This window comes from Bailinhaonella thermotolerans (assembly GCF_003594875.1).
GTDB lineage: Bacteria > Actinomycetota > Actinomycetes > Streptosporangiales > Streptosporangiaceae > Bailinhaonella > Bailinhaonella thermotolerans.
In genome coordinates this window covers 607553-716823 of record NZ_QZEY01000001.1, presented here as the reverse complement: position 1 = coordinate 716823, position 109271 = coordinate 607553, and the positions used below count along the sequence as shown (strand labels likewise).

General features: G+C 73.5%; 114 protein-coding genes, 2 pseudogenes and 2 riboswitches (2 of these 118 running past the window's edge). Of the genes and pseudogenes, 45 read left to right on the top strand and 71 right to left on the bottom strand.

What is annotated here, in order from left to right:
• Positions 1 to 71: the final stretch of a hypothetical protein gene (locus tag D5H75_RS03565; RefSeq protein WP_147425052.1), read on the top strand. The gene continues 1267 nt to the left of window position 1, outside the view; 71 of the gene's 1338 nt are visible here — the last part of the coding sequence; its start codon lies off the left edge, out of view; the stop codon is at positions 69 to 71.
• 302 nt (positions 72 to 373) lie between these two features.
• Here D5H75_RS03565 and D5H75_RS41235 read toward each other — a convergent pair whose 3' ends face one another.
• The 3 genes from D5H75_RS41235 to sigJ form a co-directional block, all read right to left on the bottom strand.
• Positions 374 to 841: a hypothetical protein gene (locus D5H75_RS41235; protein ID WP_202637781.1), complete on the bottom strand. Its 468-nt coding sequence runs from the start codon at positions 839 to 841 to the stop codon at positions 374 to 376.
• Positions 798 to 1598 carry an SAM-dependent methyltransferase gene (locus tag D5H75_RS03555; RefSeq protein WP_242453953.1) on the bottom strand — a complete coding sequence of 267 codons (801 nt, stop codon included), beginning with the start codon at positions 1596 to 1598 and terminating at the stop codon, positions 798 to 800. The genes D5H75_RS41235 and D5H75_RS03555 overlap by 44 nt, the downstream gene beginning before the upstream one ends.
• 230 nt (positions 1599 to 1828) lie before the next feature.
• Entirely contained in the window at positions 1829 to 2779 is a 951-nt protein-coding gene (gene sigJ, locus D5H75_RS03550; protein WP_119925201.1) for an RNA polymerase sigma factor SigJ, read from the bottom strand.
• A gap of 159 nt (positions 2780 to 2938) precedes the next feature.
• Between sigJ and D5H75_RS03545 the strand changes: the two genes are divergently transcribed.
• Both D5H75_RS03545 and D5H75_RS03540 read left to right on the top strand, forming a co-directional pair.
• On the top strand, positions 2939 to 4123 hold the full coding sequence (locus tag D5H75_RS03545; protein ID WP_119924832.1) for an NAD(P)/FAD-dependent oxidoreductase: 1185 nt from the start codon (positions 2939 to 2941) through the stop codon (positions 4121 to 4123).
• A gap of 346 nt (positions 4124 to 4469) precedes the next feature.
• Entirely contained in the window at positions 4470 to 5876 is a 1407-nt protein-coding gene (locus D5H75_RS03540) for an ankyrin repeat domain-containing protein (RefSeq protein ID WP_119924831.1), read from the top strand.
• Positions 5877 to 5915: 39 nt separating this feature from the next.
• On the opposite strand, the gene D5H75_RS03535 is transcribed toward D5H75_RS03540, so the two are convergent.
• The 3 genes from D5H75_RS03535 to D5H75_RS03525 form a co-directional block, all read right to left on the bottom strand.
• Positions 5916 to 6443, bottom strand: coding sequence for a hypothetical protein (locus tag D5H75_RS03535; RefSeq protein ID WP_119924830.1), 528 nt, complete (start codon positions 6441 to 6443; stop codon positions 5916 to 5918).
• A gap of 223 nt (positions 6444 to 6666) precedes the next feature.
• Complete coding sequence (locus tag D5H75_RS03530) at positions 6667 to 7458, bottom strand: class I SAM-dependent methyltransferase (RefSeq protein ID WP_119924829.1); 792 nt, start codon at positions 7456 to 7458, stop codon at positions 6667 to 6669.
• A 190-nt stretch (positions 7459 to 7648) separates the two neighbouring features.
• Positions 7649 to 8467 carry a helix-turn-helix domain-containing protein gene (locus D5H75_RS03525; RefSeq protein ID WP_119924828.1) on the bottom strand — a complete coding sequence of 273 codons (819 nt, stop codon included), beginning with the start codon at positions 8465 to 8467 and terminating at the stop codon, positions 7649 to 7651.
• A 158-nt stretch (positions 8468 to 8625) separates the two neighbouring features.
• Between D5H75_RS03525 and D5H75_RS03520 the strand changes: the two genes are divergently transcribed.
• On the top strand, positions 8626 to 9351 hold the full coding sequence (locus D5H75_RS03520) for an alpha/beta fold hydrolase (protein ID WP_119924827.1): 726 nt from the start codon (positions 8626 to 8628) through the stop codon (positions 9349 to 9351).
• Between the two features lie 143 nt (positions 9352 to 9494).
• Here D5H75_RS03520 and D5H75_RS03515 read toward each other — a convergent pair whose 3' ends face one another.
• Together D5H75_RS03515 and D5H75_RS03510 are read right to left on the bottom strand one after the other, a co-directional pair.
• Positions 9495 to 10643, bottom strand: a complete 1149-nt coding sequence (locus tag D5H75_RS03515) for a sensor histidine kinase (RefSeq protein ID WP_202637780.1) — start codon at positions 10641 to 10643, stop codon at positions 9495 to 9497.
• On the bottom strand, positions 10636 to 11319 hold the full coding sequence (locus tag D5H75_RS03510) for a response regulator transcription factor (RefSeq protein ID WP_119924826.1): 684 nt from the start codon (positions 11317 to 11319) through the stop codon (positions 10636 to 10638). The genes D5H75_RS03515 and D5H75_RS03510 overlap by 8 nt, the downstream gene beginning before the upstream one ends.
• 87 nt (positions 11320 to 11406) lie before the next feature.
• Here D5H75_RS03510 and D5H75_RS03505 point away from each other — a divergent pair, with 87 nt between their 5' ends.
• Positions 11407 to 12018, top strand: a complete 612-nt coding sequence (locus D5H75_RS03505) for a M15 family metallopeptidase (RefSeq protein ID WP_119924825.1) — start codon at positions 11407 to 11409, stop codon at positions 12016 to 12018.
• A gap of 147 nt (positions 12019 to 12165) precedes the next feature.
• Here D5H75_RS03505 and D5H75_RS03500 read toward each other — a convergent pair.
• Together D5H75_RS03500 and D5H75_RS03495 are read right to left on the bottom strand one after the other, a co-directional pair.
• Positions 12166 to 12411, bottom strand: a pseudogene (locus D5H75_RS03500) (serine hydrolase); the annotation flags it as partial.
• A gap of 18 nt (positions 12412 to 12429) precedes the next feature.
• Positions 12430 to 12942, bottom strand: a complete 513-nt coding sequence (locus tag D5H75_RS03495; protein ID WP_202637779.1) for a S1 RNA-binding domain-containing protein — start codon at positions 12940 to 12942, stop codon at positions 12430 to 12432.
• Between the two features lie 299 nt (positions 12943 to 13241).
• On the opposite strand from D5H75_RS03495, the gene D5H75_RS03490 reads away from it, so the two are divergent.
• From D5H75_RS03490 to D5H75_RS03480, 4 genes are all read left to right on the top strand, one after another.
• Positions 13242 to 13592: a hypothetical protein gene (locus D5H75_RS03490; RefSeq protein WP_119924823.1), complete on the top strand. Its 351-nt coding sequence runs from the start codon at positions 13242 to 13244 to the stop codon at positions 13590 to 13592.
• Between the two features lie 421 nt (positions 13593 to 14013).
• Positions 14014 to 14394: an SdpI family protein gene (locus tag D5H75_RS03485; RefSeq protein ID WP_119924822.1), complete on the top strand. Its 381-nt coding sequence runs from the start codon at positions 14014 to 14016 to the stop codon at positions 14392 to 14394.
• A gap of 503 nt (positions 14395 to 14897) precedes the next feature.
• Complete coding sequence (locus D5H75_RS40790; protein ID WP_147425051.1) at positions 14898 to 15098, top strand: hypothetical protein; 201 nt, start codon at positions 14898 to 14900, stop codon at positions 15096 to 15098.
• 472 nt (positions 15099 to 15570) lie between these two features.
• Positions 15571 to 16020 carry a VOC family protein gene (locus tag D5H75_RS03480; protein ID WP_242453952.1) on the top strand — a complete coding sequence of 150 codons (450 nt, stop codon included), beginning with the start codon at positions 15571 to 15573 and terminating at the stop codon, positions 16018 to 16020.
• Between the two features lie 89 nt (positions 16021 to 16109).
• Here the strand turns inward: D5H75_RS03480 and D5H75_RS03475 are convergent, their stop codons facing one another.
• The gene (locus D5H75_RS03475; RefSeq protein ID WP_242453951.1) at positions 16110 to 16715 is read right to left on the bottom strand and encodes a cadmium resistance transporter; all 606 of its coding nucleotides are present in this window, start codon (positions 16713 to 16715) and stop codon (positions 16110 to 16112) included.
• A gap of 192 nt (positions 16716 to 16907) precedes the next feature.
• The gene (locus D5H75_RS03470; RefSeq protein ID WP_119924821.1) at positions 16908 to 17732 is read right to left on the bottom strand and encodes an SAM-dependent methyltransferase; all 825 of its coding nucleotides are present in this window, start codon (positions 17730 to 17732) and stop codon (positions 16908 to 16910) included.
• Between the two features lie 252 nt (positions 17733 to 17984).
• On the opposite strand from D5H75_RS03470, the gene D5H75_RS03465 reads away from it, so the two are divergent.
• On the top strand, positions 17985 to 18209 hold the full coding sequence (locus tag D5H75_RS03465) for a hypothetical protein (RefSeq protein ID WP_119924820.1): 225 nt from the start codon (positions 17985 to 17987) through the stop codon (positions 18207 to 18209).
• 101 nt (positions 18210 to 18310) lie between these two features.
• On the opposite strand, the gene D5H75_RS03460 is transcribed toward D5H75_RS03465, so the two are convergent.
• The 3 genes from D5H75_RS03460 to D5H75_RS03450 form a co-directional block, all read right to left on the bottom strand.
• On the bottom strand, positions 18311 to 18715 hold the full coding sequence (locus tag D5H75_RS03460) for a hypothetical protein (protein ID WP_119924819.1): 405 nt from the start codon (positions 18713 to 18715) through the stop codon (positions 18311 to 18313).
• A gap of 52 nt (positions 18716 to 18767) precedes the next feature.
• Positions 18768 to 19997 (bottom strand): serine hydrolase domain-containing protein, encoded by a 1230-nt coding sequence (locus D5H75_RS03455; RefSeq protein WP_119924818.1) that lies wholly within the window; start codon positions 19995 to 19997, stop codon positions 18768 to 18770.
• 605 nt (positions 19998 to 20602) lie between these two features.
• The gene (locus tag D5H75_RS03450; protein ID WP_119924817.1) at positions 20603 to 21205 is read right to left on the bottom strand and encodes a TetR/AcrR family transcriptional regulator; all 603 of its coding nucleotides are present in this window, start codon (positions 21203 to 21205) and stop codon (positions 20603 to 20605) included.
• Positions 21206 to 21307: 102 nt separating this feature from the next.
• On the opposite strand from D5H75_RS03450, the gene D5H75_RS03445 reads away from it, so the two are divergent.
• The gene (locus D5H75_RS03445; RefSeq protein WP_119924816.1) at positions 21308 to 22129 is read left to right on the top strand and encodes a class I SAM-dependent methyltransferase; all 822 of its coding nucleotides are present in this window, start codon (positions 21308 to 21310) and stop codon (positions 22127 to 22129) included.
• 309 nt (positions 22130 to 22438) lie between these two features.
• On the opposite strand, the gene D5H75_RS03440 is transcribed toward D5H75_RS03445, so the two are convergent.
• The 8 genes from D5H75_RS03440 to D5H75_RS03405 form a co-directional block, all read right to left on the bottom strand.
• Positions 22439 to 23419: an NADPH:quinone reductase gene (locus tag D5H75_RS03440; RefSeq protein WP_119924815.1), complete on the bottom strand. Its 981-nt coding sequence runs from the start codon at positions 23417 to 23419 to the stop codon at positions 22439 to 22441.
• Positions 23416 to 24576 carry an alpha/beta hydrolase gene (locus D5H75_RS03435; RefSeq protein ID WP_202637778.1) on the bottom strand — a complete coding sequence of 387 codons (1161 nt, stop codon included), beginning with the start codon at positions 24574 to 24576 and terminating at the stop codon, positions 23416 to 23418. Before D5H75_RS03435 ends, D5H75_RS03440 begins: the two co-directional genes overlap by 4 nt.
• 79 nt (positions 24577 to 24655) lie before the next feature.
• Positions 24656 to 25549 carry a LysR family transcriptional regulator gene (locus tag D5H75_RS03430; protein ID WP_119924813.1) on the bottom strand — a complete coding sequence of 298 codons (894 nt, stop codon included), beginning with the start codon at positions 25547 to 25549 and terminating at the stop codon, positions 24656 to 24658.
• 211 nt (positions 25550 to 25760) lie between these two features.
• Positions 25761 to 26516, bottom strand: a complete 756-nt coding sequence (locus D5H75_RS03425; protein WP_119924812.1) for an ABC transporter permease — start codon at positions 26514 to 26516, stop codon at positions 25761 to 25763.
• The gene (locus D5H75_RS03420) at positions 26513 to 27337 is read right to left on the bottom strand and encodes an ABC transporter permease (RefSeq protein ID WP_119924811.1); all 825 of its coding nucleotides are present in this window, start codon (positions 27335 to 27337) and stop codon (positions 26513 to 26515) included. Before D5H75_RS03420 ends, D5H75_RS03425 begins: the two co-directional genes overlap by 4 nt.
• On the bottom strand, positions 27334 to 28200 hold the full coding sequence (locus D5H75_RS03415; protein WP_202637777.1) for an ABC transporter ATP-binding protein: 867 nt from the start codon (positions 28198 to 28200) through the stop codon (positions 27334 to 27336). Before D5H75_RS03415 ends, D5H75_RS03420 begins: the two co-directional genes overlap by 4 nt.
• Entirely contained in the window at positions 28197 to 29189 is a 993-nt protein-coding gene (locus D5H75_RS03410) for an ABC transporter substrate-binding protein (RefSeq protein ID WP_202637776.1), read from the bottom strand. Before D5H75_RS03410 ends, D5H75_RS03415 begins: the two co-directional genes overlap by 4 nt.
• 63 nt (positions 29190 to 29252) lie before the next feature.
• Complete coding sequence (locus D5H75_RS03405) at positions 29253 to 30071, bottom strand: dienelactone hydrolase family protein (protein ID WP_119924810.1); 819 nt, start codon at positions 30069 to 30071, stop codon at positions 29253 to 29255.
• Positions 30072 to 30161: 90 nt separating this feature from the next.
• Here D5H75_RS03405 and D5H75_RS03400 point away from each other — a divergent pair, with 90 nt between their 5' ends.
• Positions 30162 to 31169, top strand: a complete 1008-nt coding sequence (locus D5H75_RS03400; RefSeq protein ID WP_119925195.1) for a GlxA family transcriptional regulator — start codon at positions 30162 to 30164, stop codon at positions 31167 to 31169.
• 534 nt (positions 31170 to 31703) lie between these two features.
• Here D5H75_RS03400 and D5H75_RS41230 read toward each other — a convergent pair.
• The 3 genes from D5H75_RS41230 to D5H75_RS03380 are packed head-to-tail and all read right to left on the bottom strand — an operon-like array spanning position 31704 to position 32679.
• The gene (locus D5H75_RS41230) at positions 31704 to 32135 is read right to left on the bottom strand and encodes a hypothetical protein (protein ID WP_202637775.1); all 432 of its coding nucleotides are present in this window, start codon (positions 32133 to 32135) and stop codon (positions 31704 to 31706) included.
• Complete coding sequence (locus tag D5H75_RS03385; protein ID WP_119924809.1) at positions 32132 to 32431, bottom strand: hypothetical protein; 300 nt, start codon at positions 32429 to 32431, stop codon at positions 32132 to 32134. Before D5H75_RS03385 ends, D5H75_RS41230 begins: the two co-directional genes overlap by 4 nt.
• On the bottom strand, positions 32428 to 32679 hold the full coding sequence (locus D5H75_RS03380) for a hypothetical protein (protein ID WP_119924808.1): 252 nt from the start codon (positions 32677 to 32679) through the stop codon (positions 32428 to 32430). Before D5H75_RS03380 ends, D5H75_RS03385 begins: the two co-directional genes overlap by 4 nt.
• Before the next feature lie 198 nt (positions 32680 to 32877).
• Between D5H75_RS03380 and D5H75_RS03375 the strand changes: the two genes are divergently transcribed.
• Together D5H75_RS03375 and D5H75_RS03370 are read left to right on the top strand one after the other, a co-directional pair.
• Positions 32878 to 34098, top strand: coding sequence for an NsdA family TPR-like regulatory protein (locus D5H75_RS03375; RefSeq protein ID WP_119924807.1), 1221 nt, complete (start codon positions 32878 to 32880; stop codon positions 34096 to 34098).
• Between the two features lie 177 nt (positions 34099 to 34275).
• Positions 34276 to 34707, top strand: a complete 432-nt coding sequence (locus D5H75_RS03370; protein ID WP_119924806.1) for a DUF6924 domain-containing protein — start codon at positions 34276 to 34278, stop codon at positions 34705 to 34707.
• A 62-nt stretch (positions 34708 to 34769) separates the two neighbouring features.
• On the opposite strand, the gene D5H75_RS03365 is transcribed toward D5H75_RS03370, so the two are convergent.
• The 4 genes from D5H75_RS03365 to D5H75_RS03350 form a co-directional block, all read right to left on the bottom strand.
• The gene (locus D5H75_RS03365; protein WP_119924805.1) at positions 34770 to 35075 is read right to left on the bottom strand and encodes a hypothetical protein; all 306 of its coding nucleotides are present in this window, start codon (positions 35073 to 35075) and stop codon (positions 34770 to 34772) included.
• A gap of 298 nt (positions 35076 to 35373) precedes the next feature.
• Positions 35374 to 35904 carry a hypothetical protein gene (locus tag D5H75_RS03360; RefSeq protein WP_119924804.1) on the bottom strand — a complete coding sequence of 177 codons (531 nt, stop codon included), beginning with the start codon at positions 35902 to 35904 and terminating at the stop codon, positions 35374 to 35376.
• Between the two features lie 60 nt (positions 35905 to 35964).
• The gene (locus D5H75_RS03355; RefSeq protein WP_119924803.1) at positions 35965 to 37341 is read right to left on the bottom strand and encodes a carotenoid oxygenase family protein; all 1377 of its coding nucleotides are present in this window, start codon (positions 37339 to 37341) and stop codon (positions 35965 to 35967) included.
• Positions 37342 to 37597: 256 nt separating this feature from the next.
• Positions 37598 to 38599, bottom strand: a complete 1002-nt coding sequence (locus D5H75_RS03350; protein WP_119924802.1) for an alpha/beta fold hydrolase — start codon at positions 38597 to 38599, stop codon at positions 37598 to 37600.
• Between the two features lie 305 nt (positions 38600 to 38904).
• Between D5H75_RS03350 and D5H75_RS03345 the strand changes: the two genes are divergently transcribed.
• The 5 genes from D5H75_RS03345 to D5H75_RS03325 all read left to right on the top strand — a co-directional run bounded on the left by D5H75_RS03345 (position 38905) and on the right by D5H75_RS03325 (position 43395).
• Positions 38905 to 39726 (top strand): CPBP family intramembrane glutamic endopeptidase, encoded by an 822-nt coding sequence (locus tag D5H75_RS03345; protein ID WP_119924801.1) that lies wholly within the window; start codon positions 38905 to 38907, stop codon positions 39724 to 39726.
• The gene (locus tag D5H75_RS03340; RefSeq protein ID WP_119924800.1) at positions 39723 to 40877 is read left to right on the top strand and encodes a sensor histidine kinase; all 1155 of its coding nucleotides are present in this window, start codon (positions 39723 to 39725) and stop codon (positions 40875 to 40877) included. Before D5H75_RS03345 ends, D5H75_RS03340 begins: the two co-directional genes overlap by 4 nt.
• Positions 40874 to 41533, top strand: a complete 660-nt coding sequence (locus tag D5H75_RS03335) for a response regulator (RefSeq protein ID WP_119924799.1) — start codon at positions 40874 to 40876, stop codon at positions 41531 to 41533. The genes D5H75_RS03340 and D5H75_RS03335 overlap by 4 nt, the downstream gene beginning before the upstream one ends.
• A gap of 215 nt (positions 41534 to 41748) precedes the next feature.
• Positions 41749 to 42843, top strand: coding sequence for a LysR family transcriptional regulator (locus tag D5H75_RS03330; protein ID WP_119924798.1), 1095 nt, complete (start codon positions 41749 to 41751; stop codon positions 42841 to 42843).
• 123 nt (positions 42844 to 42966) lie between these two features.
• On the top strand, positions 42967 to 43395 hold the full coding sequence (locus D5H75_RS03325; RefSeq protein WP_119924797.1) for a hypothetical protein: 429 nt from the start codon (positions 42967 to 42969) through the stop codon (positions 43393 to 43395).
• A gap of 45 nt (positions 43396 to 43440) precedes the next feature.
• On the opposite strand, the gene D5H75_RS03320 is transcribed toward D5H75_RS03325, so the two are convergent.
• Together D5H75_RS03320 and D5H75_RS03315 are read right to left on the bottom strand one after the other, a co-directional pair.
• Positions 43441 to 44172, bottom strand: a complete 732-nt coding sequence (locus D5H75_RS03320; RefSeq protein WP_119924796.1) for a class I SAM-dependent methyltransferase — start codon at positions 44170 to 44172, stop codon at positions 43441 to 43443.
• Positions 44173 to 44279: 107 nt separating this feature from the next.
• Positions 44280 to 44777, bottom strand: coding sequence for a nucleoside deaminase (locus D5H75_RS03315; RefSeq protein WP_119924795.1), 498 nt, complete (start codon positions 44775 to 44777; stop codon positions 44280 to 44282).
• A gap of 156 nt (positions 44778 to 44933) precedes the next feature.
• On the opposite strand from D5H75_RS03315, the gene cynR reads away from it, so the two are divergent.
• Entirely contained in the window at positions 44934 to 45836 is a 903-nt protein-coding gene (gene cynR / locus D5H75_RS03310; protein ID WP_119924794.1) for a transcriptional regulator CynR, read from the top strand.
• Between the two features lie 316 nt (positions 45837 to 46152).
• Here cynR and D5H75_RS03305 read toward each other — a convergent pair whose 3' ends face one another.
• Positions 46153 to 46593: a MarR family transcriptional regulator gene (locus D5H75_RS03305; protein WP_202637774.1), complete on the bottom strand. Its 441-nt coding sequence runs from the start codon at positions 46591 to 46593 to the stop codon at positions 46153 to 46155.
• Between the two features lie 89 nt (positions 46594 to 46682).
• Between D5H75_RS03305 and D5H75_RS03300 the strand changes: the two genes are divergently transcribed.
• Positions 46683 to 47234, top strand: a complete 552-nt coding sequence (locus D5H75_RS03300) for a GNAT family N-acetyltransferase (RefSeq protein ID WP_119924792.1) — start codon at positions 46683 to 46685, stop codon at positions 47232 to 47234.
• Between the two features lie 435 nt (positions 47235 to 47669).
• On the opposite strand, the gene D5H75_RS03295 is transcribed toward D5H75_RS03300, so the two are convergent.
• From D5H75_RS03295 to D5H75_RS03285, 3 genes are all read right to left on the bottom strand, one after another.
• Positions 47670 to 50135: a tetratricopeptide repeat protein gene (locus D5H75_RS03295; RefSeq protein ID WP_119924791.1), complete on the bottom strand. Its 2466-nt coding sequence runs from the start codon at positions 50133 to 50135 to the stop codon at positions 47670 to 47672.
• Entirely contained in the window at positions 50128 to 50499 is a 372-nt protein-coding gene (locus D5H75_RS03290) for a hypothetical protein (RefSeq protein WP_119924790.1), read from the bottom strand. Before D5H75_RS03290 ends, D5H75_RS03295 begins: the two co-directional genes overlap by 8 nt.
• A 117-nt stretch (positions 50500 to 50616) precedes the next feature.
• Positions 50617 to 50991 carry a hypothetical protein gene (locus D5H75_RS03285; protein WP_119924789.1) on the bottom strand — a complete coding sequence of 125 codons (375 nt, stop codon included), beginning with the start codon at positions 50989 to 50991 and terminating at the stop codon, positions 50617 to 50619.
• Positions 50992 to 51139: 148 nt separating this feature from the next.
• Positions 51140 to 51321, top strand: a riboswitch (cobalamin riboswitch).
• Positions 51322 to 51355: 34 nt separating this feature from the next.
• Between D5H75_RS03285 and D5H75_RS03280 the strand changes: the two genes are divergently transcribed.
• Positions 51356 to 52057, top strand: a complete 702-nt coding sequence (locus tag D5H75_RS03280) for a (2Fe-2S)-binding protein (protein WP_119924788.1) — start codon at positions 51356 to 51358, stop codon at positions 52055 to 52057.
• Between the two features lie 178 nt (positions 52058 to 52235).
• On the opposite strand, the gene D5H75_RS03275 is transcribed toward D5H75_RS03280, so the two are convergent.
• The 5 genes and pseudogenes from D5H75_RS03275 to D5H75_RS03255 form a co-directional block, all read right to left on the bottom strand.
• Positions 52236 to 52532 carry a hypothetical protein gene (locus D5H75_RS03275; protein WP_119924787.1) on the bottom strand — a complete coding sequence of 99 codons (297 nt, stop codon included), beginning with the start codon at positions 52530 to 52532 and terminating at the stop codon, positions 52236 to 52238.
• The gene (locus tag D5H75_RS03270; RefSeq protein WP_147425050.1) at positions 52496 to 52756 is read right to left on the bottom strand and encodes a hypothetical protein; all 261 of its coding nucleotides are present in this window, start codon (positions 52754 to 52756) and stop codon (positions 52496 to 52498) included. Before D5H75_RS03270 ends, D5H75_RS03275 begins: the two co-directional genes overlap by 37 nt.
• 240 nt (positions 52757 to 52996) lie before the next feature.
• Positions 52997 to 55273 (bottom strand): annotated as a pseudogene (gene metE, locus D5H75_RS03265) (5-methyltetrahydropteroyltriglutamate--homocysteine S-methyltransferase).
• 191 nt (positions 55274 to 55464) lie between these two features.
• A riboswitch (cobalamin riboswitch) is annotated at positions 55465 to 55635 on the bottom strand.
• A 135-nt stretch (positions 55636 to 55770) separates the two neighbouring features.
• Entirely contained in the window at positions 55771 to 56322 is a 552-nt protein-coding gene (locus D5H75_RS03260) for a nitroreductase family protein (RefSeq protein WP_119924785.1), read from the bottom strand.
• Positions 56322 to 57365, bottom strand: a complete 1044-nt coding sequence (locus D5H75_RS03255; protein ID WP_202637773.1) for a helix-turn-helix transcriptional regulator — start codon at positions 57363 to 57365, stop codon at positions 56322 to 56324. Before D5H75_RS03255 ends, D5H75_RS03260 begins: the two co-directional genes overlap by 1 nt.
• Before the next feature lie 103 nt (positions 57366 to 57468).
• Between D5H75_RS03255 and D5H75_RS03250 the strand changes: the two genes are divergently transcribed.
• Entirely contained in the window at positions 57469 to 58314 is an 846-nt protein-coding gene (locus D5H75_RS03250) for an NAD(P)H-binding protein (protein ID WP_119924783.1), read from the top strand.
• A 346-nt stretch (positions 58315 to 58660) separates the two neighbouring features.
• Here D5H75_RS03250 and D5H75_RS03245 read toward each other — a convergent pair whose 3' ends face one another.
• From D5H75_RS03245 to folE, 7 genes are all read right to left on the bottom strand, one after another.
• Positions 58661 to 59488 carry an SAM-dependent methyltransferase gene (locus D5H75_RS03245; protein WP_119924782.1) on the bottom strand — a complete coding sequence of 276 codons (828 nt, stop codon included), beginning with the start codon at positions 59486 to 59488 and terminating at the stop codon, positions 58661 to 58663.
• A gap of 182 nt (positions 59489 to 59670) precedes the next feature.
• Complete coding sequence (gene queE / locus D5H75_RS03240; protein WP_119924781.1) at positions 59671 to 60306, bottom strand: 7-carboxy-7-deazaguanine synthase; 636 nt, start codon at positions 60304 to 60306, stop codon at positions 59671 to 59673.
• The gene (queC, locus tag D5H75_RS03235) at positions 60303 to 61001 is read right to left on the bottom strand and encodes a 7-cyano-7-deazaguanine synthase QueC (protein WP_119924780.1); all 699 of its coding nucleotides are present in this window, start codon (positions 60999 to 61001) and stop codon (positions 60303 to 60305) included. The genes queE and queC overlap by 4 nt, the downstream gene beginning before the upstream one ends.
• Before the next feature lie 29 nt (positions 61002 to 61030).
• Complete coding sequence (locus tag D5H75_RS03230) at positions 61031 to 62200, bottom strand: cytochrome P450 (protein ID WP_119924779.1); 1170 nt, start codon at positions 62198 to 62200, stop codon at positions 61031 to 61033.
• A gap of 25 nt (positions 62201 to 62225) precedes the next feature.
• Positions 62226 to 63464: a cytochrome P450 gene (locus tag D5H75_RS03225; protein WP_242453950.1), complete on the bottom strand. Its 1239-nt coding sequence runs from the start codon at positions 63462 to 63464 to the stop codon at positions 62226 to 62228.
• Positions 63461 to 66547 carry an amino acid adenylation domain-containing protein gene (locus tag D5H75_RS03220; RefSeq protein WP_119924778.1) on the bottom strand — a complete coding sequence of 1029 codons (3087 nt, stop codon included), beginning with the start codon at positions 66545 to 66547 and terminating at the stop codon, positions 63461 to 63463. Before D5H75_RS03220 ends, D5H75_RS03225 begins: the two co-directional genes overlap by 4 nt.
• 251 nt (positions 66548 to 66798) lie before the next feature.
• A complete protein-coding gene (gene folE, locus D5H75_RS03210; RefSeq protein WP_147425049.1) occupies positions 66799 to 67413 on the bottom strand; it encodes a GTP cyclohydrolase I in 615 nt (204 codons plus the stop codon).
• An 895-nt stretch (positions 67414 to 68308) separates the two neighbouring features.
• Here folE and D5H75_RS03200 point away from each other — a divergent pair.
• On the top strand, positions 68309 to 68464 hold the full coding sequence (locus tag D5H75_RS03200; RefSeq protein WP_202637772.1) for a hypothetical protein: 156 nt from the start codon (positions 68309 to 68311) through the stop codon (positions 68462 to 68464).
• A gap of 319 nt (positions 68465 to 68783) precedes the next feature.
• On the opposite strand, the gene D5H75_RS03195 is transcribed toward D5H75_RS03200, so the two are convergent.
• The 4 genes from D5H75_RS03195 to D5H75_RS03180 all read right to left on the bottom strand — a co-directional run bounded on the left by D5H75_RS03195 (position 68784) and on the right by D5H75_RS03180 (position 71314).
• Positions 68784 to 69056, bottom strand: coding sequence for a GlsB/YeaQ/YmgE family stress response membrane protein (locus tag D5H75_RS03195; protein ID WP_119924774.1), 273 nt, complete (start codon positions 69054 to 69056; stop codon positions 68784 to 68786).
• Positions 69057 to 69370: 314 nt separating this feature from the next.
• On the bottom strand, positions 69371 to 69802 hold the full coding sequence (locus D5H75_RS03190; RefSeq protein ID WP_202637771.1) for a maleylpyruvate isomerase N-terminal domain-containing protein: 432 nt from the start codon (positions 69800 to 69802) through the stop codon (positions 69371 to 69373).
• 400 nt (positions 69803 to 70202) lie between these two features.
• The gene (locus D5H75_RS03185) at positions 70203 to 70670 is read right to left on the bottom strand and encodes an OsmC family protein (protein WP_119924772.1); all 468 of its coding nucleotides are present in this window, start codon (positions 70668 to 70670) and stop codon (positions 70203 to 70205) included.
• Between the two features lie 20 nt (positions 70671 to 70690).
• Complete coding sequence (locus tag D5H75_RS03180; RefSeq protein WP_119924771.1) at positions 70691 to 71314, bottom strand: GntR family transcriptional regulator; 624 nt, start codon at positions 71312 to 71314, stop codon at positions 70691 to 70693.
• 155 nt (positions 71315 to 71469) lie between these two features.
• Here D5H75_RS03180 and D5H75_RS03175 point away from each other — a divergent pair, with 155 nt between their 5' ends.
• Positions 71470 to 71865, top strand: coding sequence for a VOC family protein (locus D5H75_RS03175; RefSeq protein ID WP_119925193.1), 396 nt, complete (start codon positions 71470 to 71472; stop codon positions 71863 to 71865).
• Between the two features lie 24 nt (positions 71866 to 71889).
• Here D5H75_RS03175 and pdxR read toward each other — a convergent pair whose 3' ends face one another.
• Positions 71890 to 73524 carry a MocR-like pyridoxine biosynthesis transcription factor PdxR gene (pdxR, locus tag D5H75_RS03170; RefSeq protein ID WP_119924770.1) on the bottom strand — a complete coding sequence of 545 codons (1635 nt, stop codon included), beginning with the start codon at positions 73522 to 73524 and terminating at the stop codon, positions 71890 to 71892.
• 28 nt (positions 73525 to 73552) lie between these two features.
• On the opposite strand from pdxR, the gene D5H75_RS03165 reads away from it, so the two are divergent.
• A complete protein-coding gene (locus D5H75_RS03165) occupies positions 73553 to 74743 on the top strand; it encodes a monodechloroaminopyrrolnitrin synthase PrnB family protein (RefSeq protein ID WP_119924769.1) in 1191 nt (396 codons plus the stop codon).
• Between the two features lie 122 nt (positions 74744 to 74865).
• Here D5H75_RS03165 and D5H75_RS03160 read toward each other — a convergent pair whose 3' ends face one another.
• Positions 74866 to 75078, bottom strand: coding sequence for a hypothetical protein (locus tag D5H75_RS03160; RefSeq protein WP_242453949.1), 213 nt, complete (start codon positions 75076 to 75078; stop codon positions 74866 to 74868).
• Positions 75079 to 75594: 516 nt separating this feature from the next.
• Here D5H75_RS03160 and D5H75_RS03155 point away from each other — a divergent pair.
• Positions 75595 to 76020 carry a hypothetical protein gene (locus D5H75_RS03155; RefSeq protein ID WP_119924768.1) on the top strand — a complete coding sequence of 142 codons (426 nt, stop codon included), beginning with the start codon at positions 75595 to 75597 and terminating at the stop codon, positions 76018 to 76020.
• Positions 76021 to 76265: 245 nt separating this feature from the next.
• On the opposite strand, the gene D5H75_RS03150 is transcribed toward D5H75_RS03155, so the two are convergent.
• From D5H75_RS03150 to D5H75_RS03130, 5 genes are all read right to left on the bottom strand, one after another.
• Positions 76266 to 76748 carry a carboxymuconolactone decarboxylase family protein gene (locus D5H75_RS03150; protein ID WP_119924767.1) on the bottom strand — a complete coding sequence of 161 codons (483 nt, stop codon included), beginning with the start codon at positions 76746 to 76748 and terminating at the stop codon, positions 76266 to 76268.
• A 69-nt stretch (positions 76749 to 76817) separates the two neighbouring features.
• The gene (locus D5H75_RS03145) at positions 76818 to 78257 is read right to left on the bottom strand and encodes an MFS transporter (RefSeq protein ID WP_119924766.1); all 1440 of its coding nucleotides are present in this window, start codon (positions 78255 to 78257) and stop codon (positions 76818 to 76820) included.
• A 9-nt stretch (positions 78258 to 78266) separates the two neighbouring features.
• Positions 78267 to 79415 carry a serine hydrolase domain-containing protein gene (locus tag D5H75_RS03140; RefSeq protein ID WP_119924765.1) on the bottom strand — a complete coding sequence of 383 codons (1149 nt, stop codon included), beginning with the start codon at positions 79413 to 79415 and terminating at the stop codon, positions 78267 to 78269.
• 154 nt (positions 79416 to 79569) lie between these two features.
• Entirely contained in the window at positions 79570 to 80274 is a 705-nt protein-coding gene (locus D5H75_RS03135; protein ID WP_119924764.1) for an SDR family oxidoreductase, read from the bottom strand.
• Between the two features lie 128 nt (positions 80275 to 80402).
• Entirely contained in the window at positions 80403 to 80864 is a 462-nt protein-coding gene (locus D5H75_RS03130) for a carboxymuconolactone decarboxylase family protein (protein ID WP_119924763.1), read from the bottom strand.
• Between the two features lie 179 nt (positions 80865 to 81043).
• On the opposite strand from D5H75_RS03130, the gene D5H75_RS03125 reads away from it, so the two are divergent.
• From D5H75_RS03125 to D5H75_RS03105, 5 genes are all read left to right on the top strand, one after another.
• On the top strand, positions 81044 to 81949 hold the full coding sequence (locus tag D5H75_RS03125) for a LysR family transcriptional regulator (RefSeq protein ID WP_119924762.1): 906 nt from the start codon (positions 81044 to 81046) through the stop codon (positions 81947 to 81949).
• Between the two features lie 208 nt (positions 81950 to 82157).
• On the top strand, positions 82158 to 82748 hold the full coding sequence (locus D5H75_RS03120) for a hypothetical protein (protein ID WP_147425048.1): 591 nt from the start codon (positions 82158 to 82160) through the stop codon (positions 82746 to 82748).
• Between the two features lie 86 nt (positions 82749 to 82834).
• Complete coding sequence (locus tag D5H75_RS03115) at positions 82835 to 83740, top strand: sigma-70 family RNA polymerase sigma factor (RefSeq protein ID WP_422673082.1); 906 nt, start codon at positions 82835 to 82837, stop codon at positions 83738 to 83740.
• A 69-nt stretch (positions 83741 to 83809) separates the two neighbouring features.
• Positions 83810 to 84274 carry a DUF6292 family protein gene (locus D5H75_RS03110; protein ID WP_119924760.1) on the top strand — a complete coding sequence of 155 codons (465 nt, stop codon included), beginning with the start codon at positions 83810 to 83812 and terminating at the stop codon, positions 84272 to 84274.
• A gap of 85 nt (positions 84275 to 84359) precedes the next feature.
• Positions 84360 to 85289, top strand: a complete 930-nt coding sequence (locus D5H75_RS03105; RefSeq protein ID WP_119924759.1) for a hypothetical protein — start codon at positions 84360 to 84362, stop codon at positions 85287 to 85289.
• Positions 85290 to 85376: 87 nt separating this feature from the next.
• On the opposite strand, the gene D5H75_RS03100 is transcribed toward D5H75_RS03105, so the two are convergent.
• The 3 genes from D5H75_RS03100 to D5H75_RS03090 all read right to left on the bottom strand — a co-directional run bounded on the left by D5H75_RS03100 (position 85377) and on the right by D5H75_RS03090 (position 87563).
• Positions 85377 to 86222 (bottom strand): SAM-dependent methyltransferase, encoded by an 846-nt coding sequence (locus D5H75_RS03100; protein WP_119924758.1) that lies wholly within the window; start codon positions 86220 to 86222, stop codon positions 85377 to 85379.
• Positions 86223 to 86365: 143 nt separating this feature from the next.
• The gene (locus D5H75_RS03095; RefSeq protein ID WP_119924757.1) at positions 86366 to 86770 is read right to left on the bottom strand and encodes a hypothetical protein; all 405 of its coding nucleotides are present in this window, start codon (positions 86768 to 86770) and stop codon (positions 86366 to 86368) included.
• A 199-nt stretch (positions 86771 to 86969) separates the two neighbouring features.
• Positions 86970 to 87563, bottom strand: coding sequence for a TetR/AcrR family transcriptional regulator (locus tag D5H75_RS03090; RefSeq protein WP_119924756.1), 594 nt, complete (start codon positions 87561 to 87563; stop codon positions 86970 to 86972).
• Positions 87564 to 87644: 81 nt separating this feature from the next.
• Here D5H75_RS03090 and D5H75_RS03085 point away from each other — a divergent pair, with 81 nt between their 5' ends.
• Positions 87645 to 88652, top strand: coding sequence for a hypothetical protein (locus D5H75_RS03085; RefSeq protein WP_119924755.1), 1008 nt, complete (start codon positions 87645 to 87647; stop codon positions 88650 to 88652).
• A gap of 48 nt (positions 88653 to 88700) precedes the next feature.
• Here the strand turns inward: D5H75_RS03085 and D5H75_RS03080 are convergent, their stop codons facing one another.
• On the bottom strand, positions 88701 to 89306 hold the full coding sequence (locus D5H75_RS03080) for a helix-turn-helix domain-containing protein (protein ID WP_119924754.1): 606 nt from the start codon (positions 89304 to 89306) through the stop codon (positions 88701 to 88703).
• An 88-nt stretch (positions 89307 to 89394) separates the two neighbouring features.
• Between D5H75_RS03080 and D5H75_RS03075 the strand changes: the two genes are divergently transcribed.
• The 3 genes from D5H75_RS03075 to D5H75_RS41225 all read left to right on the top strand — a co-directional run bounded on the left by D5H75_RS03075 (position 89395) and on the right by D5H75_RS41225 (position 91347).
• The gene (locus D5H75_RS03075; RefSeq protein ID WP_202637770.1) at positions 89395 to 90237 is read left to right on the top strand and encodes an MBL fold metallo-hydrolase; all 843 of its coding nucleotides are present in this window, start codon (positions 89395 to 89397) and stop codon (positions 90235 to 90237) included.
• 428 nt (positions 90238 to 90665) lie between these two features.
• Positions 90666 to 91157 carry a hypothetical protein gene (locus tag D5H75_RS03070; RefSeq protein ID WP_119924752.1) on the top strand — a complete coding sequence of 164 codons (492 nt, stop codon included), beginning with the start codon at positions 90666 to 90668 and terminating at the stop codon, positions 91155 to 91157.
• Positions 91158 to 91194: 37 nt separating this feature from the next.
• Positions 91195 to 91347: a hypothetical protein gene (locus D5H75_RS41225; RefSeq protein ID WP_202637769.1), complete on the top strand. Its 153-nt coding sequence runs from the start codon at positions 91195 to 91197 to the stop codon at positions 91345 to 91347.
• Positions 91348 to 91452: 105 nt separating this feature from the next.
• On the opposite strand, the gene D5H75_RS03065 is transcribed toward D5H75_RS41225, so the two are convergent.
• Complete coding sequence (locus tag D5H75_RS03065; RefSeq protein WP_340137744.1) at positions 91453 to 92217, bottom strand: helix-turn-helix domain-containing protein; 765 nt, start codon at positions 92215 to 92217, stop codon at positions 91453 to 91455.
• A gap of 181 nt (positions 92218 to 92398) precedes the next feature.
• Between D5H75_RS03065 and D5H75_RS03060 the strand changes: the two genes are divergently transcribed.
• The 3 genes from D5H75_RS03060 (at position 92399) to D5H75_RS03055 (ending at position 94104) form a co-directional block, all read left to right on the top strand.
• Entirely contained in the window at positions 92399 to 93361 is a 963-nt protein-coding gene (locus D5H75_RS03060; protein ID WP_119924751.1) for a zinc-dependent alcohol dehydrogenase family protein, read from the top strand.
• A gap of 1 nt (position 93362) precedes the next feature.
• The gene (locus tag D5H75_RS43940) at positions 93363 to 93485 is read left to right on the top strand and encodes a hypothetical protein (protein ID WP_277949912.1); all 123 of its coding nucleotides are present in this window, start codon (positions 93363 to 93365) and stop codon (positions 93483 to 93485) included.
• Between the two features lie 172 nt (positions 93486 to 93657).
• Entirely contained in the window at positions 93658 to 94104 is a 447-nt protein-coding gene (locus D5H75_RS03055; protein WP_147425047.1) for a hypothetical protein, read from the top strand.
• 110 nt (positions 94105 to 94214) lie between these two features.
• On the opposite strand, the gene D5H75_RS03050 is transcribed toward D5H75_RS03055, so the two are convergent.
• Positions 94215 to 95390 (bottom strand): MFS transporter, encoded by a 1176-nt coding sequence (locus tag D5H75_RS03050; protein ID WP_119924749.1) that lies wholly within the window; start codon positions 95388 to 95390, stop codon positions 94215 to 94217.
• Between the two features lie 527 nt (positions 95391 to 95917).
• On the opposite strand from D5H75_RS03050, the gene D5H75_RS03045 reads away from it, so the two are divergent.
• Positions 95918 to 96628 carry a helix-turn-helix domain-containing protein gene (locus D5H75_RS03045; protein ID WP_119924748.1) on the top strand — a complete coding sequence of 237 codons (711 nt, stop codon included), beginning with the start codon at positions 95918 to 95920 and terminating at the stop codon, positions 96626 to 96628.
• Here the strand turns inward: D5H75_RS03045 and D5H75_RS03040 are convergent.
• The 3 genes from D5H75_RS03040 to D5H75_RS03030 form a co-directional block, all read right to left on the bottom strand.
• Positions 96610 to 97188 (bottom strand): dihydrofolate reductase family protein, encoded by a 579-nt coding sequence (locus D5H75_RS03040; RefSeq protein ID WP_119924747.1) that lies wholly within the window; start codon positions 97186 to 97188, stop codon positions 96610 to 96612. The two genes, D5H75_RS03045 and D5H75_RS03040, sit on opposite strands and share 19 nt — an antisense overlap.
• 243 nt (positions 97189 to 97431) lie before the next feature.
• On the bottom strand, positions 97432 to 98916 hold the full coding sequence (locus D5H75_RS03035) for a pentapeptide repeat-containing protein (protein WP_147425046.1): 1485 nt from the start codon (positions 98914 to 98916) through the stop codon (positions 97432 to 97434).
• 102 nt (positions 98917 to 99018) lie between these two features.
• Positions 99019 to 99717 carry a carbonic anhydrase gene (locus tag D5H75_RS03030; protein WP_119924745.1) on the bottom strand — a complete coding sequence of 233 codons (699 nt, stop codon included), beginning with the start codon at positions 99715 to 99717 and terminating at the stop codon, positions 99019 to 99021.
• A 388-nt stretch (positions 99718 to 100105) separates the two neighbouring features.
• Here D5H75_RS03030 and D5H75_RS03025 point away from each other — a divergent pair, with 388 nt between their 5' ends.
• Entirely contained in the window at positions 100106 to 100945 is an 840-nt protein-coding gene (locus D5H75_RS03025; protein ID WP_202637768.1) for an SDR family oxidoreductase, read from the top strand.
• On the top strand, positions 100942 to 102012 hold the full coding sequence (locus tag D5H75_RS03020; RefSeq protein ID WP_119924744.1) for a class I mannose-6-phosphate isomerase: 1071 nt from the start codon (positions 100942 to 100944) through the stop codon (positions 102010 to 102012). The genes D5H75_RS03025 and D5H75_RS03020 overlap by 4 nt, the downstream gene beginning before the upstream one ends.
• Positions 102013 to 102153: 141 nt before the next feature.
• On the opposite strand, the gene D5H75_RS03015 is transcribed toward D5H75_RS03020, so the two are convergent.
• Both D5H75_RS03015 and D5H75_RS03010 read right to left on the bottom strand, forming a co-directional pair.
• On the bottom strand, positions 102154 to 103113 hold the full coding sequence (locus D5H75_RS03015) for a C39 family peptidase (protein WP_147425045.1): 960 nt from the start codon (positions 103111 to 103113) through the stop codon (positions 102154 to 102156).
• A 189-nt stretch (positions 103114 to 103302) separates the two neighbouring features.
• Positions 103303 to 104661, bottom strand: coding sequence for an MFS transporter (locus D5H75_RS03010; RefSeq protein ID WP_119924742.1), 1359 nt, complete (start codon positions 104659 to 104661; stop codon positions 103303 to 103305).
• Positions 104662 to 104891: 230 nt separating this feature from the next.
• Here D5H75_RS03010 and D5H75_RS03005 point away from each other — a divergent pair, with 230 nt between their 5' ends.
• The 3 genes from D5H75_RS03005 to D5H75_RS02995 are packed head-to-tail and all read left to right on the top strand — an operon-like array spanning position 104892 to position 108111.
• The gene (locus D5H75_RS03005; RefSeq protein ID WP_119924741.1) at positions 104892 to 105737 is read left to right on the top strand and encodes a shikimate dehydrogenase; all 846 of its coding nucleotides are present in this window, start codon (positions 104892 to 104894) and stop codon (positions 105735 to 105737) included.
• Positions 105730 to 107445: a bifunctional sugar phosphate isomerase/epimerase/4-hydroxyphenylpyruvate dioxygenase family protein gene (locus D5H75_RS03000; RefSeq protein ID WP_119924740.1), complete on the top strand. Its 1716-nt coding sequence runs from the start codon at positions 105730 to 105732 to the stop codon at positions 107443 to 107445. Before D5H75_RS03005 ends, D5H75_RS03000 begins: the two co-directional genes overlap by 8 nt.
• A gap of 9 nt (positions 107446 to 107454) precedes the next feature.
• A complete protein-coding gene (locus D5H75_RS02995; protein WP_119924739.1) occupies positions 107455 to 108111 on the top strand; it encodes a TetR/AcrR family transcriptional regulator in 657 nt (218 codons plus the stop codon).
• A gap of 179 nt (positions 108112 to 108290) precedes the next feature.
• Here the strand turns inward: D5H75_RS02995 and D5H75_RS02990 are convergent, their stop codons facing one another.
• On the bottom strand, positions 108291 to 109271 hold the 3' end of the coding sequence (locus D5H75_RS02990; RefSeq protein ID WP_119924738.1) for a GmrSD restriction endonuclease domain-containing protein. It continues 1212 nt past the right edge of the window; only the last 981 of its 2193 coding nucleotides appear in the window; its start codon lies off the right edge, out of view; it ends in the stop codon at positions 108291 to 108293.

The window sequence follows — 109271 nt, the reverse complement described above, 5'->3', positions numbered from 1 at the left end:
ACCTGCACGCCGGCGCGTGGCCCCCCGGCGCGGCCAAGGACCTCGGGGACGACGCGGCGCCCGGGAGATGAGACCACCTCGCGCGGGCGGCGCGCCGGGAGGCCGAGCCGCGTCGCCCGCGTCGGGGCTACTTGTGGTTTCCAGACTGCGCGGCCGCCTTGTCGCGCCACATCCGGCGACCGGCCAAACCCCCGTCCGCGTCCCCGCGTACGCGCTTACGCGCGAACGCATGAGCGCCGCGGCCCAGGGCGCGGAAACCGACCGCCGCGGGCGCGGGGCCGTACGCGGGCCAGGGTTCGGCCGTACCCGGGCCAGGGTGCGGGGCGCGGGGCCGTACGCGGGCCAGAGTGCCTGGACGCGGGCCGTACGCGGGTCAGGGGGTGGTGAGGCGGGCGCGGATGGCGGCGGCGCCGGATTCGGTGAGCCAGTCGGTGAGGGTGCGCAGGCCGGGGTGGATGACGCGCAGCGCCTCGATGTCGGCGTGCCAGCGGTGACCGGCCTCCCAGCGCTTCTTGGCGTCGGCGATGCCCTGGCCGAGCGCGGCGGCCTCGTCGTCGGTGAGCTGCTGGTAGCGGATGGGGACGCCGGTGGCCTCGCTGATCGCGGCGGCGGCCTCGACCGGGGTGGGCTGGTCGCCGGCCAGTTCGAGAGCGCGCCCGGCGAACCTGGCCGGGTCCGCAATGCGGCGAGCGGTTGCCGGTCCGTGCCACCGGCAGGCCGCGCCGCTACTGCGGGCCGACGTGCCGCCAGCGGGCCCACCGGCGGCGCGGCGGTGGCGCGGGGAGCCGAGGAGAGCGCTAGACGCGGGCCACGGCGCCCAGGAAGCCGGCCTCCACCTCACCGGTGTACGGCGGGGCGTCCGGGGCCCAGTGGTTCACCGGGGTCAGGCCGGGGCCGATCAGGTCCAGGCCGTCGAACAGGGCGGCGAGCTCCTTGGGGGAGCGCGGGGTGATGCCGCCCGAGGCCGCCGCGGAGTACACCTCCCGCCCCTCGGCGACCACCTCCCGGCCGACCTTGCCCGGGGTGGCGTGCGAGACGACCAGATAGCTGCCGGGGGCCAGCCCGGCGGCGAGCTCGCCGAGAATCCGCCGGGCCTGCGCGAGGTCGGGCACGAAGTGGACGATCGCCAGCAGCAGCACCGCGACGGGTTCCCCCAGGTCGATGAGGGCGCGCAGCTCGGGATGGCCCAGGATGTCGCGGGGCCGGTGCATGTCGCCCTCGATCACGATGCTGGCCCCGTTCCGGGCGAGCAGCGCGCGCCCGTGGGCCACGACCACGGCGTCGTTGTCGACGTACACCACGCGCGCGTCCGGGTGCACCCGCTGGGCCACCTGGTGCACGTTCTCCTGCGTGGGCAGGCCGGTGCCGATGTCGATGAACTGGCGGACGCCGGACTCGGCGAGGAACCGGACGGTCCTGCCGAGGAAGGCGCGGTTGTCCCGGGCCCACCGCCGGGCCTGCGGCATGAGGGTCAGGATGCGCTCGGCGGCGTCGCGATCGGCCTCGTAGTTGTCCCGCCCGCCCAGGTAGTAGTCGTACATCCGGGCCACGTTGGGCACGGTGGGATCCACTCCCGGGGGCATCGGCTGCGTGGTCACGCCCGCTCCTCCTGGCTGCTGGTCGAAGCTCCCCCTCGACCTTCCCACACTCGCACAGAACTCTCAGTCAAAGATCAAATTGACCAACCTCGGCCATTTCGTGATCTTCCCGCCCGGCCATGCGCGCCCGCCGTACGGCGGCGCGTCCGTCGCCCTGTCGCCGGACTCATGAGCCTCGCAGCGGGCTGTCACGGGCGGGACTTCCCCGGAGGCGGGGGACGCCGGCGGGGTCAGGCGTGGGGGGTGGTCCAGGGGCGGAGTTTGGCGGGGTTGCGGATGCCCCAGATGCGGCGGACGCGGCCGTCCGCGACGTCGAAGGCGTACACCGTCACGGTGACGCCGTCTCGCTGGGCGACGAGGCCGGGGCGGCCGTTGACCGTGCGCTCCAGGAACGTGAGACCGTGCAGCTTGCGGGCGAAGCGGACCAGCGAGCGCGCGATCCGCTCGGCTCCGGCCAGGGGGCGGAGCACGGCGCTGGCGAGGCCGCCGCTGTCGGCGACCACGGTGGCGCCGGGGTCGAGGAGGCCGATGAGGGCCTCGATGTCCTTGGCCTCCCAGGCCCGCATGAAATCCCGGATCACGCGGGCCTGCTGGGCCGCCGGGGTCGCCGGGTCCGCGGGAGCGCGCGAGGCGCGGACGCGGCGGCGGGCCGAGGAGGCGAGCTGGCGGCAGGCGGCCGGGGTGCGGCCGACGACGTCGGCGATCTCGGCGAAGGGATAGCGGAAGACGTCGTGCAGGATGAAGGCGACGCGCTCGGCCGGGGTCATGGATTCGAGCACGACGAGGAAGGCCATGTTGACCGACTCGTCCAGGGTGATCCGGTCGGCCGGGTCGAGGGTGCCGCCGTCCGGCCGCCCGGTGATCCACTCCCGGGGTTCGGGGAGCGGCTCGGGAACCCATTCGCCCACATAGGTCTCGCGGCGGGCACGGGCCGAGGTGAGCACGTTGAGGCAGATGCGGCCGGCCACCTTGGTCAGCCAGGCGCCGGGGGACACGATGGCCTCCTGCTCCCGCCGGGACATGGCGTACCAGCGGGCGTAGGTCTCCTGCACGACGTCCTCGGCGTCGGCCAGCGAGCCGAGGAGCCGGTAGGCGAGGTTGATGAGCTGACGCCGTTCGTCGATGACCGCGCTCAGGCCCGGATGGGCCGCATCGAGTCCCCGCTCGGATTCGGTGGTCATGGTCTCCTCGCCCTCGTGCCGCCGGCGCCCCCGGCCGGGGTCCGTCCTCACCACTTCGACAAGACGGCGCGGACGAATGTGAGGTCGCCGGGCCGCCTCACGATCGGCGGGGCCGCGTTGTCGGACCGGTGAGACACCGTCAGGAAGGGGATTCACACCATGTCCAGGCCCGCACACCGCGCACTCCACAAGGTCGTCGTCATCGGCGGCGGCTACGCCGGAACCCTGGCGGCCAACCGGTTGCAGGTGCGCCCCGACGTCGACATCACACTGGTCAACCCGCGCCCGGAGTTCGTCGAGCGCCTCCGGCTGCACCAGTACGCGGCCCGCACCGGCGACGCCACGATCGACTACGGCACACTGCTCGGCGAGCGCGTCCGGCTGGTCGTCGACAGCGCCGCGCGCATCGACACCGCCGCCCGCGCCGTACGGCTGGCGTCGGGCCGCGTCCTCGAGTACGACCACGTCGTCTACGCGGTCGGCAGCACCGGGGCGGCGCCCTCCTCGGTGCCGGGCGCGGCCGAGTTCGCGTACGACCTCGCGGAGCTGGAACCGGCGCGGCGGCTGCGCGCCAGGCTGGACGAGGTGCCCCGCGACGCCCCGGTCACCGTGGCCGGCGGCGGGCTGACCGGCGTCGAGACGGCCGCCGAACTGGCCGAGCGGGGACGCGCGGTCACCCTCGTCTGCGGCCGGGCCCTGGCTCCGTACCTGGGCGCGCCCGCCCGCCGGTACGTCGCCAGGTGGCTGGCCGATCACGGGGTCACCGTGATCGAGGGCACCACGGTGAGCGAGGTCCGGCCGGAGGAGGTCGTCCTCGCCGACGGCACGGCGCGGCCGAGCGCCCTGACCGTCTGGACCGCCGGTTTCGGCGTGCCGGGCCTGGCGGCCGCGAGCGGGCTGCGCACCGACGCCCTCGGCCGGTTGCTCACCGACGAGACGCTGACCAGCCTCGACGACGACCGCGTCGTCGCGGCCGGGGACGCCGCCGCGCCCTCGGGCCGGCCGCTGCGGATGAGCGGTTACGCCGCCGGGCCACTCGGGGTCCAGGCCGCGAACACCGTCCTGAGCCGCATCGCGGGCACCGAGCCGGCGGTGATCGACCTGGCCTTCACCGGGGCGTGCCTCAGCCTCGGCCGCCGCGCGGGCGTCCGGCAACTGGCGCGCAAGGACGACACCGCGGTCGACTTCTACATCGGCGGCCGCATGGGCGCTGTGATCAAGGAGCTGACCTGCAAGTTAGTGGTGTCGAAGCGGATCCGCCGCGAGGCCGCGAAGCCCGGCTCCATGACCTGGCCCAAGGCCGGCCCCCGCCCCGCAGCCCCGGAGGTCCCCACGTCCCCCTGACCCGCGCCCGCCCCCCCGGATGGCCGTCCAGGCCGGCGAGTCGTACGGCGGCGCCCGGCGGGTCCGCGCGCCGCCGTACGCCATGGGAGCACGCGCCGCCGTACGCGGCGGGGGGCACACGCGGTGGGGAGCACGCGCCGCCGTACGAGGGTGGCGCGGGATCGCCGTGCGCCGTGGAACGGCGGTTGCCCGCGGGGCGGGCCGGTGCCTACGCTGAGGGGAGCGTGCGAGGGCGCTCCCAGTCCGCGGGCAGGGATCTTCCCACCTCGACCGGCACATCGGCGCACCGACCGGACCGACCTCTTTCCAGCCGGGTGAGCGGACCCCGGCGGCGAAGGAGGCCGCGATGTCCGCACGTCATTTCGAGCTGCCGCCCCGCCCGAACCTGGAATACCACCGCAAGCGGGCCAAGCACCTACGCCACGCGTATTCGGCGGGCGACCCCGTGGCCGTGGCCCGGGTCGCCGACGTACTGGGCGACCGGGCCGCCGGGCGGTTCCTGCTCAGCGACGCCCAGTTCGTGGTCGCCCAGGAACACGGATTCCGGACCTGGGCCGAGTTCCGCGCCCACGTCGAAGGCCGCGGCGCCGCCGAGGAACGGCCGGTCTCCCGCCTCGTGGGGGTCGGCCCGGGCATCTACGCCTCGATGGCCGACGCCCTCCTCGCCGAGCTGCGCCGCGGCGACCCCGGCGCGCTGCGGCGGCTGCGGGCCTACGTGCCCCGGCACGCCACGGCGACCTCCGCCGCGGCCGCCGAACCCCGCGACGCGCGGCTGATCATCGCGCGGGAGCTGGGTTTCCCGACCTGGCGCGAGCTCGTGTCGTTCACCGAGAGGTCCCGGCGCGACCTCGGCGAACGCCGGAAGAAGCGGCGGCGCCTGCGGCGCGAGGCCGGGGCTCTGCTGGCCGGCGACACCGGGCGGCTGGCCGTGCTGACCTACGAGCAGGCCGACGTCCTGCTGCACATGCTCGCGGGCCCGGAGCTGATCCCCGGCATCCGGTTGGGAAAGGAGCTCGGGGTGCCGCGCGCCGGGGTCGAGGTCCTGCTCGGCAAGGCGTCCGACCTGGATCTCCCGCTCATCCGGGCCGCCCGCTTCGACCGGCTCGGCTACGTGCGCCTGCTGCTCGACGCCGGCGCCGACCCCGGCGTCCGCGCCTGGGGGATCACCCCGCTGGAGAACGCGCTCTACCACGGCAACACCGAGGTCGCCGACCTGCTCGCGAGGTACGGGATCGTCCCGGCGGCACTCTGGACGTACGCCGCGTGCGGCCGGCTGGACCTGGTGCGCGGCTGCTTCGACGCGGACGGCCGCCTCCGCCCGGACGCGGCGGCGGCGCGCCCCGACCTGGCGGACACCGGCTCGGGCTTCCCGTCCCGGTTGCCGCCGGCCGACGATCCGGAGGAGATCGTGGGGGAGGCGTTCGTCCACGCCTGCCAGCACGGGCGGATCGAGGTCGTGCGCTGGTTCCTCGACCGCGGGGTCCACCCCGACGTCGCCCCCTACCTCGGCCGGACCGGTCTGCACTGGGCGATCCCCGGCGGCCACCTCCAGGTCATCCGCCTCCTCCTGGCCCACGGCGCCGACCCGGCCCGCCGCGACGCCCTCCTCCACGCCGACGCCGAGACCTGGCTCCATCTGACCACCGCCCTCCACCCCCCATCCCCCCAGACCCACCACCTCCACACCCTGCTCCGGTCCCACCCCGTCACCCGAGGACCCGGTGCCGGCTCACCTGGGACCCTCCGCAGGTGAGTCGCGTCGTTGTGCCATGAGGACGCCGGTGGCGGCGGGTCAGGGGCCCGGTTCCGGCGGCGGGAGAGGGAGGCGGCATTCGTCGGCGGTGAGTGCCGCGATGATTCCCTGGGATTCCGTGACCTGCAGGTCTGGGATGCCTGGCCTGGTGGGGGTGGAGAAGGTGACGTTCCCGGTGTGGTCCTCGGGATCCATGATGACGGGCGCGACGGAGACGTATCCGAACACCTCCACACCAGGGACCTGTGTCCGCGCCCGGTGGAGAGCCTCCCAGGCGAAGGCGATTCCGCGGCGCATGAGTCGCGCGATCCCCGCGATTTCGGTCGCCCTGATGTCATCGTCGGGGATGCCGCGGCCGTTGACGGCGAACTCATACCCGTGAACCGAGGTGAACCTGGCGCGGTCCCCGTGGTAGCTCTTGTGGAAGGCGCTCAGGACCACGGCGCCGTCGACGACGCGCCACCCCTCGTCGATCACCGTCCGTAGTCCCGGCGGCACGTCGTCCGAGCTCAGTGTCCGTATGACGTCCTCGCCCACCAGCTCGGACGCCCGAGAGCTGATCATCATCGTGTCCCCCGCACCATGAACCCCGTTACCTCGCCGAACCGCGTAGAAGGCGAGTCCATCACGACCGACGCCATGGACGCGGATGCCCGCGGTCGTGAGAAGGCCACGGGTCGCCGGACCTGCCGGGCGCGAGTGGAGAGGGGCCTCGGGCGGCTTGGGACGTCCGCGCGGTCCCCGTGCCCGCCGCGTCCGGGGGAGGCGCGGCGGGGCCGGGGGAACGGGGTCAGGGGAGGGTGATGACGATTTCCAGGTACTCCAGGGGCATGAGGAGGGTGTCGTCGTCGGAGGTGTCGAGTTCTTCGACGAGGGTGGTGAGGTCGGCCAGGAGGGCGGCGCGGCCGGGCTCGTCGAGGGCGCGCAGGGCCATCACGGTGGGGCCGTAGACCTCGGACCAGACGCGGACGTGCTCGGCGGGGGAGGGGAAGCGCCACAGCACCTCGCGCCGGGTCGTGGCGATGTCGGCGGCGGCGGGGAACAGTTCGGCCAGGCCGTCCCGGGTGCCCCAGCGGCTCTCGGGCAGGTGGCCGGGCGCGGGCGGCACGTACTTGGGGTTGAGCGCGAGCATCCGGCCCATGTACCCCTCCGGGGTCCAGCAGGCGAGGCCGATCCGGCCGCCGGGCCGTACGACCCGGGTCAGCTCGGCCGCCGCGCGCGCCTGGTCGGGGGCGAACATGACGCCGAAGGTGGAGGTGACCACGTCGAAGGAGGCGTCCGGCAGCGGCAGGGCCTGCGCGTCGCCCTCCAGGAACTCGACGGTGAGCCCCTCGGCGTCGGCGCGCCGGCGAGCGTGGGCGAGCAGGTCGGGGACCAGGTCGAGCGCGGTCACCCGGCCCCACCGGCGGGCGGCGGCCAGCGCCGTGTTGCCGGTCCCGGTGGCGACGTCGAGCACGCGCTCGCCGGCGCGCAGCCGCAGCGCCTCGCACAGCAGCTCGGCGGCGGGCAGGAACTGCGCGCCCACGGGCCGGTAATCCCCGGACGCCCAGGTCTCGCGTGGTGCGGTTTCCGCCATGCTCATCGAGTTCCTCCTCAATGGGGGCAAACGAAGGGGTGGCACTCGCCCCAGCCTGCCCCATTCGTCCTCTTCATGGAATCGATCACCCCCAACAAGATCCGCAGATCTTCGCCCGCGCCCGCCCGCCCCTCCCGCCACCAGGCGGCGGTCCCGGGGGCGCCCGCCCGCGCGGGTGATGGCCCGTCGGGCGGGGTCAGGGGCGGGTGAGGGAGGCGAGGAGGGTGAGCCTGTCGGCGCTGCCGGTGCCGGGGGCGGGGTGGAAGACCACGAGGGTCTGGCCGGGTACGCCGGAGACGGCCAGTCGTTCGCGGTTCAGGCGGAGGGGGCCGACCTGGGGGTGGTCGAGGCGCTTGGCGGCGCCCTCGCAGGTGTTCACGTCGTGGCGGGCCCAGAGCCGGCTGAAACGCGGGCTGGCGAGGGAGAGCTCGCCGACGAGTTCGATGAAGCGGGGGTCGTCCGTGTCGGTGCCGACGGACGCGCGGAAGCCGGCGACCATGCCCTGCGCGGCGTCCTCCCAGTCCGGGTAGAGGGCCTGCTCGGCGGGGTCGAGGAACACGTCCCGCAGACGGTTGCCCCCGGCGGCGAGCCGCGGTGACAGGGCGGTCGCCAGGGCGTTCGCTGCCAGGACGTCGAAGTAGCGGCCCTCCACGTACGCGGGGAGCGGGAGCGCGTCCACGAGCTGGGCGACGCCCGCGGGGACGGTCTCCTTCCGGGGCCGCCGCCGTCGCCGGGGCCTCCCCGCGCCGAGGCGCAGCAGGTAGGCCGTCGCGTCGTCGTCGAGCAGCAGCACGCGGGCGAGGGATTCCAGGACCTGCGGAGAGGGGTTGCGGTCGCGGCCCTGCTCCAGCCGCAGGTAGTAGTCGGCGCTGATGCCGGCGAGCATCGCGACCTCCTCCCGGCGCAGGCCCGGCACCCGCCGTACGCCCGCGGAGGGGATTCCGGCCTGTTCGGGAGTGACGAGATCCCGGCGAGCGCGCACGTAATCGCCCAGAAGGTTGGATTCGTCTCTCATGTCGCCACTGTATTCGCGCGCCCTCGCGCCCGCCTGGTCCTGTCACCCCCAGGATCGCGGGGGTTCTGCCTGGGCCGCTGGAGGAGCGGAAACCTCGCTGCCGGGACGAGTGCCGGCGAGACCGGCCGGTGGTCCCTTCCACGAGCGAGGAGTCGTACATGTCTACATATCTGCTGGTACACGGGGCCTGGCACGGCGGGCGGTGCTGGGACCGGGTGGTCCCCCTGCTGACGGCGGCCGGGCACCGGGTGGCCGCGCCGTCGCTGACCGGCCTCGGCGACCGGGCGCATCTGCTCGGCCCCGAGGTGGGGCTGGACACGCACACCGACGACGTCGTCCGGCTGATCACCGAGGAGGGCCTCACCGACGTGATCCTGGTGGGCCACAGCTACGCCGGGCTGGTCATCTCCGCGGCCGCCAACCGGATCCCGGAGCGGATCGCCCATCTGGTCTACCTCGACGCGATGGTCCCCGAGGACGGCGAGAGCGCGGTGGACGTGCACCCCGTGACCCAGGCCCTCATCGACGCCGCGGCCGGGTCGGGGGAGCCCTGGCGGATCCCGCCGATGCCCGAGATGCCACCGCCCCTGGGCCTGTTCGGGGTCACCGACCCGGCGGACGCGGCGTGGCTGCGGACGATGCTGTCGGATCAGCCGGCGCTCTGCCTCCGGCAGCCGGTGCGGCTGGACAACCCGGCCGTGCGCGCGATCCCGCGCACGCACATCCACTGCGTCGCCGGCGTGCCCGAGGGCGTCGAGCGGCGGCCCGTGCCCACGATCCAGCCCGACGGCAGCCCGTCCCAGGTGTGGGAGCTGGACACGGGGCACGACTGCATGATCACCATGCCGGCAGAGCTGACCGGCCTGCTGCTCAAGCTCGCCTGACCCGCCCTCCCGCCGCGCGCCGCCCTCCCGCCCCCGCCGTACGGCCGAGCCGACGCCGTGCGGCCGTGAGCACCGCCGTACGGCCGGCCTCCGCAGTGCGGCCGGCAGACGCCGGGTGGCCGTCGGGCCACGCCGTACGGCCGTCAGGCGGCGGGGCGCGGCGGGGCGGCGGGGAGTCGCGCCGCCGCGGGTGGCCGTACCGGGGCGGGCAGCCGTGCCTCGGCGGGCAGTCGTACGGTGGCGCGGAGGCCGCCGGTGGGGCGGGCGGCCAGGGTGAGGGTCCCGTCGTGGGCCTGGGCGATACTCCGGACGATGGCCAGGCCGAGGCCGGTGCCCGCGTGGTCGGAGCGGACGCGCTCGGTGCCCCGGCGGAACGGCTCGGCGAGCGTGGCGACCACCTGCGGGGGGAGCGTGTCCCCGGTGTTCTCGACGGTGAGCTCCACGCCCTCGGGGCGGACGCCGGCCGTGACCCGGACGATCCCGTCCTCGGGGAGGTTGTGGACGATCGCGTTGTGCACGAGGTTCGTGGTCATCTGCAGCAGCAGCTCGGGTGAGCCGGGGGTGGGGGCCAGGTCGCCGGCCGTCTCGACGGTGACGCCGCGTTTCTCCGCGAGGGGCAGGAGCGTCTCGGCGGCCTCCTCCGCGAGGAGGGACAGATCGACGCGCTCGCGCGGGAAGGAGCGCTGGTCGGCGCGGCTGAGCAGGAGCAGCGCCTCGGTGAGGCCGATCGCCCGGGTGTTGACGGCGCGGAGGCGGTCGACGAGCTCGCCGAGGTCGCGGTCCGGGTCGTCGCGGGCCACGTCGAGCAGGGTCTGCGCGATCGCCAGCGGGGTGCGCAGCTCGTGGGAGGCGTTGGCCGCGAACCTGCGCTGCTCGGCGACGTGGGCCTCGAGCCGCGCGAGCATGGCGTCGAAGGCGTCGGCGAGTTCGCGGAACTCGTCCTGGCGTCCCTCCAGGTCGATCCGGTGGGACAGCGACCCGCCGGTGGCCAGGCGGGTGGCGTCCGTGATGCGGGTCAGGGGGGCGAGCATCCGGTCGGCGAGAAGCCACCCGCCCACGAGACCGAACACCAGCAGGAACGCCAGCACGAAGGCCGCGATCGGAAGGAACGACCCCAGGATGGCGCGCTGGTTGACCAGCAGGTCGCCGGTGGTGATGAACGCCCCCCTCGGTATGCCGTACAGGACGTAGAACCCCACGGCCGCCAGGATCAGGATGCCCGCGAGCATGAGGAACCCGGCGTAGCTGAGGGTGAGCTTGAGGCGGACGCTCAGGCCCGGGCGCCTATCCACGGTCTCCGCCCCCACCCGCGGCCTCGATGCGGTAGCCGACGCCGGGCACGGTGGCGATGATCCCGGGTTCGCCGAGCCGTTTGCGCAGCGCCGAGACGGTGATGCGCACGGCGTTGGTGAAGGGGTCGGCGTTCCCGTCCCAGGCCCGCTCCAGGAGTTCCTCGGCGCTGATGACCCCGCCCTCGGCCGCGACGAGGACCTCCAGCACGGCGAACTGTTTCCGGGTGAGCGCGACGTAGCGGCCGTCGCGATAGACCTCGCGCCGGAACGGGTCCAGGCGCAGGCCCGCGATCTCGCGCACGGGCGGCCTGTTGTGGGCGCGCCTGCGGTCGAGGGCCCTGAGCCTGAGCACGAGTTCCCGGAGGTCGAAGGGCTTGGTGAGGTAGTCGTCGGCGCCGAGCTCGAACCCGGAGGCCTTGTCGTCGATCCGGTCGGCGGCGGTGAGCATGAGGATGGGCATGCCGCTGCGGGACGCCACGATGCGCTCGGCGATCTCGTCGCCCGAGGGCCCGGGGATGTCGCGGTCGAGGACTGCGATGTCGTAGGTGTTCACGCTCAGCAGTTCCAGCGCCGTGTCCCCGTCCCCGGCGATGTCGGCGGCGATCGCGGCCAGGCGCAGGCCGTCACGGACGGCTTCGGCGAGATAGGGCTCGTCCTCCACGATCAGCACACGCATGCCTGCGACGGTACGGGACGGGACATATCGCCGACATATCGAAATGCGCATACGGGCCGGCAACGCCCCGCCGCCTTGACTGCTCGCATGACCTTTCGAGAACCAGCCCGTACGGCGGCCCGCCGTACCCCCTCGGCCGTCGCCGCGGTCCTCGTGGCCGTCGCCGTGGTCCTGATCGGCGTCCTCGCCCACCGATGGCTGTCGTCCCCGGCCGCGACCGCCGACGGCATCCCGTCCGGCGCGCTCGGAGAGGCGGGCGGCGCCGTCCCCGACGGCGTGACGGTCTTCGACGACGAGGTCCCCGCCGTGGCCAACCTCGACCCCCGCCTCCTCGCCGCCCTCCGCAAGGCCGCGACCGCCGCCGCGCGCGACGGCGTCGAGTTCGTCGTCAACGGCGGCTGGCGCTCTCCCAAGTACCAGGAACAACTCCTCCGCGAGGCGATCGGGCGGTACGGCTCGGCGGAGGAGGCCGCCCGCTGGGTCGCCACCCCCGGCAAGTCCCTCCACGTCTCAGGCGACGCGGTCGACCTGGGCCCTCCGGAAGCCCTCGGCTGGCTCTCCGCCCACGGCCGCGAACACGCCCTGTGCCAGACCTACGCCAACGAGCCCTGGCACTACGAACTCCGCCCCAAGGCCCCTGCCAAGGGCTGCCCCCGGCCCTACCCCGACCCCACCCACGACCCCCGCCTCCAACCGTGACCGGCTTCCCGCCGCCCGCGGGCACACGCCGTCCTCATCGCCCGAGTCGCCCGAGTCGCCCGAGTCGGCGGGGCCGCCGGGTGGTGGTCCAGAGACGGGCGGCGATCACGGTGAGGCCGGGCCGCCGCGGTGGTCACCAGGCCGCGGTCATGCGCGATCGGCCATGTCGCCGGCGGTGCCGAGCATCCCGCCTGAGCCGTTCCCGAAGCCGGCGGGCTCGGGCAGGGCGACGGGCCGGCCGAGGACGTACAGGTGGCAGCGGACGCTGCCGGGCAGGTCGCGGTCGGTGTCGAGGGTCGTGCTGTGGCGCATGCCGAAGGGCCTGAGGACGTGCTCGGCGAGGTGGGCCGCGAACGGCCGGCCGCCGACGACCTCGACGAGCCGCGCGGCGACCTGGAAGTTCGTGTGGGCTCAGCGTCCGAGGGCCAGCCTGATCCTCCGCCGCGTGACGTCCACGTGAACGATGTTCACGGTGAGCCGGTCCCCGGCCTCCACCGCCATCCCGGCCATCTCCGAGCCGGGCAGGAGGCCCTCAAACCCGTGCTCGATGTCCTCGACCCGGACGAACACGCCGAAGGGCGCCACCTTGGTGACGGGGCCGGTGATCGGCTGACCGACGCGCCGCCGCAGCTCGGGCAGCGGGTCCGGCTGGAGCGCCTTGATGGAGAGGGGGACCCTCCCGCGCTCGATGTCGACGTCGAGGATCTCGGCGGTGATCCGCCGGCCGACGGCGACGACGTCCGAGGGATGGCCGATGGGCCGCCACGACAGCTCGGGGATATTGATCATCGCCGTGAAGCCCCCGATGTCGACGAAGGTCACCCCGAAGGGAGCGATCTCGATCACCGTCCCCGTGACGACCCGCCCCCGCCGCAGCGACCGCAGGAATTCCAGCTCACGCCCGTCAAGCGCCCGCCCCGGCACGCCACCTCCTGCATATCGAGCCGCTGCCCCGGCCGTACCGAGCGGCCGGCCAAGTACATCACGACCACGCCGGCCATCCGAAGCGATGTTCGCCCTGACGCCAGTCCCACCAGCCTCGCACGGCACCCAGGGAACATGGTCGTGCGCGGAAGGCCGTCCGAGATTCGGTCACATCCGTCACCGCGGTCTGATCACCCGCCGGTGGTGGGGCTGGCCGGTTGTGGACATGGGTCTCCCTCGGGGGTGGTGGGGCGGGGACAATGGCGGGTCTCCGGCACCCTTCCGTGAGGAGATTCGCCATGGCGCTGACGACGTCGCCGCGCCGCGTCGCGCTCATCGCATCGGCCGCCGCCGCCGTGCTCGCCGTTACCGCCGCGCCGGCGGCCGCGCACTACACCTACGCCTATCAGGGGGACGACCTCGGCTCGATCTCGAGCAGCCATCTGCAGGCCACGGCCTGCGACCAGGAGAACGACAACCGCGCCGTCTACGTCCAGGTGATCACCAGCAGCGGGAGCCGCGACACGGTGTGGGACTACTACGGCGGCGGGTGCACCACGGGGAACCTGATCTCCCCCGCGGTGAACTTCCGGGTGTGCGAGCAGATCGCCAACGCCGCCGACGCCTGCACCTCCTGGCGCGACGCCTGACCACCTCCCAGGGCCCGGCCGGCCCGGAGGCGCCGCCACCCCGATGCCCGTCCCGGGCCGCCGTGACGCCCGCCGGCGGCCCGGGACGCGAAGACTCCCCGACGCAGGCGAAACGCAGCCGCCGCGCCGCCGTACGACGGGCGCGTCAAGGCCCCGCTGGGCGACGGGCCGGCCCCGGCGAGGCCCGCGGAGAGCCGCGCTCACCGGTCCGCTGGGGCAGGCGCCACCCCGGCCGCTCTCGCCTGGGATCTGAGCTGAGGCGTCCGGGCCGCCGCCCAGGCCCACGGCACAGCCATTACCTTCCATCCGCCGCCCTGCTCGGAGCGGATGCCTTCGAGGCCGAAGGGCCCGGTGGCCGGCGGGGGCCGGTCGTGTCCGTGGTGATCGCTGCGTTGTCGCTTCGCGTGATTAGGATCGGGGTATGAGCCCGGTGTTCGTGGTGTCCTTGCTGACCTTGCCGATGCTGGCTCTGCTGCTGATCCCGTTTCACGACGAGTCGGGTGCCGTGGACACGCGGAACAGGCTCGCCGGGATGCGCACCCGGCAGACGCTCGCCTCGCGGGAGGCGTGGGACGCCGCGCACGCCTGGCTGAGGCGGCCGCTGCGGCGCCTGGCCGGGGTGACGGCGGCCCTCCTCGCCGTATCCGTGGCCGGTGAGATGGCGTTCGACCTGCCCGGGGCCGTCGCGGCCGCGATCGCCGTGGGCCTGCCGGCGGTGCTGGTCGGCGGGCTCATGCTGATCGCCCGCCGCGCCGACCAGATCGCGGCCCGGGTCAACCGGCAGATGGCTCACGGCCGGTAGCGCCCGCCACGCCGTACCGGAGGACACGGCAGCACCTCGCCGATGAGGCCTGTCGTATGCCCTGGGCGTCGCACTCATCGTGAAGTAGCGGGGCGCGATGATCAAGGTTTGCGGGCCACTCTGGCGAGCCGGATGGCTTGTTCCAGATGGCGCATCGCGAGTAAGGCGGTTCGACGAGCGTCCCCAATATGCCCAGCGAAAGCTCGCGCTGCCTGATCATTGCCATTAGAAAAGCGCTGCAACCTTGTCCGGCGACGTGTTAACGCCATTGCCCTTGTTCGGGAACGCTGGGAAGTCGGCAGTCGAGAACTCGATAGTCCTACCCGCTGCGTATCTAGTCAAACGCGCTCTGAGGGTAACAAAACGGTGAACCGGTGGCATCGGGAGCCGCTGCTCAGCTGGGGTATAGAGATCGCAGACGGTGTGAGCCTCGCCGAAACGGCGACGGCTCCCTGCGGGAACAGGAAGCCGTCTATGCCGAACACGTCAACAAGGACGCGCTCATGCTTCTTAGATCCCCCAATCAGAGGAAGATCGAACGTCACAAGACCGTACTCGCACGCGATCTGAACCGGATTCTCCTGGTGGTGCTGGTCGCAATCGGTGCCGGCCTGGTCGTGATGCTCTGGCCTGACCTCGCAGTACCGCTGGGCGTGGCTTTGGCCGCCGCCGCCCTCTTCCGGGATCCTCCGCGGGCACGATGAGCGGAATCGCCTCGCTGCAGGTGGCCGCATCGGAAAGACGAAGAGTCGCGTGTGCGATCAGGGCGGTGATTCTTTCACGAGAAGGGGGCCGCATCGGCGCGGACGTTTGCCGGTGCGGCGGGGGTACGGCGCTAGCTAGGGTATTCCGCGCGAGAGATGTTTGAAGATCGATGGGTTGCTGTGGTGATCGTCGTCGCGGTATGGCCTGGCTGGGAGACAGCGCGTGCCATGGGGCCAGGTCAGTAGCTGGGATCTACTCGCGGTCGCGGACCTGGAAGCTGGTGGATGGGCCCTGGAGCAGACGGCCATCGAATTCGACGGCGTGTCGGCACAGCCCAGGCCCCATGGCACACCCGATGGAGCGCTGCCAATCGAGTGCACCGAAGCGCCGGCGGCACAGAAGCTGTTCCCTCGGTGGCCCGTCCGGGCTGAGGGCCGGTGAATGTCGGAGGGGTTCGGCAGGATGGAAGGCATGGTCTCTTATCAGCTCGTCATCGACTGCGCGGAACCCGAGCGGATGGCCCGGTTCTGGGCGGGCGCGCTGCGGTACACCGTGGAGCCGCCACCGGGTGGATTCGGCACGTGGCGGGACTACTGGCGCGGCATCGGGGTGCCGGAGGACGAACTGGGCGAGGGGGACGGCAGCGACAGCATCGTCGATCCCGAGGGGCACGGGCCGAGGATCTGGTTTCAGCGGGTGCCCGAGGGCAAGGTGGTCAAGAACCGGTTCCACCTGGATGTGAAGGTGGGCGGCAGGCGGGAGGACGTGCCGCTGGAGACCCGCAGAGCGCGGGTGGACGCCGAGGTGGAGCGGCTCGTCCAGGCGGGGGCGTCCGTCGTGCGGGTGCTGTCGCGGCCCGGGGTCGATCACTACGCGGTGGCGATGGTGGACCCCGAGGGGAACGAGTTCGATGTGGTCTAGCCAGCGCCGCGTTCCGCGCGTCGTCACGGCTGTTCCGGGTCTCCGCGTCCCCTGACGGGCGCGAGTCGGGTGGCCCGGGTCCCCGGTGATCAGAAGATCCTGGTGAGGACGCCGGACTCGACGACGATGAGACCGCCGATGATGATGAACACGGCCGGCACGAGCCACTGGCCGTACCGCTCCACGGTGGCGATGATCTTGGCGTGCGAGCCGAGCCATGAGCCTGCCAGGCACCACAGGGCCACGCCGATGGCGAACACGCCGATCGTCACCAGGGTCGAGGCGGTGCCGATCGTGCGGAACACGGGGGTGTAGACCGAGATGTTGTCGGCGCCGTTCGCGATGGTCACGCCGGCGACCGACACCAGCCCGGACGCGACGACGGAGGAGGCGTCCTCACCGTGGGTGCGAGCACGGATGGCCGCCACCAGGCCCTTGACGCCGAGGGCGAAGGGGATCACGCCGAGCAGCCCGACCCACTCGTCGGGCACGATCGTCAGCCCGAGTGAGGCGATCACCGACACGAGCACCAGGGCCGCGATGCCGGCGTACTGGCCGCCCCAGATCTGCCATGGCCGCGGCCTGCCCGTGGCGCGCGCGGACAGGAACAGCACCGTCAGCACGATGATGTCGTCGACGTTGGTCCCGGCGAACACGCCCGCGGCCGTCGCGATGGTCCCCCAGATCCCGTCCACGACGCGAACCTACCGGAGCGATTCGCCGGAATTCGCACGCAGAGAGCACCCCTGTGGGGGGGCGGGCTCGAAGGTCTCGCCCTCGCCCCCGGGAGTGTGATGATCACCTGAGTGTGAACGCCCGTGATCGCCCGGCGGTACGCCGTGGGCGGGGTTCGCCGGCGCGTCCCGGCCGAAGCGGGCGCGTGGTGGTCAGGGCTTGCGGGCCACTCCGGCGGCGAAGGTGTTGTGCAGGACCGGGGGGAGGCCGGGTTCGTCGCCGGTGGGGCGCCACTCGTTGAGGAGGGTGAGGCCGGGGTCCAGGAGTTCGAAGTCGCCGAAGTACTCCAGGATCTCCTCGCGCGTGCGCCAGCGGCCGCTGCCGAGGGTCGAGTCGAAGTACCGCTCGGCTCCCCGGCAGACCTCGGAGATCTCCGGCATCGCCGGGCCCGGGTCGAAGAAGTGGGAGACGGCCAGGAAGCTGCCCGGCGGCAGGGGCTCGCGCAGCCGCGCGGCGATGTCGGCGGGCCTGTCGGCGTCGGGCACGTGGTGCAGGATCGCGAACAGCAGCAGGCCGACGGGCCGCTCGAAGTCGATGAACTCCCTGACCTTCTCGTGCCCCAGGATGGCGTCGGGGTCCCGCACGTCGGCCTGGACGAACGCGGTGGTCTTGCTGTTCTCCAGCAGCGCCCGCCCGTGGGTGAGCACCACCGGGTCGTGGTCCACGTAGACCACCCGGGCGTCGGGATCGACCGCCTGGGCGACCTCGTGCACGTTGCCCGCGGTCGGCAGCCCGGAGCCGATGTCGAGGAACTGGCCGACTCCCGACCCGGCGAGGGTGCGTACGGCACGGCGCAGGAAGGCGCGGTTGGCCTGGGCGCCCTTGGCCGCGTCGGGGTTCCAGCGCAGGCTCTCCTCGACGACCGCCCGGTCGGCGGCGTAGTTGTCCTTGCCGCCGAGAAACGCGTCGTACACGCGGGCGACGTTCGGCTTGCTGATGTCGATGCCGGCCACCGGCGGGAACTCTTCCGCAGCCATCCAATTCTCCGGGGGAAGTCGGAGGGATTCTTACCGCGATCATAGGACCGCGGTCAGATCCGCGGCGCACCCGGGTGGATCACCCGATAAAGCGAGTTCTCGAATTAGTGCATATGGGAGATATAAGGTGCACAGGGCCCCGCCTTGGCATGATTCGCCGCCGCCGGAATGTCAGGTCATGACCGTATGGTTGCCCGTCATGACATCGATTTCGGAAGTCTCGTTCGATCTCCACGTGCACTACCGCCAGGCGTGGCGGGAGACGCGATCTGCGCTATCGACCTCTGGGACGCGAACGAGTCGTACCCGCCGCGCCTGAGACTCCCCGAACCCGACCACCCCTGGTCCGCGCGGCTCCTCGCCAAGACGGCCCCGTTCGATGGACTGGAGGGCTGGACCGGCCTCCTCGAGCTGTACATCGTGCGGCTGTGGGATGGCCGGGCCGAGGCCGTGCCCCCGGACGACCGTCTGGGCTGACGGCCCTCAAGGGGGCCGTCGCTCCCCGGTGGAACCGGCACGGGCCGCGTCACGGGTCTGTGGGGGACGGCGTGACGCGGCGGGGTGCGCGGGTGCGTTCGTCAGGCGGCGTCGAGGGCTTCGGTGATCTTGCGGGCCATCTCGGTCATGGCCGGGCTGGGCCCGCCCTGGTCGGATCGGGCGGCCGCTTCGACGGCGACGAGGACGGTGCGGCGGAAGTTGTCGGCCTCGGCCGGGGCCTGCTCCTTGAGCAGGCCCATGGCCGCGGTCAGGGCCGGGAGCACCTGGTCGGCGAGTTCGGCCACGGTCTTGCCGTACTTGACGCCCTTGGGCGCCCTGGCGAGCACGTGCCCGACCAGGCCGGTCGCCGAGGTCAGGGCGAGGGAGCTCTCGGTGCCGGCCTTGTGCGCCGAGCCGGCGGCGCCCGCGGCGGACATCAGCGAGACCGCGCCCCAGGCGGCGAGGCGCAGGGTGAGGGCGTCCTGGTCGGTGAGGTTGATGGTCATGGCGGTGTGATCCTTCGCGTCAGTGCCGGGAGTCGGTGGGCTGCGGCCCGGGTCAGTCCTCGAGGGCCTGGTAGAGGGTGGTCCAGAAGTCGTGGATGAGGTGCGTGGAGTCGGGGGTGGAGGCGCCGACCTGGGTGAGGAGGATGCCGGTGAGGCCGTTGACGGGGTCGCCGTAGGTGGCGGTGCCGCTGCCGCCGTCCCAGCCGAACTGGCCGATGGGGGCGTAGTCGCCGCGGTAGGTGCGCACGGCCATGCCGTAGCCCCAGCCGCCCTGCTGGCCCTGGCCGTGGGAGATGTGGACGTTGTTGACCGCCATCTCGTGACGGACGGCCTGCTGCTCGGGGGTGAGCCGGTTGGTGGTCATGAGCTCGACGGCCGGCCGGGACAGGATGCGCGTGCCGTTGTGGACGCCGCCGTTGAGGAGCATCCGGAAGTAGGCGTTGTAGTCGTCGGCGGTGGAGACCAGCCCGCCGCCGCCGCCCTGGAAGGCCGGGGGAGTGCTCCAGCGGCCGCCCTCGGCCTCGTCCCACACGTGGAACTCGCCGGTCCGCGGGTCCGGGGCGTACAGGGTGGGCAGCCGGTCGATCTTGTCGGCGGGGACGTGGAAGCCGGTGTCCTTCATGCCGAGCGGTTCGAAGACGCGCTCGCGCAGGAACTCCTCGAAGGTCTGGCCGGTCACGCGGGCGACCAGGACGCTGAGGACGTCGTGGCTGATCTGGTACTGCCAGCGCTCGCCCGGCTGGTACATCAGCGGCAGCTCGCCCAGGCGGCGCATCCACTCGTCCGGCTCGGGCATGGGCTCGGGCAGGTTGGGCGTGAGGCCCTTGGCGAAGACGGCGTCCATGATCGGGGTGCCGAGCGAGGTCATGTCCATGCCGAGCCCGAAGGTGGAGGACAGCAGGTCCCGCACCGTGATCGGCCGCCGCGCCGGGACGGTGTCCTCAAGCGGGGCGTCGATGCGCGTGAGGACCCGCCGGTCGGCCAGCTCCGGCAGCCACGGGTCCACCGGGTCGTCCAGCCGCAGCCGGCACTCGTCCACCAGCACCATCGCCGCCGCCATCGCCACCGGCTTGGAGGTGGAGGCCATCCGGAAGATGGTGTCCCGGCGCATCGGCGCGCCGCCGCCGTGCCGCATCGTCCCCAGCGCCTCGACGTGCGTCTCCTCACCCCGGCTCACCAGCGAGACGACCCCGGGGATCCGCCCCGAGTCCACGTGCCGCTCCAGCACCTCGCGCACCCTGCGCAGCCCGGCCGCCGAGAAACCGCCGTTGACGTGTCCCATCACCAATTCTCCTTACCTGAAGATCTCGCGAAGCCCGCCCCCGGCCCTTGCGGGTGAGCGGGGGCGGCCCGGTCCCGCGATCGCCGGACCGTTCATGACCTCTACGATCGCGGGCCGCCCTGATAGCGGGCCGTCGTCGCCCTGACACGGCCGCTGACACGATCCCGCCCAGGTGAGGCCGTCCGTCGGCGGCCCCACCCGGGCGGGCGGTTCGTGCGCTTCGAGGATCAAGCACGCCGACCGCCCCGAACAACGACGAATCCCGCAAGGTCGTCTTCATTGGGAGGAAACAGAGCAGCTCAGAGCCCTGAGTGACTCATCCGCGCCCCAGCCCGGGCCGCCACGGCCCGGCCGCCATCCTCGGCCAGGCCCCGCACCCCGTACGACTGCGTGTCCGCATGCCCGTACGACGAGGTGTCCGCATGCCCGTACGACGAGCTGAACGCACGGCCGTACGACGGCGTGAACGCACGCCCGTACGACAACGTGAACGCACGCCTGTGCGACGGCGTGTCCGTACGGCCGTGCGGACACGTGACGCCGGTACGACGGCGTGGACGTCGGAGCCGTCCCCGGCGCCGCGACGGCGGGCGGGGACGGGTCGCTCACAGGAGTCGTCTTTGGAGGGCGTCGGCCAGGACGGCGTTGACGATCTTGGTTACCTCTTCGGGGGGCGGTGGGGTGGACTCGCGGGGGGCGAAGAGGAGGTGGGCGGCTCCGATGAGGGAGAGGGACAGGGCCTCGGCGTCGGTGTCGGCGGCGACGCGGCCCAGCTCGCACTCCTCGGTGAGGTAGGCGGCGATCATGGCGGCGGCGTCGGCCAGGAGCGGGATGCCGGGGGCCGGGCGGGATTCGCGCAGGCGGGCGCGCAGCTCGTCGCGGAAGATGACCAGGCCGACGACCGACACGGCGATCGGGTCGAACAGGTCGGTGAGGGCCCTGGTGAGGTTGGCGGCGACGTCGCCGGTCCCGGCGGCGGCGCGGAGGGCGGCGGACTGGGCCTCCAGGCGGGCGACGCGGTCGCGCACGAGCTCGGCGAGGAAAGCGTCGAAGTCCGCGAAGTGCTTGTGCAGCACTCCCTTGGCGACGCCCGCCTCCGCCGTGACCGCCCGGCTGGTCAGGCCGGTCGCCCCGGCGCGCAGCAGGACGCGTTCGGCGGCGTCGAACAACTGCTGCCTCGCGTCCCGGATGGCCACTCCCGTCGGCATCGCCCGCTCCTCCTTCTCCCCATGCCCCGCCCGTCCTTCGCTCAGCGCGAACCGAGCCGCCGGCCGTTGGTCGAGTGGGCGCGTGCCCACTATGGTGGGCGCATGCCCACTCTATCGCGGCGGCAGCCCGGGCCTTCTCGCGGCGAGCCCCACAAGGCCAGGGGGATGGCGGAGTCCTTCGGGGCCGACGCCGAACGCTACGACCGGGCCCGGCCCGAGTACCCCGAGGATCTCGTACGGCGGATCATCGCGGCCGCCCCCGGGACCGACATCCTCGACGTCGGCTGCGGCACCGGCATAGAGGCCCGCCAGTTCCTGGCCGCCGGATGCCGGGTGCTGGGCGTCGAGCCGGACGCCCGGATGGCCGAGTTCGCCCGCCGTACCGGCGTCGAGGTCGAGGTGGCGACGTTCGAGGACTGGGACGACGGGGGCCGTGCCTTCGACGCGGTCGTCGCCGGGCAGTCCTGGCACTGGGTGGACCCGGTCGCGGGCGGGGCCAAGGCGGCACGGGTGCTGCGTCCCGGCGGCGTGCTGTCGGTGTTCGCGCACGCGTACGACCCGCCGCCCGGCGTCGCGGACGCGTTCACCGCCGCCCTGCGTGAGGAGGCGCCCGCGTCGCCGGTCAACGCCGGGCCGCCGAGGCCGGCCCGCGAGGTGTACCAGGCGATGTTCGACATGTTCGCCGACGGGATCCGGAAGACGGCCGGGTTCGGCGAGCCGGAGGAGTGGCGGTTCGACTGGGAGCGGCACTACAGCCGCGACGAATGGCTCGACCTGCTGCCCACCACCGGCGCGCTCACCCAGCTTCCGCCGGACGCGCTGGCCAGGGTGCTGGACTCCGTCGGCGCCGCCGTCGACGCGCTGGGGGGCGGCTTCACCATGGCGTACACCACGATCGCCGTCACCGCGACCCGCAACCCCTGACCCGCCCCGGCCGAGCCGGCCGTACCTGGAGCGCGGCCGGCTCACGCGCGGGCGGGGCGCCGGCGGTCACGGCTTGGCCGGCATGGCGTCCACCACCTTCGTCAGCGCCATGCGGCCGGGCTGTGCGCGGGCGAGGACGCGCAGGCCGTAGTAGGTCGTCAGGACCTGGTGGGTCAAGGTGGCGGCGTCCTGATCGCGGGTGATCTCCCCGCCGGCCCGCCCTTCCGCGAGCGCGGCGTGGACGGCCCGCTCGACGCGTGCCGGGCCGGCGTGGAGGCCGCCGTGCGGAGATCGCCGGCGGGCGAGGGGTCAGGGGAGGATGAGGACCTTGCCGGGGGCGTGGCCGGACTCGACGTCGCGGTGCGCGTCGGCCGCCGCGGTGAGGGGGTGGCGGGCGGCGATGGGGTGGGTGAGGACGCCGTCCTCCAGCAGGCGGGTGACGTGCTCGGTGGCGGCGCGCAGAGCGGGGGCCGGCATGACGAACACCAAAGTGGTCCGGATCGTCACACCTCGCCGCATCAGCCGGTAGAACGGCAGCGCCGGCTCCGGCACGGCGTCGGAGGCGTACGTGGCGATGGTGCCGCCGGTGGCGATCACTTCCGAGGTGAACGGCAGGTTGGCGCCGAAGGCCACGTCCACCACCCGGTCCACGCCCCCGGGCACGAGGTCGAGCACGGCCCCGGCGGCCCCGGGCGCGCGGTTGTCGATCACGTGACGGGCGCCGGCGGCCAGGGCCGAGGCGCGCTGCTCCGGCGTGCGGGCCGTGGCGATCACGGTGGCGCCGTCGTGGGCGGCGAGCTGGACGGCGTAGTGGCCGACGGCTCCGGCGGCCCCGGTGACCAGCACCGTCCGCCCGGCCACCGGGCCGTCGGCGAACACGCAGCGGTGGGCCGTCAGGGCCGGCACGCCGAGGCAGGCCCCGGCCTCGAAGGACGTGTTCGCGGGCAGCTCGACGGCCTGGGCGGCGGGCACCACCACGTACTCGGCGGACGTCCCGAACGGGCGGCCGTGGTTGGCGGAGTGCACCCATACCCGCCGGCCGATCCACGAGGCGGGGACGCGGGGGCCGACGCGGTCGATGACGCCGGCGCCGTCGTCGCCGGGAATCACGCGCGGGTCGCGCATCACCCGGTCGCCCGCCCCCTGGCGCCGCTTGACGTCGGCCGGGTTGACGCCGGCGGCCCGTACGCGGACGCGCACCTCGCCCGCGGCGGGCTCGGGATCGGGCAGTTCCCCCACGGTGAGCACGTCGGCGGCGGGGCCGGTGCGGTCGTACCAGACGGCCTTCATGACGCGCGCGGGAGGAAGTCGTCGAGGGCGGCGGCGACCAGGTCGGGGCGTTCCAGCGTCATCATGTGCGGGGTGCCGGGCAGCTCCTGGTAAGTGGCTCCGGGGATGCGCGCGGCCAGCGCCTTCATGATCTCCGGCGTGCAGGAGGCGTCGAGCTCGCCGGCCAGCACCAGCGTGGGCGGCTCGAAGCCGGCCAGCCGTCCCTGCACGTCCACGCCCTTGAACGCGCGCCAGGCCGCGGCCCAGTCGGCCGGATCGGCGCGCAGCACCAGCTCCCGCGCGTAGCGCACGCCGGGGCCGTTGACGGCGAGCGCGGCGGGGGTGAACCACCGGGTGAGCGACGGCACGATCTGCGCCGCCATGCCCTCTTCCTCGGCGGACCTGGCCCGCCCCTCGAACGCCTCGAAGGCGTGATCGGTGGTGCCCAGCAGGGCCAGCGAGGCGAAGCGTTCCGGCCTGGCGACGGCGGCGGTCTGCGCGATGCCGCCGCCGTAGGACAGGCCGACGACGTGCGCCTGCTCCAGGCCGAGCGCGTCGAGGACGCCGAACAGGTCGGCGGCGGCGTCCTGCATGGTGAACGAGGTCGGCGCCCCGGCGGCCGAGCCGTGCCCGCGCAGGTCGTAGGCGTACACCCGCCTGGTTTCCGCCAGGCGTTCCATGACGGGCTCCCACATGCGCCAGCCGAGGCCGAGCGCGTGCAGCAGCACGACGGGCGGCCCCGACTCGCCGCGGCGGGCGACGACGGTCTCGTGGTCGGCGAGCCGTACCCGCTGGAGGTCGGCGGGCGGGGGCGTTCCGGCCGCGGCCAGCACCTCGTCGATCACACGCAGCGCGTTGAGCGCCCGCGGCATGCCGACGTAGAGGGACAGGTGCTCGGCGAGGGCGCGCAGCTCGGCGGGGGTGACGTCGTTGCGCAGCGCGGCGGCGGTGTGGACGGCGAGCTGCGGCTCCGCGCCGCCGAGCGCCGCCAGCGTCGTGACCGTGGCCAGCTCTCTCGCGGTACGGCTCAGCTCGGTGCGGGCGATCGGCCCGCCGAAGCCATCGAGGATGGCGTCGAACAGCTCCGGCGACTTCCTGCGCAGTCCGGCCAGGGCCTCCTCGGGGGCCGATCCCATCATGGCCGTGTACTCGCGGCGGCCTCGTTCCTGGCGGTCCATGGTGTGGTCTCCTTCTCTTCCTTCCGCTGAGATCCACGATGCCGCCGTACCGGGTGATAAGTCCAAGACATGATCAGACTTATGGTGATATCGCGAAGTTATCATCGGCCATGAAGCGGATGAAGGCGGCCAGCGCCGGAGTGGGACGGCGGCCGGACGGCCACGCGAGCGTCGGACGCCAGACCGGCTCGGGGTCCAGGCTCGCCACGCTGACCGGCGGGCCCGGTGCGACGGCGACCGAGCGCGGCATGATCGCGGCGGCCAGGCCGACCGACGCGAGCGTCCGGGCCGTGGCGTACTCCCTGCTCTCGAACCGGGCGTGCGCGCTGACCCCCGTCTCGGCGAGCGCCGCCTGGATGATCTCGCCCACCGCCGACCCCGGGGCGTAGACGACCAGGTCGGCGCCGTCGAGCTCGGCCAGCCGCACCTGCTCCCGCCCGGCGAACGGCCCCTCCGCGGCGCTGACCAGCACCAGCGGCTCGTCCCCCAGGGAGCGCGAGGCCAGCCGCCGGTCACCGGGCGGGGGCGGCGCCGCCAGCGTGGCCACGTCGAGCCGGCCGGCGTGCAGCGCGGCGGACATCTCCTCGGTGTTCAGCTCGCGCAACTCCACCTCGACCGCCGGGTACGTACGGCAGAACACGGCCAGCGTCTCGGCCAGCCGCCCCATCAGCCCGCGCGCGGCACCCAGGCGGATCCGGCCGCGCACCCCGGCGGCCCAGCCCAGCATCTCGTCCTCGACGGCCACGAGGTCGGCGAGGATGCGGTCGGCGTGCTCCAGCAGCGCGGCCCCCGCCGGGGTGAGCGCCACCCGGTGGTTGTTGCGCTCGAACAGGGTCAGGCCGAGCTGCCGTTCGAGCTTGCGGATCTGCTGGGAGAGCGCCGGCTGCGCGATGCGCAACGCCTCGGCCGCGCGGGTGAAGTGCAGTTCCCTGGCGACCGCCTGGAAGTACTCCAGCTGGCGCGAACTGATCATAGGGTGATTATCCGGCCGTACCGGCTGATGGCCGCGTCCGAAACGTGCCGGAGCCTCCTCCTGCGGCGCTGCTCGGCAGGGGACCCACGCCCACCACCACCCGCCGGAAGGCTCGCGGTCACCTCGCTCATACTGTCCATCTCCGCCATCGTCACATGCGGCGGACCGCTCGATCCTGGGTCGCCGCAGCAGGCGAGAGAACCGGCCCGGCTCATCGGACCCTCCGTTCCAGGCGCCACAGGAAGAGCGACAGGGCGAAGGAGATGGCGATGAGGAGGAGGATCGTGGACACCATGCCGGCGTAGTCGCCGCTGGAGTACGCGCTCAGGACGATGCGGCCGAGGCCCCGCTCGGTGGCGAAGAACTCGGACAGGACGACGCCGACCAGGGAGAGGCTGACGGCCAGGCGGACGCCCGTGAGCAGTGGGCCGCGGATGGCGGGCAGCAGGATGCGGGTGAGCGTCTGCCACCGGGTGGCGCGCAGGGAGCGGGCGAGGCGCCAGTACACATCGGGGATCTCGCGTACGCCGGCGGCCGTGTTGATCAGCACGGGGAACAGGCCGAACAGCAGCCCCATGACGATCTTGGAACCGTAGCCGAGATGGAAGACGGGCAGCAGCACCGGGTACAGCACGATCTTCGGTATGCCGTTCAGCATCGTGATGATCGGCGAGAACACCACGCGGGCCCGGCGGGACAGCCCGAGGCCGAGCCCGGCCGGCCCGCCGATCAGCATGGCCAGCACGAACGCGGCCAGCGCGGCCAGCAGGGTCTCCCGCAGCCCGGCCAGGAACCGCGGGTCGCCCAGGTCGCGGCCGAGCGCGAGGAAGGTGTCCAGCGGCTCGGGGATGACGAAGCTGAGGTGCGAGGCGATCTCCCAGGCGATGACCGCGATGACCGCGACGGCCACGGACCCGGCGGTGACGCGGCAGCCGTCCCGAGTGGGCGGGGCGGTGGCGGGGCTCACGTGTCCCTCCCGCGCGGCAGCAGCCGCTCGGCGATCTCCAGCACCGCGGTGAGCAGCACGGACACCGCGACGATGACGAGGATGTAGGCGTACATGCCGACGGCGTCGAACGACTCGTACAGGTACCGGACCTGGTAGCCGAGGCCGGCCTGCGCGGTGGTGAACTCCATGGCGACGGTGCCGATCAGCGCGTACGCGACGCCGAGCCGCAGTCCGGCGACCACGTACGGCGCGGCGGCCGGGAGCGCGACGCGGAACAGCGTCTGCGATCGAGAGCAGCCGATGGACGCGGCCAGTCTCAGGTACACCGGCGGGATGGCGCGCAGCCCGGTCCAGGTGTTCAGCGTCATCGGGATGGCCGTCATGATCGACGCGAGCACGACCACCGACCACTGGTTGATGCCGATCAGCACGATGGCGATCGGATAGAACAGGACCAGCGGCACGGCGTAGAACGACACCAGGTACGGCTCGAACACCCGCCCCGCGCCGGGCGCCTTCCAGAACGCCACGCCGAGCCCGAGCCCGGCGACGACCCCGAACACGCAGGACAGCAGCAGCTCGGCGCCGGTACGCAGCGCGTCCTGCCAGAACCGCGGCGAGCCCGCGATCCGCGCGGCGGCGGGCAGGAGGTCCGACGGTGCGGGCAGCACGTCCGGCGCCCACCACGCGGCCGCCGCGCCCACCTCGGCGACGACGCCGGCCAGCACCATGAGCACCACCGCGGCCGGCGCGCCGGCCAGCCCGGACCACGGCCGGCGGGGCGCGCGCGACACGGACGGGCGCCGTGCCCCTGGGGTGTCGGGTGCCCGCACGTTCATGCCGGGAACCGGTTCTCCTGGGCGAAACCGCGCATGGCCTCGGTGCGGAGCCTCTCCCAGATACGGTTATGCAACGCGTTGAACCGGGGCGTGGACACGACGGAGGCGTCGCGGTCGGCGGGGAGGTCCACGTCGACGACGTCGAGGATCGTACCGGGCCGGTACGACATCACCCACACCTGCTGAGACAGCAGGATCGCCTCGGAGATGTCGTGCGTGACGAACAGGACGGTCTGGTGGGTCTCGCCCCAGATCCGCCGCACCTCGGCCCCGAGCAGCAGCCGGGTCTGCTGGTCCAGCGCGGCGAACGGCTCGTCCATGAGCAGCACGGACGGGCGCATCGCGAGCGTACGGGCCAGCGCCACCCGCTGCCGCATGCCGCCGGACAGCTCGGCCGGGTATCGCCGCTCGAACCCGCCGAGCCCGACCAGGTCGATGGCCTCCTGCGCCCTTTGAGCGATGCGGCGGCGCGCGGCGGCACGTCCGGGCCGGTGGCCGGGTCCCAGGCGGGGCCGCCCGGCGCGCGGGACCCGGGCGATCTGCAGCGGGAACCGTACGTTGTCGGTGACGTTCTTCCACGGCAGCACGGAATCCTCCTGGAACATCACGCCGACGTCCCTGTCCGGGCCGGTCACCGTACGGCCGTTGATCCGCACCGACCCGGACGTGGCCGCGCGCAGCCCGGCGATGACCGACAGCAGCGTGGACTTGCCGCAGCCGCTGGGCCCGACAACCGAGACGAACCCACCCGCGGGGATCTCCTGCGTGATCCCGTCCACCGCGACCACCGGGCCGTCACGGCCGGACGACCTGAACTCCACGCGGACGTCGTCCAGGACCACGCCGGTGCCCGGGGAGCTCACAGCTTCGCCCGGTCGCCGGCGGGCAGGTAGCTCTGGTCCAGCAGGGTGCCCCAGTCGATCGGCTTCGTGATCTGCCCGGCGGCCACCATCAGGTCCGACAGGTTCTTCAGCGCGGCCGGGTCGACCTTCAGCGAGTACGCCTTGTCCAGGTCCGGCGTGTCCTCCAGCGCCTTCTTCATGATCTCCGGGGTGACCTTGAGCAGCGGCGCGATGTCCGCGGCGGCCTTGCCGGGGTCGTCCCGTACGTAGCCGAACATCTTGTCCACGACCGTGAAGAATCCGGTGAGGTTGGCCCTGTTGCGCTCCGCGTAGTCGGAGTTGACCGCGACCAGGTCGGCCGGGAAGTCGCCGATCTCGTCCCGCGCGGTGACCACCGTCTTCGCGCCGTCGCTGTCCTGCTTCTCGGTGATGAACGGGTGCATGGCCCAGCCCGCGTCGATGCGCCCGGACTTCACGGCCGCCCAGTTGTCGCCCTCCGCGCCGACGCCGAGGGACGAGATGCCGGGCATCTTCCTCTGCAGCGCCTTGACGATCAGCTCGGTGGTGGAACCGGCCGAGGAGAACCCCAGCGTGGCGCGCTGCTTGGCCACGGTCTTGGTGCCGATCCAGGAGAAGTCGTTCACCTGGAACCACGGCGCCACGACCTTGATCCGCGATCCGGCGCGCTGCCCTGCCAGCACCACCGACGTGTTGCCCGTGATGGCCATGTCCGCGTCACCGGTCGCGACGACGCGCAGCGTGCTGCCGCCCCCGCTGCCGGAGTAGATCGACACCTCCAGGCCCTGCTGCTCGAACCAGCCCTTGTCGATCGCGACCTGCAGGATCGCCATGAACGGCAGACTGTCCGCGCCGGTGGCGGCGATACGCAGCTTCTTCGTCGGCTCCGCGCCCGGCGCGCCGGCGCCACACCCGGCCGTCGCACCGAGCATCCCGGCCAGGGACAGCCACGACAGGCACAGGGCAAGCCGGGACCGGTAGAGCCTGATCACAGTTACCTCCTGAGGATGGGCGGCAGCGGAGTCGGCCGACGGGGCCGAGGGCGAGGAGCGGCGCTAGGGGCGCAGGCGGGCGGTCAGGTAGGCGAGGATCTCGTCCCTTGCCTTCAGGGTGGGGTGGCCGTCCTCGTCGACCAGGTGGGCGGTGGTGACGCTGTGGGGGGTCCCGACGACGTCACGGAAGAACGGGGGCGGGTCGGTGTTGGCGGCGCCGCCCGGTAAGACGCGGCCGTCGAAGGCGTCGCCGAGCAGCGCCCGGTAGGCGGCGAAGCGCCGGCCGGTGCACCAGCGGTCGTTGTCGAACCGGTAGGCGAGGACCGTGAGCCCGTCGCGCTCGACGCGGTCCTGGACGGCGCGGGCGTCCTCGTCGCTGAGCTCAAGCCCCGCGGGGTCGTCCAGGGGCAGCGACGGGTGGTTGACCACCGGCGCGATGACGGCCGGCTCAAGCGTCATGGTCAGGGCGAAGTTGCCGGTGAAGCACAGGCCGATCGCGCCCACTCCCGGGCCGCCGCACTCATCGTGCGCCTGCCGCGCGAGGCCGCGCAGCCACGCGGTGACGGGGCTGGTGCCGCCCCCGGCGAACGCGCGGAACTCGGCGCTGACGCACGCGCGGCGGACGACCTTCTCTCCGTCCTCGGCCGTGGGGTAGGCCCCGTCCACGCCGAACAGCGAGGGGACGTACACGGTGAACCCCGCGTCCCGCACCCACCGCGCCAGCCGGAGGACGTCCGGGCTGATGCCGGGCATCTCTGGCATCAGAACGACACCAGGTCCGGCCCCCGAGACGTACACCGTCTTCACCACCCCGTCAACGTCCACCCGCCGGCGGGAGAAGTCGGTGATCGCGTCGTCAAGACGCTCGTTGGCTGCGTTCATGGGGACAAGCCTGGACTGCCGCTCCCTTGCACCGGGATAGGCCGGATCGCCATTTATAGGGGTAATCTCGCCATGGACGAGGAGGCGGACATGAGCGCGTTGCGGGTCGGGGTGCTGGCCTATCCGGAATGCTTCGCGTCCGAGGTGTTCGGTGTCCCCGATCTCCTGACGATGGCCGCGCACATCGCCGGCCCGGACCGCGACGGCTACGAGGTGTCGATCGTCTCGCCCCGCCGTCGCGTCGCCGCATCCGGTGGCGCTGTGCTGGCCGTTTCTCCGCTGCGCGACGTCGATGTCCTGGTCGTGCCCGGCTTCGAACTCGCGCCCGGGCTTGATGTGGACGCGAAACTGGCGTCGCTGGCCCCCGAGATCGCGGCGATCCGCTCCCACGCCGCCACGGGCGAGGCCGTCGTCGCGATCTGCGTCGGGGCTTTCCTGCTGGCCGAGGCGGGCCTGCTCGAGGGGCGGCGGGCGACGACGGCGTGGCTCTTCGCGGACGAACTGGCACGGCGCTGCCCGGACGCCGACGTCCGGCCCGAACATCTGGTCGTCACCGACACGGGAGTGACCACGACCGCCGCCTTCAGCGCCATGTACGACTTCGCGCTGCAGCTCATCCGCCGCCACAGCGGCGCCGGCGTGGCGCGGAGGACCGCGCGGGTGGCGCTCGTCGACGACGCGCGATCGTCCCAGGCCCCCTACGTCGACGCCGAGCTTCTCCCACAGCCGGGGAACGAGTTCTCCCGCAGGGTCATGCGGTGGCTCGACCAGAACCTCGCCGCCCGATACGACCTCGCCGCACTGTCGGAGACCTTCAACGTCAGCACCCGGACGCTGCTGCGCCGCTTCGCGCAGGAGACCGGACAGAGCCCGCTGGAGTACCTGCAGACCGCCCGCGTCCGCCGCGCCCGCCACCTCCTGGAGACCACGGACGGCACCGTCGCCGCCATCGCCGCCACGGTCGGCTACCGGGACTCCGGCACCTTCGCGGCCCTCTTCACCCGGCACACCGGGCGACGCCCGCGCGACTACCGCACCGCCTTCCGCCGCCTTCCGCCGCCGGGCAGGCTGACAGGCGAAGCGAGGGCGACCCCTTGAGCAGCCGCGGCGTGGCTCGCCGGCATCCTGTGGGGTGCGACAAGTGACCGTCCTCGGCAGTTGTGGCGCGTTTCCCGAGCCGGGCCGCGCCTGCAGCGGGTTCGCGGTGGACCGGAACGGTCACCGGCTGCTGCTCGACCTGGGCTACGCCACGCTGCCGCGGCTGCTCGCACACCGGCCGGACGGCGCGGTGGACGCCGTCGTCATCACACACGACCACCCCGGCCACCGCGTCGACCTGCACGGACTGTTCCGGATGCGCTTCTACGGCGACCAGGCCCACGGCTGCCGTTGTACTGCCCGCCGGCCGGACTCGGGCGCGACGCCGACCTTATTCATCGTCGAGGCCACGGACCGTGACGGCGAGGCCGGCCGCCCCGCCCGCAACCTGCCGGCCGCCCCACCCGAAGCGCGGCCGGCTCACGCTCGTCCGGACGGGACGCCGCTGATCGAGGCGTCCCGTCCGGTGGGCCTGCGCGGGTCCTGCCAGGCCGTACGGCGTGCCCGCCAGACCGTACGGCGTGTCCGCCCGGCTCAGAACCCGTTGAGATGGGCGATCATGTGCTGTGCGCGCAGCGCGCGGGCGAAGGCCACCAGGTCCGGCGCGGTCACCTCGGCCCGGAACCCGGCCGCCCGCAACTGCTCGGGCACCGGGCCGAGCCAGGTCGCCCGGTAGCCGTCACCGTCGTGGTGGTGCCGCCACCCCGGGCACACCGACCTGAGCCGCCGCAGGACGTGCGGCGCGAAGCCCTCGGCGAGCAGCTTGGCCACCTGCTCGGCCTGCCCGGCCGGATGGAGGTGCCCGTGGTAGCGGAACGCGTCGGCGGTGGCGGTCACCTCCTGGTCGCCGAGCCGCAGCCGTACGGCGTCGCCGTCGAGCCGGACCGCGTCGGCCGGGACGTACAGGCCGCGCATCGCCAGGTGCTCGCGCAGGGCGTCCATGTGGGCCGCCGCCCGGCCGTTCACGGAGTCCTCCCCGGATGCACCCCGGGCCCGGCGATCAACCACAGCCGCGCACTACTGGCCCGCCGTTCCTGCCCGGCGACCAGCCCGCCCAGCTCGGCCAGGCTCCCGGCGGCCAACTGCCCCGCGAGCTCGTCGCCCTCCTGCTGCCGGGGAAGAGGGAACCGCCGCTCGGCGACCCACGTCTTGTCGGCGCGCCGGGTGATCTCCCAGCCCGGGTACAGCGCCGCCATGGCGTCGAGCCGCCGCAGATCCTCGGGCGCGATGGCGAGCTCCGGGTCATTCCACCAGCGGGTCACGACGCGTTCCTGACGCGCGGCTTCGTTCGCCGGTCTCTGGCCGCGAGGGCCTGCCGCCGCTCCTGCTCACGCAGCCTCTCGGCGAGCGTCGTGAGATCGTCGGCGTCCACCGTACGGTCACAGCACTCGGCCATCTCGTACCGAGTGAGTCCGCGTCTGAGCGACGCCCAGAACCGGCCCGCGTCACTGCGGAAGATCATCCAGTTGGGGTGCTGGTCGGCGAGTTCAGCGAGCGAGGAAGAGTCCATCTCTGCTCCGGATGCGAGTTCGAGGCGTGCACGGGCTCGGCAGTACTCCTCGCGTCGGCGTCCCCTCACGACCACCGGTCGGTCGTATCGCCGAGCCCTCATGTGAAATCCATGAGATCCCTGCACACCTAGGGCGCACGAGAGGACACTGGAGGACACAAGAGGACACTGATCCAGACCGGCGGAGAGGTGCGCGCAATGACCGCCGATCGTAAGCCCCGGCCTGCCTGGGCTGTCCGCCTCCAGGCGGAGCGACGCAAGCGGCTGTGGTCGCAGAAGCACGTTGCCGCGCGTATTCGCGACGCGGCCGACCCTGGGTTGCGCGCGACGCTGCCGGAGATCGAGAGCCTGGTACGGGCCATCCGCCGGTACGAGGCCGGGACGCATCGCCCCGACGATCCGTACCCGGCCCTGCTCAGCCGGGTGTTCGGCATCGACGAGGTCGAGCTGTTCGCCGACGCACCCCAGCCGGCGACGCCGGTGCAGCCTCCCCCGGACCTCATGGAGCAGGTGGCCTCCGTCACGGGGCGCCGAGTCGGCGACGGCATCGTCACGGACCTGTCCGCCCGTGTGCACGGGCTGCGCCTGGCGGACGACGTCCTGGCGGGTGGCGACCTCGTCGAGCCCGCGTTCCGCGAGCTGGCCACGGCCCGGCGGATCTACAGGGGCTCGGTCCACACCGAGCGGGTCGGCCGCCGGATCCTCGGCATCGTCGGAGAGTGCGCCCAGATCGCCGGATGGATCGCCAGCGACGCGGGACAGCCGGGCCGCGCCGAACAGACCTACCGGCTGGGCATCGAAGCCGCCCGCGAGGCCGGCGACCGGGTCCTGGAAGGGAATCTCCTCGGGTCGCTCGCCTACCAGGTGTCGAACTTGGGAGATCCCCGCGATGGCGTGAGACTCGCCCGCGCGGCCCTGGAGGCGACAGGACCGGACGCCCCGCCGCGAGCGCGTGCCCTGTCCTGGGACCGGGTCGCCTGGGCCAACGCACGCGCGGGGGAGGCCCAGGCGACGATGCGCGCCCTCGGCGAGGCGAGCGACGCCCTGGCCGGCGGCGCCCGTGACGATGACCCGGGGTACCTGTACTGGGTCACCGCGGGGGAACTCCAGGTCATGGAGGCGCGCGCCTACACCGAGCTCCGGCGCCCTCTGCGCGCTATCCCGATCCTGGTGGATGTGCTGAGCCGGTACGAGGCCACCCACGCCCGTGAACTCGCCCTGTACCTGTCCTGGCTCGCGGTCGCCCTGATAGACGCCAACGAGCCGGAGGAGGCGGCGGCGGTCGCCGCCCGCATGCTGGAACTCTCGGCTGACGTGGCGAGCGATCGCACCTCCCGGCGAGCGAGTGTCGTCCTCGGCCGCCTGGAGCCGTTCCGCGACGTCCCGCAGGTCCGCGACGTACTCGCGAGTCACGCCTGACGTGCGTCAAGTCCTGCGCATCCACTCGGCGCGCCGGACGGCCGGGGTACGGCTCGCTGGCCGTACCCCGGCCACGGACCCGGGCGGAGAGGGGATACGGCTAAACGCGCGGGCGGCGGGCGTGGTTATGCACGCCCTCTTGCGAAGATTGTCAGCGGCGGCCGACAGGATTGCCCGATGGACGTGTCGCCTGTGCTGCCCGACGTCGATGCCCTGTTCGTGGTGCGTACCGACTACTCCGACGAGGAACGTTGGGGGGCTGTCCGCGCGTTGCTCGCCGACATGGAGGACGACCGCTGGATGCCGGAGCGGCCGGTCAGGATGAGGTTCGTCGAGAACCCCGCCTATCACGGCCTGCCCGCGCGGCAGATCCTCGCCCTGCTCCCGGACGGCTACGTGGATCCGCTCCTCATCATCGCCGACAAGGTCACCCTTGATTCGCCTGAGACGCCGTTCCTGGTCATCGAGCGGGACTCCGGTATCGGGCTGCGCGTCATCCCCTCCGAGCTCGACCACCTTCATGTCAACATCTATATCGGCAACGTGGACCTCGGCGGTTACATCGAGACTAGCGACGCGGACGGCCTCTTCCGCGGACTCGGCGAATGACGGCTCCCCTGCGGCAAGACCTCGGCAGGGCCCGCCGGTATCTGGGGGCCCTGCCCGGCCTTTCAGTCTTCGCCGTTGTAGGCGCGTAGCTCACGGCGCGCCTGGTGGCGGCTGCGGCGGCGCTCCCCGCGCCGGATCCGCGCCCACTCCCGGCCACCGCCGAGGCTGCCGCAGTCGAACAGGTAGTGGTCCGTGGCGCCCCAGTGACAGCCGCTCCGTCCGCGGCGGTTCATGGACGCGCTGTCGGCGGTGATCGCCTCCGGCAGCGTGCACGGCCCGAACCGGTGGTCATGCACGGGCCGGCAGTTCACCATCGGCGCTTCGGCCATGCCCACCCACCAGGGCCGGGTCTTGTCGGTCTTGCTCATACGGTCACCTTTCGGCTCCGCGACGCCCCGGGCCGGGGCCGTCACAAGACCGGACGCACCGTGATCACCTCCGACTTCCCACAAGACGTATCAGCACAAAAACCCTACCGAGCCACCCCATCCCACCCAGCCCGAACCGAAACCCAGCCCGAACCGAAACCCAGCCCCGGCCGTACCCCCACGAACAGCCCAAGCCCCCACCCGCCGTCACCCATGGCGAGGGCGGACGGCGAAGCGGGTCTAGAGGTTGTCGTGCGAGTTGTCGCCGAGGTGGCGGTTTCCGCGGCGGTGAGTGGGCTCAACTGTCCGCGTTCTGGGTTATGCGGATTGCCCATTGGACTGAGGGCGGGGCTTTGATTTGGAGCCGGGTGGTTTGTGGGGCGTCCAGGGTGTGGCCGTCGAGTTGGTGGGTGATTCCGTCGTCGTCGCAGTCGAACTCGGTCTCGCTTTGGCCGGTGAGGATGAGGGTCACGGTGCCTCGGCCTTCGCAGTCGAAGTGCGTCGCCAGCTCGCCGGGGCGCAGGTCGAGGGCGGGGCTGGTGAACGCTCCGCGCGCCGGGCCTGCCGTGAACACGGTGCGCTCGCGGGAGTCGGGGTCCGTCGGGGGTACGGCGATGCGGGTGGGGGAGGGATGCGGGTGGGCGTTCCTGCGGCGGTCGACGGGGACCCAGGCGCTCGCGGTCGACGCGGGCGAGGACGGGGCCACCACCTCCGGGGTCTCCGCCCGCCCGGCGTTCGCCGACTTCGTGGCCGCCGAGCATCCGCCGGCCGCGACGAGCCCCGCGAGCAGGGCTGACGCGGCGGCGACCCGGGTCGTGGTCCTGGGCATACGCCAACCTCCGCCGCGTCTAGGGATATGTCCGGCGAGAAGCGTACGGCAAGGTCATTCTCATCGGCCCGCGGGTTGTCCGACGGCGTGGGAGGGGATCCAGTTGCCGTGGAATCCCGCGGGGAGGCGCACCGGGACGTGGATCTCGGCGACGGGCGGCGCGGGGAGGTCGGCGGCGTCGAGGATGGCGAGGTAGCTCGTGCCGGCGGCCCGGTCGTGGGCGAACGTCATCAGGTAGCCCTCGTTCTCGGCCGTCCCCCGCCGGGGCACGAAGACGGCCTCGCCGCAGGTGTGGCCCGGGGGCAGGCGGTGCGTCGCCCGTACGCCTCCGGAGGTCAGGTCGTAGGCGTAGACCCGTGAGCGGTCGGGCTCGGCGTCCAGGGAGAAGCTCGTCGTGTAGCCGTGGCGGTGGGGGAGCCCGAGCACCGAGTCGGCGACCCGCGGGTATTCGCTGGGCTCGTCGTCGAGCGGCTCCTCGGCGACCGTGCCCGACCGTAGGTCCAGCGTCCAGCGGTACAGAACCGGGAGCCCGCCCTCCAGGTCGCCGGGGCCGCCGCGCCACAGGCTGGGGACGCGGGTGCCGGTGACGGTGATGGTGCGGCCTCCGGGGTCCTCGAACGCGTTCATGGTGTGCCACACGTAGCAGGGGGCGACGTCGAACCAGCGCACGGGCGCGTCGTCGCCCGCCGTACGCTCCAGCACGCCGAACCGGGCGCGGTGCGCGTCGTCCCAGCGCCACGGCGGCCCGCCCGCCGCGGCCCCGGCGGCGTCGAAGACGACCGGCAGGTCCATGAAGACCAGGTGGTCCCGGGTGATGGCGAAGTCGTGCGTCATCGTCGCCCTCGGCACGTCCACGACCCGCGTCTGCACCACCTCGCCCGTGGCCGAGGCGCGGTAGCAGGTCAGGTACGGCGGGCGCAGCCGGTAGCCGAAGAACAGCAGCTCCCCGGTGATCGGGCAGGTCTTCGGGTGGGCGGTCATCGGGGTCCGCAGGGCCCCGCCGAAGGTGTGCGGCCCTATCGTGGCCAGATCCCGGGTCACCTCGTACGGGAAACCGCCCTCCTCCAGGGCGAACAGCCGCCCGGCGTGGCTGATCAGGTGGGTGTTGGCGGTGGTGACGCGGTAGTCGATCCGGCCCGTCTCCCGGTCGAAGGCCAGGTCGAGCCGTGACCGCCCGGGGTGCTCGTACAGCGGCGTGCGCACGTACCGGTTCCGGTACCAGCGCGCCCTGCCGCCGTCGAGCGCGATCGTGTGGATCATGCCGTCGCCCGCGAAGGAATGCGGTGACCAGCCCGTGCGCGGGTTGGGCCCGTTGCGGAAGAACTGCCCGCTCAGCTCGGCCGGGATCTCGCCGATGACCCTGGACGGCTCCAGGGTCACCTCCTCGGGGACCGGCGCGTTGTTGCCCGCGAGGTGGAGCGGCACGGTTTCGGACACGGCGGACCTCCTGCCGGTGGTTGGTGGAGACGCTGACAACCGTGCCCGAGGAAACCCGCCGGCGGCAGTCTTGTTCTTCCCGCCCACCTCAGCCGCCCGGAGAAGGCCCAGGTGAGAGCCGCGCGGAAAACCGCGGAGCCGATCACTCGCCGGGCGCTTGCCGTACGGCCCGCGCCGCGCGGCGGCCGGTCACCGGGCGCCCGCCGTACGGCCCGCGCCGGTCACTCGCACGTGCCTGCCGTACGGCCCGCGCCGTTCACTCGCCGGGCGCTTGCCGTACGGCACGCGCGGTGACGCGGTCGATGGCCTGGACGGCGACCTCGGGCTGGTCGACGTAGATGTGATGGCCGCTCCCCGGGGCGGTGGTGAGCTTGGCGGCGGGGGACAGGGCGAGCCATTCGCGCTGCCCGGCGGCCCAGGCGCGCTCCAGGCGCGGGCCGTGCTGGGGGATGGCCGCGAGGTACTTCGTGCCGTGCTGGATCACCTCCACCGGGATGTCCCCCGCGGGGCGGACCGCGCCGTCGGGGATGACGAGCAGCTCGGGGTTCTGGCCCTGGAAGACCGCGAGGTTCTGGGCGCGCAGCTCGGCGGCCGGGCCGGTGGCGGACTCGGGGATCGCCTTCTTGACGTCGGCCATCATGGTGGGCGGGGTGGCGTCCATGAGGACCAGCCCCTTGACCCTGTCCGTGTGGTCGGGGGCGTACCTGGCGGCGATCAGCCCGCCCAGGGAGTGCCCGGCCAGGACGACCGGGCGGTCGCCGGCGACGCGGTCGAGCACCCCGGTCAGGATCCCGCCCGTGGCGGCGAAGTCCTGCGGGCCGGCCGGCTTGTCGCTCGCGCCCGCGCCGAGCCGGTCGTAGGAGCAGACCCGGTGCCGCGCGCTCAGCGTCTTCTGGAAGGCGGCCAGCTTGTCCAGCCCATCGCCGGCCCCGTGCAGCAGGACGACGACGGGCCCGCCCTTGCCCGGGACGTCGCCCGAGCAGGACACGTTCACCGACCGTCCCGCGACCTGGATCTTCCGCGTCCCGGAGATCGGGGCCGCGTCGGTCTCCGGAGTTCCGATCCCGGGCGTCGGCGTGCCGGTCCCGGGTGCCGGTGCGCCGGTCCCGGGGGTGCCTGTGGCGGCGCCGGCGGCCCGCGTGGGGGAGGCGAGGGGGTCCCAGTTCTCCAGCGCGTCGCCGTCGCATCCGGCGGCCCCCGCGCCGAGGGCGGTGCAGCACAGCGCGGCGGCGACGGAAGTCTTGATCTTGCGGAGCATGGGGTCCTCCGGGGTGGGGGTCGGTGAGGGGACGCGCACGGCGGCGGGGCGGCGGAACCGCGGGGGCGCCGTGGCCGCTCCGCAACGCTACGGACCGGGCGGTGCCGTGATCGTCCCCGCGGAGTGGACATTCGCCGGTAGCTCGCGCGGGGGACAGGCGCGGCCGGCCGGGAAGCGCCGCTGTCCCCCGCGCGAGCTACCCGTGACTGTCCACCCCACGGGGACGATTCCGGGGCCGCCGGACGCCTAGCGTTTCCCGGCGTACGGCGGGCCCGCCGCCGGCTCCCCACGCCAAAGGAAGTCCCATGCGGTTGCTGAAACAACTCGTGCCCGTCGCGGTGGTCGCCTTCGCAGGAGGCGCGGCCGTGGGCGCGGCGCGGGGAAACCCGCTGCTCACCCTGCTCCTCGGCGTCGCGACGGCCGTGCTCGCCGTGCCGGTGTACGGCCGCGCGGTGCGCTGGTCCGAGCGCCGCGACCCGGTGGAGGTGGCGACGGCGGGCGCAACCCGGGCCGTCGCGCGCGGGACGCTGATCGGGGTCGCGCTGTTCGCGGCCGTGATCTTCAACATCGCGCTGGTGGGCGGTTACCGGATCGACGGCCTGGGCTCGCCGGCGGGCGCGGTCGGACTGCTCGGCTTCATGGCCGCCGCGGCGGTGACGGAGGAGCTGCTGTTCCGCGGCATCCTGTTCCGGATCGCCGAGGACCGCCTGGGAACCTGGCCCGCGCTGACCCTGACCGGTCTGCTGTTCGGCCTGTCGCACCTGTTCAACCCGCACGCCGACCTGTGGGGCGCGCTGGCCATCGCGATCGAGGCGGGCGGGATGCTCGCCGCCGCCTACGCCGCCACGCGCACCCTGTGGCTGCCGATCGGCGTGCACTTCGGCTGGAACTTCGCGGCGGCCGGCGTCTTCGGCGCCGAGGTCTCGGGCAACGGGGTCGCGCAGGGGCTGCTGAACGGCGTGACGTCGGGCCCGGCCCTGCTCACGGGCGGCGAGTTCGGGCCGGAGGCGAGCCCGTACGCGGTGGTGCTCGGCCTGCTGCTGACGGTGGTGTTCATGTGGCTGGCCCGGCGGCGCGGCAACGTGGTCCCGCTCCGGCGCGGCGCGACCGCTACGCTCGCCCAGTGATCGATTCAGGGCGGGTCACGCGGTGGTGGCGGCGGCGCGACGTCGTGGTGCGGGACGCGCCGTTCGGGCTGCTGCTGGCCGTCGCGTCGGTCCTGCCGGCGCTCCACGGCAAGGGCACGCAGGTCGGCGACCTGCCGGCCCGCCCCCTGGACGCGTGGGCGCTCGTGGTGATCGCCCTGGAGTGCCTGCCGCTCGCGGTGCGCCGGAGGTGGCCGGCGCTGTGCCTGGCGCTGGTGTCGCTGGGCTTCGCCGCCGACCAGCTCCTCGCGTACCACGTGCTCGCGAGCAACGCGATGCCCGTCGCGCTGATCAGCGCGGGCGCCCATCTGGAGCGCCACCGGCGGCTCGCCGTGGTCCTGCTCTCCCTGGCGTACGTGCCGCTGGCGATCGCGCTCGGCCGGCTCGGCGCGACGGAGCGGGTGGAGGGGTACGTCGTGTTCTACCTGGCCCTCGGCCTGGCGTGGGGGATCGGGGCGTGGCTGCGCTCGACCCGCGCCGCCGAGGCGGAACGGCGCCGCCACGTCGCCGAGGCCACCCGCGCCGCCGAGCGCACCCGGATCGCCCGCGAGCTGCACGACGTGGTGACGCACCACGTGACGGCGATGGTCGTGCAGGCCGAGGCCGCCCGCTACCTGACGGCCGCCCCCGACCGCCTGGACGCGACGCTGAGCGCCGTCACCGACACCGGCCGGCGGGCGATCGCCGACCTGCGCCACATGCTCGACCTGCTCAAGGCCGATCACGACGCGGACGCCGGGCCGCCCTCCACCGGCGATCTGCGCGCGCTGGTGGAGCAGACCCGCCGGGCGGGCCAGCCGGTGGAGTTCACCGAGGAGGGCAGGCCGGCGGAGCCTGCGGGCAGCGCGGAGTTCGTGACCTACCGGGTCGTCCAGGAGGCCCTGACGAACGCCCTCAAACACGCCCACGGCAGCCCCACGGCGGTCCGGGTACGGCACGGCGAGAAGGAGATCAGCGTGGAGGTCAGCACCGAGGGCGCCGGCCGCCGGGCCGCCACCCCGGGCGGCGGCGGGCGGGGCCTGGCCGGGCTGCGCGAGCGGGTGGAGGCCCTGGGCGGCGACTTCAGCGCCGGACGGCAGGCGGACGGCGGCTTCGCCGTACGGGCTCGCGTCCCCGCCGGGAGCCCGTCGTGACGGCGCCGGTCCGGGTCCTGGTCTGCGACGACCAGGCGCTGATCCGCACCGGGTTCTCGACGATCATCGACGCGCAGCCGGACCTGGAGGTGGTGGGCGAGTGCGGCGACGGCCGTACGGCGGTGGACCTCGCCCGCCGGCTGAACCCCGACATCGTGGTGATGGACGTGCGGATGCCGGTGCTCGACGGCATCGGGGCGACCCGGCTGCTGGCCGGCGCCGGCGTGGAGAACCCGGTCAAGGTGCTCGTGGTGACCACCTTCAACCTGGACGAGTACGTCTACGAGGCGCTGCGGGCCGGGGCGAGCGGGTTCCTGCTCAAGGACGCCCCGCCCGCGCAGTTGCTGAACGGCATCCGCATCGTCGCGTCGGGCGCCGCGCTGCTGGCGCCGGAGGTGACGCGGCGGCTCGTCGGCAGGTACGCCTCCCGGATCCGCCCGGCCGAGGGCACGCCGGAGGACGCGGCGCTGACCCCGCGCGAGCTGGAGGTGCTGCGCCTGATCGCCGACGGCCTGTCCAACAGCGAGATCGCCGCGACCCTGGTGATCAGCCAGGAGACCGTCAAGACGTACGTGTCGCGCATCCTCACCAAGCTCGATCTGCGCGACAGGGTCCAAGCCGTGGTCTACGCCTACCGCAGGGGCCTGGTCACCTGACCGGCCCTCAGGTACGGCTCGGCGTCCGCCGCGTGCCGGCGCGGGGGGGCGGCGGCGCGTCGTCCCATCCGGTGCCCGTTCCGCGTGCCCGCCGCCCCCGGCGCTCGTACAACCGATCCGCGATCGAAGGCATCGGAGCGGGCGCCGCACCCGGGGATCAACCGACCGCGGGGTCGGGTGGGCACAACCAGTGGTTGTTCCCCTAGGGTCTCGGCATGGATCTCGAATCCGTCCGGACCTTCGTCGCCGCCGCCGACGCGGGGCGGTTCCAGGACGCCGCCGCCGAGCTGGCGGTCACCCAGCAGGCCGTCTCCAAGCGCATCGCCGCGCTGGAGCGCGACCTCGGCGTGCGGCTGTTCACCCGCACGCCGCGCGGCGCCGAGCTCACGATCGACGGGCAGGCGTTCCTGCCCCACGCCCGGGACCTGCTGCGCGTCGCCGAGCGCGCCGCCTCCTCCGTGCTCGCCGGTCGCCGCCCGCTGCGCGTGGACGTGATCGCCTCGCGCAGCGCGGCCTCGGCCCTGATGCGCGCCTTCCACCGCGCGCATCCGGAGATCGAGCTGGACGTGGTGATGCTGTTCGACGTGGACACGGCCGTCGCCGCCCTGCGGTCCGGCGCGATCGACGCGACGTTCCGCGCCGTCGCCGCGCCCGGCCGGCCCCTCCCGGAGGACGTCGAGTCCGCGCGGGTGGACGACGAGCCCCTCGAACTCCTCACCGGGCCCGCCCACGCGCTCGCCTCGGCCCGGTCGGTGACCGTCGCCCAGCTCACCGGGCACCGCATCTGGATCCCGGGCATCGTCCCCGGCACCGAGTGGGCCGCCTACTACGACGACCTGATCGCCGAGTTCGGCCTCACCATCGAGGCGACCGGCCCCAACTTCGGCTCCGACGCGCTCCTGGACACCATCGCCGACACCCCGGCCCTGGCCACCCTCATGGGCGGGCACACCCGCCTGGTCTGGCCCGCCGGTCACGGCCTGCGCCGCATCCCGGTCACCGATCCGACGCCCGTCTACCCGCACTCGCTCCTGTGGCGCCGCGGCAACCCCCACCCCGCGCTGCCCGCCCTCCGCGCCCACCTCGCCGCCACGGCGGCCGCCCCCGGCGCCCCCGGCACCTGGACCCCGCCCTGGGCGATCCCGCACACGGCGTCATCGCCCCCGCCCGCCGTACCGGCGGAGCCGGGAGCCCGCCCGGCCCTACCGGCGGAGCCGGGAGCCGGCTCCGCCGTGTCAGCGGAGAGGGGGGACGGCCGCGCCCGCCGTCGTCCCCCGGCCCTGCCGTACCGCACGACCCAGGTGCCGTGATCCGCCCCGGCCCGCCCCGATGATCCGTCGCCGGATTCGGTCGCCGCGGCGTGGGATGGGATCCCTCCGGCGACCTGTCGGAGCGGGTCCGGGGCCGCTTCCGGGCGGCCTATCCTGGCGGACATGACCCCGCAGTGGGACGTCTCGGACGCCTGGGTCTTCGCCGCGATCACGGGGACCGGCCCCGAGGACGGCTGCTCGCTCACCCAGATCATCGCGACGGCCGACGGCGTCAACCACGCCATCCTGACCGAGCGCGAGTTCACCCGGGCGGTGCCCCGCCTGATCGCCGCCGGGCTCGTCGGCGCCGACCCCGGGGTCGGCCGCTACTGGCACACGGAGGCCGGGCGGGCGCTGTACCGGCGGCGGATGAGAAGGCGCGGCGCGTTCGGCTGGATCGACGCGCTACCACCCGCCCTGCGCGCCCTGGGCGAGCCTCGGGACGGCCCGTGGCCCCTCCCTCCCGGCGCCTTCGATCGCGCGACCCGGGAGTACCTGCGTGATGCCCGCTCGCGCGGCGACCAGGAGGGCTCACCGGGCGGGCCTGGATGAGCCGGATGAGCCGGATGAGGAGGCCCCGCGCGGCCGGGACGCCGCTCAGACCCGCCGCGCGATCGTGAGGATCGAACGCCCGGCCTCGGACACGGGCCGGCCGGGCCGGTCGCCGTACTGCGCCTCGACCTCGAAGCCGGCCTCGCCGAGGACCGCCCCGAGCGCCGGCACGTCCAGGAACCGCAGACTCGACCGGTCGGCCCGCAGGACCTCGCCGTCACCGGCGCTGATCGTCTCGGTGAACGTCACCACGTCGCCGGTCACCGCCTCGACCCGGTGGGACACGCGAAGCGTACGGCCGGAGGCGTCCACGACCTCGCGGGCGTTCGACGGGGTCCACTCCTCCCACGCGCGCGCCCGCGGGTCGCGCGTGTCGAACGCGAACCGGCCCCCGTCGCGGAGCGCCCCGCGGATCGCGGCCAGCGAGGCGGCGAGTTCCTCATCGCCGACCAGGCACTGGAAGGCGTTGCTCGCCATGACCGCCAGGTCGAACTCGCGGTCCCAGGCCGCGTCCGCCGCTACCCCGGCGACCCACTCGACGTCGGCACGCCGCCGGGCCCGGTCGAGCGCGGCCGGATCCGGGTCGAGCCCGACGAGCCGCCCGCGGTGACCGAGTTCCCGCGCGTGGTGGAGCATGCCGCCGGTCCCGCACCCCACGTCCAGTACGGCGTCCGCGGACATCACCAGGTCGGTGAAGAACGCGTCGGCGGGGTGGCGGGCGGGGTCCCACGGGTTGAGCAGGTCGTACAGCGCGGCGGCCGCGGCGTCGGTGAACACCCCGGCAGTATCGCGCGGCCGGCGCCGTACCCGCAGGACGCCCCGGCTCAGGCGGTGCCGTACTCCCGGGGCGCCCGGCTGTGGGCCGTACCCCAGAACGCCCCGGCTCAGGCGGTGGGAGCGCCGGGCACGCGCCGTTCGCCGCCGTTGCGCTCCTGCCAGAACCGGTAGACCTCCACCGCGGAGTCGCGGGGCTCGTAGCGCATCGGCAGGCGCCGGTCCTCCCAGCTCTTGGCGAACTCGTCGTAGAAGGTGTTCAGCTCGAAGTACTTGCGGTCGTCCACGTAGTGGGGCTCGTAGGCGTCGCGCGTGGTGAGGAAGACCACCTCGTCGGGGGAGCAGTAGTAGAGAGCGCCCAGGCACATCGGGCACGGGTGGGCGAGGACGTAGATGGTGGTCCCGACCAGGTGCTCGGTGCCCAGCTTGGTGCACGCCTCCCGGATGGCGAGGATCTCGGCGTGGGCGGTGGGGTCGCTCGTCTGGGCGACCTTGTTCGGGCTCTCGGCCACGATCGCGCCGTCCTTGACGATGACGGTCGCGAACGGCCGGCCGCCCTCGGCGACGTTCTGACGGGCGATGTCGATGGTGCGCTGGACGAAATCCACGGTGACTCCCCGGAGAAGAAGAGACTTGGAGCCGGCGGCCGGAAGCCGCCCGGAGAGGGGGCGAATCCCCTGCGTCCTCATCCTGCATGACCAGCTTCTATAGCGTCCAAGACGCGTTGGCCATGAAACCCATTGCCGCCATCTATAGTCACGGGTATGGGTCTGGAGCTGCGTCATCTGCGCTACCTGCTCGCGGTGGCCGAGCACGGCGGCTTCACCCGCGCCGCCGAGGCCCTCCACATCTCCCAGCCCACCCTGTCCCAGCAGATCAGGCAGCTCGAACGCACCGTGGGCGCCCAACTGCTGGACCGCACGGGCCGCGCCGTACGGCTGACCGACGCGGGGGAGACCTACGCGCACCACGCCCGGCGCGCCCTGCGGGACCTGGCCGCCGGCGAGCGAGCCGTGCACGACGTGAAGGACCTCTCCCGCGGCCACCTGCGCCTGGCGGTCACCCCGACCTTCACCGCCTACCTCGTCGCCCCGCTGATCGCCGACCTCCACGACCGCCACCCGGGCATCGCCGTGAACGTGAAGGAGATGCCGCAGGACCTCATCGAGGCGGCCCTGCTGGCCGACGACCTCGACCTGGGCATCGGCTTCGACGACCCCCACCTGCCGGGGATCGCCGCATCCGCCCTGTTCACCGAGACCCTCAGCCTGGTCGTCGGCGCCGGCCACCCCGGCGCCGCCCGGCGCGCTCCGCTGCCCGTCCGCGAACTCACCGAGCACCGGCTCGCCCTGCTCAGCGGGGATTTCGCCACGCGCGGCCGCATCGACGCCTACTTCGCCGGGCACCGCGCCGACCTCCACGTCGCGGTGGAGGCCACCTCCATCCAGGCCCTCATCGAGATCGTCCTGCGCACCCCGCTGGCCACCGTCCTCCCCGACGCCATCACCCACGGCCACCCCCGCCTGGCCTCCATCGCGGTCGACCCGCCCCTCCCCGCCCGCACCGTCACCCTCCTCACCCGCGAGAACGCCTACCGAAGCGCCGCCTCCCGGGCCTTCACCCACCTCACCCGCGCCCGTTCCCGCGACTACCCCCCACCCCCATGACCCCCACCCCGCCGACCCCATCGCCCGCCGACCCCTCCACCCCGCTCCGGAGCGCCCGGCCCGCCGGCCCTCGCTGGCACGGCGGCTCTCGCTGGTACGGCGGCCCTCGCTGGTACGGCGGCGCGCGGGCGGGGGCGCGCCGCCGTACGGCTCCGTCAGGGGCGGGGTGGGCGGGAAGGGTCCGCCAGACCCGGTAGGACTCGGGTCTTCGTTGCCGAGCGTGGACGCCCTGAGGCAGGCGATCCTGCCCTCGCCGGTGATCGACCCCCGTGCCGCCGGGCGGCCGCCGGCCTCACCGTCTGGCCGCCGCGCCGGGTCAGGGGGCTTCGGCGGGTTCGCGGAGGCGGGCGGCGTGGCGGGTCTGGTTGTCCAGGGCGCGGCGCAGGAAGGTCTCGATGAGGTCGAGTTCGGCGGCGCTGAAGCGCAGGAGCTCGGCCTGGGCCTCGGTCGCGATCGGCCCCCAGATCTCCTGTACGGCTCGGCGGCCCCGCTCGGACAGGTGCACCAGGACGCGGCGGCGGTCCGCCGTGTCGCGGACCCGCGTGGCCAGGCCGGTCCGCTCCAGCCGGTCGATGGCGGTGGTGGTCGCGCCTCCGGTGAGACCGGCGGCGGACGCCAGCTCGCTCGCGGTGAGCGGGCCGCGGGCGGTCAGCCGGCTGAGGCACCGCAGGTCGGTGCGGTTGATGCCGAGGCGCCGGGCCGCCAGCTCGTCGATGAGGTCGGTGGCGTCCTGCAGCTCCTGAACGGCCCTGGTCACGGCCTGCACCCTGTCTTGCTTTGACAATCTAATCCTTAGATTATTGAATAAATTCGGTCGTGCGAAGTCTAACTCCCACGGAGGCCGCGATGCCACTCCCCGCCGCCCTGCTGCGCCCGGCGACGTCCGAGGACGTTCCGGCACTGCTGTCCCTGATGGACTCCGTCCACGCGTGGCTCCTCGCCCGGGGCCGCCCGGAACAGTGGGGGACCGTGCCGTTCTCGCGGATCCCCGGCTTCCCCGACCGGGTCGCCGACTGGACCCGCCAGGGCGTCATCACCCTGGCCGAACGCGACGGCCGGTGCGTCGGGCTGCTGGCCGCGGCCCCCATGACCCCGCCCCGCGTCCCCGCCGGCGCCGTACCCGAGGGATCGATGTTCATCCACACCGTGATGACCGATCGCGGCCCGGGCGGCCGCGGCGTCGCCCCCGCCCTGCTGGCCGAGGCCGAACGGCTCGCCAGGGCGTGCGACGCCCCCGCGCTGGCCCTGGACCACTGGGCCGGCAGCCCCGAACTGGCCCGCGTCTACGAGGCCCAGGGCTACGCCAGGGTCACCGACTACACCGACGACCAGTCGGGCACCCCCGTCCGCAACACCGTCCGCGTCCGCCCCCTGCCCCGTCCGGCTGAGCACCCTTGACGGGATCCTTCCTCCGGACACCGGCCGGCGAGACGTCCCCGGTGATCGCCCGGCGGAGGGGCGCCCTTCACCCGCGCGGGGGATCGTCGGCCGAGGCGGCTCGTGAACGCTGAGGGCCTGGTGAGTGAGCGAACCGAAGTCCCCGCCCCGCGCTGGGCCATCTGGGCGGCCTACGCCTCGGCGCTGTCGGCGTCGGTCGGGGTTCATCCCCTGCACGCGGTGTGGGCCCTGGGAATTCCCCTGTGGCCGATGAGGACGGGTTCGACGACTGGTACGCGCAAGGCGGCGGCCCCTACCTCCTGGTACTCAGCGAGATGGCGGCGCCGGCCTACTCCTGCCGCCTGCTCCTACCGCACCCGCACAACCTGACGAGCGCCCCCGTGGACCGCGACCGCCTTCGGTGGACGGGGAACAGGTGCGGCCGGCCCGGAGCGGCTAGCCGGGGTGTCTTCTTCGGTGGGGGAAGAAGCGGGAACGTTGTTTGGGGGGATCTGGGGTGATTCGTGTCAGGAGGTCGGCCGCTTCCTCGTCGCCGAGGTCTCGGGCTTGGGCGAGGAGCGGGAGGGCGGCCCCGGTGTCTCCCATCATGAGGAGGAGCAGGGCGTAGTTGCGGATCGAGCCGGGCTCGCGGGCGTCGTCGACCCGGTCGTCCCACTGTTTCAGGGTCTCTCCGAGCGCCAGCCGCTCTGCCCGGAGCCCGGGGTCGGCGGCGAGCTGGCGGCGGGCGATCTGGGCGGTGTCGCGCAGCCAGGCCCGCGCCTCCCCGTCCCGTCCCTGGCCGGCGAGGAGCCTCGCGAGGTCGACCATGGCGTCGGTGCTGCCGGAGTCGGCGGCCACGCGCCACCACGCCTCGGCGTCGTCGAGGTCGCCTCGTTCCTGGGCCAGGACGCCGAGGTTGTACAGGGCCAGGAGGTCGCCGGAGTCGGCGGCCCGGCCGAACCACGCCCGCGCCGCCGCGTGATCCCCCTCGCTGTACGCGACCATCCCGAGGTTGTTCATCGCGCGGACGTCTCCCGCGGCGGACGCCCGCTCCCACCAGAGTTTCGCCGTCTCCAGCCGGCCCCGGCGCTCCTCCACCAGGCCCATGTTGCACAGGGCGGCGGGCCGGCCCGCCGCGGCCGGCGGCCGGAACAGGGACTCGGCCTTGTCCAGGTCGCCCGCCCGCAGGTACAGCAGGCCGAGACGGTTCAGGCCGGCGCTGTCGTCCGGGCGCGTCGTCTCCTCTCTCCGCCCGATGCCGCCGTCCGCGTCGCCGCGGAGTTCGGCGAGCGTGCCTTCCCATTCCCGGGCGATCTCGGGCCGGTGCCGGGCGAGCTTCCCGAGGGCTTCCCCGGCGATCTCCAGATCACGGGTCCAGAGGGCGCGTACGGCCAGGACGAGCAGGTCGTCGGGGTCGTCGATCCTCTCGATCGCCCACCGCAGCACGGGGGAGGGCACCCGGCGGACGCGATCCGGCTCCTGTACGACGATGGTGAGCGAGCGATCCGGCTCGAAGGAGCTCCAGCCGACCCAGCTGACGCAGGCGGCGGCGCCCCCGAGCCGCTCGCAGGCCCACTCCACCTCCGCGGCCAGGTGTTCCTCCGTCGCGGCGGGGGTCGCTTCCGGCAGGTAGTGACGGTGCAGCGCGAACACGTCGTCGTGCCCGATCGGCCCGTCATAGCCCGCGACCCGGAGGTCGACGACGGTGGAGACCAGGGCGGCGCCGACCGGGTGCCCGTCCGCGGGACCCGTCTCCCACCGGCGGAGCAGGTTCGCCCCGATGGACGTGGAGGGCACGGTCTCGACGTAGCGGTGCAGGGCGTCGTCGTCGAAGCGGACGTCGAACTCGGCCGAGCTGCGCCGTCCGCGAAGGCCGGGCAGCGCGTCGGCGACCCGGTCGTGGATCGCGCGAGCCGCGGCGAGCGTGCCGGTCAGCTCCGCCGACCCCGAACGGCCGAGAACGTCGCGCGGAGCGGGCAGGCCCGTTCCGCCGAACGCCCCGGCGAGGGCCGCCGCCCGCAGTGCCCCGAACCGGGCGCGGTAGCGAGACCACGCCCGGCTCTCGGCGCTGTCCCACGCCTCGATCTCCTCGGGGAACCCCCGCCGCACCGTGAGCCTGGCGGCGTCCAGGCAGATCTGGTGGCGGATGACGGCGTCGTAGTACACGCCCTCGTGGCGTACGACCTCCTCGCGCAGGTGGACGCCGAAGAGGGCGAAGCCGACCGCCAGGGCGTAGAGGGCGGCGTCCCAGCGTTCCTCGCGGGACTCGGCGCCGGGCACCGACCGCGGGTAGTGCCCGGTGAACATGGTGAGAATCTGCGCTCCCGAGGCGTCGGCGCCGACCTCGACGCCCCTGCGCAGGTCGGCGGGCGGGAACTCCTCCTCCGGCGCCGTGACCAGGTCGTCCATGCGCGCCCAGTGCCCCACCTCGTGGCAGACGAAGAAGGCCGCGGCCAGGGTGGCCGTGGTGCGCGCCTCGGCGAGGGCTCGCGCGCCGGTCGCGCCGAAGGCGTCCTGGACCCGGCCGAGGTCGTCCCAGAACGTCTCGCCCGAGGGCTCGAACACGGCCGCGAGCCCGGGGGGAGCGGTCAGGCGCGAGAGGACCTCCCGCTCATCTCCGGCGAACTCCACCGGAATGCCCCCGTCGTGGGCGGCCAGGACCAGGGCGAGGGTGTAGACGCGGGCGATGAGGCCGAGCGGCACGACGACGAGCGGGACGCCCCCCTCCGCCGCCTGGAGCTTGCACATCAGCGAGGGGGACCACGTGACGCCGACCCGGGGCCGGTTCTCCGGCAGCCCGCTGGGCCGGTCGGTCAGGGACGCGATGGCCAGGAACGTCTCGGCGCATCTGTCGAACAGCGGGCGCGGTACGCAGGGCGGCAGCAGGGCCGGGTCGACCAGGTCGGCCGGATCCCTAGTCATCTGCCGCTCCGGAGAGGTTCGGGCAGAGCCGCCCGACCCCGAAGTGGACGATCTGGGCGGCGATCACCGTGACGGGCACCGGAAACCCGCCGGCCGCGGCCAGGGCGTCGACCAGGCCGGCGAAGAGCATGTTCCGCTCCACCTTGCCCGGCGCGAGGACCTGGCGGCGGATCCGGACGGACGAGCAGACCGCCTTGCGGAATGTCGCGAGGTTGCGCTCGAACCACGCCCGTCCCGTCGCCCGGCTCTCCTCGTCCTCGGGCTCGGTCGACTTGAGCTCCGCGGCCAGCACCGCCCTGCCGATGAGGATGTAGAGCGTGTCGGAGTCGAGGTCGAGAAGGGAATGGCCGGCCGTTTCGCTCATCGGCGCTCTCCTGACTGGGCGGGGGACCTGACTGCAACATAGGTCAAAGTCCCGCCGCCTCCCGGAGAACGAGGTCGAAACGTCCGCCTTCCCGAATCGGGGACCCCGCGCCGCGGGTCAGGGCCCGAGTGCGACGATCAAGCTGGTCACGGCGAGCCCGAGCGCGGCCGGGGTGCCGGTGTGGCGTTCCGGCACGCTGCGGGACAGCGCGTTGGCGACGGCGCTGAGCGCCGAGATCGCGAACACCGCCCAGGTGCCGGCGACCGCGACGGGCTCGGGCAGCACGTCGATCCCGCCGGCCCGATCCAGGACCACGACCGCGAACGCGGCGTACAGCGCGAGCACGACGGCACTCCCGATCCGCAGCCGGGCCGGCAGCACCCGGTGCCGTCCGCCCCACGCGAGCCTCCCCCACGGCGCGCCGCACGCGAGCCCGAGCTGGAGCACCGACAACGGCACGAGGACGACGGCGAAGACGATCGCGGCTGCCACGGCGACAGCCTAACGAGCGTCCCCCGCCGGCGGAGGACCCGTTCGCCGGCGGCCGGCCCTCGAACGCCGCCCCGGTCCGGTGAACGTGTTCGTGCCCGGCTTCTCACCGCCGGGAGCACGCGAGCGGTGCAGGTGGGCGGGGGAGGGCTGTGTCATGATGTGTCGCGAAGGTGACGGCGGAACGAGGAAGCCGGTGTGAGTCCGGCGCGGTCCCGCCACTGTGATCGGTGAGCGACCCCCGAGAAGGCCACCGCCGCGTGCGCGGGCGGGAAGGCCGGGGGAAGCGACGACCCGAGAGCCAGGAGACTCCCCGCGGTCGCCTCCTCACCAGGACTGGGGCGGATTTCCCCAGGGAGGAGAGCGGATGTTCGGGTTCACCCGTGGGCTGCGGCCGGCGCCGGACACCGTCCGCGCCGCCCTCGCCGACGCCGCCGGCCTGGGGCCGTTCTTCACGCTCACCCTGGGCGGGCCGGACGAGGGCTGGCACCCGGTCCGGCTCTCCTACGCCCGCGGCATGTCCGACCTGGTCACCAGGACCGCCGCCGGGTACGGCACCGGCGAGGTGCGCGTCGCCGCCTCGATCGTCCAGCTCGGCCACGCCGCGCGGCTCTGGTCGCCCCTGCTCGCCTGCGCCGCGATGCACGGCGTGGTGCCCGATCTGACCGCCCTGCAGCGCGCCGACGAGGGCACCGCGCTCCGGCTGCCCGCCCCCGCCGGCCGGCTCGCCGGCGACCTGGACCAGGCCACCGGCCTGCTGTACCGGATCGTGGTGAACGAGCACCTCGAACCGCTGGCCGCCGGGCTGCGCGTCAAGATCGCCCCGCGGCTGCTGTACGGCAACGCGGCCTCGGCGCTGGCCGGCGCGGCCCACGCCGCGCTCACCGCGCGACCCGGCCTGCGCGTCCCCCTCACCCGGCTCACCACCGCGCTGCTCGGCACCGGGCGGCTGGCCGGGCTCGGCGAGATCACCGGCCCCGGCCTCACCTTCCGCAGGCGGACCTGCTGCCTGTACTACCGCGTGCCCGGCGGCGCGAAGTGCGGCGACTGCGCGCTGACCGCGCGCTGACCGGAAGACCCGCCCGACGGCCGGCGACCCCGGCCGGATCCGGAGGAGGACACCGAGATCGGGCCGTCCGTCGCCGAGCGGGGGAAGGTGTGGCATCCGCCGGCGGGTGTGGCCGGGAACGGCGGGGGTGCGTGGCCCGGGGGAGCGGGCCCCCGGGCGGTCGCCGTACGGGCAGGGGTCACGCGGTGAGGGTCGCGTGGAGGCGGCGGGCGTGGCGGGTCAGATGGCTGGAGCCGGGGCGGGCGGCCAGGGCGGCGATCTCCGGTAGCTCGCCCCGCGCCCCGGCCCACTCGGCGACGTCGGCGGCGAAGGAGACGACGCGCGTGTGCACGGTGGTGGCGCGTTCCCCGGGACCGGCCAGGAGCGCCGGGAGCAGCGCGCGCGTGATCTGCCAGGTCTCCCGGTGCGCGCCGGACCTCGCCAGTGCTTCGAGGGTCTTCAGCAGGCCTCCCGGAGATCGTCCCGCTCCCGCCACAGGACCTCGCCCCGTTCGGCGGCGGCCGGGATGTGCCCGGCAAGCTCCCCGGCCACCTGCCGCCGCTCGGCGTCGCCGAACCCGCTCACGAGCGCCGCCACGGCGGCCGGGTCCTCGGCGGAGATCGCCGCGCGCACCAGTTCCCACGCGCCCGCCCCCGCCCCGCCGTACAGGCCGAGCCGCCCGCCCGCCACACCGGTCCCGCCGGCCGATCCACGTGTCATGGCCGGGACCCTACGCACGGTCACCGACATTCCCCCGGCCCGCCGAACCCGCTCCGGACACCCGGGACTCCGGCACCGGCGAAGCCGAGCCCGGTCATCACGCGAAGCGCGACATCGGGGCTGGGTGAATCGGGGGAGAGCAGGAACCCGCCGCCCGCCTGGCGCCGGGCGGGGTGTGGCTCCGTTCGGTCGGCGGCGGCGTGAGGGGTGGGCCCGGCGGGGGTCGCCGGGCCCCGGGGGTCAGCTCGAGGGTTCCTCGCGCACTCGGCGGGCGGCGATGGTGAGGTTCGTCAGGGAGCGGCGGACCTCGTCCCAGGCGCGGGTCTTGAGGCCGCAGTCGGGGTTGGCCCACAGGCGTTCGATCGGGATGGCGGCCAGGCCCTCGCGCAGCAGCGCCGTGAGCTCGTCCACGTCCGGCACGCGCGGGGAGTGGATGTCGTAGACGCCGGGGCCGACCTCACGCGGGTAGCCGGCTCCGGCCAGCTCGTGCGCCACCTGCATGTGGGAGCGGGCGGCCTCCAGGCTGATCACGTCGGCGTCGAGGTCCTCGATGGCGCCGAGGATCTCGCCGAACTCGGCGTAGCACATGTGGGTGTGGATCTGGGTGTCGTCGCGGACCCCGGAGGTGGCCAGCCGGAACGCCTCGGTGGCCCAGGCCAGGTAGGCGGGGCGGGCCGCGGCGCGCAGGGGGAGCGTCTCGCGCAGGGCGGGCTCGTCCACCTGGATGACCGCGATCCCGGCCGCCTCCAGGTCGGCCACCTCGTCGCGGAGGGCGAGCGCGACCTGCCGGGCGGTCTCGGCGAGCGGCTGGTCGTCGCGGACGAAGGACCAGGCCAGCATGGTGACCGGCCCGGTGAGCATGCCCTTGACGGGCCGGCCGGTCAGGGACTGGGCGTAGGTGGTCCAGCGCAGCGTCATGGGCTCGGGGCGGGAGACGTCGCCGGCCAGGATCGGCGGGCGGACGTGGCGAGTGCCGTACGACTGCACCCAGCCGTGCCGCGTGGCCAGGTAGCCGTCGAGCCGCTCGGCGAAGTACTGCACCATGTCGTCGCGCTCGGGCTCGCCGTGCACGAGGACGTCCAGCCCGGCCTCCTCCTGGAAGGCGATCACCGCGCGGATCTCGGCGGCGACGCGCTCGTCGTAGGCGGCCTGGTCGAGACGCCCGGCGCGCAGGTCGGCGCGGGCCGCGCGCAGGTCGGCGGTCTGCGGGAAGGAGCCGATCGTGGTGGTGGGCAGGAGGGGCGGCTTGAGCCGGGCCCGCTGCGCGGCGGCCCGCTCGGCGTAGGGGCGCGAGCGGCGGGCGTCGGCTTCGGTGATCGCCGCGGTGCGCTTGCGTACGGCGGGCGCGCGGGTGAGCGCCGACTCCGCCCGGGCGCGCAGGGCGGCCTTGCTGTCCTCCACGAGGTCGGCGATCAGGTGCGGCCCCCGGGTGATCCCCCTGGTGAGGGTGACGATCTCCGCGGTCTTCTGCCGGGCGAAGGCGAGCCAGCGCCGTACGCCTGGGTCGAGGTCGGTCTCCAGTTCGGCGTCGTAGGGGACGTGCAGCAGCGAGCAGGAGGCCGCGACGTCCACCCGGCCGGCGAGGCCGAGGAGGGTGGCCAGCGTGGACAGCGACCTCTCCAGGTCGTTGACCCAGATGTTCCGGCCGTCCACGACCCCCGCGACCAGGCGCCTGCCGGGCAGCCCGCCCACGGCGGCCAGATCCTCCAGGTTGGCCTCGGCCGGGCCGGTGAAGTCCAGTCCGAGCCCGTCGATCGGGGCGGCGGCCAGCACCGGAAGCGCCTCTCCGAGCCGGTCGAATTAGCTCGCCACCAGGATCTTCGGGCGGCGGGCGAGACCGCCCAGGTGGTCGTAGGCGGAGGCGAGCGCGTCGAGCGCGGCGCGCGGCCGGTCCTGGACGAAGGCGGGCTCGTCGAGCTGCGCCCATTCGGCGCCCGCCGACCGCAGCGCCGTCAGGATCTCGGCGTAGACGGGCAGCAGCCGGTCGAGCAGGGACAGCGGGTCGAAGGCGAGATCGACGCCAGGCGCGGGCTTGGCCAGCAGGAGGTACGTCACCGGGCCGACGAGCACCGGCCGCGGATCGTGCCCCTGGCGCAGGGCCTCCTCCAGCTCGGTGAGCTGCTTGCGCGGGTCGGCGGTGAACACGGTGTCCGGGCCGACTTCGGGGACCAGGTAGTGGTAGTTGGTGTCGAACCACTTGGTCAGCTCCAGCGGCGCCGCGTCCTGGGTGCCGCGGGCCATGGCGAAGTACCCGGCGAGCGGGTCGGCCGCGACGGCCGCGCGGTGCCGTTCGGGGATCGCGCCGACCATCACGGTCGTGTCCAGGACGTGGTCGTACAGCGAGAAGTCGCCGGAGGGGACCTCGCCCAGGCCGGCGTCGGCGAGCTCACGCCAGGCGGCGCGGCGCAGCTCCGCTGCGGTGGACTCCAGCTCGGCCGCGGTGACGCGGCCCGCCCAGTAGCCCTCGACGGCCCTCTTCAGTTCGCGGTCCGGTCCCTGGCGCGGGTAGCCGTACACGGTGGCGAGCGAACGCTCTGACACGGAACTCTCCTTCGCGAGTCACGGAAGGACATCTCCGGCGCTCAAGCGAAGGAATCGGCCGTTCACGCGGTCGCGCCGCCCGGCATGCCAGGGGTACGGCACCGCGTGGTCGCCCGGCCCGCCCTCGAGGCCGTCGATGTCGCCGCGCGCGGGAGACGCGCGGGCAGTGGCAGGTCTTCGGACTCGCGGGCGCGTCGCACATGCCTACTGGCCGTCGCTTCCCCGGCCGGAGCCGAGTGCTGATGACGGCGGTCGTTCCCACTCACCGCTGCGGGGCAGTTCCGGATTCGCACCGGATTCCCTCTTGCGACCCCCCGACCGGCTGCCGGGGAGAACCAACTGCGCCTCCCACCCTAGACCAAACCACCCACGCGGCGGGCGGCACCGGGAGCAGGTGCCACCCGGAGCGGGCGGCACCCGGAGCAGGCGCCACCAGGCGTGCGGCCGTACGGCCGAGGCGGGCCTGCGCTGGTTCAGTACGGCTCAGCGGGCGCGTCGGTGATCTCGGTGACGAGTACGGCCAAGGGCAGGCGGCCGGTGGGGATCGCGGACTTCCCGGCGGGAGGTGGGGCGGGATGGCCGAGGGCGAGAGCGGTGCGCACGCGCCAGGGCGGGGTGAGCCGGCAGAGGCGGGCGGCCCGGTCGGCGTTGGCGGTGGGGAAGAAGGACACGGGGCAGGTGCCGAGACCCTGGAGGTGCGCGGCGAGCATCATGTTCTGCGCGGCGCGGCCCGCGTCGAACCGGGCGTCCTGGCCGCCGGTGTCCTCGTCGACGGCCAGGGCGATCACGATCGGCGCCGTGGCCAGGTGCGCGGCGTAGGCGCCCAGGGCTGAGAGCCGGCGGCGGACCTCGCCGCTGCGTACGACCACGAATCTCCAGGGCTGCCGGTTACGGGCCGAGCCGGTCCAGCGCCCGGCCTCCAGCACCTGGCGCAGTTCCTCGTCGCCGACCGGCGCCGCGGTGAACCACCGGCTCGCGCGCAGGGACGTCAGCATCGACACATCGGGGCGGGGCGGCACGTCCATCACAGATCCCGGGCGAGGGCGGGCGAGGGCCGGGTCCCGGCGCCCGCCGCGGCGTGGGCGAAGGCGGCGGCGCGGTCCCGGAGCAGGGCGGCGAGCTCGGGGGAGTCGATCACCTCGAAGGGCCAGCGGACCCAGAGCAGGCCGCCGGCGAGGACCTCGAGGCGTACGTCGGCGATGCGCCAGTGCGTCGCCGCCTGGCCGGAGGTGGTCGTCGTCGGGGTGAAGTCCGTGGCGAAGCCGCCCATGTAGGCCTGGACCTGGTCGATCGGGGCGTGGATCAGGATCGTCGCGGTGTGGGTCCGGGGCGGGGCGCCGAGCCGGCTGGTGACGAACGCGACCGGGTCGCCTCCGGGGACCCGCCCCGGCTCGAAGCGGACGCCCGCCGGCGATGCCCGGGTGATCCGGTCGACGCGCAGCACCCGCCAGCCGCGGTCGAGGTCGCGGCACACGAGGAACCACCGCGTATGCCGGGGCACCAGGGCGGCGGGCTCGACACGGAGCGTGGACTCCCGCCCGGTGTCGGCGCCCTCGGTGCTCATCACGCGCAGGTGGACCCGCTCGGCGTCCCGGCACGCCAGGGCCAGGACCGCCAGCACGTCGGCGTTCAGCGGAGCCGGATACGCGCCGGCCACGGCATTGGGAGTGTCACCGAGGGCGACCGAGGACCGCAGCGCGCGCACCCGCCGGCGTACCGCCGAGGGCATGACCTGCTCCATCTTGGCCAGGGCGGTGAGCGCGACCTCGCCCCCTCCGGCGGCGCCGCTGGCCGCCGAGGAGGCCAGGGCGGCGGCCACGGCGAGCGCCTCGTCCGGGGTGAAGACCAGCGGCGGCAGGTCGCTTCCCGTGGACAGCCGGTAGCCGCCGTCGGGGCCGCGGCGCGCCTCGATGCGGTAGCCGAGGCCCCGCAGCCGCTCCACGTCCCGCCGCAGTGTGCGGCCGTCCACGCCGAGGCGGCCGGCCAGCTCGCCGCCACCCCAGGACCGGCGGGCCTGCAGCAGCTCCAGCAGGCGCAACGCCCGCTCCATCGTGGTCTGTCCGGACATGCCCGCCAACACTAGTGGAAATACGGGCGGAAACTGACCTAAACCCTCCGTAGGTTGGTTCTCACGCCGGACGGGCCGGCGTTCATTTCCTAAGGTGAGCATCTTGACCATCCTTGTCACCGGCGCGACCGGAACCGTCGGCCGTCACCTCGTCACGACCCTGCTCGCCCGCGGCACCGCCGTACGCGCGCTGACCCGCAAGCCCGAGGACGCGAACCTGCCGGCCGGGGTCGAGGTCGTGGCGGGCGACCTGGCCGACGCCTCCACGCTCGGGTCGCCGGTGTTCGACGACGTCGATCGCGCCTTCGTCTTCCCCGCCGAGGGGGTCGACGCGTTCGTCGACGCGGCGATCGCCCACGGCGTTCACCGCTTCACCGTGCTGTCCTCCCTGGCCGCCGCCAAGGAGTTCCCGCGCGACCACGGCTCGGCCAGCCAGCTCCACCACACCGCCGTCGAGGCCGCCGTCACCGGCCGCACCGACGCCTGGACGATCCTGCGGCCCGGCACCTTCGCCACCAACCTGCTCTCCTGGGCCTGGCAGATCCGCTCCGGCGCCCCGATCCGGGCCCCCTACCTGGCCTCGGCGCAGGCCCCGATCCACGAGTACGACGTGGCCGAGGCCGCGGCCCAGACCCTGCTGTCCGACAACCACCTGGGAGAGGCGATCCCGCTCACCGGCCCGCAGGCCCTGACCCGCGCCGAGCAGGTGGCCGCCATCGGTGAGGCCCTGGGCCGGGAGATCCCGCTCGTGGAGATCACGCCCGAGGAGTTCCGCGCCGAGACCGCGCGGTTCATCCCCGAGCCCGTGATGAACATGCTGCTCGCCTACTGGCACGACACCCTCACCGTCCCCGACGTCCCCCGCCCCGTCACCCCGGTGACCGGCCGCCCCGGCCGCACCCTCGCCGAATGGGCCGCCGACCACCGCCCCGACTTCGAGACCGCCTAACGACAAAGCGGCAATCCGAACCGGCCGGGCAGGAGCGGAAACCCCGACCCCGCCCGGCCACCGCCTGTCCCCACATCCTGGTACGGCCGCAGCGACGCCGGCTGGGAGCGCGAGCGTGACGAGGAGTTCCGCCACACCCGTCGCGATCAAGCCGGTCCGGGAGGAACACTCCAATGAGGGCGGGAACTGGTGTCCCGGAGGCGATGAACCTCTCCACGGCCCAGATCACGGAGCTGAACTCGCTGGCCCATGACCGCGGTTCCCCGGCGCTGAAGTCCGCGGAGCAGCCGAGAGCGCGCGACTTGGCCCTGGCCCCGGCGGGGGCGGGGGGCTGGGTCTTGTGGGGTCAGGGGAGTGCGGGGTTGGCGTCTGTTTGGCGGCGGGTGGCGAGTACGTCGGCGAAGTGGAGGGGGATCAGCGCGAAGGGGGACTCCGGGGGGTCGGATCCCGGGTTCCGCGCGGCGTGGGATCGTCTCATCCTGCGCCGGTACTCCTTGATGTCGAACACGTCCCGTTCGCCGGGCCGCACCTCCGCGAACCCGGCCCCGGCGATCGCCGCGGCGGTCTCGTCGAGCCGGCGAAGGCGGAGCTGGAACCGCTCGTTCACCGAGACCAGCGCGCGGCGTTCGGCGTCGCTCAGCGGCCTGTCGCCCAGGAACACGTCCTTGACGTACAGGCGGCCGCCGGGCCGGAGCACCCGTGACATCTCGCCGAACAGGGCGGTCTGGTCGGCGGAGTGGCAGGCGGACTCGATCAGCAGGGCCGCGTCGAAGGTCCCGTCCGGGTACGGCAGGCGGTGGAAGTCGGCCTCCCGGACCCGGACACGTCCGCTCAGGCCGTTCCGCTCGACGTGCGCTCTGGCCGCCTCGGCCTCGGCGGCCGAGGCGGTCACCCCCTCGATGGTGAGGCCGGGGATGTGCCGGGCGATGTCCACGGCCGGGCCGCCCGCGCCGCACCCGGCGTCCAGCACGCGCATGCCGGGCCGCAGCCCCGCTCGCCGGGCCAGGTAGAGGTTGGTCGCATGGATCACCTCCCCGGGGCGCCCGGCGAGCAGGCCGCCCTGCCAGGTGTGCTCCATGCCCGGCGGGGGCTGGGCGGCCATGGCGTCGTAGTGGGCGCGGATCCGCTCCAGCCGTTCGCCGGGCTCGGCCGGCCCGGTCCCGGTCAGGTCCACGAGAGGCCGTCCCGCACCGGGCGGGACCGGTCGGTGATCCAGCGGACGGCCTGGTCCACAGCGCTTCGCATGTTTCCTCCGATTGATCAAGGGAAGTCGGCGCCGGCGTTCATCGGGTGCACGTGTCGCGGACCCGCCGCGGCCCCTTCGGGTACGCCGGGCCAGGGCCCGCGCCTCCGCTCTCAGGGGATGCCCAGGTACTTGTGGGTCTGCAGGGAGAGCTGCCAGCGCGGGTGGTCCTTGCAGTAGGCGATGGCCGCGCGCGTGTTGGCGTCCAGGTCCGGCCCGTCCATGGGCTGGAGCCGGAACGAGCGGAAATCCAGGTGCTCGAACAGTTCGGGGTCGCCACCCGGCTGCGGGTAGACGAGCTTGAGCTCGTCGCCCGTCTCGACGACCAGGTCCGCGCCGATCTTGGGGCTGACGCACAGCCAGTCGATCCCGGGCGGCGGCGGCAGGCTCCCGTTGGTCTCCACGGCCACCTCGAATCCCCGCGCGTGCAGGGCGTCCACCGCCTCGGCGTCGAGCTGGAGCAGTGGTTCGCCTCCGGTGCAGACGACGAAGCGGCGCGCGAACGCCCCCTCGCCCCAGGCCGCCTCCACCGCCGCGGCGAGTTCGGCCGCCGTGGCGTAGCGTCCGCCGCCGGGCCCGTCGGTGCCGACGAAGTCGGTGTCGCAGAAGGCGCAGACGGCGCGGTGGCGGTCCTTCTCCCGGCCCGTCCACAGGTTGCAGCGGGAGAAGCGGCAGAACACGGCGGGCCGTCCGGCGTGCTGTCCCTCGCCCTGGAGCGTGTAGAAGATCTCCTTGATGAGGTACGTCATGACCCGCCGCCCCGGTAGGGCACGGGGTCGGTCACCCCGGCCTCGGCGAACCCCTTGAGCCGCAGCGCGCAGGTGTCGCAGCGCCCGCAGGCGCGTCCGCGCTCGTCGGGGTCGTAGCAGCTCGACGTGAGCGAGTAGTCCACGCCCAGCCCCAGCCCGGTACGGATGATCTCGCCCTTCGTCATCCGCACGAGCGGGGCGTGGATCCGGATCGGCCGGTCCCCCTCGACGGCCGCCCGGGTCGCCAGGTTGGCCATCGCCTCGTACGCCTTCAGGTACTCCGGCCGGCAGTCGGGGTACCCGCTGTAGTCCACCGCGTTCACCCCGGTGAAGATGTCGGTCGCGCCCGTGACCTCGGCGTACGCCAGCGCGAACGACAGGAACACGGTGTTGCGCGCGGGGACGTAGGTCACCGGGATGCCGGCCGCCATCTGCTCGGGCGTGCTGTCCTTGGGCACGTCGATGTCGTCGGTGAGCGCCGAGCCGCCGAACACCCGCAGGTCGATGTCGGCCACGACGTGCCTGGCCACCTTCTGGTGCCGGGCGACGCGCTCGGCCGCCGCCAGCTCGACCGCGTGCCGCTGGCCGTACCGGAAGCTGAGCGTGTGGGGGACGAAGCCCTCGGCCCGGGCCATGGCCAGCACGGTCGCCGAGTCCAGGCCCCCGCTGAGCAGGATGATCGCCGGTCGTTCCACGGATGTCCGCCTTTCCTGGTTGGGTTCGCTCACCACTGGACCGGCACCGCCTTCGGCATGATCGCCATGCGGTCCCGGTGCCACTCGATCTCCTCGGGCGGTACGGCGAGGCGCAGCCCGGGCAGCCGGGCGAGCTCGCCGAGGACGATCGCCGCGAGACGCCGGGCGACCTGTGCGCCGACGCAGTAGTACGGCCCGTGACCGAATCGCACGTGCGGGTTGGGGTTCCGCCGGGGGTCGAATCGATGCGGGTCGCGGAAGGCGGCCGGGTCGTGGTTGGCGGAGTCGGTGTCCACGAGCACGAGTTCGCCGGCGCGCAACGGCACCCCGGCCAGCTCGACGTCGCGTGTGACGATCCGGGCCAGCGCGTTGCCCAGCAGGGGGCAGGAGCGGAGCAGTTCCTCGACGTGACCGCGCAGATCCCCGCTGAGCAGGCTGATCCTGCGGCGCAGCAGTGCGACGGAGGCCGTCCCCAGGAAGCTGGACAGGTTCTCGTATCCGGCGACGAAGAGCACGCCCGCGATGTTGGCGAACTCGTCGCGGGTCAGCGGGGCGGGGCTCGCGTCGTTGAGCGCGGCGAGCCTGGGCAGCAGGCCGGACGACGCCGCGTCCCCGGACGAGAGGCGCTCGCGCAGGTGGTCCCGGAGCTCCAGCCAATTGCGCTCCGTGTCCGCGGGGGGCAGGTACATGGTCAGGTCGATGTCCGCCCACGGGATCAGCAGGGGCAGGTCCTCGTACGGCAGGCCGAGCAGGCGGCACATGGAGCGCCCCGCCACCCGCGCGGCCAGACGCTGGAGATCGCCGGGGGCGCCGTCGCGCAGCATGGCGCCCAGCGCGGCCCGCGCCTCCCCGGCGAGCCACGCGTCCGGCAGGTCGGGCAGGTCCGTCAGGCTGCGCCGCACCTCGTCACCGAGCCCGGCGCGGTTGAGGTAGTCCATGACCGCGAGCAGTTCAGGCGCCACGATGGGGGCGTCCTGCACCGGCCCGCCGGGGTCGGCCACCTGCGACCGCGAGAAGACCGGGTCGCGCAGGACGCGGCGGGCCTCCTCCCAGCCGATGACGAGCCACGCCGGGGAGCCCGCGTTCGTGGTGACGCGCACGACGGGTCCTTCTCGGCGCAGCTCGTCCATGCGCGGGTGGAGGCGGTGTCCCTCTGTGCAGAAGGGGTAGCGGAGCGACGTCCGGTCGTCCACGGTCATGGCGGTCTCCTCGTCGGAAAGCGGCTCACCAGGTCACGGGCAGGGTCAGGGGGGCTCGTAGCGGGGAGGACGGCTCCTCCCAGCGCAGGTCCTCGCGGGGGATCGCGAGGCGCATCGCGGGGAGGCGGGCGAAGAGGGTCTCCAGCATGATCCGGAGCTGCAGGCGGGTGAGGTGCGCGCCCAGGCAGTAGTGGGGGCCGCGCCCGAAGGCCAGGTGGGGGTTCGGGCGGCGGGCCGGGTCGAAGTCGTCCGCCGCAGTGAAGACCGAGGCGTCGCGGTTGGCCGAGGCGATGATGGGCAGTACGGCGTCGCCGCGCCGGACCGGCCGCCCCGCGATCTCCAGGTCCTCGGTGGCGACGAGCACCACGATCGCGTTCATCAGCGGCACGTGGCGCAGCAGTTCCTCGACGGTGCCGTCCATCGCGGCGGGCGTCACCAGTTCCCGGGCGGCGGGCCCGGCGTCGAGCAGCGTCAGCAGGGCGTTCGCGAAGTGCTGGACGTTCGTCTTGTACCCGGCCATGAGCAGGCTGACGGTGAGCGTGACCAGGTCGTCCCGCTCCAGCGTCCCGGCCAGCTCGCCCAGCAGGCCGCTCCCTCGCGCGCGGCCGCGGTCCACCAGGCCCTCGGCGTACTCCTGGAGCCGCTCCAGGGCGCCGAGGACGCGCTCGAGCGGCACCAGCGTGGCCGCGAGCACCGTCTCCACGTGCGGGACGAACTCCCCCCGCTCCTCCTCGGGGACGCCGAGCAGCGCGCACAGCACCCGCAGCGGGAAGGGCTCGGTGAACCCGGCGACCAGGTCGGCCGGCGGACCCTGGCGCGCGATCGCGTCCGCGTGCTGCCCGGCGATCTCGCGCACGACCGGGGCCAGGCGCTCCAGCCCGCGGGGCGCGAACGCCGGGGCCGAGGCGCGGCGCACCCGGGCGTGGTCGGCCCCGTTCAGCTCCAGCAGCGTCAGCACCCGCGCCGCCGAGGCCGTCCCGCGTCCCGGCGGCCAGGTGGCGATCACCGGACGGACCAGCCGCTCGTCGGCGAGGGCCCGCCGCACGTCGGCGTACCGGCTGACGACCCACACGGCCTCCCCCTGCGGCAGGCGGGCCCGCGTCACCGGCCGGCCGGCCCGCAGTCTCGCGTACGCCCCGGGGGCGCCCGCCGACCCCGCCTCGGCCTCCGGCACCGGCGGGACGTCCTCCTCCGGCGCGCGCGCCGCGGGCACGTCCCGGGCCGGGGTGCGCCGGTCCGGCGGGACGTGCCCCGCCCGGCTCACGTCGCCCTCCCCTTGGCGCGGGGACGGCGGATGAAGCCGGAGGCGAAGAGGTGCTCCAGGTAGTGGTCGATCAGCGCGGTGTCCACGGGCGGGCAGGTCAGGCCGCTGCCGGCGAGGGCCGCCTCGGTGTTGCGCCGCCCCAGCCCGGGGAAGACGTCCGAGACGTACATCTCCTTGACCGAGATGTCCGCCCCCTTGCCCCGGTCCACGCACAGCGACACGAACGGCGCCGTCGGGCTGGTCGGGTCCGCGGTCACGTGCTTGATCAGCTCGCCGACCCATCGGGCGTAGGGCAGTGTCTCGATCTCGAAGCCGGCGGCGCGCATCCGTTCGACGACGTCGGCGAGCGTCGCGGGGCGGGGGTTGGTCAGGTGGTACGTCTCGGAGGCCGTGGTGCGGCCGGTGGCGATGCGGACGATGGCGTCGGCGACGTGGTCGACCGGGACGAAGTCCATGGGCAGCGCGATGTCCGGCGCGAAGCCCGTCTCGGCGATCATCTTGAACAGCGAGCAGATCGCGGTCTCGGTGTTGCACACGCCGCTGGACCGGTCGCCCGTCACCTCGTAGGGGCGGTAGACCGCCACCGGCAGCCCCTGGCGCGCGGCCTCCCGCAGCACGCGTTCGGCCACCCACTTGCTCTCGGCGTATCCCATCGTGAGGCGGTCGGCGTGGGCGAGCGGGACGTCCTCGTCCACGTGGCGCGTCCCGGCGGTGCCGAATCCGGCGAGCACGGCGACGGTCGAGAGGAAGTGCAGCGGGACCCGGCGGGGAGCGGCGAGCCGGATCAGCGCGCGGGTGCCCTCGACGTTGGGGCCGCGCAGCGCGGTGTAGGGGTAGATGAAGTTGACGCGGGCTCCGCTGTGCACGATCAGGTCGAGCCGGCGTTCCAGCTCGTGCCGGTGCGCGGGGTCCAGGCCCAGCTCCGGCTCGGCGAGGTCCCCCGGAAAGCAGACGAGCCGGTCCTCCCGGTCGCCGGGGCTCAGGCCGTACCGGTCGAGCGTGGCGAGCACCCGGCGGCGCGCGTGGGCGGTGTCGCGGGCGCGCACCGGGCAGTGCACCCGGGCCCCGGTACGGCGCAGCAGCCGGTCCAGCAGGAACGCCCCGACGAAACCGGTCGCCCCTGTGAGCAGGACGTCCCGGGGGTCGCGGGGGCGCGGCGACGGGCCGGAGGCGGACGGAAGGGTGAACCCCAGCCGCGCCTCGGCCTCGAAGTCCACGGCTGTCCCCGGCCCCGAGGCCCCGGCGAGGGCGTCGGCGACCGCGCCGGCGAAGCCTTCCACCGTCGGGGCGTCGAGCAGCGCGCGGATCAGCCGGCTGCCGTGCGCGGCGTCCAGGCCGAGCACGGCCCGCGTCCGGTTGACCACCTCGGCGGCGAGCAGGGAGTCGCCGCCGATGAGGAAGAAGTCGTCCCGAGGTTCCGGGCGGACCCCCAGCGCCGCCTCCCACGCCGACGCGACGAGCTCGCGCAGCCCCGAATCGTGGCCGGACGCGAGGGCCGGCGCCCTGGACGCGTGTTCGCGCGCTTCGGCCGCCAGCCGGGCCCGGTCCACCTTGCCCCCGGGGGTCATGGGGAAGGCCGCCACCTGGTGGATCACCCGGGGCACGGCGGGCGCCGGCAACCACAGGGCGCAGAAGCGGCGCAGCGCGGCCGTGTCCACGGGCCGCCCCGGGACGGCCGGGGTGAGGTAGGCGACCAGGCCCTGCCCGTCCGCGTCCACCTCGACCACGGCCTCGCCCACGCTCGGGTGGTCGCGCAGCCGGGCCTCGGCCTCGTCGGGCTCGATCCGCTGGCCGCGCAGCTTGAGCTGGCGGTCGAGCCGGCCCAGGTACTCCAGGGCGCCTTCGCCGTTCATCCGCGCCCGGTCTCCCGTCCGGTACAGCCGCTCGCCGTCGTCGAAGGTCACGAACCGCTCGGCGGTCAGCTTCGGGTCCCCCAGGTACCCCAGGGCGAGGCCGTCGCCGCCGACGTACAGCTCGCCCTCTTCCCCGGGGGGCGCCGGGGAGCCGTCGGGCAGCAGCACCCGGCAGGTGGAGTTGGCCAGCGGGCGGCCGATCGGCACCGTGCGGGCGTCCTCGGGCAGGCCGCGCACGAAGTGCACGGTGGAGACGACGGTGTTCTCGGTCGGGCCGTAGAGGTTGGCGACCTCGGTCGCGGGGCAGGCCCGCAGCACCTCCCGCGCCAGCGCCGGGTCCATCGCCTCGCCCCCGGCCGACACGAACCGCAGGTCGGCGAGGGCGTGCGGGCGGGTCCTGGCCACATGGTGGAACACGCTCGTCGTCAGATAGGCGATCGTCACGCCGTCGTCGCGCAGGCGCCGTTCCAGCGCGTACGGCGAGAGCAACTCCTCCCGGTCGGCGATCACCAGGCAGGCGCCGCCCAGCAGCCCCGACCAGATCTCGATCGTCGAGGCGTCCGAGGACAGCCCGTATCCGTGCAGCACCCGGTCCGCGGGCCCGGGCCTGGGCAGGTCGGGGTCGGACAACGCCAGCCGCATCACCCCCCGGTGCGGCACGGCCACGGGCTTGGGCCGTCCGGTCGTCCCCGAGGTGAACATCACGTACGCGCAGCCGGCCGCGCCGGTCCCCGCCTCCTCCTGCCGCCCGGTCCCGGGGGCGCGGCCATCGGGTTCCGGCACCGGGCCGTCATCGTCGTGGGCCAGGTCGATGCGGATGCCGAGCCTGCGGACGCGGCAGCGGGCACCGGGCAGGACCACGGCGGCGCGGATCCCGGCGTCCTCGGCCATCGCGTTCAGGCGGGCCGGGGGAGTGTGGTCGTCCAGGGGCACGTATGCGGCGCCGGCGCGGAGCACGCCGAGGAAGGCGATGATCGCCTCGGGGGACCGCCGGCCGCATACCCCGACGAGGTCCCCCACGCGCACCCCCGCCCGGCGCAGCCTCGCGGCCAGGGCGCGCGAGCGCTCGTCCAGTTCCCCATAGGACAGCTCGCGCTCGTGCCACCGCACCGCCGGCGCGTGCGGCCCGCGCGCGGCGACCGCGCCGAACACCTCGTGGAGCGTGGCGTCGCGCGGGTAGTCGGTGACGATCCCGGCGGGGCCGCCCGCCCGGGCGGGGATCACCGTCATGTCACCACGTCCTTCCACTCCGGCGGACCGCGGCCGCGGTTTCGGGATGGATCGAGCTCGTCGCCGTCGGGGCGGGGCTGCCGGGGCCGACCGGCAGGCCGTCCCCGGGGCCGTCCTCGACCCCGGGAACGCCCGCGTGTACGCCGGCGAGAAAGGTCTCGCGATCGTGGCGGTGCGTGGCTGGGCGCATGCGGTTCCTCCGATTCGGTGTCGGGTGCGCGGTGCCGGGTGCGGCGCGGGCCGCGCGGCTCCTACGAGCTCAGCTCGACGAACTCGGCGCGGGCCTCGGCGTCGGTCTCGAACACGCCCTTGACGTGGATGGTGACCATGCGGGCTCCCGCCGCCCTGGCCCCGCGCAGGGTCAGGCAGGCGTGCTCGGCCCGGAGCCGGCAGGCCGCGCCGCTGGTCTCCAGCCGGTCGGCGATCGCGCTCACGATCTGCTCTCCCAGCCGCTCCTGGAGTTGCGGCCGGGCGGCGTACCCCTGGACCAGGCGGGCGAGCTTGGACAGGCCGACGACGGGCGCGCCGGGGGCCGGGACGTAGGCGACGTCGGCGGTGCCGGTGAACGGCAGGAGATGGTGCTCGCAGACCGAGATGAACGGGATGTCCGTCACCGCGATCATCCCCTGCTTCTCCGCCTCGGGCGGGAACGTGACAAGCAGGTGCCGCCCCGGGTCCTCGTGCATGCCGGAGGTCAGCTCGTCGAGCGCCTGGACGAGCCGCCGCGCCGTGCCCGCCATGCCGGGCGAGTCCACCGGAAACCCCAGGGCGTCCATCAGCCCGCGGGCGTGCAGCCAGGCCCCCTCGAAGTCGCGCCGGCCGGTTCGCAGCTCGCGGTCCACGGCACTGAGCTCATCGAGTGTCACGTTCGGTCCTCCCTGTTCGACTGCCTTCCTGACTGCTCGGCCCGGCGGTCAATCCGCCTCCGCGAGCTCGCGTTCCAGGCCCGCCGCGCCGATCTCCGCGTGAGCCGGTGCGGCGGGGCCGTGCTCCGCCGCGTTCACGTGCGGCTCCCCGGACGCGCACATGAGGGACGGCCGCGCCCGGGCGCACCGCTCATCACGCGGGACGTCCTGGCCGGCCCGCCCGGGCATCACGGCGGCGGTCTCGACCGTGGGGTGGCGCGGTGGGCCGGTGGGCGGTCTCGAACTCGTGCCGGGCACGGATCTGATGCGTCATCACACCTCGCAGAGGATTCACGGGTAATCGGAAGCGTGCGGGCGCACACGAAAATCGACATCGGGAACATGGGCGGTCGGCCGGCGGGAATTCTGCGCGCTCCCGACGCGAAACCGGGGAGCGAAAAACTGGGGGACTTCTATGCCGGGCGGCGGCGCGCCCGTAATCCAGGTCTGGATGCCCGGCATCTCGGGGACCTTGCGTCCACCCGGTTCTGCCTGCTCCGTTACCTGCCGTTGAAGAGAACGTAACCCGGCGCACCCCGTTTGACCAGGGCGTTCGCATCGACTTTGCGACTTCTTTGGGTTCGGCCCCGCCGGTTCCCGGCCCGCCGTCCCGGCCCGCCAGCACCGTCGAACTCAGGCGTTCCACCAAAAGCGGACCTTTGCCGCCATTTCCTCTTCGCCAAGAGCGCCGCGATTCACCGGCGCTCATTTCCGCGCTTCAGTACGCTTTCGTGAAAAGACGCCGAGGGGGTGGTCTCAGGCCTGGTCGAGAACCTCCGCCGCCTCGGCGGGTGCGGGTTCCGCGGCCGGGGGTTGTCCGCGAAGGGCCACCAAGGCGAGTACGGCCAGGGCCAGGGTGACGACCGCGCTCGACCTCCACCGCGAACGCGCCCGCATCCAGGCGGCCATCCACGAACTGGAGACCGCCCGCACCACCCTGGACGCGGTCATCGCCACCGCGCCCCCCGAGGCCGAGCGGGCCGCCCGCGCCCTGCTCACCCCGGCATCCTGACGAATCCGGTACGGCAAGCGCAGGCCGCCGGTCCCGGCCATCACGCCCGCGAGGGCAACCCGACATGGATCTCCGGGAACCGTGAGAACGGCCGCCCCGATCGAGCGGTTCATGGAGTTCACCGAGCGGCGGCCAACGCTCGCGGGCACCTCCCGAACGAGCGGCCCGCGCTGACGCGGCGGGCTGCTCTGGCCTCGGGGCGGGCCGTCGGCCGGCCGGAGCGAGAGCTCAGCCCGGGGGCACGGACTCCCGTTTCACCTCGCCAGGGCGCAGGCCGCCAGGAGAGCGTGCCGGAGGCGCTGTGAAGAGCGCGTGGCCCCTACCGCACGCGGCGTCGGCCGTACACGTTCGCCGCGCCGATGACGCCCATCGCCGCGAGCACGATCTGGACGAGCAACTCGAGCCAGTCGATGCCGCTGGTGTTGGCCACCCCGAGCACACCGGCGATCGCGGTGCCGATGAGAGCGGCGATCACGCCGATCACGATCGTCAGCCAGACCGGGATCCGCTGGCGTCCCGGCACCAGCAGACGCCCGAGCCCCCCGATCACCAGGCCGATGACGATCGCCGAGAAGATTCCCGTCACTTCCACGCCTTATCCCCCTGACCATGCCATGAGGCGTCGACACCTGGAGAACGAGCCATCCCGGTCCCGGGTTCCGCCCCCGGTCCCCGGCGGCGGGCGGGCGGCCGTCCGCACACCGTATCGAGCCGCCCGGAGCGCGAGAAATACCGGAAAAGCATGAGCCGGGCTTCCGGGTGCGCGACGCACCCGCGATCCGGGAGAGCCGGTCGCGCCGAGGACATCACGTCACTGAAGGACGCGATGGGAACAGCGGAACAGGAAGCCGACTCCTGGGATGGCTTCTGGAACGCCGACAGAGCACCCCTGCACGAGCCGCCCTTCTAGTCGGCGGGGTGGGCCGGCCGCCAGGTGGGTGCGGACGGGGCGGCGGCCTGGGTGAGGGTCCGGATGTCGTGGGGGTGGGGGATCGCCAGGGGGTGGCGGATGTGTTCGCCGTGGGCTGTCAGTTCGGCGAGGATCGGCGGCACCGGTAGGCGGGGGTCGGCGCGGGTTGTGATCACGCGGCAGAAGCGGGCCAGGGTGTCGGCGGGGGTGGTGCCGAGGTGCCGGGACAGCCGCATCCGCGCCTGGCGATCGGAGCCGCAGTGGCGGGAGGTCGTGCCGGGTGGCCGTGGCGCGGGGTCGAGGGTTTCCGCGGTGAGGTGGGCGAGTACCTCGCGGACCGTGAGTCCTTCGCACAGGGACGGGGTCGCCCACTGGTCCTCGGTCAGGGCCGTGAGGTCGGCCGCCAGCGCCGCCCGTTCGGCGTACACCAGGGGCCAGAGGGCGGTGTCACCGCGGGAGGGCCTCGGCGGGGTCGTCATTCGGCGCCGGCGGGATGCGGAGGCACGCGGGGGGTCTCCCGGTGGAAGGGCCGCGCTCGCGAGGCGTCCACGCCGGAGCACCCGGGCGTGTGGCCGGATCCGGCCGGGGCCATGGTTCCTCCTGTCGGGGATGGGACTGCTCGATCACAGGTAGAAGACGCCTGAGGCCGTACGCCGCCTCGCCGTACCCGCCCCGGGGAGGCCCCGCCCGGCCCCCGGGGCGAGCGGGGCCTCCCGGAGCCGAGCGGTCCCGGAGCCGAGCGGTCCCGGTGCCGAGCGGTCCGGAGCCGAGCGGGGCCTGCCGCCGAGGGGGCGGGCGGTGAGGCGGGCGCCATACTGGTGCCGGCGGTCAGGCGGTGACGACGGTCGGCTTGTGGTGGACGGGGAAGTTGACCGAGCGGGCGATGAAGCAGGCCGCGTGCGCGTCGGCGTGCAGGCGCTGGGCGGTCTCGACCATGTCGGGGGAGGCGACGGTGACGTGCGGGTGGAGGGTCACCTCGGTGAACTGGCCGCCGTCCGCCGTCTCGGCCATGACGCCGTGCGCCCGGTCCTCGTACGCGGTGACCACGACGCCCTCGGCGGCGCACTTGTGCAGGTACCAGAGCATGTGGCACTGCGAGAGCGCGCCGACGAGGAGCTGCTCGGGGTTCCAGCGGGAGGGGTCGCCGCGGAAGGCGGGGTCGGAGCTGCCGGCGATGGTGACGGGGCCGTCGGCGGCCAGATCGTGGTCGCGGCCGTAGTCGCGGTAACCGCTGGTGCCGGTGCCTCGGTTGCCGGTCCAGGTCACGGTGGTCTCGTAGGTGTGCTGGCGGGGCATGGGGGCCTCTTTCCTCTCGGTTATCGGGTGGCGCGCGTGTCGAGCACGTGCAGGCGGGCGATGCGGGCCGCGTCGTCGGTACGGCCTCCGGCGATCGCGGCGAGCAGGTCGTCGTGCTGGGCCGCGACCTGGGCGGGGCGGTCGGAGGGGCGCAGGGAGCGCAGGGTGGAGACGTGGATCCGGTCCCAGACCCGGTCCAGGGTCTCCAGGGCGATCGCGTTGCCGGCCAGCTCGGCGACGCGCCGGTGGAAGCGGCGGTTGAGGCCGATCGCCTCCGTCAGGTGCCCGTCGGCGGTGGCCTGGGCGGTGGCGGTGGCGAGGGTGGCCAGGGCCTTCAGGTCGGCGGGGGCGATGAGACCGTCGCGCTGGCGGGCCGCGGCCGTCTCGGCGGTGAGCGCTTCGAGCGCGGCCCGCACCTGGTAGGCGTCCTCCAGCTCGTCAGGCTCCAGCGCGGCCACGACGACGCCCCGCCCGGTCGGGCGCACGAGGCCGTCGGCGGCCAAGGCGCGGAGCGCCTCGCGCACCGGCGTGCGCGACATCTGGAGTACGGCAGCCGCGTCGAGCTCCGTGAGCCTGGCCCCCGGCGGATACGTGCCGTCGAGGATCAGGGCGCGCAGGCGCTCGTGCGCCACGTCGTTCTGCATGTCCCCATCTTTGCATACATTGCATGCAAACGATGGACTCGGGTGTTCTGAACCTCTCTGACCTGGGAATTCCCGATTCGCCTGCCGTGTCGTGTCGTGCCACCTCCGGGCGAGACCGCCGGCCGCGCGTGGTGCTGGGCTACGCTCGACTGATCATGACCGATCTGCTCGGAATCAACCATCTGACGCTGGCCACGACCGATCTCGACCGGCTCGTGGCGTACTACACGGAGTTGCTCGGGGCCAGGCTCGCGTTCGAGCGCGGGGCGACCTCCGCTGATCCGCGGGTCGCGGTCCTCGACGTCGGCGGGGCCGACCATCTGATGATCGTCGAGACCGCCGCCGTGCCCGCCTTCGACCTCGACCCCCTGGGCGGGGCGGGCTGGGGCCTGCGCGTGGCCACCCACGCCCGGCTGGCCGAGCTGCGCGAACGGATCCTTGCGGCCGGGTGGCCGGTCGGGGAGATCCAGACGCTCCCCGCGCAGTGGACGATGACGGCTCGCGACCCCGACGGGCGGCCGGTGGACATCCGCGCCCATCGCCCTCGGTGACGTCTCGCCCGGCCTGGGAGGGCGTCAGCCGTTCCGGAGCCCGCCGTGCTCCGGAAAGGCGAGCCCGTGGTGCCAGCGCGGAGCCGCCCGGCGTGGCGGGGCCGGGGACAGGAGCTCGCCGAGGACGGCGATGGCCTCGGTGATCGCGGTCGGAGGGCTGGCGGCGTAGCCGAGGACGAGGCCGGGGCGGCCGGGACGCTGGGCGTGCCAGGACAGGGGGTGCACCTTGATCCCGCGCTCCAGGGCGGCGGCGGCCAGTTCCACGTCGCCCGGCCCGTGCTCGAAGGTGATCGTCAGGTGCAGGCCCGCCGCGGCTCCGTGGACGAGGGCGCCGGGCAGGTGCGCGCGGATCGCCCCGATCATCGCGTCCCGGCGGCGCCTGTGCCGGCGGCGCAGGAACCGCAGATGCCGCTCCAGCTCGCCGGACTCCATCAGCCGGGCCAGCACGAGTTGCGGCAGCACGGCGTTGCCGAGGTCGGCGAAGCGCTTGGCGGCCACCAGGTCGTCGTGGTGCTCCCGGGGCACGAGCACCCACCCCACCCGCAGCGCGGGGGCCAGGAGCTTGGATGCGCTCCCGGCATACCAGACCCGGTCGGGGAGCACCGACCGCAGGGCGGGCACCGGCGGCCGGTCGTACCGGTGCTCGGCGTCGTAGTCGTCCTCGATGATCAGCCCGCCCTCGCCCGCCCACCGCATCAGCGCGCGGCGGCGGGCGCCGCTGAGCACCACCCCGGTCGGGAACTGGTGGGCCGGCGTCAGCAGTACGGCGGGTGCGCCGCGCGCGAGCAGGAGGTCTGCGCGGACGCCGTCGTCGTCCACCGGGATCGGCGGGGTCCGCAGCCCCCAGTGCAGCAGGTGCTGCCGGGCGCCGAGGGATCCGGGGTCCTCCACCGCCACCTCGCGGAGGCCGCGCGCGGTGAGCACCCGCGCGAACAGCCCGAGCGCCTGGGCGGTGCCGGAGACGATCAGCACCTCGTCCGGGTCGGCCCTGATCCCGCGGTTGCGGGCGAGCCAGTTCGCCACCGCGCGCCGCAGTTCGGGCGCGCCGCGCGGGTCGCCGTACCCGAAGCCGGTGGACGGGAGGCCGGCCAGCACCGCGCGCTCGGCCCGCAGCCACGCGGCGCGCGGGAAGGCGGCCAGGTCGGGCAGGCCGGGGGACAGATCGATCCGCGCGGGGAGGGCCCGCATGACCTCGAAGACGTCGTCCCCGGGCGCACCGGCGAACGGCCCGGCCGGGCTCGCCGCCTCGCCGCCGGAGCGCGCCGGGGTCCGGGCGGCGGGTCGCGGCCTGCCGTACGGCGGAGCGCCCGGCGGCCGGCCGTACGGCGGAGCGCCCGGCGGGATCTCCGGGACGGCCGGGGGCACGGCGACGACCACGGTGCCGGCCCTTCCGCGCCCGGCGACGTGGCCGTCCTCGGCCAGGCGGCGGTACGCCTCGGTGACGACCCCGCGTGAGACGCGCAGGTCGGCGGCGAGCACCCGGGTGGCCGGCAGGCGGCTGCCCACGGGGAGCAGTCCCTCGGCGATGGCGCCTCGCAGCCGCAGGGCGAGCCAGTCGGCGATCCCTCCGGGCGGGGCCTCGCCGGCGTCGAGCTGGAGGAAGTCCGAACCCGCGGCCGTATTGGACCTGTCCGAGCGAGCCGATCTGGACCTGTTCATCGGGCCATTCTGGCCCGAGGCTACCCGTATGCAGACATCGACGATCATTTCCAGTGACGGGCGGACGGTGATCCCGGAGGGACCGGCCGCCCTGTACGACCAGTGGATCAGGCGCGAGTTCGTCGAGTACAACACCGCGCTCGAAGAGGCGTACTTCGCCGCGGGCAGGGAGCTCGTGACCGGCCGGCGGGACCTGGAGGAGATCAAGGAGGCCCTCGCGCGCGAGGGGGCCGAGCTGATCGGCCGCCTGGCCGGGGACGGGAGCGTCCCCGCCGATCCGGAGGAGAGGTACGAGCTGCTCGGCCGGGTGGGGTTCTACCTCGCGGCGCTGCGCCGGCACGAGGTCGAGGCGCCCGATCCGTCGGCCGGGGTGCTGTCGCAGGTGCTGGGCACCTCGCTCGGGGTCGCCCCCCGCTACGTCTTCGCCCATCAGAGCCTGTACAACCGGGCGGTCCGCGACGCCTACCCGACCTTCACGTCCCTGCCGGACGAGCACGTCTTCGTGACGTACAACGGGCTGGGGGTGCTGGCCTACCAGCGGGCCGCCGCCGCGCTCGCGCCCATCCCCGCGCTGGGCGTGTCGAGCCCGCTGGCGACGTACCTGCTGGAGGGGGCGCGGGCCGCCCTCGACGACGTGCTCGCGTTCAACCGCGCGCTCAGCGGGGAGCTGGACCCCGGGCGGTTCTTCCTCAACATCAGGCCGTACTTCAAGCCCTACCGGGTCGGCGGCGTGGAGTACCGAGGGGTGAACGCCGGCGACTTCTCCGGGATCAACGAGATCGATCTCCTGCTCGGCCTCTGTGACGCGCGGGACCCGTTCTACCAGCGCGTCCTGGCCGAGAAGCGCCCTTACGTCCCGCCGGAGGACCAGGGGCGGCTGAGCCGGGCGGTCATGATCCCCTCGCTGCTGGACGCCTTCCTGGCCGAGATGGACGCCGGCCCGCTCCCGCCGCGGCTGCGGCGCAACGCGGAGCTCTTCCTGGCCGTGTGCCGGTCACACGGGGCGGCCTACACGTTCCACCACCACCGGCTCGTCAAGCCCTTCCTGGAGACCCCGGCCCAGAACGCGGAGGGCGAAGTGACCTCCAGCGGGCCCCCGCTGGAGGCGGTGATCGCCATGCTCGACCGGCTGAGCGACCTCCGCTCCGCCCGCCGCCGCCCCGGCCTCACCAGCGCGTCCGCGTCGCTCGACCGCCTCCGCCGGGCCCTGGACTCCTGAACGGCGGGTCGTTCGAGCGAGGTCTCACCGGAGCCGATGCGGGTGAGACCCCTGGCGTCGACGAGCCCGGCGCCGGTGGCTCAGGCGTCGGGCGGTCGATCCGACCACGGTGTGCGGTGCCGTCAGAGTTTGAACAGCTTGGACGACGGCACGGGGATGCGATGAGTCCCCGAGCCGAAGTCGACGAGAACGGCGACGTCCTCCTCGACCCCGACCACCGAGCCCAGGCCGTACTTGTCGTGGGTGACACGATCCTCCACGACGAACTGCTCGAGCGGCGGCGGGGTGACCGCGAACTTGTTGAAGGGACTACCAGGCAGGGGACGCCGGACCACGGCTTTAGTACGCCTCATTACCTCCCAGTATGCGGCCACTCGCCCCATGAACGCCCGCACAACGGGGGAGATCTTTCCGAAGCCCCCCAAGACCCGCCGGATCGTGATCGCTTGACGTCGCACCGAGGCGGTGCAGACTCGGCTCGCAGAGGAGAGCGAAGCCGGGCCCCGTCGAACCTGTGGAGAAGCCGGCCGAAGCACTTCCTTGGGCCCAGCGCCGCCCGGCGAAGGAGCGTGACCTGCGGTGATGGCACTTCAGCCTGGATGACAACGTACACCCCCAGGAGGGCGCCCGCCGGTGATACGGGCAGGAGCCTCCGCGCGCTCGTCGGGTGCGAGGTAGAGACGGCGCCGCCGACGTGGGCGACGGCCGGAACGCAGACCGCGATGGGGAGGACGGACCTGCCCCGCCGGCTCGATCGACATCAGGTCGATTAAGCTTTCCCGCGTCTCATCTGAGCGGCGGCCCGGGCGCTGGAGACAGCGGTCCTCCGGAGTTCGGGAAGGACATGATCCATGAGGGATGTCAGCTTCCCGATGCATCAGCCCTCCGGGAGGCTGATACAGCTGATCGACATCCTCGATCGTCTTCCGGACAACCGATGGGTGTGGGTTGTGCGGGAGTTCTGGGGCGTGGGTGTTGCCCCGCACGACATGTCCATGGAGCAATTCGAAGGGCTTGTTCGCGCCGAGGGGCGCGGCTATGCCCTATCTTGGCCGGCCTTGAGAGAGTTCGCCGCACAGCTCGAGCAGACACACGACTGCACCATATTCTCCGTGGACGAGACGGAATCAAGTGGAGGAAGTGCAACGGCCGGCGAGGAGCGCCCGATTGTTGAGGTGCGTGCGCTGGACAGCGGCACTTGGGTCGTCTCCTTTGAAGAGGGATACTTTAGCGCGGAATCGTTCAATGGCATCGTGGCGCGACTGAATTTCGAGTGAGTAGAGTCGCTCCGGTACGGAAGTCAGGCTTGAATGCCGGCTTGGCTTCCCCGTTGGGCCGCTGGGCTGGTTTCTCCGACGATGCGCCTTCTTCTTGAGAGGGGCCCCGAGAATGGCCGCTCCCGAAGCGCTCTCACCGGATGCCGCGACAGCTCCGTCCTCGATCCGCATGTCGCGGCGGTTTCGGGGGTGGCGCTCAGGGTGAGGCGCGGGGCGTGCCTCACCCTGAGCGAGGTCTCGCCGGCTTACGGCCGCCACTGCTCGGCGGGGGAGACGCCGGGGAGGGGCTTGCCGATGAGGGCCAGCGGGAGGAAGAAGCAGACCTGGCCGATGGCCATGATGAGGGTGGCCAGGGCCTTGTCGTCGTACTGCTCGGCCGCGCGGGCGTACAGCTCGTCGGGGACGCGCTCGCCGGCCGGGTTCGGGGTGAGGACGGCCTCGACGAGTTCGAGGGCGACGCGTTCGGCGGGGGTGAAGTACGGCGCGTCGCGCCAGGAGGCGACGGCGGTGATGGCCTGCTCGGTGGCGCCGGCGTCGCGGAGCTTGCCGGTGTGCAGGACCGTCAGGTAGGTGCTGCCGGCGATCTGCCCGGCGCGGAGCTGGACCAGGCTGATGGTGGTCTGCGGGACGGCGCCGTTGCCGGTTGCCTTGAACAGGGCGCCGCCGATCTCCTTGAGCTCGGGGATGAGCACCGCGGGGTTCGGCAGGCGCGACTCGGTGGTGGTCATGAGGTTTCCTTTCTCAGCGGGTGGTGCGTCGCTCTGACGGATCGCAGAGCACGAAGGTGACCGGTGATCTCACCGGGAGGTGCCGGCGACCGGCTCCGCGGCCGGGCTGCCGGCGCCGGGGCGCAGGAGCAGGACGGCGGTGAGGATCGCGGCCAGGTAGAACGCGGCCGCGCCGAGCATCCCGGCCGTGTAGCCGCTGGTCAGCGCGTCGGGCAGGGGAGTGCCCCGCGGCCGGCCCGCGGTGGCGGCGACCGCGATGCCGGCCAGGACGGCCAGGCCCAGGGCGCCGCCGATCTGCTGGCTGGTGTTGACGAGCCCGGAGGCGATGCCGGAGTCGCGTGGCGCGACGCCCTGGACGCCGCCGATGGTGGCGGCGACGAATCCGATGCCCAGGCCGATGCCGCCGGCGAGCTGGGCGGGCAGGAGCACGAGCAGGGGGTTCTGGCCGGGGGTGAGGAAGCCGAACCAGACCATCGCCAGGGCGGCCACCGCCATGCCGATCATCAGGACGGACCGGGTGGAGGCGCGGGCCTGCAGCCTGGGCCCGACGAGGCCGGAGCCGACGCCGATGCCGATGGCGAACGGCAGGTAGGCCAGCCCGGTGATCATGGGCGTGTACTGCTTGATCGTCTGCATGTAGAGGGTGAGGAAGTAGAAGGTGGCCAGTTGCCCGGCGCCCATGAGCAGCATGACCAGGTTGGCGCCGAGCCTGCCGCGATCGGCCAGTACGCCTGAGGGCAGCATCGGGCTGCGCGCCTTGCCCTGGATGACCAGGAACGCCGCGAGCAGCGCGAGGGCGGCCGCGCCGAAGGTCAGGGTGAGCCCGTCGCCGACGCCGTGCGAGCCGGCCCGGTTGATGGCGTAGACGAGCGAGCCGAGGGCCAGGGTCACGGTGGCCGCGCCGGGCAGGTCGATGCCGCCGCGCTCGCGGGTGCCGGGCACCAGGGCGAACGTCCCGGCCAGGACCAGGAGCGCGATGGGGATGTTGATGAACATGATCCACCGCCAGCCCAGGTACTCGGTGAGCGCGCCGCCCAGCAGCAGGCCGGCGACCGAGCCGAGGCCGCCCATCGCGCCGTAGACGCCGAGCGCCTTGTTGCGTTCCGGCCCGGCGGGGAAGGTGTCGGCGAGCAGGGACAGCGCGGCCGGGGCGACGATCGCGGCGCCCACGCCCTGCAGGACGCGGGCGGCGATCAGCACGGCCCCCGAGCCGGCCACGCCGCCCAGCAGGGAGGCGGCCAGGAAGACCACGAGCCCGGCGCGGAACAGCCGGCGCCGGCCGAACACGTCTCCGGCGCGGCCGCCGGCCAGCAGCAGGCCGCCGAAGGCCAGGGCGTAGGCGGTGAGCACCCAGTCCAGGTCGGCTTCGGGGATGCCGAGCCCGGTCCCGATGACGGGCAGGCCCACGGTGACGATGGTGCCGTCCATCACCATCAGCAGTTGCGCGGCGGCGATCACCAGCAGGGCGAGGCCGCTTCTCGCGGGACGGGGAGGGTCGATCGAGGTCATGTGCGGTCCTCAGGAGGCGGTGGCGGCGTGGTACACCGCGGCGGCGAGCCGGTCGTGCTCGGGGTAGGACCAGGCGAATCCGAAGCGGCGCCGGGTGTAGCCGAAGGCGATGCCGTGGCGGGGGTCGGCGAAGGACTCCGAGCCCGCCGAGCCGTCGTGGCCGAAGGCGTTCGCGCTGAGGAATCCGTACCGCAGGCCCTTGGCCTGGAAGCCGAGCGCGTAGCTGCCCTGCTCGCCGCGGACCAGATCGGCCCCGACGCAGTGAAGCTGGGCGAATTCGGCGACGGTGTCCGGCTTGAGCAGCGGGGGTTCCCCGCCGAGGCCCCAGACGGCCGCCGCGTACAGCCCGGCCAGCCCGCGGGCGCTGCCCACCCCGCCGGCCGAGGCCGGGCCGTTGGCGCGGACGGCGCGGGTGTTGGCGAAGGCGACCTGGTCCAGCGGCGGCGTGCTGTTGAGGCCGTACCCGATGCCGAGGACGCTGTGCGGCCCGGGCAGGTTGGACCAGAACGCGGCCTCCTGCTCGGGGGTGGCCGTCCACCACTGGATCGGCCGGAACCGGCCCTCCTCGGCCTCGGGCAGCCCCAGATACAGGTCCAGCCCGTAGGGGGCCCGGATCCGCCGCTCGTAGACCTGCTGGAGCGACTGCCCCGTCACGCGCCGGATCACCTCGTTCACCAGGGCGAACGTGACGAAGCCGCCGTAGCCGTAGGCCGAGCCGGGACGCCAGTACGGCCGCTGGGCGGCCAGGCGGCGGGCGATCACCGCGTCGTCGGCGAGCTCGTCCGCCGTCAGGCCGCCGTCGACGCCGATGACGCCGGAGCGGTGGGTGAGCACGTCCCGCAGCGTGATCGTGTCCTTGCCGGCGGCGGCGAACTCCGGCCAGCACCGGGCCACCGGCTCGTCGAGGGCGAGAACCCCCTCCTGGACCAGCAGCGCCGCCACCAGCGTCGCGGCGCCCTTGGTGGAGGAGTAGACGCCGGTCAGCGTGTCGCCGCTCACCTGGTCCCCGGCCCACAGATCGACCACCCGCCGCCCGCCGGCGTGTACGGCGAGCTGCGCGCCCACCTGGCCGTCCTGCTCGGCCACCACCGCGGCGAACTCCTCGCGCACCCGCTCGAAGCCCTCCGCCACCGTTCCGTGCACTTGCGTGCCACTCATCGTCAGCAACCTTTCGTGTGTGTCGGTCCCCGGCATGACGGATGCCGCGGAGAGAAGGTGACCGGCGCGCTCGCGGTCACCCGTGTCTGTCGTGCCGCGCCGCCGGTCCGCGATCGCCCGCGGGATCGAGACCGGGGCGCGTCCGCGCCGCCGGCTACCAGGGAAGAGGTCCCTCGTGCCGCACGAACGCGGCGGTGGGGCCGTCGGGGCCCAGCAGCGCCATGGCCACGATCGGCGCGGCGCCCTCCTCGGGGGTCTTGATCCCGGCGCCGTGATTGATGTCGGTCCTGACCCATCCGGGGTCGACGGCGTTGACCTTGATCGGGGTGTCCCACAGCTCCTTGGCGTACGACACGGTGATCATGTTCAGGGCGGCCTTGGAGGAGGTGTAGGCCAGGTTGAGCATCGGCCACAGCGGATGTGCCCGGTCCAGGGCGCGGCCGAGCGAGCCGCGCTCGCTGGAGACGTTCACGATCCGTCCCGCCGGTGAGCGGCGCAGCAGCGGCAGCATGGCGTGGGTGACCTCGATCACGCCGAGCACGTTGGTCTCGTAGACCCGCCTGGCCTCCTCGCCGGTGGTGTCGCCGGGCGGGCCGTCGGGGAGGGTGATCCCGGCGTTGTTGATCAGGATGTCGAGCCTGCCGTACTCCCGCTCGATCCAGGCGGCCGCCGCCCGGACGCTGTCCGCGTCGGTGACGTCGATCCGCACATGCGGCAGGCTGAGCGGCTCGGCGACCTCCTTGCCACGTACGGTGTCGCGGGCGCCGATGATCGCGGTGACGCCGTTCTCGGCGAGCAGCTTGGCGGTCGCGTGGCCGATGCCTCGGGTGGCGCCGGTGATCAGCGCGATGATGGTCATGGTGTGGTGCTCCAGGGGGCGGGGACGGCATGGGCCGCGCGGGCGGCGATCGGCCGGCCGTCGAGATGGGGAGGGTGGTTCCGCCGGGGAGGGGGTGACGGCCCGCATGTCGAGGGAGTCGGCCCAGGTCACGCCCAGGTGGCCCCGGCGGGCTCCTTGATGGGGGCGTTGAGCCGGTTGAACAGGTTGGTCACGCCGATGAGCAGGAGCAGCGCGGCGATCTGCCTCTCGTCGTAGTGGTCGGCGACCAGGTTCCACAGCTCGTCGTCCACCGCCTCGCCGGAACGGTCCGCCATCCGGGTGACGGCCTCGGTCAGCTCCAGCGCGGCCCGCTCGCCGCCGGTGAAGAACGGCGCCTCGCGCCAGGCGGCCACGGCGGCGATCCGGTCGATGCCCTCCCCGGCCTTGACCAGGGCCTGGGTGTGGGCGTGCACGCAGGCTCCGCAGCCGTTGATCTGGCTGGCGCGCAGGCCCACGATCTCCTGCAGCTCGTGGGCGATGCCGCCCTGCTGGACCGCCTTGAAGATCGCTCCGATGCCCTTCATCCCGTCCGGCAGCACGTAGGCGGGGTTGGTCATTCGCGCGTGCATGATTGATTCCTTCCACGAGGGGTTTGGTGGTCCGGGGGCATGCCGGCGTGCCGGTGTTCGCCGCCGCGGTGGTGGACCGCCCGTGACCTGCGTCAACCCTCGTAGAAGCGCGGATGGGGATCAACGTAGACTTCGCGCACGTGCCGATAACGCTCGTGTTATGACAAGAGAGGGCGTCAGTGGAGCTGCGGGACATCGAGATCTTCCTGACCCTGGCCGAGGAGCTGCATTTCGGCCGGGCGGCGGAGCGGTTGCACGTGTCCCAGGCGCGGGTCAGCCAGGCGATCAGCCAGCAGGAACGCCGCCTGGGCGGCGAGCTGTTCGACCGCTCCAACCGCCGTCAGGTCCGCCTCACCCCGCTCGGCCGGCAACTGCGCGACGACCTGGGGCCCGTCTACGCCGGCCTGCGCGACAGCCTCGAACGAGCCCGCCTGGCCGCCCGGGGCATCACCGCCGTGCTGCGCGTGGGCATGCTGCCCCTCAACGTCCACGACCTGCGCGCCTATTGGGACGCCTTCCGCGCCCGCCATCCCGGCTGGACGCTGCGCATCCGGCACCCGGCCTTCAGCGACCCGTTCGGGGCGCTGCGCCGAGGCGACGTCGACGTCCTGGTCGCCTGGCTGCCCGTCGAGGAGCCCGACCTCACCGTAGGCCCGGTCCTGTACGCCGAGTCACGCGTGCTGGCCGTCAGCGCCGGCCACGAACTGGCCGCGCGCACCTCCGTCTCGCTGGAGGAGGTGAGCGACTTCCAGCACCCCGACGTCGAGTCCAGGCCCGACTACTGGTTCGACAGCTACGTCCCGCCCCGGACCCGCAACGGCCGATCGATTCCGCGCGGCCCCCTCGTGCAGAACACCGAGGAGATCCTCAGCATGACCAGCATGGGGGAGATCGTCACCTGCTTCCCGGCCCACATGGCGCGGTACGGGAACCGTCCCGACATCGTCTACCTGCCCGTCCGCGACCTGGCGCCCCTGCCGTACGCGCTCGTCTGGCGCAGCGAGGCGGAGACCGGCCTCGTCCGCGCCCTGGCCCAGGTCGTCCGCGAGCTGGGACCCCGCACGGCCACCGGCGGCGCCGCCTGAAGGGGTCCCGCCCCGGCCCGCCCACGCCGGATGTCTCAGGCGCCGCGGCACAGGTCCCGTCGTCCGGGCAGCTCCGTGAGGCCGGCCGACCGGCAGGTGGCGACGGCGGCGGCGTTGGAGCTCTGGCAGCACACCGTGGCCCAGCTCGATCGTCGTCGCCGATCACCCGCCGTCTCGCCGTCTGGACCCACCGCTACGATCTCCGATCATGCAACGTTTGACCGGGGTGCTGATCGGCGCCGTGTTCGGAATGGTCTTCGTGGCCGTCAACGCCGGCGCGCCGCTCGCGCCCCTGGCTGGAACGGTCCTCCGCGTGCTCGCGGGCCTGGGAGCGGCGAGCGTCGGCGTCATGTGGTTCATGGCCGTACGGCGGGCCAGGGCCGGGGCGGCGCCCGGGGACGCGGCCGGCGGCGGCGCGGGCGGTGGCGCGGGCGGCGGCGAGGCGGGCGGCGCGATGTTCGGCCGCGGGTACGTGGTGATCGTCGTGCTGGAGGCGATCGCGCTGTTCGGCGGCATCCAGGTGCTGCGCCTGCTGGAGTGGCCGGCGCAGGCGGGCGTGGCCTGGACGGCGCTCATCGTCGGCGTGCACTTCGTCGCGCTGTGGCCGGTCTGGCGGGCGGTCAGCATCCTGATCCCCGGGGCCGGGCTGACCCTGCTGGGCCTGGCCGGGCTCGTCATGGCCCGGACGGGGGCCGTGGACTGGGTGCCGTTCGTGAGCGGTGTGCTGTCCGGCGTCGTCCTGCTGTCCGGATCGGTCCTCTACGCGCACCGGCGGTTCCGCGCCCTGGCCGTACGGTAGGCCGCCCGCCTGGGCACGGAGCGGCGCGGCTCGCGGTCACCTTTCCCCGGTTCGATCCGTCACCGGTACGACCCAGACGTTCGCCGATGGAGAGGATCGAGACCGTGACGTCCCCTGACCTGCTGGCCGACCGGTTCGAGGGGCACCGCCCCCGGCTGAGGGCGGTCGCCTACCGCATGCTCGGCTCGCTGAGCGAGGCCGAGGACGCGGTCCAGGAGGCCTGGCTGCGGCTGGCGCGCTCGGACGCCGGTGACATCGGCAACCTGGGCGGCTGGCTGACCACCGTGGTCGGCCGGGTCTGCCTGGACATGCTGCGCGCCCGCAAGGTCCGGGGCGAGGAGCCGCTGGAGGAGCGCCTGCCCGATCCGGTGGTCAGCCGGATCGGCGCCGCCGACCCGGAGCAGGAGGCGCTGCTGGCCGACTCGGTCGGGCTGGCGCTGCTGGTCGTGCTGGAGTCCCTGACCCCGGCCGAACGGCTGGCGTTCGTGCTCCACGACATGTTCGGCCTGCCGTTCGAGCAGATCGCGCCCATCGTGGACCGCACCCCCGCCACCGCCAAGAAGCTCGCCAGCCGCGCCCGCCGGCGGGTCCGCGGCGCGGCCCCCAGCCCCGACCCCGACCCGGCCGACCAGCGCCGCGTCGTGGACGCGTTCCTGGCCGCCGCGCGCGGCGGCGACTTCGAGGCGCTCCTGTCCGTCCTGGACCCCGGCGTGGTGCTGCGCGCCGACGGCGGGGCGCTCACCGGCGGGCTGAAGGTCATCCGGGGCGCCGCGGCCGTGGCCGGGCAACTGGCCACCTTCCAGCGCATGGCCACCAGCGCCACCACCCACCCGGCGCTCGTCAACGGCCTGGCCGGCCTGGTCAACACCATCGGCGGCGAGCTCTTCTCCGTCATGAGCTTCACCATCTCCGACGGCCGGATCGCCACGATCGACATCCTGTCCGACCCCGACCGGCTGGCCCGCCTCGACCTCGCCGGCCTGGAGCCGTGAGGCCCGCCGGCCGTCACCCGGACCCGGGGCGAGGCGTCCCCGGGGGCGCCGATGCGCCATGATCGGACCATGGGCACACCGGACCGCACAGACCCGCGCGGCCACGTCCACCGCGCCGATCCGCGCGGCTACGTCCAGGCCGTCGCCGCCGCGCTCGCGGAACTCGGCCTCGAGAACGGCGGCGCGGTCCCCGACGACCGGCCGGGCGGGCCCCGGCGGGTCCTGGTGATCCATTTCGACGGGGGCTTCGGCACGGAGAACATCAACTTCGCCGACGCCGAGGCCCTCCGCCTCGGATGGGACGAGGAGCGCGGCTGGACCCTGCAGGAGGTCCTGCCCGGCAGGTTCCGGCCCTTCAGGATCGACTACCACGACCTCGGCCTCGGCCTGGTTCCCGAACCCTCCCAGGTCGCCGAGGTGGTCAGGCGGGCCCTGGGCGAGGACCTCCGGCTGCGTCCCGGCGAGGGCCCCCGCCTCCGCCGCGCCGCCGACGACGACCCGGCCCTCGAAGCCGCCCTCGCGCCGTACGCCTGAGACGGCACGCGAACCTGGGCTCCCGCCCTGCCGAGGACGGACCGGTGATCGCGAAGGACGGGCCGCCGGACTTTACACTTCGGGGATGTCTGTCACTTATGTGGGCTCTGGGCCGTACTGTTACGCGAACTCGCTGGCGATGATGCTGGGGGATGAGGCGCCGCCGCCCGCGGTGATCGAGGTGCTGACGGGCTCGCCGTACGGCATGCAACTGATCGGCGGGCGCCTGCCGCTGTTCGACTCCTTCGCCTGGGATCCCGAGATCGGGCTCGACGCGGCGATCGGCCTGCTCGGCTGGGAGTGCGAGCGCGTGGACGGCGGGACGGCCGAGGCGGCGATCGAGCGGCTGCGCCGGGCCTGCCAGGACGGGCCGGTGCTGGCCGGGCCGCTGGAGCTGGGCCTGCTGACGTACCAGCCGGGGTCGGGCACGGCGGTAGGCGCCGACCACTACCTGGTCGTGCTGGAAGTGGGCGAGGACACCGTGCTCGTGCACGACCCGCAGGGATACCCGTACGCCACGATGCCGGTCGGCGCCTTCGCCGCGGCCTGGCGCGGGGAACTGGTCGCCTACCTGGACCGGCCGTACCGGATGCGGCACTCGTTCACCCGGCGCGCGCGGGTCGGCGCCGAGGAGGCGTTGCGGCGATCCCTGCCCGCCGGGCTGGCCTGGCTGGCCGGCCGTACGGACGTGCCCGTGCCCCCCGGCACGCTGGGGCAGGCCGAGGCCGCCGAGCGCACGGCCCAGATGGTGGAGGAGGGGCTGGACCCCGAGATCAGGGAGCTGTGGAAGGCGTTCGCGGTCCGCGTGGGCGCCCGCCGCCTGAGCGACCTCGCGGCCTGCCTGTCCTCCCTCGGCCTCGGCGCGGGCGCGGCGGTCGCCACCGAGCAGGCCCGCATCGTCGGCGGCCTGCAGGGGCCCCTGGTGTCCGGCGACGACGCCGCGCTCGCCGCCGGCCTGCGCCGCCTGGCCCCGACCTACGGCCGCCTGCACGCCGCCCTGAGCTCCGGCGGCTGAGTCATCGAGGAGACGGCCGTGGCCGCGGGACCTCCGCCCCGCGGCCACGCGCCGGGAGGAGATCAGGGCTTGCGGCCGACAGCGAGGTCAGGGCTTGCGGCCGACAGCGGCGACGTAGAGGCTCTCGTCGAGATCGCCGGCGGGGCCGTCCGGGCCGGGCCGCCAGCGGGTGAGCGGCACGAGGCCGGGGTCGAGCAGGTCGAGCCCGTCGAAGAAGCCCAGGATCTCCTCGCGGGAACGGTTGACGATCGGGGTGGCCCCGCTCTCGTTCCACGGGCGGATGGCCGCGTCCATGCGCGGCCCCCGCAGCCCGTGCGAGATGACGAGGTGGCTGCCGGAGGGCACCGCCGCCATCAGCCGCCGCACGATCTCGGTGGCCTCGCCGGTGTCGGGCACGAACTCCAGCACCCCGAGCAGGATCACGGCCACCGGCGCGGACAGGTCGAGGGTGTCCGCGGCGGCGGCGAGCACCGCCGCCGGGTCGCGCAGGTCGGCGTCGGCGTAGCTGGTCAGCGCCGGGTCGCTGCCGACGAGCAGGGCGCGGGCGTGGGCGAGCACGATGGGGTCGTTGTCGGCGTAGACCACCCGGCTGTCCGGCGCGACCGACTGCGCGACCTGGTGGGTGTTCTCGGCGGTCGGCAGGCCGGTGCCCACGTCGAGGAACTGCCGCACCCCGGCCTCGCCCGCCAGATGCCGTACGGCCCGGCCGAGGAAGGCCCGGTTGGCGCGCGCCAGCGCGGGCAGCTCGGGCGCGACGGCGAGGATGTGCTCGCTGACCGCCCGGTCGGACGCGTAGTTGTCCTTGCCGCCGAGCCAGTAGTCGTAGACCCGCGCCGGGCTCGGGATGTCCACGTCGATCCGCGCCTGCGCCGACTCCCGCGCGGAACCGGGCTCCGCGCCCTCCCGGCCCCGGCCGCCATCCGCCAAGTTCATGATCGTTGATCATAGCCCCGCCGGACATCCCTCAGCCATGAACCCCCGCCCCCGCCCCGCGCCGGCAGGGAGTCCCCGCCCCTCGGCTCTCGGGGCCCGCCGCGCGGCACGCTCTCAGGCGGCCTGCCGCGGGACGGGTCCCTTCAGCAGGTGGTCGTGTGCTCCCACCAGCCCGACGCCGAGTTGACGAGGTTGCCGTAACTCCCCGGCTCTCCGTCGAGTCGCAGCTTGTAGCTGCCGTAGAGCCCCGTCACGCGGATCCACTTGCGGTGGCCGTAGGCCAGGGAGCCGTGCCAGAAGTAGGACCCGGTGCCCACGTCCTGGAGCTTGAAGTGCAGCGTCGAGCCGCCGGCCCAGCCCTTGCAGTTCTGGACCTCCATCCAGATGTCCCGGCTGGAGGTGTTGGCGGGCACCGTCCTGGTCGTGCAGGTCGTCGTGAAGAAGGCGATCGTGCACGCCGAGTTCGCCGCCATCGCCGGCGGCGCGATGCCGATCATGAGCGCTGGGGCCGCGAGCGTGACGACGGCCGCGATCCGGATAGTGCGCACGCTGATTCCTCCCGCTGGGTCGCCGACTCCGTTCGGTGTCCTTAGTGATTGGCGGGTGGTTCGTCGCTCGGCGCCACGACATTCGCCTGGGCTCGAAAGTCGTGGCTCGCGCAGGCCGATGGCCGCCCGGGGGACGTCGATCTCTGTCCGCGGGGCGAACGCTTGAGCAGCGGCTCGTGGAGGCCGGCGCGGGCGGGGGTCAAGGCCGCAATCGGGCCAGGTGGTGGTCCAGCGTGGCGGTCGCCTCTTCCGCCGAGGTGCCTCCCATGAGCATGCCCGAGCTGAGCCCGCCTGCCAGCGCCAGCAGGACCTTCGCCTCCTGCTCCACGTCGAGCCCGGCGGCGAACTCCCCGGACTCGCGGGCTTCGCGCAGATACCCGCTGATCTTCCTGAGCAACTCGGCGGAGCCCCGCCGGAACGTGTCGGACAACGCGGGCGTGGCCAGGGCGCGGATGAAGAACGCCACGTTGACCAGGGCTCCGGTGCGGCTCTCCTCGTCCACCGGCAGGAGCGCCAGAACGAGCGCGCGCACCGCGGCCATCGGCCGGGGATCGGTCTGTTCCGCAAGTCGCCGGCGCACGCGCTCGTCCAGCCGCTCGTTGGCGTAGCCGACCGCGAAGAGCAGCATCTCCTCCCGGCTGGCGAAGTAGTGCTGCAGCCTGCCCTTGGAGACGCCCGCCTCGGCCGCCACCGCGGACAGGCTCGCCGCCTCCAGCCCCTGACGCATGGCCAGACGCCACAGGGCCTCGGCGATCTCACGCCGCCGTTCGTCGGCATCCACGATCTTGGGCACTCGTCCGGCCTTTCGCAATCCGATCGGCTTGCCATAGGGTTGGGGCTCGTTCGCAAGCCGATCGTACCGCGAAGGGCTCCCATGAGTGGCAATCGCGCGCCTGTCGCCGCCCTGTTCCTGCTCTCACCGCTGGTGGCCGAGGTGCTGTCCGGCTCGACGCCCCTGACGGGCCTCGCCGGGCTGGTGTTCTTCATCCCCATGTACGGCGGCGCCGCCGTCCTCATCCGCGAGATCTCCGTACGCCGGGACCGTGGGCTGCCGGTCGTCCTGCTCCTCGGCCTCGCCTTCGCCCTCCTGGAAGAGGGGCTGGTGGTCCAGGCGATCTTCCATCCGCAGGCGGTGGAAGCCGCGAGCTGGGGAGCCGCCGGCGGGCGCGTGCTCGGCGCCCACGTCACCTTCACGCTGGCGGTGCTCGTCTACCACGCGATCTGGAGCATCACCCTGCCGATCCTGCTGTGCGACCTGCTCTTCCCCGGCAGCCGATCACGGCCGCTGCTGGGCCGGACCGGCCTGGCGGTGATGGCCGCGGTCCTCCTGGCGGGCCTGACCCTCGTGGCCGTCCTGGTCCGCGTCCGCATCGCACCGGGCCACCCCACGCCGGTGGCACGGTCCCTGGGCGTCGCGCTCGCCGTCGGGGTGCTCTGTCTCATCGCCGTGCGCTTCCCGTCGCGCGGCAGGCGGCGCCCTCTCCCGCCGGGCGGCGGATCCGGGATCAGCGGTACGGCGGGGCCCGCCGCCCCCTGGGTGATCTCCCTCGCGAGCGCCGCCGCCGGGTCGGCGTTCCTCCTGGCGCTGATGGTCCCCATCGCGTTCGATCCCCGCCCGCTGCCCGAACCCGTATCCGTCGCCGCCGCGGTCGTGATCGCGATCGTCGCTCTGGCCGCGTCGCGTCGGGCCGGCCACTGGAGCGACCGGCACCGTTTCGCCCTGGCCGGCGGACTGCTGCCCGTGCCACCCGCGATCGGCTTGGTCCAGGCGGCCCTGCACGGCTACGGCACGCCCGGCGACCGGGCGGGACTGGTCGCCCTCCTGGCCGCGACGATAATCCTCCTGATCGGCATTCACGCCAAAGGCTTCAGCCCCCGGTGACGGGGACCCTCGGATGGGCGGGAGAGCCCGCTGCCCCGCGGCGGCCGATCAGGTTCTGCGCGAGATGACCATGATGTATTCGCAGGGGGCGTCGGTCCGGTTGGCGAAGCCGTGGTCCGCGTCGGCCTGGAGGAACAGGGAGTCGCCTGGGTTCAGGGTCTCGTTGATCCCGCCGACGGCGACGGTGAGGGTGCCTTGGAGCACCAGCAGTTGTTTCTCGGTGCCCGGGGGATAGGCGGGCAGCAGCCCGGTGGAGACCCGCGCGGGAAGGTAGTGGACGATCATCTCGCCACCTCCCGCTCCCGGGACCGCCGACACCATGTGGCGCTCGAAGCCGGTCTCCGGGTCACGGAAGACGGGCCGCTCGTTCTTGCGCATGACCACGGCCACGCCAGAGGCGGCGGCCGGCGCGCCGATGAGGTCCGAGAGCGACGCGTCGAGCGCGTGGGCGATCCTGGACGCGACGCCGATGGTCGGGCTCTTCTCGCCGCGTTCGACCTTGGACAGCATCGCCCGGCTGACCTGCGACCGCGCGGACAACTGCTCCAGCGTCAGCCCCGCCTCCTCGCGGCGCCGCCGGACGTTGCCGCCGAACGCGCCGGCCAGGTCGTCCCCGTGCGGGGGTTCGCCCGCGCTTGCGTCTTGCTCGAGCACCGTACTCCTCGATCGCTGGGAATCTCGCTGCCATAGTGTATGGTCTCTCCTATAGAAGAATTCTTCTCCTATAGGAGACACGCCCGCCGTGTCCGATGTGACGGAGGCTCCAATGCGTTTGATCTCAAGTGGCGAGCACCACGCCACGTTCGAATTCGGCGATCTGCGGGTGGTCTCGCTGCGAGACGGATACATCGACATGCCGCCGACACGCCTGCGCGACGAGGACGGGCGCCCGCTCGACGAGTTGCCGCCCGTCGTCCCGCTGGCCGGAGACAATCTGCGGCTGTCGGTCAACGCCTTCTTCGTCACCGATGGCGCGCGGTCGGTCCTCATCGACACCGGCGCGTCCAACGTCTGGCACGACCCCACCATGGGATTGATCTACGACGCGCTCGACGAAGCGGGAGTCGACCGCGCGCAGATCACCGATGTGGCCATCACCCACAGGCACGAAGACCACGTGAGCGGCCTGATCGCCCCGGACGGCTCCGAGGCGTTCCCCGGGCTCGAGCGCGTGTGGATCGGCGCGGGCGACACCTCGGTGTTCACCGGGCGGCTCGAGCCGCTCCGCGACCGGGTCGTGCCCGTGTCGGAGGAGGTCGCGATCAACGACTGGGCCACCGCGATCCCGACGCCGGGCCACACACCGGGTCACACCGTCTACGACATCAGCGGCGGCGCCGGCCACCTCCTCGTCTGGGGCGACACCGTGCACGTTCCCACGCTCCAGTTCGATCAGCCCAGCGTGTCCTGGGAACTCGACGGCGACCAGTCCCAGGCCCGCGCCGCCCGCGCGGCCCTCCTCCGGCGGCTGACCCGGCCACATCACTTCGTGGCCGGCGCCCACCTCGACTCACCCGGCATCGCCCGTGTGACCCCCTCCGGCGAAGGCTACGCCCTGGAATACCTCGCCCCACCGATCGGCTGACCGACCCGCCGGCTCCAGCCCCCGCCCGCGATGGCGCCCAGGTGCGCCGCCCGCCACCTGAGGCCGGCACGGGCGGAGTGCGGACGTGTGCGTACGCCCGGCGAGCCCGCCTGGGGCTCGCCGTCAGGCGCCGGCACCGGCGGGCGGCTCAGTGCCAGGCGGCCACAGCACCAGGTAGGCGAAGGAGCCACCGTACGGCCCCCAGCCTTGCAGAACCGACCCGTGCCCGCAGACGACACGGCGGCACACGCGGTTCCGGCGCGGGTGGCCCCTCAGGTCAAGCTGCGCCCTCGTCCGCCCGTGGAGGCGGTCATGACGGCGGTGTTCCCTCTCGCGTGGCCGCCGGTTCCGTGAGGGAGTTTTGGGCTTTTATCAGGGAATATCACTCTAAGTGCTCGTATGGGTACTAGTTGGATCGGAGGTCGATCATGTTCCACTCGACTCGTTCCCTTCTCGTCCATCACTCCGCGGCACCCGCCCGGGGGCGCGTTCTGGCGCGTGCGCTCGTCGGCGGGGCCGTCGTGGCCGGGCTCGCGGTGGCCGCGCCCGCGCCGGCCTCGGCGGATGTCTCGTCCGTCATCGACAAGTGCGCGGGCGCGGCCGCAAAGGCCGGCACGCTGTACCTGTCCCATCTGAAGAGGGAAGGCGACTGCCAGGCGCCCGACGGCACCTACCACTACGCCATCGAATACACGGCCGACGGGCGTGAGCAGAAGAAGCGGACCAGCGACCACACCTACGCGGGCAAGCAACTCATCTTCAAGGTGCCGCTCAACGTCCCGGCGGGCACGAAGATCTGCGCGGAACTCCTGCTCCACGATCCGAAGGGCGGGCAGCCGACCAGCATGGGACGGCCCTGCACCCAGATGCGGCCCGCCAATCCGACCCCCAGCCCGAGCCCGACCAAGGCCGTTCGCTGAGGCCGCGCGGGCTTCCGGGGCGATCGTGCGGAGGACGATGTCGCGCGCCGCGTGCAGGCCGCCGGCCGAGGCGACGGCGCGCGGCGGCGCCGCCCGCCCATTTCTGGTCACCGAGTCGTGCCGGCTGGTGGTCGAAAAGCCGCCCAAGGCGCGCCGGCCGGTCGATCCGGCCCGGTTCGGCATCGGCTGAGGCGGCCACGGCCCTCACCGGGCAGCGGCTTCAGCGGGTCGCCCGCGGCGCGGCTCAGAGGGACCCCTGTCGCCAGCCGTGAACGGCGCGGGACCTCGTCCTCGTTCAGTACGAGAGCAGGCGCAGTGCGGCCTGGGCCGGGCTCCCCTCGGGGGCGCTGTAGATGAGCAGGCGATGGTCGGGCTCGTCGGCCAGCAGCAGTGTCTCCAGGTCCAGATCGAGTGCGCCGATCTCGGGATGCCGCAGGTGACGGGGGCCGGAGGCGTGTGCGGCGACCGGGTGCGCCGACCACAGCCCGGCGAACTCCTCGCTCTTCATCGCCAGCTCGCCGATCAGCGCGGTCAGGGCGGGGTCGTCGGGATACCGGCTCACGGTGAGTCTCAGCGAGGCGACGGCGCACGACGCCGAGGTGTCCCAGCGCGGGTAGAGATCACGGTGGTGCGGATCCAGGAAGAGCATCCTGGTCAGGTTGGGGCGCCGCTCGGCGTGGTCGGGCGCGTCCCGGTCGAGGTGACCCGCCAGGAGCCGGTGCCCGGGCGGGTTCCACGCCAGCACCTCGGTGCGCGGCCCGGTCACGACGGCGGGCCGGTCCAGGGAGCCGATGAGCCGGCGGGTGGCCTCTCGCACGGTCGCGGGCGCGACGGCGCGCGGGCGGGCCGTCCTGGGCCGGGCGAGATTGTGCAGGTACGTCCGCTCGTCCTCGCTCAGTTCCAGCGCGCGGGCCAGCGCCTCGATGACCGACTCCGACGCCTGGTGGCTCTGCCCCTGCTCCAGGCGCGTGTAGTAGGTGACGCTCACACCCGCGAGCTGGGCCAGTTCCTCGCGGCGCAGCCCCGGCACCCGGCGCTCGCCGTACGAGGCGATGCCCACGTCCTGTGGTTTGCCTGCCGCGCCGCAGGCGCAGGAACTCTCCGAGTGTGGTGGTGTCCGCCATGTCCTCCATGGTGCCGCCTGAGCGGCCCGGCTGCCTGACCCTGGCTGTGCCAGGCAGGCGCCGACCGGCCGGGCCAGGGTGTGGCAGCGGCCGCGGACGAGGGCGAACCTGAACGCCATGAAGCAATGGACGATGAAGACGACCGGCCGCGCCAACCTGGAACTCGCCGAGGTCCCCATCCCGGATCCCGCGCCGGGCGAGATCCTGGTCAAGGTGACGTCGGTCGCGCTCAACTACCGCGACAGGCTCGCCATCGACGAGGGCCTGACCATGATCTTCCCCGACGACGGGCCGTTCGTGCCCGGCGATCGCGTCATCTCCGCCTGCCTGCCCGGCTGGGTCGACGGGCCTGGCCCGGGCGATGCCCGGATGGGTGGTCCGGAGGCGCTCGGGAGCGGTCACTTTCCCGGGGTGTTGTCCGAGTATGTCGTCCTCGACCAGGAGTGGGCCGTACGGGCGCCGGCCGGGCTCAGCGATGCCGAGGCGAGCACGCTGCCGATGGCCGGTCTGTCGGCCTGGACCGCCCTGGTGGACCAGGGCCGGGTGCGTGCGGGCCAGACGGTGGTCGTGCTGGGCACGGGCGGGGTCGCCCTGTTCGGCCTGCAGATCGCCAGGGCGCACGGCGCCGAGGTCATCGTGGTCTCCGGCGACGACGCGAAACTCGCGCGGGCCAGGGGCCTGGGCGCGGCCCATCTGGTCAACAGGAGGACCCGGGACTGGGTCGAGGCCGTCTACGACGTCACCCACGACCACGGAGCCGACCACATCCTGGAGACCGTCGGCGCGCACCACCTCGCCCGCTCGATCGAGGCGGCGGCGGTCGGCGGCCACATCTCACTCATCGGCATCCTGGAGGGGTACGAGATCTCCGGCCATGTCGCCCACCTGGCCCGCAAGAAGCTGCGCATCGACGGCCTGCAGGTCGGTCACCGGCGGGCGCTGGAGGATCTCGTGCGCGCGGCCGACCGCATCCCCCTGCGCCCGGTGATCGCGGCCGAGTACGCCCTGGACGACCTCCCCGCCGCCCTCGCCCACCTCGAACGCGGCGCCTTCGGCAAGGTGGTGATCACCACCACCTGAGATGGGCGGCGGGAAACCGATCGAGCACCCCGAGCGGGTACGGCGGGCCGCCGCCCCGGCCGAGGCCGCCGTGACGCGCGGCGACCGGCTGGGCACACCTGCGTCCGCCGACGGCCGGCGCTGACGAGGGAGAGCCGAGGTCCGCTGCCGGGGTTCCCGGGCTCGGGAGCGGCTCGTGATGTGGCGGCCGATGGTGGATTTCGGCAATTTAGGTCTTGACCGTAATACCTTCGAGACGGTTACCTTGATCGCGATCCTGAGTGGCTCAGGTTTTCGATTAAGAGGAGTCGTGATCCATGAAGCACGCAGGGAGCGCTCTCGCTGCCCTTGTCCTGCTGCTCACATCCTGGTTCGGCATGGCCGCCCCCGCGTCGGCGGCCTCCGGATGGCAGACCTTCACCCCCAACGGCAACTGGCACTGCGGCAAGTCCAAGACGCACAGAGGATCGGACAACGTCCACTTCCAGGTGTGCATCGTCCGTAACTCCACCCACGCCCAGGCCGTCCTGGTCGTGCTGAACAAGTCCAACACCTCGATCTGGGTCCGCGGGGAGACGACCCTCTCGCACGGCTACCTCACCACCCTGGGCGCCTGCACCTCCAAGACCGTCACCGCCGGGCAGCAGCTGGGCTGCTTCATGCCCAGCCAGGAGCACGACAACGACTCGCTCATCGCCACCGGGACGTTGTACTTCAACTCCGTCGGCGCCGATAGCGCGCACCGGGCCTATTGGTCCAACTGATCAGCGCATGACCACCGCGAGCCGGCCGCCGACCGCGGCCTGACCGATCGTGCGGGGGGCGGGACTCCCTGCCTCCCGCACGGCATGCGGCGGCTCCACCGGTGGCCCGTTCAGCGGGGCTTGGTGAGGGACCACAGGGATGCGGCCATGAGGAGGGCGGTCAGGCCGCCGCAGATCATGACGGTGGAGACCGAGAAGGCGTCCACGACGCGGCCGCCGAGGAAGGCGCCGAGCGCGAAGGTCGCCTGGAAGGAGGAGGTGAAGACGACCGTGGTGGCCTCGGGCGCGTGGGGGGCGGCGGTGCCGAACGACGCCTGCGAGCAGACGGGCACGGCCCCGTAGGCCAGGCCCCAGACCATGAGCAGCACCACGGCTCCGCCGGCCGTGCCGCCGATCGAGGGCAGCAGCAGGGTGGCGGCCGCGATCAGGCAGCCCGAGGTCGCGAAGGCGGCGCGCAGGCGGGTGGCGGCCGCCCTGCCCGCCAGGAAGTTGCCGATGACGCCGGCGATGCCGTACGCCAGCAGGACGGCGCTGACCGCCGCGGGAGGCAGGCCGGTGACGTTCTGGAGGAAGGGCGTGGCGTAGGTGTAGGTGCCGAAATGGGCCACGACGATGAGGAAGGTCGACAGCAGGGCGATGGCGGCGCCCCGGGTGCGCAGCACGCCGAGCAGGGCGCGAGGGCTGGTGACCTGGTGGGCGGGCAGCGGCGGCAGCAGCATCAGCAGGGCGGCCAGGACCGCGATGGCCAGCACGGCCAGGACCAGGAAGGCGGTCCGCCAGCCGGCGAGGTCGCCGATGAAGGTGCCGGCCGGCACGCCGAGCACGGAACCCAGCGGCACGGCGGAGAAGATCACGGCGGTGGCGGCGCCGACGGCGCGCGGCGGCACCAGGCGGCCGGCCAGCCCGGCCCCGATCGACCAGAAGCCGCCGATGGTGAGGCCGACGAGCACCCGGGAGACCAGCAGGACCCAGTAGGACGTGGCCGCGGCCGCCAGCACGTCGGCCACGGCGAGCACCGCCATGAGGACGCACAGCATCACGCGGCGGTCCAGGCGCGCGGTGGTCAGCGTGACGGCGGGGGCGGCGACCGCGGCGACGACGCCGGGCAGGGCCATGGCCAGCCCCGTGATGCCGTCGGAGACGCCGAAGTCGGCGCCGATGGCGGGCAACAGGCCGATGGGCAGGATCTCGCTGGTGACGATGGCGAAGATGCCCAGCGTGAGCGAGGCGATCGAGAGCCGGCCGCGGAGGGGCGGGCGGGGCCGTACGAGCGTGGTGGTGGACATGATCCCCGTTCAGACAGGTGTGCGTGGCGTGTGGGCGTCCAGCCAAGCAGCCGGGGAGCGGCGGGCACCGGCACGTTTCGGACGCCACCGTCGTCACCCTGGCCCGTGCGCCGTCACCGCTCGTACGGCCGCCGCCATCGCTGGACCGGCCGGGGATGAATGGGCAGGGGCGACGCCGGTCGCCTCCACCGCCCCGGCGACCTCTCGATGCCCCGGAACCAGAGCACGTGGCCGATGACCGCGCCCAGAAGGATGAGATGGGAGAAGCCGAGGACGTTCCCGCCGGTGAGGGGTGGACGGCAGTCCTTCGAGGGCGAGCGTGAGGGGCAGGCACACCGGGCCGCGCATGGTGAGCTGCCGACCGGTCCCGGCGAGCAGGCCCACCCCCTCGGTCACCGGCGCGGGGTGCCCGTGATCGTGTCCGCCCTCCGAGCGGAAGGACGATTACCCGGTGCGCCTGAGCTCACGGCGCTTTTCAACTGGGCGCGATCGCCGGCGGCGCGTGGCGCCGGGCGTATCCTGCCCGGGTGGGACTGCGGTTCGAGACGCGCGAGTCCGACTCGCCGTGGGCCGACACCGTGTGGAGCTGTACGAGCGAGCGGGTCGCGGAGATGACCTCCGTCGCGGGCGCGCGCTGGGGCCTGGTCTTCTGGGAACACGAGGGCAGGGCGCACGCGGGCGTCACCGGCCCCGAGACCGGGGCGGGCACCGCGCCGGTGCCGGAGGGCGCGACCTTCGTCGGCATCGAGTTCGCCGTGGGCACGTCGCTGCGGGCCATCCCCGTGACGGCGCTGGTCGACGGGGGCGTCCGGCTCCCCGGAGCCACCCGCGGGACCTTTGAGCTGGACGGCGTCCGCTGCGAGTTCCCCGGCCCCGACGACGCGGAGGCCCTGGTCGCCCGTCTGGTCCGCGCCGGAGCCGTGATCCGCGACCCGCTCGTCGCCGAGGTTCGCCGGGGTCACCGTCCAGCGGTCTCGGGGCGCACCGTCGAACGCCGCTTCCGGGCCGCGACGGGGCTGACCCAGGGCGCCGTCCGGCAGATCGAACGCGCGCGCGAGGCCGCGGTGCTCCTGGCCGCCGGTCTCCCGGTCGCCGATGTCGTCTCCCGGCTCCGGTATTTCGACGAGCCGCACCTGGCCCGCGCGCTGCGCCGCTACGTCGGCCGTACGGCGCGGCAACTGCGCGCGGGCACAGGCGGTGCGATCGCCCTGGACCTGGGTCAGCGGACGACGTCGTAGATCAGCTTCACGATCCCGTTGGGGTAGGCGGCGGATTCCCGCAGGGCCAGCATCCGCTTGTCCATGTCGGCCCTGCTGAACAGGCTCTTCCCGGCTCCCAGCAGCACGGGGAAGAGGAGCAGGTGGTAGCGGTCGATCAGGTCCGCGTCCGACAGCCGCCGGGCGAGTTCCGCGCTGCCGTGGATGAAGATCGCGCCGCCCTCGCTCCTCTTGAGCTCGGCGACGTCCTCGGTGGACCGCAGGATCGTCGTCGGCCCCCAGCCCTCGACGAGGGCGTCCTCGGACAGCGTGGTCGAGACGACGTACTTGGGCAGCTCCTTGTAGGCGGCGTGGTCCTCGGAGTCCCGCCAGATCGGCGCGAACGCCTCATAGCTCCGGCGGCCGAACAGCAGGGCCGTGGTGTCCTGGAGCTCCTCGCCCTTGAGCGAGAAGGCCTCGGGCAGGAACTCGATGTCCTTGACCACCCAGCCGCCGCTGCGATGCTCCTCACCCGGCCCGCCGCCCGGCGAGTCCACGACACCGTCAAGGGACACGAATCCGGTGTAGACCAGGTCGCGCATGTGTTCTTCTCCTCATGGCCCGGCGGCCAGACCGCCGGGTGGTTCGACAGGTGGGTCACGGCGCCGGGCCGGCACGGTGGCCGAGCGCCCGTGGGCATGCTACGGAGCGGCCGGCGCGGCCGTCTTGTACGGAAACGACGACGGCACGGATGACGGTACCGGCATGACCAGGGCGATCACGGGCCGGGGTCCGCCCCATTCCGGTCGGGGCCGCCTCAACCCGAAGCAGGCGCCGCCGCGCCATCACGGCCGTGCGCCCGTCTCCTCCTCCGGCGCCCGCGCCCCCTGCTCATGCGGGTCCGGGCCGGCCGCATCCGGCTCGGGGCCGGTCGCATCCGGCTCGGGGCCGGTCGCATCCGGCTCGGGGCCGGTCGCATCCGGGTCCGGGCCGGTGCGGCGGATCACCTCGCCGCCGTCCGGGCCGGGCTCCGCGCGCCACCCCGGCGGCCACCCCGACCCGCGCCACCCGCCGACCGCGCGCGCCCCCTCCAGCTCCACCCGCTCCGCCCCCCGCACCTCCGCGAAGCTGACCTCGCCCCGGAAGACCGCCCCGGGGATCGAGCCGCCGCCGGCCGGTGGGCCGAAGCCGGCCGCGCCCTCGACGCGGGCTCCGGCGAAGGTGACGGTGTCGAAGGCCGCTCCGGCGAAGGCGGCGCGGTCGGCGAACACGGCCCGGTCGAAGCGGACCTCCTGGATGAACTCGGCCCGCGTGAAGTCGGCCTCCCCGGCGAACTCGGCCTCGTCGAACCGGGCGAAGGTGAGACGGGCCTGCACGAACCTGGCGTCGCCGGTGAACGCGGCCCGTCCGAACTCGGCGCTGCCGGGGAGGTGGGCGTCCGAGAAGTCGGCGGTGCCGGTGAAGCGCGCCCCCGTGAACTGGGCCGCGCCGGTGAGGCGGGCGCGGGTGAACCGGGTCGTGCCCGTGAAGAGGGCCCCGGTGAAGACTCCGTGGTGGATCTGGCAGCCGCTGAAGTCCGCGTCGAGCAGGGTGGCGCCGGTCAGATCCAGGCGCACGTCGGGCCACAACCGCTCCGGCGGCCTGCGGCGGTGCTCGGGGGGCAGGTAGGGGTCGGGAAGGAAGATGAGGTGGTCGGCGAGGATGCGCTGGGCGGCGAGCCGGACCTGGCGCTCCTCCTGGGGGTCGGTGCCCGCCTCGGCGGGACGGCCGGCGCGGCGGGCGCGCGCGGCGCGCTGGGCGGCCCGCATCCTCTCGTGCGCGCCGGGCTCCCGTGGCGGGGCGTACGGCATGCGCAGGTAGGCGCAGATCACGTTGACGATGGTCTGCCGGTGGGCCGGATTGTCCTGCGCGAGGCGCTCCAGGGCGTACAGGCCGCCCAGGCGGACCGGGGCTCTGGCGTTGCCGAGCTGCTCGACCGCCTTGGTGTACAGCTCGGTGACGCGGCGTTCGGTGGCGTCGTGGGTGGTGTGGGCGGCGGCGATCTCCTGGTGGCGCTGCCGCCGGAAGGCGAGCATGAGGGCGATGGCCGCGCCGATCCCGGTGCCCGCGGCGAGCGCGGTGCGCACGATCTCGACCCGGGCGGAGGCCAGGACCGCGCCGGGGAGCGGGGGCAGCGCCGCCAGCAGCCACCAGGCGGTCACGGCGATCGCGCCGCCGATGCCGGCCGCGGCCGGGACGATCCACCACAGCGCCGAGCGCGGCTCCCGCACCGGCGCCGGCGCCTCCGCCGAACCGCCCGCACGCCCGCGCGGCATCCATCGCAGTCCCATGCCGCCCATCCCACCGCGAAACCGATCTCCCCGGAAGGGATCGCCCGTCCCAACGCGTACGGCTCCCGCCGGTGGGGGCGGGAGCCGTACGGGCCGGGGGTCTCAGGTGAAGAGGGAGACCTTGCCGGTGTCGAGGGCGTAGTAGCCGGCGACGACCTTGAGGCGCCCCTTGGCGACACGGGGGGCGAGCAGCGGGTCGGCGGCGAGGCGGGCCGCGGTGTCCTTGGCGTGGACGCGGATCATCTGCTCGACGTTCCCGTGCGAGCGCGTGTAGGCGGGGCGGAGCGCCTCGACGATGCGCTGCAGGTTCCCCGGCAGCCGCTTGCCCTGGTGGAGCGCCTCGGCGGCCGCGGTCACGGCGCCGCACCGCTGGTGCCCGAGCACCACGATGAGCGGCACGTCCAGTTCGGCGGGCCCGTACTCCACTGCGCCCGTGACCAGGGGGTCCAGCGTCTGCGCGGCGGTCCTGACGACCATGAGGTCGCCCAGCCCCGCGTCGAAGATCAGCTCAGGCCCCACCCGCGAGTCGATGCAGTCCACGACGACCGCGAAGGGCTCCTGCTTCGTGGCGACCTCGCGGCGCCTCTGCGGGTCCTGGTGCGGATGCCGCACCTTCCCGCTCACCCACCGCCGGTTCCCCTCCACCAGTGCCGCCAGCGCGGCCCGGGGAGTGCGGGGCGGCTTGCCGTACGGCGCGGCGGCGCTGTCCGCGTAGGCCGCCCCGCCCCCGGCCAGCACCCCGGCAGCCGCGAGCCCGGCCCCCCGAATCAGGGCACGCCGACCAAATTGATCATCAGTCATGCCCGGCAAAGTAACACCCTCTTCTCCCTCAAATACCGGCAACCCCCTGCCCCATAAAGTGTCAAACAGGGATCTTTCCCCCACCCGCCCAGCCGCCCAACAACCCCCAAAACCCCCCAACCCCCAGCTCCCCCCATCCGCCCACGCGGATTTCAGACCCCGCATTCCTTCGCGGTCGTCGCCACGCTCGGAGGAGCCGGTGTGAGGAGGTCAAGTCGGTGGCTTGATCGGGGTTGTTGGTGGTCAAAGGGGGGTGGGGGCACTGTGGGCGGGGGGTGGCGGGGTAGGGGGCGGGTGTGCCGGAGGGTGCCCGGGTGGTGCTCACGCCCGGCTTCGGGGATCGAGTGGACCAGGTTCGCTCGCCGTTGGATCCGTTCAGGAGGCCCTCATGACGCAGCCCGCACAGCAGCAGCGACCGCCCGGCACCACGGGGCGGATGGAGCCGCGGCCCGACCACGGGGAGGAGAGCTACCGGGGGTCGGGGCGCCTGAACGGCAAGGCGGCGATCATCACCGGCGGGGACAGCGGCATCGGGCGCGCGGTGGCGATCGCGTTCGCGCGCGAGGGCGCCGACGTGCTGATCTCCTACCTGAACGAGGAGGAGGACGCCCAGGAGACGAGGGAGTGGGTCGAGCGGGCCGGGCGCAGGGCGGTGCTGGTGCCCGGGGACCTGGCCGACCCCGCGCACTGCCGGGCCGTGGTGGCCAAGGCGGTCGGGGAGTTCGGCCGCGTCGACATCCTGGTCAGCAACGCGGCGTTCCAGATGACCCACCAGTCGCTGGAGGAGATCCCCGACGAGGAGTGGGACCGCACGCTGGCGATCAACCTGTCGGCGTTCTTCCACCTGGCCAAGGCCGCGGTGCCGCACATGCCGCCGGGTTCGGCCATCATCGGGACGACGTCGGTGAACTCCGACACCCCGCCGCCGCAGCTCCTGCCGTACAACGTGACCAAGGCCGGCATCGCGAACATGGTCGGCTCCCTGGCCCAGCTCCTGGCCGACAAGGGGATCCGCGCCAACAGCGTCGCGCCGGGCCCGATCTGGACGCCGCTCATCCCGGCGACCATGCCGGAGGAGCAGGTCAAGAGCTTCGGGCGGCAGGTGCCGATGGGGCGGCCGGGCCAGCCCGCCGAGCTCGCCCCCCTCTACGTGCTGCTGGCCTCGGACGAGGCCTCCTACATCTCCGGCGCGCGGGTGGCGGTCACCGGCGGGCAGCCGATCCTGTGACCGCGTGGTACCCGCTGCGGCTGAGCGCGCAGGTCAGGCCGCTGGTGTTCGGCGGCCACGCCATCGCCCGCCGCCTGGGCCGCGGCGGCCTGCCCGACCGGGTCGTCGCCGAGACCTGGGAGGTCAGCGACGTCGACGGCAGCGTCGGAAGGGTCCTCGACGGCCCCCTCGCCGGGCGGTCCCTGCGGCGGCTGGTCCAGGACTCGCCCGAGGAGCTGATGGGCCGCGGCTGGCGGGGGGACCGCTTCCCGGTGCTGACCAAGTTCATCGACGCCTCCGGCGCCCTGCCCGTGCACCTGCACGCCGACGACCACACCGCCCAGGCCCTGGAAGGCCAGGCCAACGGCAAGACCGAGGCCTGGCACATCCTGGACGCCGCGCCCGGCGCGACCGCGCTGTGCGGGCTCAAGGCCGGGGTGACCGCCGAGCGGCTGCGCGAGGCGCTGCTCGCCCAGGACTTCGACGCCGTGATGCGCCGGCTGCCGGTGCGCGCGGGGGAGACCATCTACGTCCCGGCCGGGACCCTGCACAGCTTCGGCCCCGCCACGCTGGTCTACGAGATCGAGCAGACCTCCGACATCCAGCAGCACGCGATGCGGTGGCGCATGGAGGACGGCTCGCCCGTCGGGGACGACGAATGGCACGCCAACCTGGCGATGCTGCTGCGGGAGTGCAAGCTCGAACCCCGCCCCGACTTCGGCCCCGGCCTGCGGATCCAGGTCGACGACGGAGTCGAGCGGGTCTTCCTGTGCGCCGGCCCCTACTTCGCCCTGGAGCGGTGGCGGGCCGGTACGGCCGCGCCCCTGCGGCACACGTTCGAGACCGCGCAGATCCTCAGCAACGCCGGCGCCCCCGTCACCGTGACGTGCGGGGAGGCGGTGCGGGAACTCGGCCGCGCCGAGACCCTGCTCCTGCCCGCCGTACTCGGCCGGGTCGAGATCGCCGGCCCGGCCGACGTCCTGCTGGGCTACCTGCCCGACCTGGACCGCGACGTCCGCGCCCCGCTGGCCGAGGCCGGGTACGGCCCCGGGCCCATCGCCGCCCTCGGCGAGGGACTCGGCCCCTGACCCGCGGAGGGACACGACCGCGGCCCCGGACGAGCCGGTGACCGCGGCTACCGGACGAGCCCGGGACGTCGCCGGCCGCGGGCGCGGGCGTGAGCCAGGGTGCCCGGGCGCGCGCCCGGGCACCCTGCCGGGCGGGACCGCTCAGCCGGCGGCCACGGTCCACATGTTGCCGTCGAGCAGGGACCCCTGGGCGGCGAAGAAGATCTGGTCGGTGGTCAGGGTCTCCTCGCGGCCCGCGCCCGGGTCCCAGACCTTGAACGTCCCGGGCACCCACGGCAGGTGGTCGGCCCCGCCCTGGTACCCGCCGTACCCGTGGACCACGAGGTAGTGCCGCAGGCCCCCGTTGGCGTTGGGGGACCAGGGGAGCTGGCCCGGCTTGACCAGGACGATCACCGGCTTGCCGCGGGACAGCGAGCGCACGATGATGTTGAGCCCGACCTCGCGGGGCAGCCCCGAGGACGCGATGTCGTAGTCCTTGTACCTGAAGTCGTCGGGTCCCAGCGGCGGGTTGAGCCCCTTCTTGATGGCGTCCGGCATGGTGAAGCCCAACCGGTCGGTGTCCATGGCCTCGGCCAGCACCGACTGGGCGGGAGCGGACTTGCCCATCGTGGCGATGGCCGTCTGCACCGCGCCGGGGCCGCACCAGTGCGACTTCTCCTGGTGCTTGGCCGAGAGCTGCATGTCCAGCACGCGCAGCGGGTTCATCCACCGGCCGGCGATCCCGAACTGGGCGTCGAGCACCACGTACGGCCGGCGCAGCGCGGTGAAGGCCGACCAGCAGGCGCGGGGGCCGTTGGAGGTCATGGTCGGGCACGAGATGGGGATGCTCACCCCGCCGCCGCCGAACCAGAGCTTCATGTTGGCCTGGAAGTTGGTGTACGCCCCGGGGCTGACGAAGGCGATGGCCCGCACTTCGGTCCGGGCCCAATTGAACTCCAGGCAGGCCTGGTAGGCCGTCCCGTTGTAGTGACTGGTCGGCGCGCAGGTCCTGTTGCCGGGGACGGGGTAGGCGCCCCAGATCGCGGCCTGGGCCGGAATCGCGGGGGTGAGAAGGAGAGCCAGGGCGAGGGCGGAGAACAACGCCACGACACGTTTCGTCAAGGGGGAGACACCTTCGCTAGGGGATTGCGGTCAAGACCGTAACCCCCTAACGGAGTGGTGTCAAAGATCACCGCGCCCCCGCCGGCCGGCCGCCGGCGAGGCGTCCGTACGGCGGGGGCAGGGCTTCACCCGGGGGTCACCCGCGGGTCACCGGGGGGCCGCCGAGGGGTCACACGGGATCACGCGGGATCACTCGGGGGAGACGGCCTGGGGCGGGGCCGTGCCCCGGGCCGGGCGGGGCAGGCCCAGATCGGCGGTGGGGACGCGGTGGGTCTCCCGGGCGGTGGCGACGGCGATCGCGCTGATGGCGCAGAGGATGCCGGTGAAGATCGCCACCCCGGTCCAGCCTCGCAGGCCCAGCCACCCCTCGGGCGTGACGATCCCGGCGGCGGAGGCGACCGCGAAGCCGGCGACGGCGAACCCGATCTGGGTGCCGATGGCCATCCCCGACAGCCGCACCCGCGTGCTGAACATCTCGCCGTACAGCGAGGGCCAGACCCCGTTGGAGGCGCTGTAGACCACGCCCAGGGTCAGGACGCCGACCAGGAAGATCAGCGGGTAGCTCCCGGTGTTGATCGCCGCCAGGTACGCGAAGATCATGATGGGGCTGCCGACGGCCCCGATGAGGAAGACGGGCCTGCGGCCGATCCGGTCCGACAGGGCCGCCCACAGCGGGATGGCCGCCAGGGCGACGGCGTTGGCCGCGGTGCCGACCCACAGCATGGTGGCCTTGTCCAGGCCGATCGCCTCGCCGGTGGCGTAGTTGAGCGCCCAGACGGTGAAGATCGTGCTGACCGTGGCGATCAGGGCGGCGCACACGACCCGCAGCACGCCGCGCCAGTGGTCGCGGAACAGCACGGCCAGCGGCATGCGGGGCACCGCGCCCCGGGCGGCCTCGGCCTCGAACGCCGGGGTCTCGTCGAGCCTGCGGCGGATGATCCAGCCCGCCACGGCCACGGCCACGCTGAGCCAGAACGGCACGCGCCAGCCCCAGCTCAGCAGGTGTTCCTCGGGGAGCGCGGCGACGGGGACGAACACGAGCGTGGCGAGGATCTGGCCGAACTGCGTGCCGTTCAGGGTGAAGCTGGTGTAGTAGCCGCGGCGGTGCTCCGGGGCGTGTTCGAGCGTCATGGAGTTGGCGCCGGCCTGCTCGCCGGCCGCCGACAGCCCCTGGAACACCCGCAGGATCACCAGCAGCACGGGGGCCAGGTCCCCCACCTGGTCCCGGGTGGGCAGGCAGCCGATGAGGAACGTCGAGACGCCCATCAGGACGAGCGTGAACACCATGATCTTCTTGCGGCCGAAGCGGTCGCCCACGTGGCCGAGGAAGAACGCGCCGATCGGCCGCGCGGCGTAGGCCACCCCGAAGCTGGCCAGCGACTGGAGTGTGGCGGTGGCCGGGTCGGAGGAGTCGAAGAAGACCCTGGAGAAGATCAGGGCGGCGGCGCTGCCGTAGATGAAGAAGTCGTAGTACTCCAGGGCGCTGCCGATCCACGCCGCGACGGCCGCCTTGCGCGGCGTGCCCGCGAACTGGGGGGAGTTGGTCACCGTGGCTCCTTCCGGACCGCGCCGTCCCCCGCCGGGCCTGTTGTTACGAACTAGATAGTTAATTACTCGCGGCCATCGTGAGCGGGCGGGCCGCCGGTGTCAAGACCCGGAACCGGCCCGCGGGAACCACCCGGGGCGTCTAGCCAAATAACGGACTGGTTCGTACATTGATGCCAGGCGCCGGCCGTCCCCACCCCGTGGCCCCGCGGCGGTCCGGCCTGAGGAGGACGATGAAGTCGTACCTGATCGGGCTGATCGGCTCCGGCATCGCGACCTCGCTGAGCCCCGCCCTGCACCAGGCCGAGGCCGTCCACCACCGCCTGCCCTACGTCTACCGGCTCCTGGACACCGCCGTGCTGCGCGAGGACGTGGGCGACCTGCTCCGCGCGGCCCGCCGGATGGGCTTCGACGGGCTGAACATCACCCACCCGCACAAGCAGACCGTCATCGACCACCTGGACGAGCTGTCGCCGGACGCCGCCCGGCTCGGCGCGGTCAACACCGTGGTCTTCGCGGGGGAGCGGGCCGTGGGCCACAACACCGACGGGTCCGGCTTCGCCGAGTCCTTCGCGCGCGGCCTGCCCGGCGCGCCCGTCGGCCGGGTCGTCCAGCTCGGCGCGGGCGGCGCGGGCGCGGCCGTCGCCCACGCCCTGCTCGGCCTGGGCGCCGGCGCGCTCACGCTGGCCGACGTGGACGCCGGCCGCGCCGCCCGGCTCGCGGCCGAGCTGACCGCCCGGTTCGGCGCGGGCCGGGCGCGCCCCGCCGTACCCGGCGACCTGCCCGGGCTGCTGCCCGGCGCGGACGGCCTGGTCAACGCCACCCCCGTCGGCATGGAAGGGCACCCCGGCCTGCCGGTGCCCGCCGGCCTGCTGCGCCCCGGCCTGTGGGTGGCCGACATCGTCTACCGGCCGCTGGACACCGAGCTCCTGCGGCGGGCCCGCGCCGCCGGCTGCCGGACGCTGGACGGCGGCGGCATGGTCGTCTTCCAGGCGGCGCACGCGTTCCGCCTGTTCACCGGCCTCACCCCGGACACCGAGCGGATGCTCGCGCACCTGAAGGACCTGTCCCATGCGTAAGTGCGTCGCCACGGTCTCGGTCAGCGGCACCCTGACCGACAAGCTGGACGCGATCGCCGCGGCCGGCTTCGACGGCGTGGAGATCTTCGAGAACGACCTGCTGACCTGCCCGCTGCCGCCCGAGGAGGTACGGCGGCGCGCCGCCGACCTCGGGCTGTCCATCGAGATGTACCAGCCCTTCCGCGACTTCGAGGCGATGCCGGAGCTGGACCTGCGCCGCGCCGAGCACAAGTTCCGCGTCATGGAACGGCTCGGCGCCGGCCTGCTGCTGGTCTGCTCCAACGTCTCCCCGCGCGCCCTGGACGACGACGAGCTCGCCGCCGAGCAGTTGCGCATCCTGGCCGACCGCGCCGCGGGCCACGGGATCCGCGTCGCCTACGAGGCGCTGGCCTGGGGCCGGCACGTGCACGACTACCTGCACTCCTGGCGCATCGTGCGGCTGGCCGACCACCCGGCCCTGGGCGTGTGCCTGGACAGCTTCCACATCCTGTCCCGAGGCCCCGACCCGATCGGCGTCGAGGCCATCCCCGCCGACAAGATCTTCTTCCTGCAGCTCGCCGACGCCCCGATCCTGGCCATGGACGTGCTCCAGTGGAGCCGCCACTACCGCTGCTTCCCCGGCCAGGGCGGCTTCGACCTGCCCGGCTTCCTCTCCCACGTGCTCGCCGCCGGATACCGCGGGCCGCTGTCCCTGGAGGTGTTCAACGACCACTTCCGGCAGGCCGACGCCCGCCGTACGGCCGTGGACGCCATGCGCTCCCTCATCGCGCTGGAGGGCGCGGCCCACCCCGCCGCCGCGCCCGACGGGTTCGCCTTCGCCGAGCTCACCGGGGCCGACCTGGACGGGCCCCGCGCGGTCCTGGCCGCCCTCGGCTTCACCCGCTCGGGAACCCACGGCACCGAGCCCGCCGAGCTGTGGGAGCAGGGACGCGCCCGGATCGTGCTCAACCACACCGGCCAGGCCCCCGCGCTCGGCGCGATCGGGCTGGAGACCCCCGACCCGGCCGGCTCACTGCGGCGCGCCGAGTCGCTGATCGCGCCGCCCCTGCCCCGCGAGCGGGCGCCGGGCGAGGCCCCGATCCACGCGGTCACCGCCCCCGACGGCACCCAGGTCTTCTTCTGCCGCACCGCCCAGCCGTACGGCCGGCGCGAGGACTTCACCCCCGCCGCCCCGCCCGCAGGGCCGATCACCCACATCGACCACATCGCGCTCACCCAGCCCTGGCACCACTTCGAGGAGGCCGAGCTGTTCTACCGCAGCGTCCTGCGGCTGCGCCCGCAGGAGAGCCTGGAGGTGCCCGACCCCTACGGCCTGCTGCGCAGCAGGGCGATGACGGGCCCGGCCGGCGGCGTGCGGATGGTGCTCAACGTCGCCCAGGTGGGTGGGGCGGGCCTGCCCGCCCAGCACATCGCCCTGGCCTGCGACGACCTGCGCGCCCTCGCCCGCCGGCTGCGCGCCGAGCACCCCGGCCTGCTGCTGCCGATCCCCGCCAACTACTACGACGACCTGGCCGCGCGCCACGGCGCCGACCCCGAGCTGCGCGAGCTGGGCGTGCTGTACGACCGCGACGAGGACGGGGAGTTCCTCCAGCTCTACACCCTCACCCACGGGCGCGTCTTCATCGAGGTCGTGCAGCGGATCGGCGGCTACCAGGGGTACGGGGCGGCGAACGCGCCGATCCGGCTGGCCGCGCAGCGCGCTCACTAGGATGGGCGGATGACCCCCCGGCCCGCCGTACCCGAACGGCAGCGCGACGCCGACCGCACCAGGGCGGAGATCCTGGAGGTCGCCCAGCGCGAGTTCGCGCGGCGCGGATACGCCGGGGCGCGGGTGGACGAGATCGCCGAGTCGATGCGCACGACCAAGCGCATGATCTACTACTACTTCGGGAGCAAGGAACAGCTCTACATCGCCGTCCTGGAGAAGGCGTACGCCGAGGTGCGCGAGGCCGAGCGGCTGGTCGACGTGGAGCACCTGGCCCCCGTCGAGGCCATCCGGACCCTGGCCGAGCTGACCTTCGACCACCACGACGCGCACCGCGAGTTCATCACGCTGGTCGCGATCGAGAACATCCACCGGGCCGAGCACATCCGCAAGTCCGAGGTGCTGGCCAACCTCGGCACCCCCGTGCTCGACCTCATCGGGCGCATCCTGGCGGCCGGCCAGGCCCGCGGCGACTTCGTCACCGAGGCCGACGCCATCGACGTCCACATGATGATCAGCGCGTTCTGCGTCTTCCGCGTGTCCAACCAGCACACCTTCGCCGCGCTGTTCGACCGCGACATGACCGCCCCCGAGCACCGCTCCCGCCTGCGCCGCATGGTCGGCGAGATGACGGTCGCCTACCTACGCGGCGCGAGCACCCCTTCCTGAACGGACGACGACGCCCGAGCGGAAGGCGAAGGCGATGGTGTCGGCCCCCGCGTGAGCCGTACGGGGATGCTCAGCTCCCAGAAGTTGCCCGCGTGGAAGGAGTGGGAGAACCACGCCCGCACGGTGCTTTGCCGCAGGGCGCGAGGTGGCGAATGCATGCCTTGGCACGACGTGCAGGGTCAGCTGGATTTGGGGCCGGCAGCGGATAGGTTTCGCAGATCTCGCAGGGAGATGCGGTTGCCGTCGGGCATCGTCACGTGCCAGAACTTCATTCCCTCGCAGCGCTTACCGGTGACCGCGCGTCCCGCGTCGTCCGCCTTCCGGAAGAGGTCGCCCGTGGACAACCGGATGGAGCCATCCGCCTCGATATGGGCCTGGACCTGGGTGTCGGCGACCAAGCCGGTCAGCGTGGTTCCCGCCGACAGAACTCCGGAACGGAGCATGCGTTGTACGTCGGTGGGACGGCTGCGCGGCCGTTTGGACTCGACGGCGATGGCGGATGGGTCTGTCACGGCAGTGCGCGACGCGGTGCCGGGACCGGCTGGGAAACCCAGTCTCCGCAGGTCCCATACCGCCGCGCATAGCCGCCGGTAAAGTTCCCCCCGGAGGGTGACGGCGCCGCGCAGGTCGCTTGCTCCCAGCGGGCGCAAATGGGAATCCAGCTCGTACTGCTGGATGAAGGTCCTTATCGGCTTGTTGTTCTGTCTGAAGGTCGGGTGAAGGCAGCGGAGAAGCAGGTTCTCACTTCGGTAGACCTCGATCTTGCGTTCGAGCGGGGTGTCCTGCAGGCTCGCGTTCACGCTGGACTTCAGCAGTCCGAGCACGGCGATCCGATTCCGCAGGAGCCGGAACTCGACGGGATCACCAATCTCGGGGTGGCGCTCTGGTCGGTTTGGGAAGATGTGTTCGATCTGCCAACGCCGATCGGGCGCGATGTAGTCATCGGCGCGATCCTCCTCTCCCCATCCGGTCTGTGCGAATGCCGTCAAGCGGGCGAGCAGATAGCGGACCTGAGCCGAGTTGTTGCCGCGCAATCCGAACGAGGTGACGGCCTGGAAGTTCCCGTCTCCCGGCATCTCGGAGGCGAGAAAGGTGGCGACGTCCCCGAGCCGCTCGCACTTGCGCAGTTGCGGGATGATCCGGGACATCAGTTCGTCGAG

Excerpts from the sequence above, each read along its gene's own strand:
- sigJ (WP_119925201.1), bottom strand. The coding sequence starts at position 2,779 with ATGACCACCGAATCCGAGCGGGGACTCGATGCGGCCCATCCGGGCCTG.
- D5H75_RS03545 (WP_119924832.1), top strand. The coding sequence starts at position 2,939 with ATGTCCAGGCCCGCACACCGCGCACTCCACAAGGTCGTCGTCATCGGC.
- D5H75_RS03540 (WP_119924831.1), top strand. The coding sequence starts at position 4,470 with ATGTCCGCACGTCATTTCGAGCTGCCGCCCCGCCCGAACCTGGAATAC.
- D5H75_RS03535 (WP_119924830.1), bottom strand. The coding sequence starts at position 6,443 with ATGATGATCAGCTCTCGGGCGTCCGAGCTGGTGGGCGAGGACGTCATA.
- D5H75_RS03530 (WP_119924829.1), bottom strand. The coding sequence starts at position 7,458 with ATGAGCATGGCGGAAACCGCACCACGCGAGACCTGGGCGTCCGGGGAT.
- D5H75_RS03525 (WP_119924828.1), bottom strand. The coding sequence starts at position 8,467 with ATGAGAGACGAATCCAACCTTCTGGGCGATTACGTGCGCGCTCGCCGG.
- D5H75_RS03520 (WP_119924827.1), top strand. The coding sequence starts at position 8,626 with ATGTCTACATATCTGCTGGTACACGGGGCCTGGCACGGCGGGCGGTGC.
- D5H75_RS03510 (WP_119924826.1), bottom strand. The coding sequence starts at position 11,319 with ATGCGTGTGCTGATCGTGGAGGACGAGCCCTATCTCGCCGAAGCCGTC.
- D5H75_RS03505 (WP_119924825.1), top strand. The coding sequence starts at position 11,407 with ATGACCTTTCGAGAACCAGCCCGTACGGCGGCCCGCCGTACCCCCTCG.
- D5H75_RS03490 (WP_119924823.1), top strand. The coding sequence starts at position 13,242 with ATGGCGCTGACGACGTCGCCGCGCCGCGTCGCGCTCATCGCATCGGCC.
- D5H75_RS03485 (WP_119924822.1), top strand. The coding sequence starts at position 14,014 with ATGAGCCCGGTGTTCGTGGTGTCCTTGCTGACCTTGCCGATGCTGGCT.
- D5H75_RS40790 (WP_147425051.1), top strand. The coding sequence starts at position 14,898 with ATGCTTCTTAGATCCCCCAATCAGAGGAAGATCGAACGTCACAAGACC.
- D5H75_RS03480 (WP_242453952.1), top strand. The coding sequence starts at position 15,571 with ATGGTCTCTTATCAGCTCGTCATCGACTGCGCGGAACCCGAGCGGATG.
- D5H75_RS03470 (WP_119924821.1), bottom strand. The coding sequence starts at position 17,732 with ATGGCTGCGGAAGAGTTCCCGCCGGTGGCCGGCATCGACATCAGCAAG.
- D5H75_RS03460 (WP_119924819.1), bottom strand. The coding sequence starts at position 18,715 with ATGACCATCAACCTCACCGACCAGGACGCCCTCACCCTGCGCCTCGCC.
- D5H75_RS03455 (WP_119924818.1), bottom strand. The coding sequence starts at position 19,997 with ATGGGACACGTCAACGGCGGTTTCTCGGCGGCCGGGCTGCGCAGGGTG.
- D5H75_RS03450 (WP_119924817.1), bottom strand. The coding sequence starts at position 21,205 with ATGCCGACGGGAGTGGCCATCCGGGACGCGAGGCAGCAGTTGTTCGAC.
- D5H75_RS03445 (WP_119924816.1), top strand. The coding sequence starts at position 21,308 with ATGCCCACTCTATCGCGGCGGCAGCCCGGGCCTTCTCGCGGCGAGCCC.
- D5H75_RS03440 (WP_119924815.1), bottom strand. The coding sequence starts at position 23,419 with ATGAAGGCCGTCTGGTACGACCGCACCGGCCCCGCCGCCGACGTGCTC.
- D5H75_RS03435 (WP_202637778.1), bottom strand. The coding sequence starts at position 24,576 with ATGGACCGCCAGGAACGAGGCCGCCGCGAGTACACGGCCATGATGGGA.
- D5H75_RS03430 (WP_119924813.1), bottom strand. The coding sequence starts at position 25,549 with ATGATCAGTTCGCGCCAGCTGGAGTACTTCCAGGCGGTCGCCAGGGAA.
- D5H75_RS03420 (WP_119924811.1), bottom strand. The coding sequence starts at position 27,337 with ATGAACGTGCGGGCACCCGACACCCCAGGGGCACGGCGCCCGTCCGTG.
- D5H75_RS03405 (WP_119924810.1), bottom strand. The coding sequence starts at position 30,071 with ATGAACGCAGCCAACGAGCGTCTTGACGACGCGATCACCGACTTCTCC.
- D5H75_RS03400 (WP_119925195.1), top strand. The coding sequence starts at position 30,162 with ATGAGCGCGTTGCGGGTCGGGGTGCTGGCCTATCCGGAATGCTTCGCG.
- D5H75_RS03380 (WP_119924808.1), bottom strand. The coding sequence starts at position 32,679 with ATGGACTCTTCCTCGCTCGCTGAACTCGCCGACCAGCACCCCAACTGG.
- D5H75_RS03375 (WP_119924807.1), top strand. The coding sequence starts at position 32,878 with ATGACCGCCGATCGTAAGCCCCGGCCTGCCTGGGCTGTCCGCCTCCAG.
- D5H75_RS03370 (WP_119924806.1), top strand. The coding sequence starts at position 34,276 with ATGGACGTGTCGCCTGTGCTGCCCGACGTCGATGCCCTGTTCGTGGTG.
- D5H75_RS03365 (WP_119924805.1), bottom strand. The coding sequence starts at position 35,075 with ATGAGCAAGACCGACAAGACCCGGCCCTGGTGGGTGGGCATGGCCGAA.
- D5H75_RS03360 (WP_119924804.1), bottom strand. The coding sequence starts at position 35,904 with ATGCCCAGGACCACGACCCGGGTCGCCGCCGCGTCAGCCCTGCTCGCG.
- D5H75_RS03350 (WP_119924802.1), bottom strand. The coding sequence starts at position 38,599 with ATGCTCCGCAAGATCAAGACTTCCGTCGCCGCCGCGCTGTGCTGCACC.
- D5H75_RS03345 (WP_119924801.1), top strand. The coding sequence starts at position 38,905 with ATGCGGTTGCTGAAACAACTCGTGCCCGTCGCGGTGGTCGCCTTCGCA.
- D5H75_RS03330 (WP_119924798.1), top strand. The coding sequence starts at position 41,749 with ATGGATCTCGAATCCGTCCGGACCTTCGTCGCCGCCGCCGACGCGGGG.
- D5H75_RS03325 (WP_119924797.1), top strand. The coding sequence starts at position 42,967 with ATGACCCCGCAGTGGGACGTCTCGGACGCCTGGGTCTTCGCCGCGATC.
- cynR (WP_119924794.1), top strand. The coding sequence starts at position 44,934 with ATGGGTCTGGAGCTGCGTCATCTGCGCTACCTGCTCGCGGTGGCCGAG.
- D5H75_RS03300 (WP_119924792.1), top strand. The coding sequence starts at position 46,683 with ATGCCACTCCCCGCCGCCCTGCTGCGCCCGGCGACGTCCGAGGACGTT.
- D5H75_RS03295 (WP_119924791.1), bottom strand. The coding sequence starts at position 50,135 with ATGACTAGGGATCCGGCCGACCTGGTCGACCCGGCCCTGCTGCCGCCC.
- D5H75_RS03290 (WP_119924790.1), bottom strand. The coding sequence starts at position 50,499 with ATGAGCGAAACGGCCGGCCATTCCCTTCTCGACCTCGACTCCGACACG.
- D5H75_RS03280 (WP_119924788.1), top strand. The coding sequence starts at position 51,356 with ATGTTCGGGTTCACCCGTGGGCTGCGGCCGGCGCCGGACACCGTCCGC.
- D5H75_RS03270 (WP_147425050.1), bottom strand. The coding sequence starts at position 52,756 with ATGACACGTGGATCGGCCGGCGGGACCGGTGTGGCGGGCGGGCGGCTC.
- D5H75_RS03260 (WP_119924785.1), bottom strand. The coding sequence starts at position 56,322 with ATGGACGTGCCGCCCCGCCCCGATGTGTCGATGCTGACGTCCCTGCGC.
- D5H75_RS03255 (WP_202637773.1), bottom strand. The coding sequence starts at position 57,365 with ATGTCCGGACAGACCACGATGGAGCGGGCGTTGCGCCTGCTGGAGCTG.
- queE (WP_119924781.1), bottom strand. The coding sequence starts at position 60,306 with ATGACGTACCTCATCAAGGAGATCTTCTACACGCTCCAGGGCGAGGGA.
- D5H75_RS03230 (WP_119924779.1), bottom strand. The coding sequence starts at position 62,200 with ATGACCGTGGACGACCGGACGTCGCTCCGCTACCCCTTCTGCACAGAG.
- D5H75_RS03220 (WP_119924778.1), bottom strand. The coding sequence starts at position 66,547 with ATGACGGTGATCCCCGCCCGGGCGGGCGGCCCCGCCGGGATCGTCACC.
- D5H75_RS03185 (WP_119924772.1), bottom strand. The coding sequence starts at position 70,670 with ATGCCCCGCCAGCACACCTACGAGACCACCGTGACCTGGACCGGCAAC.
- D5H75_RS03180 (WP_119924771.1), bottom strand. The coding sequence starts at position 71,314 with ATGCAGAACGACGTGGCGCACGAGCGCCTGCGCGCCCTGATCCTCGAC.
- D5H75_RS03175 (WP_119925193.1), top strand. The coding sequence starts at position 71,470 with ATGACCGATCTGCTCGGAATCAACCATCTGACGCTGGCCACGACCGAT.
- pdxR (WP_119924770.1), bottom strand. The coding sequence starts at position 73,524 with ATGAACAGGTCCAGATCGGCTCGCTCGGACAGGTCCAATACGGCCGCG.
- D5H75_RS03165 (WP_119924769.1), top strand. The coding sequence starts at position 73,553 with ATGCAGACATCGACGATCATTTCCAGTGACGGGCGGACGGTGATCCCG.
- D5H75_RS03155 (WP_119924768.1), top strand. The coding sequence starts at position 75,595 with ATGAGGGATGTCAGCTTCCCGATGCATCAGCCCTCCGGGAGGCTGATA.
- D5H75_RS03150 (WP_119924767.1), bottom strand. The coding sequence starts at position 76,748 with ATGACCACCACCGAGTCGCGCCTGCCGAACCCCGCGGTGCTCATCCCC.
- D5H75_RS03145 (WP_119924766.1), bottom strand. The coding sequence starts at position 78,257 with ATGACCTCGATCGACCCTCCCCGTCCCGCGAGAAGCGGCCTCGCCCTG.
- D5H75_RS03140 (WP_119924765.1), bottom strand. The coding sequence starts at position 79,415 with ATGAGTGGCACGCAAGTGCACGGAACGGTGGCGGAGGGCTTCGAGCGG.
- D5H75_RS03135 (WP_119924764.1), bottom strand. The coding sequence starts at position 80,274 with ATGACCATCATCGCGCTGATCACCGGCGCCACCCGAGGCATCGGCCAC.
- D5H75_RS03130 (WP_119924763.1), bottom strand. The coding sequence starts at position 80,864 with ATGCACGCGCGAATGACCAACCCCGCCTACGTGCTGCCGGACGGGATG.
- D5H75_RS03120 (WP_147425048.1), top strand. The coding sequence starts at position 82,158 with ATGCAACGTTTGACCGGGGTGCTGATCGGCGCCGTGTTCGGAATGGTC.
- D5H75_RS03115 (WP_422673082.1), top strand. The coding sequence starts at position 82,835 with ATGGAGAGGATCGAGACCGTGACGTCCCCTGACCTGCTGGCCGACCGG.
- D5H75_RS03110 (WP_119924760.1), top strand. The coding sequence starts at position 83,810 with ATGGGCACACCGGACCGCACAGACCCGCGCGGCCACGTCCACCGCGCC.
- D5H75_RS03105 (WP_119924759.1), top strand. The coding sequence starts at position 84,360 with ATGTCTGTCACTTATGTGGGCTCTGGGCCGTACTGTTACGCGAACTCG.
- D5H75_RS03100 (WP_119924758.1), bottom strand. The coding sequence starts at position 86,222 with ATGAACTTGGCGGATGGCGGCCGGGGCCGGGAGGGCGCGGAGCCCGGT.
- D5H75_RS03085 (WP_119924755.1), top strand. The coding sequence starts at position 87,645 with ATGAGTGGCAATCGCGCGCCTGTCGCCGCCCTGTTCCTGCTCTCACCG.
- D5H75_RS03070 (WP_119924752.1), top strand. The coding sequence starts at position 90,666 with ATGTTCCACTCGACTCGTTCCCTTCTCGTCCATCACTCCGCGGCACCC.
- D5H75_RS41225 (WP_202637769.1), top strand. The coding sequence starts at position 91,195 with ATGTCGCGCGCCGCGTGCAGGCCGCCGGCCGAGGCGACGGCGCGCGGC.
- D5H75_RS03060 (WP_119924751.1), top strand. The coding sequence starts at position 92,399 with ATGAAGCAATGGACGATGAAGACGACCGGCCGCGCCAACCTGGAACTC.
- D5H75_RS43940 (WP_277949912.1), top strand. The coding sequence starts at position 93,363 with ATGGGCGGCGGGAAACCGATCGAGCACCCCGAGCGGGTACGGCGGGCC.
- D5H75_RS03055 (WP_147425047.1), top strand. The coding sequence starts at position 93,658 with ATGAAGCACGCAGGGAGCGCTCTCGCTGCCCTTGTCCTGCTGCTCACA.
- D5H75_RS03050 (WP_119924749.1), bottom strand. The coding sequence starts at position 95,390 with ATGTCCACCACCACGCTCGTACGGCCCCGCCCGCCCCTCCGCGGCCGG.
- D5H75_RS03040 (WP_119924747.1), bottom strand. The coding sequence starts at position 97,188 with ATGCGCGACCTGGTCTACACCGGATTCGTGTCCCTTGACGGTGTCGTG.
- D5H75_RS03035 (WP_147425046.1), bottom strand. The coding sequence starts at position 98,916 with ATGGGACTGCGATGGATGCCGCGCGGGCGTGCGGGCGGTTCGGCGGAG.
- D5H75_RS03030 (WP_119924745.1), bottom strand. The coding sequence starts at position 99,717 with ATGACTGATGATCAATTTGGTCGGCGTGCCCTGATTCGGGGGGCCGGG.
- D5H75_RS03025 (WP_202637768.1), top strand. The coding sequence starts at position 100,106 with ATGACGCAGCCCGCACAGCAGCAGCGACCGCCCGGCACCACGGGGCGG.
- D5H75_RS03005 (WP_119924741.1), top strand. The coding sequence starts at position 104,892 with ATGAAGTCGTACCTGATCGGGCTGATCGGCTCCGGCATCGCGACCTCG.
- D5H75_RS03000 (WP_119924740.1), top strand. The coding sequence starts at position 105,730 with ATGCGTAAGTGCGTCGCCACGGTCTCGGTCAGCGGCACCCTGACCGAC.
- D5H75_RS02995 (WP_119924739.1), top strand. The coding sequence starts at position 107,455 with ATGACCCCCCGGCCCGCCGTACCCGAACGGCAGCGCGACGCCGACCGC.